This window comes from Sulfitobacter sp. GN1-4 (assembly GCF_055693825.1).
This window is the reverse complement of record NZ_JBVFUQ010000003.1, coordinates 525,001-638,701: the sequence shown is the minus strand read 5'-3', so window position 1 is coordinate 638,701 and position 113,701 is coordinate 525,001. Positions and strand designations below refer to the sequence as shown.

At 60.0% G+C, this 113,701-nt stretch carries 97 protein-coding genes, 2 tRNA genes, 2 rRNA genes, 10 pseudogenes and 1 riboswitch (2 of these 112 running past the window's edge); of the genes and pseudogenes, 55 read left to right on the top strand and 56 right to left on the bottom strand.

Annotated elements, in window-relative coordinates; genetic code table 11:
• The 13 genes from ACZ1HM_RS03720 to ACZ1HM_RS03660 form a co-directional block, all read left to right on the top strand.
• Nucleotides 1-215 carry the 3' portion of a Rieske 2Fe-2S domain-containing protein gene (locus ACZ1HM_RS03720; RefSeq protein WP_472741257.1) on the top strand. The gene continues 427 nt to the left of window position 1, outside the view, so only the last 215 of its 642 coding nucleotides appear in the window; the start codon falls outside the window, past its left edge; it ends in the stop codon at nt 213-215.
• Complete coding sequence (locus ACZ1HM_RS03715) at nt 212-1,054, top strand: aromatic ring-hydroxylating dioxygenase subunit alpha (RefSeq protein WP_472741255.1); 843 nt, start codon at nt 212-214, stop codon at nt 1,052-1,054. The genes ACZ1HM_RS03720 and ACZ1HM_RS03715 overlap by 4 nt, the downstream gene beginning before the upstream one ends.
• Complete coding sequence (locus ACZ1HM_RS03710; RefSeq protein ID WP_472741253.1) at nt 1,051-1,707, top strand: glutathione S-transferase family protein; 657 nt, start codon at nt 1,051-1,053, stop codon at nt 1,705-1,707. The genes ACZ1HM_RS03715 and ACZ1HM_RS03710 overlap by 4 nt, the downstream gene beginning before the upstream one ends.
• Entirely contained in the window at nt 1,704-3,071 is a 1,368-nt protein-coding gene (locus ACZ1HM_RS03705) for an amidohydrolase (RefSeq protein ID WP_472741251.1), read from the top strand. The genes ACZ1HM_RS03710 and ACZ1HM_RS03705 overlap by 4 nt, the downstream gene beginning before the upstream one ends.
• Nucleotides 3,072-3,095: 24 nt before the next feature.
• Nucleotides 3,096-4,199: a BMP family ABC transporter substrate-binding protein gene (locus tag ACZ1HM_RS03700; protein ID WP_472741249.1), complete on the top strand. Its 1,104-nt coding sequence runs from the start codon at nt 3,096-3,098 to the stop codon at nt 4,197-4,199.
• Between the two features lie 2 nt (nt 4,200-4,201).
• Nucleotides 4,202-5,713: an ABC transporter ATP-binding protein gene (locus ACZ1HM_RS03695; RefSeq protein ID WP_472741247.1), complete on the top strand. Its 1,512-nt coding sequence runs from the start codon at nt 4,202-4,204 to the stop codon at nt 5,711-5,713.
• A complete protein-coding gene (locus ACZ1HM_RS03690) occupies nt 5,713-6,786 on the top strand; it encodes an ABC transporter permease (protein WP_472741245.1) in 1,074 nt (357 codons plus the stop codon). The genes ACZ1HM_RS03695 and ACZ1HM_RS03690 overlap by 1 nt, the downstream gene beginning before the upstream one ends.
• A complete protein-coding gene (locus ACZ1HM_RS03685; RefSeq protein WP_472741243.1) occupies nt 6,783-7,694 on the top strand; it encodes an ABC transporter permease in 912 nt (303 codons plus the stop codon). Before ACZ1HM_RS03690 ends, ACZ1HM_RS03685 begins: the two co-directional genes overlap by 4 nt.
• A gap of 151 nt (nt 7,695-7,845) precedes the next feature.
• Nucleotides 7,846-9,030, top strand: a complete 1,185-nt coding sequence (locus ACZ1HM_RS03680; RefSeq protein WP_472741241.1) for a benzoate/H(+) symporter BenE family transporter — start codon at nt 7,846-7,848, stop codon at nt 9,028-9,030.
• A gap of 213 nt (nt 9,031-9,243) precedes the next feature.
• Complete coding sequence (locus ACZ1HM_RS03675) at nt 9,244-10,257, top strand: extracellular solute-binding protein (RefSeq protein WP_472741240.1); 1,014 nt, start codon at nt 9,244-9,246, stop codon at nt 10,255-10,257.
• Nucleotides 10,258-10,471: 214 nt separating this feature from the next.
• Complete coding sequence (locus tag ACZ1HM_RS03670) at nt 10,472-10,624, top strand: hypothetical protein (RefSeq protein ID WP_472741239.1); 153 nt, start codon at nt 10,472-10,474, stop codon at nt 10,622-10,624.
• Nucleotides 10,621-10,794: a hemin uptake protein HemP gene (gene hemP / locus ACZ1HM_RS03665; RefSeq protein WP_472741238.1), complete on the top strand. Its 174-nt coding sequence runs from the start codon at nt 10,621-10,623 to the stop codon at nt 10,792-10,794. The genes ACZ1HM_RS03670 and hemP overlap by 4 nt, the downstream gene beginning before the upstream one ends.
• A 92-nt stretch (nt 10,795-10,886) precedes the next feature.
• Entirely contained in the window at nt 10,887-11,144 is a 258-nt protein-coding gene (locus ACZ1HM_RS03660) for a DUF1289 domain-containing protein (RefSeq protein ID WP_472741237.1), read from the top strand.
• A gap of 89 nt (nt 11,145-11,233) precedes the next feature.
• Here the strand turns inward: ACZ1HM_RS03660 and ACZ1HM_RS03655 are convergent, their stop codons facing one another.
• The 5 genes from ACZ1HM_RS03655 to ACZ1HM_RS03635 all read right to left on the bottom strand — a co-directional run bounded on the left by ACZ1HM_RS03655 (nt 11,234) and on the right by ACZ1HM_RS03635 (nt 13,386).
• Nucleotides 11,234-11,704 carry a Dps family protein gene (locus ACZ1HM_RS03655; RefSeq protein WP_472741236.1) on the bottom strand — a complete coding sequence of 157 codons (471 nt, stop codon included), beginning with the start codon at nt 11,702-11,704 and terminating at the stop codon, nt 11,234-11,236.
• A 111-nt stretch (nt 11,705-11,815) separates the two neighbouring features.
• On the bottom strand, nt 11,816-12,238 hold the full coding sequence (locus tag ACZ1HM_RS03650) for a hypothetical protein (RefSeq protein WP_472741235.1): 423 nt from the start codon (nt 12,236-12,238) through the stop codon (nt 11,816-11,818).
• A 247-nt stretch (nt 12,239-12,485) separates the two neighbouring features.
• Nucleotides 12,486-12,562, bottom strand: a tRNA-Arg gene (locus ACZ1HM_RS03645).
• A 60-nt stretch (nt 12,563-12,622) separates the two neighbouring features.
• Entirely contained in the window at nt 12,623-13,087 is a 465-nt protein-coding gene (locus ACZ1HM_RS03640; RefSeq protein WP_472741234.1) for a GNAT family N-acetyltransferase, read from the bottom strand.
• Complete coding sequence (locus ACZ1HM_RS03635; RefSeq protein WP_472741233.1) at nt 13,075-13,386, bottom strand: ETC complex I subunit; 312 nt, start codon at nt 13,384-13,386, stop codon at nt 13,075-13,077. The genes ACZ1HM_RS03640 and ACZ1HM_RS03635 overlap by 13 nt, the downstream gene beginning before the upstream one ends.
• Before the next feature lie 189 nt (nt 13,387-13,575).
• Between ACZ1HM_RS03635 and uvrB the strand changes: the two are divergent.
• Nucleotides 13,576-15,782: pseudogene (uvrB, locus tag ACZ1HM_RS03630) on the top strand (excinuclease ABC subunit UvrB).
• Nucleotides 15,783-15,846: 64 nt separating this feature from the next.
• On the opposite strand, the gene ACZ1HM_RS03625 reads toward uvrB, so the two are convergent.
• Nucleotides 15,847-16,266: a hypothetical protein gene (locus ACZ1HM_RS03625; RefSeq protein ID WP_472741232.1), complete on the bottom strand. Its 420-nt coding sequence runs from the start codon at nt 16,264-16,266 to the stop codon at nt 15,847-15,849.
• A gap of 296 nt (nt 16,267-16,562) precedes the next feature.
• Between ACZ1HM_RS03625 and ACZ1HM_RS03620 the strand changes: the two genes are divergently transcribed.
• Nucleotides 16,563-16,997: a hypothetical protein gene (locus ACZ1HM_RS03620; protein ID WP_472741231.1), complete on the top strand. Its 435-nt coding sequence runs from the start codon at nt 16,563-16,565 to the stop codon at nt 16,995-16,997.
• Nucleotides 16,998-17,179: 182 nt separating this feature from the next.
• Nucleotides 17,180-17,848, top strand: coding sequence for a hypothetical protein (locus ACZ1HM_RS03615; protein WP_472741230.1), 669 nt, complete (start codon nt 17,180-17,182; stop codon nt 17,846-17,848).
• 38 nt (nt 17,849-17,886) lie between these two features.
• On the opposite strand, the pseudogene ACZ1HM_RS03610 reads toward ACZ1HM_RS03615, so the two are convergent.
• The 3 genes and pseudogenes from ACZ1HM_RS03610 to ACZ1HM_RS03600 all read right to left on the bottom strand — a co-directional run bounded on the left by ACZ1HM_RS03610 (nt 17,887) and on the right by ACZ1HM_RS03600 (nt 22,531).
• Nucleotides 17,887-20,174 (bottom strand): annotated as a pseudogene (locus ACZ1HM_RS03610) (glycosyl hydrolase family 28-related protein).
• A gap of 311 nt (nt 20,175-20,485) precedes the next feature.
• Entirely contained in the window at nt 20,486-20,887 is a 402-nt protein-coding gene (locus ACZ1HM_RS03605) for a DUF4864 domain-containing protein (RefSeq protein WP_472741229.1), read from the bottom strand.
• Between the two features lie 60 nt (nt 20,888-20,947).
• Nucleotides 20,948-22,531, bottom strand: a complete 1,584-nt coding sequence (locus ACZ1HM_RS03600; protein WP_472741228.1) for a lysine--tRNA ligase — start codon at nt 22,529-22,531, stop codon at nt 20,948-20,950.
• Between the two features lie 122 nt (nt 22,532-22,653).
• On the opposite strand from ACZ1HM_RS03600, the gene ACZ1HM_RS03595 reads away from it, so the two are divergent.
• The gene (locus tag ACZ1HM_RS03595) at nt 22,654-23,076 is read left to right on the top strand and encodes a tellurite resistance TerB family protein (RefSeq protein WP_472741227.1); all 423 of its coding nucleotides are present in this window, start codon (nt 22,654-22,656) and stop codon (nt 23,074-23,076) included.
• A 240-nt stretch (nt 23,077-23,316) separates the two neighbouring features.
• Here the strand turns inward: ACZ1HM_RS03595 and dacB are convergent, their stop codons facing one another.
• Entirely contained in the window at nt 23,317-24,816 is a 1,500-nt protein-coding gene (gene dacB / locus ACZ1HM_RS03590) for a D-alanyl-D-alanine carboxypeptidase/D-alanyl-D-alanine endopeptidase (RefSeq protein WP_472741226.1), read from the bottom strand.
• Nucleotides 24,817-24,902: 86 nt separating this feature from the next.
• On the opposite strand from dacB, the gene ACZ1HM_RS03585 reads away from it, so the two are divergent.
• Nucleotides 24,903-25,727: a DMT family transporter gene (locus tag ACZ1HM_RS03585; RefSeq protein ID WP_472741225.1), complete on the top strand. Its 825-nt coding sequence runs from the start codon at nt 24,903-24,905 to the stop codon at nt 25,725-25,727.
• Here the strand turns inward: ACZ1HM_RS03585 and ACZ1HM_RS03580 are convergent.
• Entirely contained in the window at nt 25,710-26,321 is a 612-nt protein-coding gene (locus tag ACZ1HM_RS03580) for a nicotinate-nucleotide adenylyltransferase (RefSeq protein WP_472744560.1), read from the bottom strand. The two genes, ACZ1HM_RS03585 and ACZ1HM_RS03580, sit on opposite strands and share 18 nt — an antisense overlap.
• Nucleotides 26,322-26,459: 138 nt before the next feature.
• Here ACZ1HM_RS03580 and ettA point away from each other — a divergent pair.
• A pseudogene (gene ettA / locus ACZ1HM_RS03575) lies at nt 26,460-28,114 on the top strand (energy-dependent translational throttle protein EttA).
• 75 nt (nt 28,115-28,189) lie between these two features.
• Here ettA and ACZ1HM_RS03570 read toward each other — a convergent pair.
• Nucleotides 28,190-29,236 (bottom strand): response regulator, encoded by a 1,047-nt coding sequence (locus ACZ1HM_RS03570; RefSeq protein WP_472741224.1) that lies wholly within the window; start codon nt 29,234-29,236, stop codon nt 28,190-28,192.
• A gap of 446 nt (nt 29,237-29,682) precedes the next feature.
• On the opposite strand from ACZ1HM_RS03570, the gene ACZ1HM_RS03565 reads away from it, so the two are divergent.
• Nucleotides 29,683-30,234, top strand: coding sequence for a L,D-transpeptidase (locus tag ACZ1HM_RS03565; protein ID WP_472741223.1), 552 nt, complete (start codon nt 29,683-29,685; stop codon nt 30,232-30,234).
• Nucleotides 30,235-30,291: 57 nt separating this feature from the next.
• Here the strand turns inward: ACZ1HM_RS03565 and ACZ1HM_RS03560 are convergent, their stop codons facing one another.
• The 8 genes and pseudogenes from ACZ1HM_RS03560 to ACZ1HM_RS03525 form a co-directional block, all read right to left on the bottom strand.
• Nucleotides 30,292-30,780 (bottom strand): nuclear transport factor 2 family protein, encoded by a 489-nt coding sequence (locus tag ACZ1HM_RS03560; RefSeq protein WP_472741222.1) that lies wholly within the window; start codon nt 30,778-30,780, stop codon nt 30,292-30,294.
• 10 nt (nt 30,781-30,790) lie between these two features.
• Nucleotides 30,791-31,786, bottom strand: coding sequence for an ABC transporter substrate-binding protein (locus tag ACZ1HM_RS03555; protein WP_472744559.1), 996 nt, complete (start codon nt 31,784-31,786; stop codon nt 30,791-30,793).
• A 51-nt stretch (nt 31,787-31,837) separates the two neighbouring features.
• Entirely contained in the window at nt 31,838-32,680 is an 843-nt protein-coding gene (locus tag ACZ1HM_RS03550; RefSeq protein ID WP_472741221.1) for an ABC transporter permease, read from the bottom strand.
• Entirely contained in the window at nt 32,677-33,597 is a 921-nt protein-coding gene (locus tag ACZ1HM_RS03545; protein WP_472741220.1) for an ABC transporter permease, read from the bottom strand. Before ACZ1HM_RS03545 ends, ACZ1HM_RS03550 begins: the two co-directional genes overlap by 4 nt.
• The gene (locus ACZ1HM_RS03540) at nt 33,594-34,019 is read right to left on the bottom strand and encodes a GNAT family N-acetyltransferase (protein ID WP_472741219.1); all 426 of its coding nucleotides are present in this window, start codon (nt 34,017-34,019) and stop codon (nt 33,594-33,596) included. Before ACZ1HM_RS03540 ends, ACZ1HM_RS03545 begins: the two co-directional genes overlap by 4 nt.
• A 90-nt stretch (nt 34,020-34,109) precedes the next feature.
• Entirely contained in the window at nt 34,110-34,886 is a 777-nt protein-coding gene (locus ACZ1HM_RS03535) for an ABC transporter ATP-binding protein (protein WP_472741218.1), read from the bottom strand.
• A gap of 116 nt (nt 34,887-35,002) precedes the next feature.
• Nucleotides 35,003-36,464 (bottom strand): annotated as a pseudogene (gene hydA / locus ACZ1HM_RS03530) (dihydropyrimidinase).
• 106 nt (nt 36,465-36,570) lie between these two features.
• The gene (locus ACZ1HM_RS03525) at nt 36,571-37,821 is read right to left on the bottom strand and encodes a Zn-dependent hydrolase (RefSeq protein WP_472741217.1); all 1,251 of its coding nucleotides are present in this window, start codon (nt 37,819-37,821) and stop codon (nt 36,571-36,573) included.
• 153 nt (nt 37,822-37,974) lie between these two features.
• Here ACZ1HM_RS03525 and ACZ1HM_RS03520 point away from each other — a divergent pair, with 153 nt between their 5' ends.
• Together ACZ1HM_RS03520 and ACZ1HM_RS03515 are read left to right on the top strand one after the other, a co-directional pair.
• Nucleotides 37,975-38,592: a TetR family transcriptional regulator C-terminal domain-containing protein gene (locus ACZ1HM_RS03520; protein ID WP_472741216.1), complete on the top strand. Its 618-nt coding sequence runs from the start codon at nt 37,975-37,977 to the stop codon at nt 38,590-38,592.
• A gap of 306 nt (nt 38,593-38,898) precedes the next feature.
• Nucleotides 38,899-39,105 carry a cold-shock protein gene (locus ACZ1HM_RS03515; RefSeq protein ID WP_472741215.1) on the top strand — a complete coding sequence of 69 codons (207 nt, stop codon included), beginning with the start codon at nt 38,899-38,901 and terminating at the stop codon, nt 39,103-39,105.
• Between the two features lie 164 nt (nt 39,106-39,269).
• Here ACZ1HM_RS03515 and ACZ1HM_RS03510 read toward each other — a convergent pair whose 3' ends face one another.
• Both ACZ1HM_RS03510 and ACZ1HM_RS03505 read right to left on the bottom strand, forming a co-directional pair.
• Nucleotides 39,270-39,887, bottom strand: coding sequence for an SOS response-associated peptidase (locus tag ACZ1HM_RS03510; protein ID WP_472741214.1), 618 nt, complete (start codon nt 39,885-39,887; stop codon nt 39,270-39,272).
• Nucleotides 39,888-39,893: 6 nt separating this feature from the next.
• Nucleotides 39,894-40,538: an arylesterase gene (locus ACZ1HM_RS03505; protein ID WP_472744558.1), complete on the bottom strand. Its 645-nt coding sequence runs from the start codon at nt 40,536-40,538 to the stop codon at nt 39,894-39,896.
• A 49-nt stretch (nt 40,539-40,587) separates the two neighbouring features.
• On the opposite strand from ACZ1HM_RS03505, the gene ACZ1HM_RS03500 reads away from it, so the two are divergent.
• The 3 genes from ACZ1HM_RS03500 to ACZ1HM_RS03490 are packed head-to-tail and all read left to right on the top strand — an operon-like array spanning nt 40,588 to nt 44,646.
• Nucleotides 40,588-41,256, top strand: a complete 669-nt coding sequence (locus tag ACZ1HM_RS03500) for an ABC transporter ATP-binding protein (protein WP_472741213.1) — start codon at nt 40,588-40,590, stop codon at nt 41,254-41,256.
• Complete coding sequence (locus ACZ1HM_RS03495) at nt 41,253-43,769, top strand: ABC transporter permease (RefSeq protein WP_472741212.1); 2,517 nt, start codon at nt 41,253-41,255, stop codon at nt 43,767-43,769. Before ACZ1HM_RS03500 ends, ACZ1HM_RS03495 begins: the two co-directional genes overlap by 4 nt.
• Before the next feature lie 13 nt (nt 43,770-43,782).
• Entirely contained in the window at nt 43,783-44,646 is an 864-nt protein-coding gene (locus tag ACZ1HM_RS03490; protein ID WP_472741211.1) for an inositol monophosphatase family protein, read from the top strand.
• Nucleotides 44,647-44,701: 55 nt separating this feature from the next.
• Here the strand turns inward: ACZ1HM_RS03490 and gcvP are convergent, their stop codons facing one another.
• The 3 genes and pseudogenes from gcvP to gcvT all read right to left on the bottom strand — a co-directional run bounded on the left by gcvP (nt 44,702) and on the right by gcvT (nt 49,158).
• Nucleotides 44,702-47,548 carry an aminomethyl-transferring glycine dehydrogenase gene (gcvP, locus tag ACZ1HM_RS03485; RefSeq protein WP_472741210.1) on the bottom strand — a complete coding sequence of 949 codons (2,847 nt, stop codon included), beginning with the start codon at nt 47,546-47,548 and terminating at the stop codon, nt 44,702-44,704.
• 111 nt (nt 47,549-47,659) lie between these two features.
• On the bottom strand, nt 47,660-48,019 hold the full coding sequence (gene gcvH / locus ACZ1HM_RS03480; RefSeq protein ID WP_472741209.1) for a glycine cleavage system protein GcvH: 360 nt from the start codon (nt 48,017-48,019) through the stop codon (nt 47,660-47,662).
• 15 nt (nt 48,020-48,034) lie between these two features.
• Nucleotides 48,035-49,158 (bottom strand): annotated as a pseudogene (gene gcvT, locus ACZ1HM_RS03475) (glycine cleavage system aminomethyltransferase GcvT).
• A 160-nt stretch (nt 49,159-49,318) separates the two neighbouring features.
• A riboswitch (glycine riboswitch) is annotated at nt 49,319-49,405 on the bottom strand.
• A gap of 93 nt (nt 49,406-49,498) precedes the next feature.
• Here gcvT and ACZ1HM_RS03470 point away from each other — a divergent pair.
• Nucleotides 49,499-50,053 carry a gamma-glutamylcyclotransferase family protein gene (locus tag ACZ1HM_RS03470; protein WP_472741208.1) on the top strand — a complete coding sequence of 185 codons (555 nt, stop codon included), beginning with the start codon at nt 49,499-49,501 and terminating at the stop codon, nt 50,051-50,053.
• On the opposite strand, the pseudogene ACZ1HM_RS03465 reads toward ACZ1HM_RS03470, so the two are convergent.
• The 3 genes and pseudogenes from ACZ1HM_RS03465 to ACZ1HM_RS03455 all read right to left on the bottom strand — a co-directional run bounded on the left by ACZ1HM_RS03465 (nt 50,033) and on the right by ACZ1HM_RS03455 (nt 54,364).
• Nucleotides 50,033-51,432: pseudogene (locus ACZ1HM_RS03465) on the bottom strand (MATE family efflux transporter). The gene ACZ1HM_RS03470 and the pseudogene ACZ1HM_RS03465 sit on opposite strands and share 21 nt — an antisense overlap.
• Nucleotides 51,433-51,538: 106 nt before the next feature.
• Nucleotides 51,539-52,873, bottom strand: coding sequence for a glutamate--tRNA ligase (gene gltX / locus ACZ1HM_RS03460; protein WP_472741207.1), 1,335 nt, complete (start codon nt 52,871-52,873; stop codon nt 51,539-51,541).
• A 102-nt stretch (nt 52,874-52,975) separates the two neighbouring features.
• Nucleotides 52,976-54,364 carry an MORN repeat-containing protein gene (locus tag ACZ1HM_RS03455; protein WP_472741206.1) on the bottom strand — a complete coding sequence of 463 codons (1,389 nt, stop codon included), beginning with the start codon at nt 54,362-54,364 and terminating at the stop codon, nt 52,976-52,978.
• Nucleotides 54,365-54,557: 193 nt separating this feature from the next.
• Here ACZ1HM_RS03455 and ACZ1HM_RS03450 point away from each other — a divergent pair, with 193 nt between their 5' ends.
• From ACZ1HM_RS03450 to ACZ1HM_RS03440, 3 genes are all read left to right on the top strand, one after another.
• Nucleotides 54,558-56,216: an NAD+ synthase gene (locus ACZ1HM_RS03450; protein WP_472741205.1), complete on the top strand. Its 1,659-nt coding sequence runs from the start codon at nt 54,558-54,560 to the stop codon at nt 56,214-56,216.
• 6 nt (nt 56,217-56,222) lie between these two features.
• Nucleotides 56,223-56,741, top strand: coding sequence for a hypothetical protein (locus ACZ1HM_RS03445; RefSeq protein ID WP_472741204.1), 519 nt, complete (start codon nt 56,223-56,225; stop codon nt 56,739-56,741).
• 121 nt (nt 56,742-56,862) lie between these two features.
• Nucleotides 56,863-57,663, top strand: a complete 801-nt coding sequence (locus ACZ1HM_RS03440; RefSeq protein ID WP_472741203.1) for a CE1 family esterase — start codon at nt 56,863-56,865, stop codon at nt 57,661-57,663.
• A 63-nt stretch (nt 57,664-57,726) separates the two neighbouring features.
• On the opposite strand, the gene ACZ1HM_RS03435 is transcribed toward ACZ1HM_RS03440, so the two are convergent.
• Nucleotides 57,727-58,338: an ArsR/SmtB family transcription factor gene (locus tag ACZ1HM_RS03435; protein WP_472741202.1), complete on the bottom strand. Its 612-nt coding sequence runs from the start codon at nt 58,336-58,338 to the stop codon at nt 57,727-57,729.
• A 71-nt stretch (nt 58,339-58,409) separates the two neighbouring features.
• On the opposite strand from ACZ1HM_RS03435, the gene ACZ1HM_RS03430 reads away from it, so the two are divergent.
• A complete protein-coding gene (locus tag ACZ1HM_RS03430) occupies nt 58,410-58,733 on the top strand; it encodes an NIPSNAP family protein (RefSeq protein WP_472741201.1) in 324 nt (107 codons plus the stop codon).
• On the top strand, nt 58,730-59,074 hold the full coding sequence (locus tag ACZ1HM_RS03425; protein ID WP_472741200.1) for an antibiotic biosynthesis monooxygenase family protein: 345 nt from the start codon (nt 58,730-58,732) through the stop codon (nt 59,072-59,074). The genes ACZ1HM_RS03430 and ACZ1HM_RS03425 overlap by 4 nt, the downstream gene beginning before the upstream one ends.
• A 6-nt stretch (nt 59,075-59,080) precedes the next feature.
• Here the strand turns inward: ACZ1HM_RS03425 and ACZ1HM_RS03420 are convergent, their stop codons facing one another.
• Together ACZ1HM_RS03420 and ACZ1HM_RS03415 are read right to left on the bottom strand one after the other, a co-directional pair.
• Complete coding sequence (locus ACZ1HM_RS03420; protein WP_472741199.1) at nt 59,081-60,610, bottom strand: cryptochrome/photolyase family protein; 1,530 nt, start codon at nt 60,608-60,610, stop codon at nt 59,081-59,083.
• On the bottom strand, nt 60,604-61,269 hold the full coding sequence (locus ACZ1HM_RS03415; RefSeq protein WP_472741198.1) for an SDR family NAD(P)-dependent oxidoreductase: 666 nt from the start codon (nt 61,267-61,269) through the stop codon (nt 60,604-60,606). The genes ACZ1HM_RS03420 and ACZ1HM_RS03415 overlap by 7 nt, the downstream gene beginning before the upstream one ends.
• A gap of 302 nt (nt 61,270-61,571) precedes the next feature.
• Between ACZ1HM_RS03415 and ACZ1HM_RS03410 the strand changes: the two genes are divergently transcribed.
• Nucleotides 61,572-63,161, top strand: a complete 1,590-nt coding sequence (locus tag ACZ1HM_RS03410; protein WP_472741197.1) for a 2-isopropylmalate synthase — start codon at nt 61,572-61,574, stop codon at nt 63,159-63,161.
• A gap of 152 nt (nt 63,162-63,313) precedes the next feature.
• On the opposite strand, the gene ACZ1HM_RS03405 is transcribed toward ACZ1HM_RS03410, so the two are convergent.
• Nucleotides 63,314-63,898 (bottom strand): VOC family protein, encoded by a 585-nt coding sequence (locus ACZ1HM_RS03405; RefSeq protein ID WP_472741196.1) that lies wholly within the window; start codon nt 63,896-63,898, stop codon nt 63,314-63,316.
• Between the two features lie 186 nt (nt 63,899-64,084).
• Here ACZ1HM_RS03405 and ACZ1HM_RS03400 point away from each other — a divergent pair, with 186 nt between their 5' ends.
• From ACZ1HM_RS03400 to ACZ1HM_RS03375, 6 genes and pseudogenes are all read left to right on the top strand, one after another.
• Entirely contained in the window at nt 64,085-65,131 is a 1,047-nt protein-coding gene (locus ACZ1HM_RS03400) for a rod shape-determining protein (protein WP_164353761.1), read from the top strand.
• A 97-nt stretch (nt 65,132-65,228) separates the two neighbouring features.
• Complete coding sequence (gene mreC / locus ACZ1HM_RS03395; protein ID WP_472741195.1) at nt 65,229-66,125, top strand: rod shape-determining protein MreC; 897 nt, start codon at nt 65,229-65,231, stop codon at nt 66,123-66,125.
• Complete coding sequence (locus tag ACZ1HM_RS03390; protein ID WP_472741194.1) at nt 66,118-66,657, top strand: rod shape-determining protein MreD; 540 nt, start codon at nt 66,118-66,120, stop codon at nt 66,655-66,657. The genes mreC and ACZ1HM_RS03390 overlap by 8 nt, the downstream gene beginning before the upstream one ends.
• Nucleotides 66,658-66,666: 9 nt before the next feature.
• Nucleotides 66,667-68,609 (top strand): annotated as a pseudogene (gene mrdA / locus ACZ1HM_RS03385) (penicillin-binding protein 2).
• Nucleotides 68,606-69,745, top strand: a complete 1,140-nt coding sequence (gene rodA, locus ACZ1HM_RS03380) for a rod shape-determining protein RodA (RefSeq protein ID WP_472741193.1) — start codon at nt 68,606-68,608, stop codon at nt 69,743-69,745. Before mrdA ends, rodA begins: the two are co-directional and overlap by 4 nt.
• A 3-nt stretch (nt 69,746-69,748) precedes the next feature.
• Nucleotides 69,749-70,681: a 2-hydroxyacid dehydrogenase gene (locus ACZ1HM_RS03375; protein ID WP_472741192.1), complete on the top strand. Its 933-nt coding sequence runs from the start codon at nt 69,749-69,751 to the stop codon at nt 70,679-70,681.
• Nucleotides 70,682-70,972: 291 nt separating this feature from the next.
• Here the strand turns inward: ACZ1HM_RS03375 and ACZ1HM_RS03370 are convergent, their stop codons facing one another.
• From ACZ1HM_RS03370 to ACZ1HM_RS03350, 5 genes are all read right to left on the bottom strand, one after another.
• Complete coding sequence (locus ACZ1HM_RS03370) at nt 70,973-72,985, bottom strand: M3 family metallopeptidase (RefSeq protein WP_472741191.1); 2,013 nt, start codon at nt 72,983-72,985, stop codon at nt 70,973-70,975.
• A gap of 191 nt (nt 72,986-73,176) precedes the next feature.
• A complete protein-coding gene (locus ACZ1HM_RS03365; RefSeq protein ID WP_472741190.1) occupies nt 73,177-74,223 on the bottom strand; it encodes a HesA/MoeB/ThiF family protein in 1,047 nt (348 codons plus the stop codon).
• Nucleotides 74,223-74,681 (bottom strand): dUTP diphosphatase, encoded by a 459-nt coding sequence (dut, locus tag ACZ1HM_RS03360; RefSeq protein ID WP_472741189.1) that lies wholly within the window; start codon nt 74,679-74,681, stop codon nt 74,223-74,225. The genes ACZ1HM_RS03365 and dut overlap by 1 nt, the downstream gene beginning before the upstream one ends.
• Nucleotides 74,678-75,871, bottom strand: a complete 1,194-nt coding sequence (coaBC, locus tag ACZ1HM_RS03355) for a bifunctional phosphopantothenoylcysteine decarboxylase/phosphopantothenate--cysteine ligase CoaBC (RefSeq protein ID WP_472741188.1) — start codon at nt 75,869-75,871, stop codon at nt 74,678-74,680. The genes dut and coaBC overlap by 4 nt, the downstream gene beginning before the upstream one ends.
• A gap of 73 nt (nt 75,872-75,944) precedes the next feature.
• A complete protein-coding gene (locus tag ACZ1HM_RS03350) occupies nt 75,945-76,823 on the bottom strand; it encodes an RNA polymerase factor sigma-32 (protein ID WP_472741187.1) in 879 nt (292 codons plus the stop codon).
• An 85-nt stretch (nt 76,824-76,908) separates the two neighbouring features.
• On the opposite strand from ACZ1HM_RS03350, the gene cobU reads away from it, so the two are divergent.
• From cobU to ACZ1HM_RS03320, 6 genes and pseudogenes are all read left to right on the top strand, one after another.
• The gene (cobU, locus tag ACZ1HM_RS03345; protein ID WP_472741186.1) at nt 76,909-77,439 is read left to right on the top strand and encodes a bifunctional adenosylcobinamide kinase/adenosylcobinamide-phosphate guanylyltransferase; all 531 of its coding nucleotides are present in this window, start codon (nt 76,909-76,911) and stop codon (nt 77,437-77,439) included.
• On the top strand, nt 77,436-78,017 hold the full coding sequence (locus ACZ1HM_RS03340) for a histidine phosphatase family protein (protein ID WP_472741185.1): 582 nt from the start codon (nt 77,436-77,438) through the stop codon (nt 78,015-78,017). The genes cobU and ACZ1HM_RS03340 overlap by 4 nt, the downstream gene beginning before the upstream one ends.
• A gap of 60 nt (nt 78,018-78,077) precedes the next feature.
• Nucleotides 78,078-78,761, top strand: coding sequence for a glutathione S-transferase (locus ACZ1HM_RS03335; RefSeq protein ID WP_472741184.1), 684 nt, complete (start codon nt 78,078-78,080; stop codon nt 78,759-78,761).
• A 125-nt stretch (nt 78,762-78,886) separates the two neighbouring features.
• Nucleotides 78,887-80,401 (top strand): YifB family Mg chelatase-like AAA ATPase, encoded by a 1,515-nt coding sequence (locus ACZ1HM_RS03330; protein WP_472741183.1) that lies wholly within the window; start codon nt 78,887-78,889, stop codon nt 80,399-80,401.
• A 112-nt stretch (nt 80,402-80,513) separates the two neighbouring features.
• On the top strand, nt 80,514-80,768 hold the full coding sequence (gene nrtS / locus ACZ1HM_RS03325; RefSeq protein ID WP_472741182.1) for a nitrate/nitrite transporter NrtS: 255 nt from the start codon (nt 80,514-80,516) through the stop codon (nt 80,766-80,768).
• A 21-nt stretch (nt 80,769-80,789) separates the two neighbouring features.
• Nucleotides 80,790-82,431: pseudogene (locus tag ACZ1HM_RS03320) on the top strand (sulfatase-like hydrolase/transferase).
• A 221-nt stretch (nt 82,432-82,652) separates the two neighbouring features.
• Here the strand turns inward: ACZ1HM_RS03320 and ACZ1HM_RS03315 are convergent.
• The 4 genes and pseudogenes from ACZ1HM_RS03315 to rsmI all read right to left on the bottom strand — a co-directional run bounded on the left by ACZ1HM_RS03315 (nt 82,653) and on the right by rsmI (nt 85,890).
• Nucleotides 82,653-83,564, bottom strand: coding sequence for an alpha/beta hydrolase (locus ACZ1HM_RS03315; protein ID WP_472741181.1), 912 nt, complete (start codon nt 83,562-83,564; stop codon nt 82,653-82,655).
• Nucleotides 83,561-84,496 (bottom strand): glutathione synthase, encoded by a 936-nt coding sequence (gene gshB, locus ACZ1HM_RS03310; RefSeq protein ID WP_472741180.1) that lies wholly within the window; start codon nt 84,494-84,496, stop codon nt 83,561-83,563. The genes ACZ1HM_RS03315 and gshB overlap by 4 nt, the downstream gene beginning before the upstream one ends.
• 150 nt (nt 84,497-84,646) lie before the next feature.
• A pseudogene (locus ACZ1HM_RS03305) lies at nt 84,647-85,026 on the bottom strand (YraN family protein).
• A gap of 9 nt (nt 85,027-85,035) precedes the next feature.
• Nucleotides 85,036-85,890 carry a 16S rRNA (cytidine(1402)-2'-O)-methyltransferase gene (rsmI, locus tag ACZ1HM_RS03300; RefSeq protein WP_472741179.1) on the bottom strand — a complete coding sequence of 285 codons (855 nt, stop codon included), beginning with the start codon at nt 85,888-85,890 and terminating at the stop codon, nt 85,036-85,038.
• Nucleotides 85,891-85,979: 89 nt separating this feature from the next.
• Here rsmI and ACZ1HM_RS03295 point away from each other — a divergent pair, with 89 nt between their 5' ends.
• Nucleotides 85,980-87,164, top strand: a complete 1,185-nt coding sequence (locus ACZ1HM_RS03295; protein WP_472741178.1) for a penicillin-binding protein activator — start codon at nt 85,980-85,982, stop codon at nt 87,162-87,164.
• 2 nt (nt 87,165-87,166) lie between these two features.
• A complete protein-coding gene (locus tag ACZ1HM_RS03290) occupies nt 87,167-89,953 on the top strand; it encodes a [protein-PII] uridylyltransferase (RefSeq protein WP_472741177.1) in 2,787 nt (928 codons plus the stop codon).
• 257 nt (nt 89,954-90,210) lie between these two features.
• Here the strand turns inward: ACZ1HM_RS03290 and ACZ1HM_RS03285 are convergent, their stop codons facing one another.
• Together ACZ1HM_RS03285 and ACZ1HM_RS03280 are read right to left on the bottom strand one after the other, a co-directional pair.
• Entirely contained in the window at nt 90,211-90,594 is a 384-nt protein-coding gene (locus ACZ1HM_RS03285) for a GFA family protein (protein WP_472741176.1), read from the bottom strand.
• A 224-nt stretch (nt 90,595-90,818) separates the two neighbouring features.
• The gene (locus ACZ1HM_RS03280; RefSeq protein ID WP_472741175.1) at nt 90,819-91,868 is read right to left on the bottom strand and encodes a sodium-dependent bicarbonate transport family permease; all 1,050 of its coding nucleotides are present in this window, start codon (nt 91,866-91,868) and stop codon (nt 90,819-90,821) included.
• Between the two features lie 95 nt (nt 91,869-91,963).
• Here ACZ1HM_RS03280 and ACZ1HM_RS03275 point away from each other — a divergent pair, with 95 nt between their 5' ends.
• On the top strand, nt 91,964-92,836 hold the full coding sequence (locus tag ACZ1HM_RS03275) for a LysR family transcriptional regulator (protein WP_472741174.1): 873 nt from the start codon (nt 91,964-91,966) through the stop codon (nt 92,834-92,836).
• A 53-nt stretch (nt 92,837-92,889) separates the two neighbouring features.
• Nucleotides 92,890-94,428, top strand: a complete 1,539-nt coding sequence (gene murJ, locus ACZ1HM_RS03270) for a murein biosynthesis integral membrane protein MurJ (protein ID WP_472741173.1) — start codon at nt 92,890-92,892, stop codon at nt 94,426-94,428.
• Between the two features lie 9 nt (nt 94,429-94,437).
• On the opposite strand, the pseudogene ACZ1HM_RS03265 reads toward murJ, so the two are convergent.
• Nucleotides 94,438-94,895: pseudogene (locus ACZ1HM_RS03265) on the bottom strand (rhomboid family intramembrane serine protease).
• Between the two features lie 301 nt (nt 94,896-95,196).
• Here ACZ1HM_RS03265 and trpS point away from each other — a divergent pair.
• Nucleotides 95,197-96,219, top strand: a complete 1,023-nt coding sequence (gene trpS, locus ACZ1HM_RS03260; protein WP_472741172.1) for a tryptophan--tRNA ligase — start codon at nt 95,197-95,199, stop codon at nt 96,217-96,219.
• Nucleotides 96,220-96,624, top strand: coding sequence for a GNAT family N-acetyltransferase (locus ACZ1HM_RS03255; RefSeq protein ID WP_472741171.1), 405 nt, complete (start codon nt 96,220-96,222; stop codon nt 96,622-96,624).
• Between the two features lie 90 nt (nt 96,625-96,714).
• Here ACZ1HM_RS03255 and ACZ1HM_RS03250 read toward each other — a convergent pair whose 3' ends face one another.
• Nucleotides 96,715-97,479 carry a class I SAM-dependent methyltransferase gene (locus ACZ1HM_RS03250; protein WP_472741170.1) on the bottom strand — a complete coding sequence of 255 codons (765 nt, stop codon included), beginning with the start codon at nt 97,477-97,479 and terminating at the stop codon, nt 96,715-96,717.
• 127 nt (nt 97,480-97,606) lie between these two features.
• Here ACZ1HM_RS03250 and ACZ1HM_RS03245 point away from each other — a divergent pair, with 127 nt between their 5' ends.
• From ACZ1HM_RS03245 to ACZ1HM_RS03235, 3 genes are read left to right on the top strand one after another with little or no spacing between them, the layout of a single operon-like run.
• The gene (locus ACZ1HM_RS03245; RefSeq protein ID WP_472741169.1) at nt 97,607-98,713 is read left to right on the top strand and encodes a class II histone deacetylase; all 1,107 of its coding nucleotides are present in this window, start codon (nt 97,607-97,609) and stop codon (nt 98,711-98,713) included.
• A 3-nt stretch (nt 98,714-98,716) separates the two neighbouring features.
• Nucleotides 98,717-99,295 carry a nitroreductase family protein gene (locus ACZ1HM_RS03240; protein ID WP_472741168.1) on the top strand — a complete coding sequence of 193 codons (579 nt, stop codon included), beginning with the start codon at nt 98,717-98,719 and terminating at the stop codon, nt 99,293-99,295.
• Nucleotides 99,280-100,014, top strand: coding sequence for an EI24 domain-containing protein (locus tag ACZ1HM_RS03235; RefSeq protein WP_472741167.1), 735 nt, complete (start codon nt 99,280-99,282; stop codon nt 100,012-100,014). Before ACZ1HM_RS03240 ends, ACZ1HM_RS03235 begins: the two co-directional genes overlap by 16 nt.
• Here ACZ1HM_RS03235 and ACZ1HM_RS03230 read toward each other — a convergent pair.
• The gene (locus ACZ1HM_RS03230; protein WP_472741166.1) at nt 99,947-100,240 is read right to left on the bottom strand and encodes a DUF1467 family protein; all 294 of its coding nucleotides are present in this window, start codon (nt 100,238-100,240) and stop codon (nt 99,947-99,949) included. The two genes, ACZ1HM_RS03235 and ACZ1HM_RS03230, sit on opposite strands and share 68 nt — an antisense overlap.
• Nucleotides 100,241-100,243: 3 nt before the next feature.
• Nucleotides 100,244-100,648, bottom strand: coding sequence for a methylmalonyl-CoA epimerase (gene mce / locus ACZ1HM_RS03225; RefSeq protein WP_472741165.1), 405 nt, complete (start codon nt 100,646-100,648; stop codon nt 100,244-100,246).
• A 126-nt stretch (nt 100,649-100,774) separates the two neighbouring features.
• Here mce and ACZ1HM_RS03220 point away from each other — a divergent pair, with 126 nt between their 5' ends.
• Nucleotides 100,775-101,494: a response regulator gene (locus tag ACZ1HM_RS03220; protein ID WP_472741164.1), complete on the top strand. Its 720-nt coding sequence runs from the start codon at nt 100,775-100,777 to the stop codon at nt 101,492-101,494.
• 282 nt (nt 101,495-101,776) lie between these two features.
• Here the strand turns inward: ACZ1HM_RS03220 and ACZ1HM_RS03215 are convergent, their stop codons facing one another.
• The 5 genes from ACZ1HM_RS03215 to aspS form a co-directional block, all read right to left on the bottom strand.
• Nucleotides 101,777-102,502, bottom strand: coding sequence for a GNAT family N-acetyltransferase (locus ACZ1HM_RS03215; RefSeq protein ID WP_472741163.1), 726 nt, complete (start codon nt 102,500-102,502; stop codon nt 101,777-101,779).
• 47 nt (nt 102,503-102,549) lie between these two features.
• The gene (locus ACZ1HM_RS03210) at nt 102,550-102,924 is read right to left on the bottom strand and encodes a DUF1501 domain-containing protein (protein ID WP_472744557.1); all 375 of its coding nucleotides are present in this window, start codon (nt 102,922-102,924) and stop codon (nt 102,550-102,552) included.
• Nucleotides 102,921-103,550 carry a hypothetical protein gene (locus tag ACZ1HM_RS03205; protein ID WP_472741162.1) on the bottom strand — a complete coding sequence of 210 codons (630 nt, stop codon included), beginning with the start codon at nt 103,548-103,550 and terminating at the stop codon, nt 102,921-102,923. Before ACZ1HM_RS03205 ends, ACZ1HM_RS03210 begins: the two co-directional genes overlap by 4 nt.
• The gene (locus tag ACZ1HM_RS03200) at nt 103,477-105,096 is read right to left on the bottom strand and encodes a DUF1800 domain-containing protein (RefSeq protein ID WP_472741161.1); all 1,620 of its coding nucleotides are present in this window, start codon (nt 105,094-105,096) and stop codon (nt 103,477-103,479) included. The genes ACZ1HM_RS03205 and ACZ1HM_RS03200 overlap by 74 nt, the downstream gene beginning before the upstream one ends.
• Before the next feature lie 120 nt (nt 105,097-105,216).
• The gene (gene aspS / locus ACZ1HM_RS03195; RefSeq protein WP_472741160.1) at nt 105,217-107,076 is read right to left on the bottom strand and encodes an aspartate--tRNA ligase; all 1,860 of its coding nucleotides are present in this window, start codon (nt 107,074-107,076) and stop codon (nt 105,217-105,219) included.
• Nucleotides 107,077-107,294: 218 nt separating this feature from the next.
• Between aspS and ACZ1HM_RS03190 the strand changes: the two genes are divergently transcribed.
• The gene (locus tag ACZ1HM_RS03190; protein ID WP_472741159.1) at nt 107,295-109,265 is read left to right on the top strand and encodes a DUF4214 domain-containing protein; all 1,971 of its coding nucleotides are present in this window, start codon (nt 107,295-107,297) and stop codon (nt 109,263-109,265) included.
• 95 nt (nt 109,266-109,360) lie between these two features.
• On the opposite strand, the gene ACZ1HM_RS03185 is transcribed toward ACZ1HM_RS03190, so the two are convergent.
• From ACZ1HM_RS03185 to ACZ1HM_RS03170, 4 genes are all read right to left on the bottom strand, one after another.
• Nucleotides 109,361-110,416 carry a calcium-binding protein gene (locus tag ACZ1HM_RS03185; RefSeq protein ID WP_472741158.1) on the bottom strand — a complete coding sequence of 352 codons (1,056 nt, stop codon included), beginning with the start codon at nt 110,414-110,416 and terminating at the stop codon, nt 109,361-109,363.
• Between the two features lie 313 nt (nt 110,417-110,729).
• Nucleotides 110,730-110,806 (bottom strand) — tRNA-Met (locus tag ACZ1HM_RS03180).
• Nucleotides 110,807-110,859: 53 nt separating this feature from the next.
• Nucleotides 110,860-110,974, bottom strand: a 5S ribosomal RNA gene (gene rrf / locus ACZ1HM_RS03175).
• Between the two features lie 91 nt (nt 110,975-111,065).
• Nucleotides 111,066-113,701, bottom strand: a 23S ribosomal RNA gene (locus ACZ1HM_RS03170) (it continues 198 nt past the right edge of the window).

Here is a 113,701-nt window from a genome sequence, read left to right as displayed (position 1 = left end):
TTACCAAAGACAGCGCAGGCGCTTCGATTGAGGGGGCCATCAAGATTAACCTTGATGGACATGACGCGCTGTTGCTGATGAACACTTATGGGCCACAGGACACCTTTGTCGTTGTTCTGGTTCCAACAGATTTGAGCCTGCAAGACCGTCTGGCCGTATCAACCGCCTGCGAAGCTTTGCGTCGCCGCGTCGAAACGATGGAGGATGCCGCATGACAGCTGACGCAATCCGTGACGCCTGGTATCCGGTCGGCCTGCTTTCACAGCTTTCATCTGAGGGGAAAGACAGCCTGCTGCTGGGCGAAGAGATCACCGTTTACGGGGCCGCGGATGGAACAGGCACAGTAACCAGCGGTGGGCGCGCATTGCCCGTGGTTGCGCGGTTCGGTCATCTTTGGACCAGTCTTGGCACCCCGTCCAAAGACCTTTTCACGATACCTGAGACGGATCATGCAGAACGCAGGCTGGTGGATGTGGGGGTTGTTCGGGTCAAATGCTCGCCCTTGCGCGCGGTAGAGAACTTTCTCGATGTCGCGCATTTCCCTTTTGTGCACACCGACATTTTGGGGGCAGAATCCCATCCAGAGGTCAGCGAATACAAGGTTGAGATCCGCGACGACGTTGATGAGGTTTGGGCCACCAAGGTCGAGTTCTATCAGCCGCAAGCCGCCAAATCAGCCGGTGGCGGAATCACCACGGAATACATGTACCGGGTGCCTGCGCCGACTTGCTCCATTCTATACAAGACCTGCCCGCCACGACCTGGCGAGTGGGACGTGATTGCCCTTTTCGTCCAACCCCTGACCGAAGATTTATGCGATGTCTGGCCTTGGATGGCGCTTTTTGATGATGAAAGCTCCATGACGGATCTGATCCATTTCCAGCAGCTGATCTTCCTGCAAGACCGCTCCATTTTGGAAAACCAAATCCCTAAACGGCTGCCACTTGATCCAGCGATGGAAACACCGACGCGCGCAGATCTGACATCGGTGGCTTACCGGCGCTGGCTGAAGCGGCACGATTACACCTACGGTGCACAGTTGGTGGCCGGATGATCCTGTATGATTATATCCTGTCGCCGAGCTGCTATAAGGTTCGGCTGTTGGCCTCCCTTCTGGGTGTGCAGCTTGATCTGCGCCCAGTTGATTTCCATCCCGGGCGGGAACACAAAAGCCCCGCGTTGTTGGCGTTGAACCCCGCAGGGGCCATTCCGATCCTTGTTGATGGTGATGTGGTCCTGACGGAAAGTGCGGCAATGCTGACCTATCTGGCGGCCCAGCACGGCCCCAGCTGGCTGGCCCAGGACACCCCCAAGGACCAAGCAACGCAACAGCAGTGGTTGGCCTTCTCTCACCGGCTGACTGGCACATTGGGCGGTGCGCGCCTGGTTGAAATGTTGCACGCCAAGGGCGATCTGGAGGCGCTGCAAACGGGCGGTGTCGCTGCCCTGCGCGAACTTGAGGCAGCGCTGGTTGCCCGGCGGCTTGCGGGCGGGGTGTTTTTGGTGGGCGACACCCCAACGGTGGCCGATATCGCCTGTTTTCCTTATGTGGCGCTGGCACCTGATGGCAGCGTGTCTTTGGATCCCTACCCCTCTATTCGGATCTGGATGCGCGCGATCCGCGCGCTTGCGGGCTTTATAGAAATGCCCGGCATCCACCGCCTGCATGAGCTGGCACCAGACCCTTTTGCGGATAGCGCGACATGACCGGCGTGTTGTTGAAAAACTGTGCGGCGGTTGTTGTCGATTATGGCCGGGGTGCCGAGGTGTTGCGCGATGTTGATCTGCTGACCGAAGGGCCTGCGATTAAGGCGATTGGCCCGAACCTACAGGCACCCGGTGCCACGATCAAAGACGCCTCCGGCTGGTTTGTCTATCCCGGCCTGATCAACACCCACCACCATTTTTTCCAGACCTTTGTGCGCAACCGCGCCGATCTGGATTGGACCAAGCTGGCCGTGATTGAGTGGCTGGATATGATCTATCCCATCTTTTCGCGTCTGACGGAGGACTGCTTTTACCACTCGTCTCTCACCGCGATGGCGGAGTTGATCAAACATGGCTGTACCACCGCGATGGATCATCAGTATTGCTTTCCCCGCCACGCGGGCAAAAAGCTGATCGACCGCCAGTTTGAGGCGGCTGAGTTGCTGGGCATGCGCTTTCACGCCGGGCGCGGCGGCAACACCCTGCCAAAATCCGAAGGATCAACCATCCCCGATGAGATGCTTGAAACCACCGACGCGTTCATCTCTGACTGTGAGCGGGTGATTGACGCCTATCATGATCCGGCCAAGTTCAGCATGCGCCAGGTGGTCGTAGCCCCCTGCCAGCCAGTCAATTGCTACAAAGAAACGATGGCGCAATCCGTGGCCCTGGCCCGCGACAAAGGTGTCGCCCTGCATACCCATGTCGGCGAAGGCGAAAGCCCCGTGATGGAGGCGCGCACCGGCCAGCGCACGGTCGCATATCTGGAAGACATGGGGTTTGCGGGCCCGGACACGTTCTATGCCCATTGCTGGGAGTTGACGGGGGATGAGCTAAAACGCCTTGCCGCAACGGGCACCGGCGTGTCCCATTGTCCCGAACCGGTCTATCTGGTCGGGGCTGAAATTACCGACATCCCGGCGATGGAAGCGCTTGGGGTGCGGGTCAGCCTTGGGGCGGATGGTGCTGCGTCCAATGACAACTCCAACCTGATGCACTGCGTACACTCGGCCTACATGCTGCAATGCCTAGCAGCCAGCACGCGCCAGCACCCGGTGCCTGCCCCTGCAACCTTTCTTGAGTATGCCACCAAAGGCGGCGCGTCGGCGCTGTGCCGGAGTGACATTGGCCACTTGGCGCCTGGCATGGCTGCGGATCTTTTTGCAATTGATACCCGCCGGATGGATTACGTCGGCACCCGGCACGACCCGCTTAGCCTGATCCCAAAAGTTGGGATCGGCAGCCCCACAGACCTGACCATGATCAACGGCCGCATCGTGTGGGAAGGCGGTGCCTTCACAAACGTAGACGAACGAGAGCTGTTCCAGAACGCGGAACAGGCCCTTGCAACACTTGACGCTTAAACCTGGACGAAAGGGAACTCATCCATGACCAACAATTTCAACCGAAGAAATTTCATCGCTGGCGCTTCCGTCGCCACGATGCTTGCCAGTGTCGGCGCGCAAGTCAAAGCCGCCACACCAGAAGACCCGTTGATCGTCACGCTGATCATCCCATCGCCGGTGGCGGACGTGGGCTGGGGCCACGCTTTGTTTGAGGCGCTGGAAACCGTCAAAGCCAAATACGGTGAGGCGATGCAGCTGTCCGTGGTTGAGAACATCTTTGAAGGCCCCGATGCGGACCGCATCATGAACAAGGCAGTGGCTGAGGGTACGAAAGTGCTGGTGGCCGGATCCTTTGGGTATCAAAACGGTGCGATGCAAATCGCTCGCCGCAATCCGGATGTGACGGTGCTGCACGCCTCTGGCTTTATGGTGGCCCCCAATTTCTCACCTTTCGCAGCGCAATACAGCCAAGGCACCTATCTGATGGGCATGGCCGCGGCGGCACTGTCGAAGACGGGCAAAATCGGCTCTGTTTCGGCCTTTGCGATCCCTGAGTTGATCACCTCGCTGAACGCTTTTGTGTTGGGTGCGCAGCGCATCAACCCTGACATCGAATTGTCCGTCGTTTGGCTGAACTCCTGGTTCGACCCGGCCAAAGCGCAAGAAGCAACAGAGGCGCTGGTGGCACAAGATTGCGACGTGCTTTTCTCTAACGCGCAGGACACGCCATCTGTGGTGGCCAAGGCCGAAGAGCTGGGCGTCTATTCCTTCAACCTCAACTCCTCCATGAAGGCCTATGCCCCGAAAACCTATCTGGGCTGCGTGCTGACGGATTGGTCGCCCTTCTTTGCTGCCTCCATCGACGCGCATCTGGCCGGAAACTTTGAAGGTGCGAATGCCTTCCTGGGTGTGGGCGATGACGTAGTGAAGGTTGTCGATTGGAGCCCTGACATCCCCAAAGATGTGATGGACCAGATCATGGCAGTCGAAGCGTCAATCGCAGACGGCTCCTTTTCACCCTTCACCGGCCCGATCATGAAAGCGGATGGGTCCGAAGGCGTGGCCGCAGGTGTGACCATGACCGACGCCGAGGTGATCGGCATGGATTGGCACGTCAAAGGTGTCACCACACCGCTGCCCGGTTGATCATGACCCAGCCGCTTCTCTCTTTGCGGGGCGTTACCAAACGCTACGGCCCGGTTCACGCCAACTCTGGCGTGGACCTGGATGTGATGCCCGGTGCCATTCACGCAATCCTAGGAGAGAACGGCGCAGGCAAATCCACCCTGATGAAGCTGATCTACGGGGTGGAAACGCCTGATGAAGGCACAATCGAATGGCAGGGCGCGCCGATAGAAATTGATGCGCCCGCCGTTGCCCGCCGGTTGGGGATCGGCATGGTATTTCAGCACTTTTCCCTGTTTGAGACCCTGACCGTTGTTGAAAATGTCTCCCTTCTGGTGCCTGGCACCAAGAAAGAACTGACAGAGCGGATCGTGAAACTGGGCCGTGAATTTGGGCTTGAAGTGGATCCGCTTGCCCATGTGCATGCGCTTTCAGTGGGGGAGCGGCAACGGGTTGAAATCATTCGCTGTTTGCTGGCAGACCCCAAGCTTTTGATCCTGGATGAACCCACGTCCGTGTTGCCGCCGCAATCAGTAGAGCTTTTGTTTGACACCCTGCTGCGCCTGTCCGCGCGGGGCGTTTCCATCCTCTTTATTTCGCACAAGCTTGAGGAAATTCGATCCATCTGTTCCCACGCCACCATTTTGCGCGGGGGCAAGGTGACCGGTAATGTGACCCCGAAAGAATTTGACGCCCATGCGCTGGCCACCATGATGATCGGACAGGACATGCCGCATCTTTCGGCGGCAGCAGACGTCGAACGCGGCCCGCTGCAATTGGAGCTGTCAGGGCTGTCGCTTGCCTCTGACGATCCGTTTGGTGTGTCCTTGCAAGATATCTCATTGCAAGTTCGGGCAGGTGAAATCCTGGGCATTGCGGGCGTGTCCGGCAACGGCCAGTCAGAGCTTGCTGCCGCCATCTCAGGTGAGACCCCTCTGCCCAAAGCGCTGCAGGGAAGCCTTTCAATGCTGGGCCAAGACGTAAGTGCGCTGAACCCCGCGGCGCGGCGCAAGCTGGGCTTTGCCTTTGTGCCTGAAGATCGGCTGGGCCAGGGGGCCGTGCCCGAGCTGTCGCTTGTCAAGAATTCCATCCTCACCGCGCACCGTCACGGCATGGTGCGCCGGGGTATGATCCGGCGTCAAAGGGCCGACGACTTTACCCGCGATTGCATCGCCACAAACGATGTCCGCACCCCCGGTCCCGGTGCCGAAGCCGGATCGCTGTCTGGTGGTAACCTGCAAAAGTTCATCATCGGACGTGAGTTAATGCTGGAGCCCAAACTGCTTTTCCTCAACCAGCCGACGTGGGGCGTGGACATCGGCGCCGCGACCGCCATCCGCAAAAGACTGATTGAACTGCGCAATGCAGGCTGTGCGATACTGATCATCTCAGAAGAGATGGAAGAGCTGTTTGAGCTGACCGACCACATGCAAGTGCTGAGCGAAGGCCGCTTGAGCGCGCGGTTCAAGACCAGTGAAACCAGCCCCGAAGACATCGGCCGCGCGATGATTGGTGCAACTGAGGGCGCAGCATAGTGGCATTTCCTAAACTCGTCCGGCGCGAACGCGCCTCCCTGCCCGTGCTCATCGCCGCCCCCTTTGTGGCCTTGGCGATGGCAGCGCTCAGCAACCTTGTCCTTTATGCCGCCATTGGTGTGAACCCGCTGGCCGTGTTTCAGGCGATGCTGATTGATCCCTTCACCAGCTATTTCTCCTTCTCGGAAATCCTGCTTAAGGCCGCCCCTTTGCTGTTGATCGCGCAGGGCCTTGCCATCGGCTTTCGCGCAAAGATTTTTAACATCGGCGCTGAGGGGCAGTTTGTCTTAGGCGCCATCTGCGCCTCGGCCATCCCCGTCTATATGCCGCAAGCCAGCGGATTTTGGATTTGGCCCACGATGATGGTGTTCGGGATGCTTGGCGGTTTGGCCTGGGCCTCTATCACCGCGTTTTGGCGGGTACGGCTGAACGCCAATGAAATCCTGGTGTCCCTGATGCTGTCGTTTGTGGCGCTTCAATTGCTGAATTACCTGCTGCTGGGGCCTTGGAAGGATCCGATGGGGTTTAACTTTCCGCAATCGGTGATGTTCCAGTTTGATGCGCTTTTGCCCATCCTTTTGCCCGGCACACGGGTCAACATCTCGCTGATCCTGGCGCTTTTGATCTCAATCGCTGCGTGGTTCTTTGTGCAGCGCAGCTTTGCAGGCTACCGGCTTGAGGTAGGCGGGCTGGCGCCCAATGCAGCGCGCTATGCGGGGTTTTCACAAAGCGGCGCGATCTGGCTGTCGCTGCTGATCGGAGGGGCCGCTGCCGGGCTTGCGGGGGCTGCTGAGGTTGCAGGGCCTGTCGGGCAATTGCAGCGCTCCATCTCAACCGGATATGGCTATGCCGCGATCATCGTGGCCTACTTGGGCGGGTTGCATCCCATCGGGATCATCTTTTCTGCATTCCTTCTGGCGACCCTCTACATCGGCGGTGACAACGCAATGGTGTCCGCCGGCTTGCCCATTGCCGCGGTCAACGTCTTTCAGGGCAGCCTGCTCTTGGCTTACCTGATCGCGGTGACCTTTGTGCGCCGCAAACTTGTCTGGCCTCAAGGAGCGCGCGCATGACGGCCATCTCATTCATTCTGGCCGGTATGCTGGCCGCCGCGACACCCTTCCTGTTGGCCGCCTTAGGCGAGCTGGTCGCCGAACGCTCAGGCGTTTTGAACCTGGGCGTGGAAGGGATGATGGCCTTGGGCGCCGCCGTCGGCTTTATCACCGTCTATTCCGGCGGAGGCCACGTCATGGGCTTTGTCTTTGGTGGCCTCAGCGGCATGACACTGGCGCTGCTGTTTGCCTTTGTGACGCTGGGCTTGCACGCCAATCAGGTGGCAACCGGTCTGGCCATCGGCATTCTGGGCCTTGGCTTGTCTGCCTATTTTGGCAAACCCTTTGAAAGCTTTACCGTCAGCAGCGTCGGCAAGCTGGCCGTCCCAGGGCTGTCGGATCTGCCCGTGATTGGCGGGCTTTTCAAACAAGACATCGTGGTTTGGCTGTCGCTCCTGTTCACACCAGCCCTCTGGTATGTCCTGAAACGCACCAAACTTGGATTGCTGCTGCGTGCGGTGGGTGAAAACCCCCATGCGGCCAGCGCGATTGGCTACAACGTAATACTGATCAGGCTCTGTGCTGTGGGGTTTGGCGGGTTGATGGCCGGGATTGCGGGGGCCTATGCCTCAACCATCTACACCCCGCTTTGGGCCGACGGCATGATCGCCGGACGCGGCTGGATCGCGGTGGCGCTGGTTGTGTTCGGCACCTGGATGGTGGGCCGCGTCTTTCTGGGGGCGTGTCTTTTTGGTGCTGTGTCCTTAGGTGGGATTGCCGCGCAAACTGTTGGGCTTGCCATCCCGTCACAGCTTTTGGCCAGCATGCCCTATATTGTCACCATCGTGGTGCTGGGCATCATTTCATCCAACAGACGTTTAGTGCGCCTGAACGGCATCGCCTCATTGGGTGAGCCTTTTGAGCGCTGACAAGGGGTCGGGACGCGCCGATCTTAGGTGATTGCGACCAAGAACCGTCGTCGCACTTAGCCCTCAAGATCCGCCACCTGACCCACTGGACCTGCCCAGCGGTTCATTGCACTGTCCGCGCGAACCACCACAGGCCCGGACCCCTGACCTTATGCGCCATCCGCCGACGCTTCCTGCTGTATCTATGGGCCTTTTGGCGGCCTTCGTGGGGTATTCAGCCTCTTTCGCGATTGTCCTGGCGGGACTGCGGGCCATGGGAGCAAGCGATGCCCAGGCCGCCACCGGGCTTTTCTTTGCGACACTTGGCATGGGGATATGCAGCATCTGGCTGCCCGCGGTAACCCGCACGCCAGCGGCGGTGGCCTGGTCCACACCCGGTGCCGCCTTTTTGGCAGCAACAACCATACTTCCCGGCGGCTTTGCAGAGGCGGTGGGTGCGATGATTTACTGCGCGGTACTTATCGTGCTGACAGGGTTCATCCCCGCCTTGGGGCGCGCCGTTGCGGCCATACCCAAACCTATCGCGAATGGGTTGCTGGCTGGTGTCCTGCTCAAACTGTGCTTTGCCCCGGCTATGGCAATGGGCACAATCCCTTTGCTGGTTTTGCCGGTCCTGCTGGCCTGGCTGGCCGGATTGTGTTGGAACCGGCTGGCCGCGATGCCTTGCGCTGTGGTGGCGTTTCTGGCCGTCCTCTATTTCGCTGTAGACAGCGGTGATAGTGCGATACCCGCTGACGCAGCCTGGCTGCCCACTTTTGCGATGGTGCCGCCGATATTCACCGTGCAATCGTTTTTCTCAGTAGCTGTGCCGCTTTATCTGGTCACCATGGCCGGGCAGAACATCCCCGGCTTCGCTGTGCTAGAGCTCAACGGCTACCGCGTCGCGCGCCAAGCGCTTTTGCGTAAGACCGGGGTGATGAGCCTTGCGATTGCGGTGTTTGGGGCGGTGCCGGTGAACATGTCGGCCATCACCGCCGCCATGATGGCAGGAGAGGACGCGGGGCGCGCGCCCGAAGGACGCTTCTGGGCGGCGATCACATCAGGGGTGGTCTATGTCTTGCTGGCATTTGCAGCGGCCCTTGTGATTTTCTTGGCCAATCTTGCCCCCATCGCATTGATCACCGCCGTGGCGGGTTTAGCACTTGTGCCAGCCTTGGTCGGATCCATTTCGGCGGCGTTCAGCACGCCCACGCAGCTAGAGGCGCCCGCCCTCACCTTTTTGATCGCCGCCAGCGGCATGACCCTGTTCGGGATCAGCGGCGCGTTCTGGGGTGTGCTTGCCGGATCTGTCATTTGGGCCGCAAAGGCCGCGACAGCTGGGCGGGGACCGGCGTAGCCCTTTCCGTTACCATTGGCAGCCGCAAGTTCGTTGGATGGCGAAACGCCCGCGCATTGCGTCGATAGAGCACAATGGCACGTCGCTCTGTGGCTGCCGTCCTTTTGAGCGCCTCAAAATTTTCCCGACTATTTTTATCGGATTCTTCTTGATAATCGCTCGCATTCCTGTAATTGAGCAAAACAGTAAAGAATTCCATCCACGGAGATCCCAATGACCGTCAAGACATCCATCCTCGCATTGGCTACCGCCGCATTGGCCGTGCCGGCCTTTGCCGACGGCGAGCTGAACCTCTATTCCTCGCGCCATTATGACACCGATGAGCGGCTCTATTCGGACTTCACCGAAGCCACCGGCATCAAGATCAACCGCATCGAAGGCAAAGCCGATGAGCTGATCACGCGGATGGAAGCCGAAGGGGCCAACTCTCCAGCGGATGTCTTCCTGACCGTGGACACCGTGCGCATCACCCGGGCCAAAGAGCTGGGCCTGCTGCAATCCATCGACAGCCCCACGCTGGAAGCCAAGATCCCCGCCTACCTGCAAGACGAGGACAACCAGTGGTTTGCGTTTTCTCAGCGCGCGCGCATCCTGTTTTATGACAAGAACGACGTGGCCAACCCACCTGCCACCTATCAGGACCTCGCCAAGCCAGAGTACGAAGGCATGGTCTGCATCCGTTCGTCCTCCAACGTCTACACCCAGAACATCACCGCAGCGCTGATTGCGCATCTGGGTGAGGACGCGATTGGCGATTGGGCCAAAGCTGTGGTCAGCAACTTCGCACGTGACCCACAGGGCGGCGACACCGACCAGCTGCGCGGCATTGTGTCGGGGGAGTGCGACATCGCGATGTCCAACACCTATTACTTTGCCCGCGCCCTGCGCAAAGACGTCTCTGGCCTGTCCGCAGACATCGGTCAAATCGGCTGGGTCTTCCCCAACCAGAACGACATCGGCGCGCATATGAACATCTCTGGCGGCGGTGTGGCAGTGAACGCGCCCAACAAAGACAACGCAGTGAAGTTCCTGGAATACCTCGCCTCTGAGCAGGCGCAGGAATATTTCTCAGCCGGCAACGATGAATACCCCGCCGTTCCTGGCATCGGCCTGGCCCCTTCCGTGGCTGAGCTGGGCATCTTCCGCCCCGACGCGCTGGAGCTGTCTGACATCGCGGCCAACATCGGTGCGGCTCAGAAGGTTCTGAATGACGCTGGCTGGAAGTAATCCTACCCTCCCTCCCAAACCGAAGGCGCGCCAGAAATGGCGCGCCTTTTTTTGCTTTGCCTCAACCGGCAAAAAACCGCGTCCGGATGCACATTTAATTTCCTATTTAATTTGTCAGGATTGACTAATCCGACAAATTCAATCAACAATAAGAAGTCGAGTCTCAGCCAACCCGCGTGGGCAGCCCGGACCTTTGCTTAGGAAGGAAAAGCGCATGGCACATCGCACCGCCCCGCAGAACGAACCCCTCATCCGCTGTGAAAAGCGCCCCTGTCGAAAAGAGCTGCTGTTCGGCGCCCTGTCTGGGTTGTTCTCAGCAGAGCAAGAGCTGGAACTGTTTTTGGATCGGCTGGAGCGCGTGACATGAGCTTTATGACCAACGTGCCAAAATCCACTCGCGCTCAGGTCACGCAAGAGGTCGATACCTACGACGCCCGCGATCTTGTTAAGGACGGCGTACAGGCTCGCATCTTGCTGGACGACCAAACCTATTTCCTGCGCATCACACGTGCGGGAAAACTTATCCTGACGAAATAGACGCCCCGCAACACCAAACGCCACTGCCGCATAAGACCACCCCACCCAGCACCCGCAGGCCGCAAGGCCCCGCACATCCCGCAAGGTATACCATGGCCAAAACCCCTAGCCCCTGCATCGACGTTTGCAAGTTCAAGCGCGAAGGACATTGCATCGGCTGTTCGATGACCAAGGCGCAAAAGTCGCTGTTCAAGCAATTGAAGAAGGACAAACACCGCGACGCTTTTGTTGAGATGCTGGTGGGCCAGCAGTCTCGCCTTGGCAAGTACCGGCATTGGGCACCGCAGTACTTGCGCAAATGCCTCAAGAAAAAAGTCAAGCCAATCTCCGCGGTGCGGGACGTGGCTTGACCTTCATTTCAGTTGCTGCCGCACTTCCTGGCGTCCTATGTCGGATGCTGGGTGGCGTGGTGGCTCCCTAAGTCCGCAGACCTGAGGCGCTACGACAGATGCGCGCGCAGGAACCAGGCAAACTTCTCATGTTCCTGACCGCGTGCGATGCAGAGGTCTTCGGTCAGCGTATCGCCATGATCCGCCGCCAAGGCACCGGTGGCCGCCAAGGTCGCCGCGAGGGTCTCTTGCGCCTCCTGCATCGTCTTGATCATCACCTGGTCCGTGGCATGGCCGTCATGCTCAGCGATCTTGGAGCGCTTGATCATCCCCGCCAACGTGCCTTCGGCATGACCGTCCAGCGCTTTGATGCGTTCCGCCAAATCGTCCTGCGCGACAAAGTGGTCCTCATAAATCTTCTGGAACAGATCATGCAGGGGGCCAAAGGCCATCCCGGTCACATTCCAGTGGAAATTCTGTGCCAACATTGTCGTCACAGCGGTTTCTGCGACGGATTGGTTAAGTGCGTCCGCGATGGCGGACCGTGCGTCTGTGGATAACGCGACTGCTGTTTGGGTCATGTGCAGCTCCCTTAATTGCTAGGTTTTAGTCGCTGGCTTGCACCGTGCTGGCTGGCGTTGCTCTATAGATAGGCACACCAGCGCGAGAGGCAAGAAATTTTTAGAACAATTCTAATTCAGGGCAAAATCTTGGGCAATCTGACCGATAAGAAAGCGGATCAATCGCCTGTTTTCAAAGGCCACACGCGATCCAAGCAGGAATGTCACGCTGTCTTCATCGGATCTGGCGCAGGCCTGGCCTAGCTGGCTGAGCCAGCGTTCATCAAACGTCAGTTCTTCGACACCTGGGGCCAAGAGCCGGGCAGGTTTGCCCAAAGCCTCTTGCAGGCACCGCATCAACGCTTCTGCATATGCCATGCGTGCGGCCCCTTTGTCGGCCGTCAAAAGGGCGCAAGCCTCAAACAGATCTGCGCGGGGTTTGACCCGGCACTGCATCGCAACAAACCGCAGGTGGTTGAGGAAGGCCATGGCCTCATCCGACGCCTTCGCCGGAGGGGCGATGCAGAACTGGTTCTCAATTCTCAGCGGCTGCATGGCTTTAGACTTTCACTTGGGTCGAGACGGGTACATTTGCCCCCTCTTTCCTGAGTATATTTATAGGGTATCCGAGATTCCTCAAGGGTAGAGCATAGTTTTTAGGTAGTATTTCAGTGAGTTTGGAGTGGCCGACAACTGCCACGAAGGCGTTTGAACACCTTCTGACGATCCTGAAAAAGACGACGGGACGGCTTGCACCGCCGCTTCACCCCACCCGTTGAGGCGCAAACCGAACGAAGTTGGATGGCGATCCCTGAAGGACTCGAACCCTCAACCTGCTGATTAGAAGTCAGCTGCTCTATCCAGTTGAGCTAAGGGACCGCTGCGCTGGTTGTCCCTGATCCCATGCCGCTTGGCAAGCCTCGATCAGCGCCGGGTGGATCAAACGGTGCGGGTCATGAAAACGCTTAGCGGGTCGACCTTATAGTCCCCAAACGGCGGGCAATCTGTGAAGCCTGCGCTGTGATAAAGCTGGCGCGCGGGGGTGAACATCTCGGCGGTGCCGGTCTCAAGGCTCAGCCGGTGCAGGCCCTGCCGTTTAGCCTCGGCCAGCAGGGCCTCCAGGATTTTCCGTGCCACGCCTTGGCCGCGCGCCTCAGCTGCGGTGTGCATGGACTTCAGCTCCCCTTCGCCGGCGGCGATCTGTTTGATCGCACCGATCCCCAACAGCTGATCACCGCGCCGCACGCCCAACAGCGTCTCGCCCTGCGCACCAAAGTTGTCAGGTGGCGTTACGTGACAGGATTCCTCAGGCGATCCCGCGCGCATCATCTCAAAATGGCGCACCAAAAGCGCGCGCACATCCGGCGTTGCCGGGTCTTCGAAGGCGACCGCTAGTGCGTCCATGCCCCGCGCCGGCCGGTTGCGAAATTCTCACCGTATCCGCCCGGGCGGATGTTGGGCTTGCGCTTGTTTGGCGCATGCACCTGTGCGTCGATGCCATTCTCTTGGGCGTATTCCAGTGCGGCCTCTTTTGTGTCGAACTTCAACCGCACCTGCGCCTGCGTATCTGCCGACGACGTCCACCCCATCAAAGGGTCTACTTCCCGCGCTGAGGCCGGCGCATATTCCAGCACCCAATCGTTGGTCTTGGCAGTGCCCGATGACATCGCTGTCCGGGCCGGTTGAAAGATGCGTGCACGCATGGCTGTCTCCTGTGGCTGTCTTCTATATGCAGTGCGGGCCAGCGCCACGCAATATGGGAATTGGGCCCAGACCCCTTTGCGTGGGGCCGATGATGCAAATGCATCCGCTTGCTGCCAAAGACTGTCAGCATCCCCTCTTGAAGTCACCGCCAAACATGACACCTTTAACGCCTATCCAAGAGGTCCCCCATGCCCCACGCCCACACAGACACTGCTGAGCTTGAGCCGATCCTGTCCAACCCCGCGCCCGACGTGCGCAGCCGGGAGAAACTGGAAGGCGGCAAGGTGTTCAAACTCCAGACAGAGTTTGAGCCCGCAGGCGACCAGCCCACCGCGATCAAAGAACTTAGCGCCGGTGTTTTGGACGGGGACCGCGATCAGGTGCTGTTGGGGGCCACGGGCACGGGCAAAACGTTCACCATGGCCAAGGTGATTGAACAAACCCAACGCCCCGCCATCATCCTGGCCCCGAACAAGACCCTGGCCGCCCAGCTTTATGGCGAATTCAAAGGCTTCTTTCCTGAAAATGCCGTCGAGTATTTCGTCAGCTACTATGACTATTACCAGCCCGAAGCCTATGTGGCGCGGTCCGACACCTATATTGAGAAAGAAAGCCAAATCAACGAACAGATCGACCGCATGCGCCACTCTGCCACGCGGGCATTGTTGGAACGGGACGATGTGATCATCGTGGCGTCCGTGTCTTGCATCTACGGCATCGGCTCGGTTGAGACCTACGGCGCGATGACCCAAGACCTCAAGGCAGGCGGCATCTATGATCAACGCAAGGTGATCGCCGATCTGGTCGCCCAGCAATACCGCCGCAATGACCAGGCCTTCCAACGCGGCGCGTTCCGGGTGCGCGGCGACTCGCTTGAGATTTTCCCCGCCCACCTCGAAGACCGCGCCTGGCGGCTAAGCTTCTTTGGCGAGGAGCTGGAGAGCATCACCGAGTTTGATCCGCTTACCGGTGAAAAGACCGATACGTTTGACCAGATCCGCGTCTATGCCAACTCTCACTACGTGACGCCCAAACCGACGATGCAGCAGGCGATCATCGGTATCAAAAAAGAACTGAAGATCCGGCTGGATCAATTGGTCAGCGAAGGCAAACTGCTAGAAGCGCAGCGGCTGGAGCAACGCACCAACTTTGATCTGGAAATGCTTGAGGCCACCGGCGTCTGCAACGGGATTGAGAACTATTCACGCTACCTCACCGGCCGCGCCCCGGGGAGCCGCCGCCCACCCTGTTTGAGTTCATTCCGGATCATGCCATCGTCTTTGCCGATGAAAGCCACGTCTCCGTCCCACAAATTGGCGGCATGTACAAAGGCGACTACCGGCGCAAATTCACGCTGGCCGAACACGGCTTCCGCCTGCCCTCTTGCATGGACAACCGCCCCCTGAAGTTTGAGGAATGGGACGCGATGCGCCCGCAGTCTGTCTTTGTCTCGGCCACGCCTGCGTCCTGGGAGATTGATCAAACCGGTGGTGTCTTTACAGAACAGGTCATTCGCCCCACCGGCCTGCTTGACCCAGAGGTTGAGATCCGCCCGGTTGAGATGCAGGTCGATGACCTTCTGGATGAGGTGCGCAAAGTGGCCGCTGACGGCTACCGCACGCTCTGCACCACGCTGACCAAGCGCATGGCCGAAGACCTCACGGAATATATGCACGAACAGGGCATCCGCGTGCGATACATGCACAGCGATATTGATACCATCGAACGCATCGAAATCCTGCGCGACCTGCGTCTGGGGGCCTTTGACGTGCTCATTGGCATCAACCTCTTGCGTGAAGGCCTCGATATCCCTGAATGCGGGTTGGTGGCGATTTTGGACGCGGACAAAGAGGGCTTTTTGCGCTCAGAAACCTCGCTCATTCAGACCATTGGCCGCGCGGCGCGCAACGCCGAAGGCCGCGTGATCATGTATGCCGATTCCATCACCGGCTCGATGGAGCGGGCGTTGGCCGAAACCAACCGCCGCCGCACCAAACAGATCGCCTATAATGAAGAGCACGGGATCACACCGGCTACGGTCAAAAAGAACGTCGAAGACATTCTGGCGGGTCTTTATAAGGGCGACACGGATCAGGCGCGGGTGACCACCCAGATCGACAAAAAGATGGCCGGATCCAACATGCAGGCGGTTCTGGATGGCCTACGCGACGACATGCGCAAGGCCGCTGAAAACCTGGAATTCGAAGAGGCCGCGCGCCTGCGCGATGAAGTCAAACGTCTGGAGGCCGTCGACCTTGCCATCGCGGATGACCCGATGGCCCGTCAGTATGCGGTGGAAAAAGCGGTTGAGGACAGCCAGGCAAAGTCAGGTCGGTCAACAATGGGCCGCGGCGGGATGCGCGGTGGGGTCAAGCGCAGGAAGAAGGGGCGTTAACCTTCTCGCTAACGAGGCGAAGTCGAGATTTCTTGTTCTTTTGCGTCAGGCCCCGCGAACAGACTTATCGCGAGTTCTGGGGGTTGTCTTTTGCGGAGGGCGTTTGTTCTAACAAATGCAAATCAATGTGTTGGGCATTATCAACAGTTTCGTTGATCATCGCGATAATCATGGCATGAAACTTCTCAGCTGTGAAGTTTGCTCCAATTGCCCGATAATGGTCCAACACTGATGTACTATCGAGAAAATCTATCGGTATTCGATTGAGCGCCGCGTTGAAGGCAGCTATCCCGCGCGCATTTGCTCTGCCAGTAAGCACATAGCGATGGGCCACCAAATCACCAATAATTGCAAGCCTATCGTTTTTCCTTCTTTCCGCCATTTGGGCTCTACGTTCTGCTCGATCCCGCCAAATCTGATAAGCCACCGCTAAAATAGACGCTGCGAGACCCGAAATAACGGCTAACAGTAGTGGGTCATCCATACTAGTCTTCCCAAGTTCTTGGCCTCTGAAATGGAGGTGCCGTCTTTTTTCCAGATCAGCGCTTCCGGGAAATCATCTATAGGGTGTGCGCTGCGCCCTGTAAACAATCTTAAAGAACATCATGAACTAGGGTGCCCTATAAGCGAGCAATCGACTTGTTTTCAGCACAATGGACGCTTGAAAAGTTTTACAGCAGCTAGCAGCACTTAGTCGACGCGCAGGATGCAAGTGCTATGTCTAAAGGGGCAAAACACAGTCTGGTGGTAAAAAAGGACGAATAATTGGTCTATTCGAAGATGAAACCATCACTAGTGCTAGTCGCCGCCCTGCTTTTGGCAAGCCCTGCCGCCGCGTGGGAGTTCACCCCCGGCACGCCCTGCCTGCTCACCCATGACGCAGGAAGTGTTCAGGTGGAGCTGACCTATGATCCCACAGCACCGCTTTACACCATCTCGATCACCCGTGATGTCCCGTTTCAACCTAGCCCCTCATTCGTGATGCGCTTTATCGGCCCCTTCGGGCTGAGCATCGGAACCGATCAGCACAGGCTAAGCAACGAAGGGCGGACAGTCACTGTCGCTGACGTGGGCTTTGGGAACGTGTTGAACGGCATGCAATTCAACACAGCCGTCTCTGCCAGTCTTGGCGGGCAAAGCATCACCTTGCCGCTGAACGGTGCCGCTGATCCCGTCGCCGCCTTTCGGGCCTGTGACGTGGTGCCAAGCGTCTAGCCAAGCGCGCGAAGCCTTCAAAGGCTTCGCTGCGTTTCCTTTAAAAGAAACGCCCCTCCCCCAAACCGTTGCCACACCACAACAAAGCGGGGCTCCCCTGCCCAGCACGCGCCACGCGTTAACCATTTGTTTACACTTTGCCGCCGATTCTTGCGCAAAAACATCGAGCAGCAGGATAAAACATGCCCCGGATCATCACGCTTTGCCTGGCACTTTGCTGGGCCAGTTCCGCCGCCCATGCTGGGGCCTGGCTCCGCGAGCAGGGCACCGGCTTTGCCTCCCTGTCGTTTGGCATCAGCCAGTTCTCAGAAACTACCAACGCCCTCTACCTTGAATACGGCCTCTCAGACAGCACCACCATCGGCCTCGACATCAGCGCCTTTACCAACAGCCAAAATGTCCGCAACGGCCTTGGCACGCTCTTTTTCCGCCGCGCCCTGGGATCAACGCAGAACCGCAACAAATTCGCCTATGAGATTGGCCTGGGCGGCCTGTGGGGCAATGACATGCAATTGCCTGTCGTTAAAACCACGCTGTCCTGGGGCACCGGGTTTGAACAGAACGGATCCACCGGCTGGATGACGATGGACCTGTCTTATGTGCATGAACCGCGCATGGGGCAGGACATCATCAAGCTGGACGGCACGCTTGGCCTGGCGCTGAACCCCATGCTGACGGGCCTGATCCAATTCACTCTGTCAGAACAAGACGATGACGCCTATGGCGCGGTTGAACCGTCGCTCTTGTTCCGCCCCAAGGGACGCGCCTTTGACATCAAGATCGGCGCAGAAATCCCTTACGGCGAAACCGAAAAAACAGCGCTAAAGCTGGGCCTTTGGCGGCGGTTCTAGGGCAGAACTGCCGGTCAGGCTTCACCGCCCCCACCCCGTTATCGCGCGTCCATCCGCACGGTTGCCATCACCCGGCCCCGCACCGCTGTGGGCCAGACCAGCTGCACCTGATCCCGGTCCGCGCCCTGCCCGATGTCCACATAAGGCATATCATACTGGCGCACGTTATTGGCATTTCGAATGCCACCAATGGGTATCACACTGTCCACCCCGCGCGTCTCTCCGCCAAAAGGCAGAACCCCACCGACGTCAATCATCCAAGCGGTGTCTTCATCCGCTTGTGTGAAATCAATAATCGCCGGGCTGGAGACCTGAGCATCAATCCCCAGATAGGAATTCGCCGTCATCACCACATTCCGACACCGCGACATATCCAAGGGCGCAAAGCTTGTGTCCACCCGGTCAACACGGTCAATATTCCCATTTAACGTCCTGAACCGGTTCCCGGTGATTGTCACCCCATTCAGAAAATGCCCCGTCCCGTAAGGTTTCACCACAATATAACTGGTCCAGGGGGCCACATCCCCCGACAGGAACATGTTGTCCGTCACATTCAGGGCGCTGAAGGAAAAACCGCTGGTGAAATCGGGTGAGGGATCATGCTCATTCGTCCATTCGATAAAGCAGTTGTCGATGTAGTTGTTCGAAATGACCGTCCCTGGCGCATTCGTGGCCAGGATAATCCCCGCAGATCGGATGCCATCCACCACGCTATCGCCTTGGAAGAAATGGTTGCCGGTGAAGATATTGTTCGCACCGCCCAACAGGCCAAAATGGCGAAACCGTGTGGCCCGGTTGTTGCGGATTTTTGCATCATTGGTGTTGGTGTTAAAGGCGATCGTTCGCCGTGCAGGCACCGCCAGATCATCCTCAGCCGACAGGAATTGGCACTGATCGACCAGCAGCCCCTGACACCCGGTGCCGATTGAGGTGATGCCGCGGTCCGCCGGACGGCTGATAAAGCTGTCTCGCAAGGCAAAGGTGATCCCACCACGGGCCAGCATGATACCACTGCTGCGCCCATTACACTGCAGCTCGACATTGGCCAAGTTGAACTTGGACAGCGCCGTGAACCCGCTGAAATCCAACAAATACTTGAACCGCCGGAACGTGAAGGTCTGCGTGCCTTCGGCATCGAAAAGCGGTTTGCTCAGCGTGATCTCTTGTCGCGCCACATCGACGCTTTGCACATAAACCTCGCGGCCCACGCCATTCCCTTCAACCAATGCGCCCACAGGAATGCCGCCTGCGTTGGAGACATTTGCCAAGGTCCGACTGCTGCTTGTCGCGTAGGTCGCCGATGAGGTGATCACGTCCGTGTCCCAGGCCGCAGATTCCGCAGCCTCCAACTGCCCGTTTTTCACCACCCGCCGGGTGGCATAAGAGGTGCGGTCCGGCACCGCTGCCTGCAAATCAATCGGCGCCGTTACATTGATCTTGCGCCCCCCATGTCCAAAGCCTCATGATCGGCATTGTTCAACAGCGCCTGAAACGCCTTTTTGAAGGCAAGCTCTTCATCCTCAAACGCCTCAATATAGGTGGGCAAATCGAAGTTGCGCCGCAACAACAGCACCGCGTCATCGGGCATGCTGACCCGGCCCTCAAATTTCACTGGCGTGTCGATCGTGATATCTGTGTTCAGACGAAAGACACCCTCAGGAACAAAAACTGTCCGACCGTTTGCGGCCGTATTGGCCGCTTCAAAGGCACTTGTGTCATCCGTGTTGCCATCCCCAACCGCGCCGTAATCCGTGACATCCACCTGGCTGATCATGTCCCGCAGGAACACCGCCGTGACATCTTCAATCGACAGATCGTCCACCCGGATGATCCCGCCATTGGGCCCCACCAGATCCAGACCGAAATGGCCATAAACCGGCTCCGTGCCCCAAATCAGGTTGACCCCACCGCGTGCACCCGTCCCGACAATCGCGCTGATCTCGACGATCTCGCCGTAATTCTCCAACGTCGTGAAAAACGCAAATTCCTGAAGCCCGGTGACCCGGCTCCCATCACCGCGTGCCGGATATCCTGCAATCCGCACGGATGGCAGATTGCCACTGATCGCCTTCACCCGCGCGGAAATGCGCAAATAACACCCCGGCTGCAACGGCGTTTGCCCCATATAGCGCAATTGCTGCGTGTTCTGCGTCTTAAACAGCTCCAACGCGCCGCCAAAATCCTGATCGGCCGCTACCAAAAGCGCATTCGCGGCGTTGTCATAGGTGTCGGACCCCGGCGTGCCATCCCCGCTGGACCATACATCCAACCCATCGGTGAATGGCGGCGGTGTCAGCACCAAACCTTCTGTAATCGCTTTGTTCATTTGCCGGTCCCTTTCCATTGCGGCGCTCGGGACAGCGCCTGTCGGTCAGGGGAAGTATCAACCCACGGTTAAGGCCACCTGAGGCAGCCGTGCGCAGCCAGCGCAACATGCCGCTTGCAGCACTTGTTGTTGCGAACACCGTTGGCGGGATCGTTTGAGGCACGGACAGATTAAGTTTTAAGGGAAAGATGAAGCGCGACGGGGTCTCTTCATCTTTCCCCTAGAACTCAAAAGCAACCCCTCAAAGAAGGGCTACGCCTGCGGGAAGAGAGGGCGTCAGCCAGCTTTAAAAAGCAAAAAAGGCGCGCTTTCTACGCGGTCGCCTCCGGCACTTTCAAAACCTGCACCCCACCAATGCGCCACCCTTCGGGCGTTTCCTGCATCCGGTACAACAACAGATGCCTGCGCCCTTCTTGGTCGATGATCTGCACCTTCTGCCAGTATTCCGCACCGCGGTCCTCCAGCTCAAGATAATCCACCTCAGCGGGCCTCCAAACCATCGGATAGCCCTGCGTCACCATGCGCTGAAAGTTCTGGGGGCTTTGAAACAGCCGCCTCAAGCTGGGCGTCGCGTAGGTAAAGGCCTGCTCAAAGTCATCGGCCTTGAACGCCTCAATCTGACTGTTGATCGTGCCTTGGATGTCGCTTTGCTGCGCGCTCGCGGCAACCCCAAGCCCTAGTGACAGTACCAACCCCAAAAACAGCCTCAGCATCACGCCTCTCTTTGTCTGACAGACAAAGACGTAAGCCGATGCGCTTTCAGGGCAAGCCGGTCACCCGTTCAAGAGCTTTCCCGCCAAGGCGTCATCAATCAGTGCGATCGTCTCATCCACGCCGTAAAGCGCGATAAACCCGCCAAAGCGCGGCCCCTGGCTCGCCCCCAACAGCACCTCATAAAGCGCCTTGAACCAATCGCGCAGCGGATCAAAGCGTTCTTTGCCCACCGCGAAGACCATGCTTTGCAACTCTTCTGCGTCAAGCCCGCCGTCCCAGACCGACAGTTTCTCACGCAACTCTTCCAGCGCTTCGCGCTCCAAGGCGTTTGGCACGCGGAACACTTTCTGCGGCTTCACAAAATCATTGTAATAGCGCACCGCATGCCCCGCCGCCGCATCCATACCCGGATGCGTCTTAGCGCTGGCCTCTGGCGCATAGCGCTGAATGAACCCCCACAACTGTGATTTGTCCTCAGCGCTTGAGACAGAGGCAAGGTTCAACAACATCGAGAATGGCACCACCATATCCGAGCGTGGCACATCACCCCCATGAATATGCCACACCGGGTTCGCCGCCCGCTTCGCTGGGTCATCAGCATCGTGATAGGCCCGCAACTGCTGGTGATATTCATCGACCGCTTTGGGGATCACATCAAAATGCATCCGCTTCGCCGTCTTGGGCTTTTGATACATGAAATACGCCAAGCTTTCGGTGCTGGCATAGCTTAGCCATTCATCAATAGAGATGCCGTTGCCCGAAGACTTGGAAATCTTCTGCCCATTCTCATCCAAAAACAGCTCATAGCTAAAGTGGTTCGGCTTCTTGCCGCCCAATATCTCGCAAATGCGGTCGTAGATCGCCGTGTTGGTGGCATGTTCCTTGCCGTACATCTCAAAATCGACGTCCAAAGCGGCCCAGCGCGCGCCAAAGTCCGGCTTCCACTGCAGCTTTACGTTCCCGCCGGTCACCGGCAACGTCCACTCTTTGCCATCCTCATCATCAAAGGTGACCGTATGGTTCACCCCATCCACATGTTTCATGGGCACATACAGCACCCGGCCCGTCTCAGGATGAATGGGCAGGAAAATCGAATAGGTGGCCGCACGCTCTTCGCGCAGCGATTTCAGCATCACCTTCATCACATCATCATACCGCTCAGCCGCGCGCTTTAGGATCTCATCAAACTGACCGGACCGATAGAATTCACGCGCAGAATAGAACTCATACTCAAACCCAAAGGTGTCCAGAAACCGGCGCAGCATGGCGTTGTTATGATGACCAAAGCTCTCATACTCGCCAAAGGGATCCGGCACAGAAGTCAGGGGTTTGTGCATATGCTCGGCCAACATCTCTTGTTGGGGCACATTGCCCGGCACTTTACGCATGCCGTCCAGATCATCTGAAAAACACACCAACTTGGTGGGGATGTCCGAAATCTCTTCAAAGGCGCGCTTGATCATCGTGGTGCGCAGCACCTCCCCAAAGGTCCCGATATGCGGCAAACCGGAAGGGCCATAACCCGTTTCAAACAGGACATAGCCCTTTTCAGGCGGCGCTTTCTGATAGCGTTTGAGCACCGCGCGCGCCTCTTCAAAAGGCCAAGCCTTGCTTGTCAACGCAGCGTCACGAATATCAGACATGTGGATCATCCATTTTCTGCCGATCAAGCACCCCATGTGCCCCGGCTGGGCTGCTACCTATTGCGTCCCCATTGGTGCGTCAATATTCTGCACTGACACAGAGTTTTTCCAGGATCTGATCGATGAACGATGACCTTTCCCAATCCCTGAGCGCACAGGATTGCCTTGTGGCCCTCATGGTCGCCGTTTCCGCATCAGATGAAGACATTCGAACGGCTGAGTTGATCAAGATCCAATCGGCGGTCAACATGCTGCCGATCTTCGCCAGCTACGACAACGACCGCCTAAGCGTGATCAGCAAAACAGTCTTTGACCTTTTCGAACAAGAAGACGGGCTTGATGCGCTCTTTGGCCTGATCCGCGACGCGCTCCCAGACCGGCTTTATGAAACCGCTTACGCGCTGGCCTGCGATGTGGCCGCCGCTGATGGCACGCTTGACGAGGCTGAACTGCGTCTTTTGGAAGAAATCCGTTATGAGCTGAACCTCGACCGCCTGCACGCCGCCGCGATTGAGCGCGGCGCCCGCGCGCGCCACCTCAGCTAACGCCCGCCACGCAAAACAAACCCTCCGGGGACCGCGCCCCTGCGCTTCATCTTTCCCCTATAACTCAAATCCAATGGCACGACTTGACCCAGGCCTCGCCTGCCAGCCACCCAAATTACCAAGGGCCTCAGCCTGTCCATCGCGCGGTGCCCAAAAACCCTACTTAACTGTTAAAACTCGCAGAACCCTTTGATCAGGTTGGGTTTTCACGGCCTGTCCCCGCGGGGACACCGGCCCACCTTAGGCGTCCGCCCGCCCGTAAAGCGTATCCCACCGTTGGATCAGTCGCTGCTGAACCCGCTTGGACCGCCGGTTCCAAGTGCGCGCACCCGCAGGTCTTTCGCGCTCTTCACGTGAGATCCGTGCACGCACCTTCGGGTCTGCGGTGAAAATGGTAAAGGCCATCTCTTTGCCATCCGCACCCGTGATATAGCCCGCCAGGGTCGAGACAAAATTCAGCGTACCGGTCTTGGCGTCCACCGACACCGATTGCTGCTTGACGGGGCGGCCCTTGGCATCACGAAAGCCAAAGGGTTTGAGAATGCTTCGAAACCCGGTGCCCCGCACGGCCAGAAGCGCGCGGGTCATGTCCTGTGCGGTCAGCCTGCTGTCGTCCCCAAGGCCTGAATGATCCACCAGCTTGGGGTTTTTCATGTTCAGCGCGCCCTTGGCCCAGCGGTTCATCTCGCGCGCTGAGCTGCGCAGGGTGCTTGCGTTCACGCCGCGCGCGCGGGTCGCCGCCAGCCCCACCATTTCGGCCGTTACATTGGTTGAGAATTTCAGCATCGCCTGCAGGATATTGCGCAAGGCGTCGCTTTGGTGGCGCACAACAACCTGATGGCTGGGCAACCGGGTGATGACCTTGGGCGCGCGCAACCGGATGCCCTGCGCCCCTGCCATCGTGGCAAACACCTCACCGGCATAAAGCCCCGGCTTGCGCACTGGCAACCAGCGTGCACCGCCACCGCCCAACGCGCCACGCGCCACCGTCCATTCATCGCGGCCGTTCTTATCGGCATAGGTGTAGACGGGGGTTGACCGCTCTGCCACACGCATCCGCGCCATGCTGACATCGGGGCGATATTTCTTGGAGCGCGCGTCCATCGTGATCCGGTACGCGCCGCTGGCGCGTTTCCATTCAAAGTGCACCCGGTTGTAATTCAGCGCCAAGGACGAAATCGCGGGGTTGTAGCCGACGTGATCCGGCTGAGCTGGATCAATTTGGCGGATCGCCGACCCGCCTTCATAGACCTTAAAGGCGCCTTTCACCCCAACCACACCCGCAGCTTTCAGCCGCGCCGCCAATGCGGCCATGTGATCCGTGTCGAGCGTCGGATCGCCACCGCCGATCAGCAACAGATCCCCCTGGACCTGACCGTTTTGAATGCCACCCGTCACCGCAAGCTGCGTCTCAAACCGATGATCGGGCCCCAAGGCCGACAGCGCATAAAGCGCGGTCACCGCTTTGGTGACACTGGCAGGCGGTGTGGCCAGCCCGCCGTTTTCCTGTTCCAGCCAGGCACCTGTTTTGGCATCGGCCACGGCAAAGGCCACCTGCCCTGAAAGCTGCTCAGCCTTGATGATGGCCTTGGCGTCGGGCACGGCTTGCTTAAAAAGCTCCGCTCCCCGCATCACAGGCCGCAATGATGCGGCTGGAGGGGCGGCAAAGGTCGCTGTCCCGCTCAGCGCAAAAGCCGCTGCGCTGCCCAGAAATCCCCGCCGTGAAATGCCCCGTGTCATGGGCTGAGTTAAACCGAAACAACGCCAAAGGCACAAGCGAAACTCAATCACATTTTCACTTCCAAAAGCCCGTGTTAAGCGGGCGCATGCAACGCGCTGTTTTGATCATGTTTATCGCCATGTCCTGCATCCCCGCGGGCGACAGCGCGGCCAAGCTCATGACATCGCAGTTGGGGGTGTCACCGTTTTTTGCAAGCTGGTCACGTTTTGCCCTGGGCGCGCTCATGCTTTTGGCCTTTATGCGGCCGGCCAATCTGGCCGTGTTCCGGGATCCTCGCATCTGGCTGCGGGGGGCGGTTTTGGCAATGGGGATCAGCTGTATCCAGATGGCCTTGCAGGCCGCACCCATTGCCAATGTCTTTGCCGCCTTCTTCATCGCGCCGATGTTCTCTTATCTGCTGGCTGTGATTTTCTTGCGCGAACCGATCACGCCTTTGCGCAGCCTGCTGATGGTGTTGGGCTTTGCGGGCGTGCTGATCGTGGTCCGGCCCGGCGCCGATATGGAGGTGGGGCTGTTGTGGGCCGTGGCTGCGGGGCTTTGCTATGGCACCTTCTTGACCATGTCGCGCTGGTTGTCTGGGGTCGGCACACCGCTTGCGCTGACCTTTAGCCAGCTTGCCATCGCAACGCTGCTGGTGCTCCCGCTTGGCATCACCCACCTGCCAGAGTTCACGCCAGCCGTCACAGCGCTGACCATCGTATCGGCGTTTTTCTCCATGGCAGGCAATCTGCTGCTGCTCTACGCCTACCGCATTGCCAACGCCACGGTGCTTGCGCCGTTGGTCTATTTTCAGCTGATCGCTGCGGTCATCCTGGGCTGGGCGATCTTCAGCGATTTGCCGGACGCCTGGACTTGGGCCGGGCTGGCCATCATCATCGGGGCGGGCCTGACCTCAGCCCGGCTCCGCTAACCAATCCCCGCGTGCGCGGATCGCGGTTGAGGATGCATCGTTCATCGGCACGTTGGTAAAACACCAGGCCGGTGCCGCTGCGCGCGCCAGTTCATGACCAAAACGCCCCGGAATGCGGTAGTTGGCATAAAGCCCGGCGGCCCGGCTCATCCGCGCAGAAATACGCTGTCCCGGCCGGGCCAAGACACCAATCGGCACGTTTTCCATGATCCAGCGCCAATCCTGCCAAAGATGCAGCTGCGCCATGTTGTCGGCCCCCATCAGCCAGACAAAGCGCACCTGCGGATAAAGCTGCATCAGCCTGCGCAATGTCTGCGCGGTGTAACGCGTGCCCAAATGCTGCTCAATATCCGTGATCTCCACACGCGGGTGCTGCATCACCGCGCGCGCCCGCGCCATCCGGTCGCCCAAGAGCGCGGGCCCCCGTGTCTTGAGCGGATTGCCAGGCGAGACCAACCACCACACCCGGTCCAGCCCGAAACGTTTAAGCGCCTCGCGGGTGATATGCGCATGGCCCTGGTGCGCGGGGTCAAACGACCCGCCCAACAGCCCAATCACCTGACCGGATCCCGCCTGTGGAAAGTGATGCCGCACGGTTTGCCCCTTGCCTGCCTTGCGGCGCAGACAGGACGGGCAAAGCCGCATTTTGTCAATCCGCTTTGCTGCGTTGATCTTGGCCTGCACCCGCGATATTGCGGGGGCCAACCGCTTTTCATCAGACAGGAAAACGCCATGGCCGCCTATCAATTTGTCTATCACATGTCCGGTGTGTCCAAGACCTATCCCGGGGGCAAAAAGACCTTTGAGAACATCCACCTGAACTTCTTGCCAGGCGTGAAGATCGGTGTTGTCGGGGTGAACGGCGCGGGTAAATCGACGCTGCTGAAAATCATGGCCGGGCTGGACAAGGATTTCAGTGGCGAGGCTTGGGCCGCCGAAGGGGCAAAAGTCGGCTACCTGCCGCAGGAGCCACAGCTGGACCCGAACCTGAGCGTGCGTGAAAACGTCATGCTGGGCGTGGCCGAGAAAAAGGCGATCCTGGACCGCTATAACGAATTGGCGATGAACTACTCAGATGAGACCGCCGATGAAATGGCCAAGCTGCAAGACGACATTGATGCGCAGAACCTTTGGGATCTCGACAGCCAGATCGACGTGTCGATGGAGGCGCTGCGCTGCCCACCCGATGACGCGGATGTCGCGTCACTCTCTGGTGGTGAAGCGCGTCGCGTCGCCCTGTGCAAGCTGCTGCTTGAAGCGCCTGACATGCTGCTGTTGGACGAACCGACCAACCACCTGGACGCTGAGACCATCGCATGGTTGCAGCAGCACCTGATTGATTACAAAGGCACCATCCTGATCGTCACCCACGACCGTTACTTCCTGGATGACATCACCGGCTGGATCCTGGAATTGGACCGCGGCAAAGGCATGCCCTACGAGGGCAATTATTCCGACTGGCTGGAGCAAAAGGCCAAACGGCTGGAGCAAGAGGCCCGCGAAGACAAATCCAAGCAAAAAACGCTGGAGCGCGAATTGGAATGGATGCGCCAGGGGCCAAGGCCCGTCAGGCGAAATCTAAGGCGCGGATCAACGCCTATAACGAAATGGCCGAACAGTCTGAGCGCGAAAAGCTGACCCGCGCGCAAATCGTCATCCCCAATGGCCCGCGCCTGGGCAACAAGGTGATTGAGGTCGAAGGCTTGTCCAAAGCGATGGGCGACAAGCTTTTGGTCGAAGGGCTGGACTTTAGCCTGCCGCCCGGTGGCATCGTCGGCGTGATCGGGCCCAACGGTGCGGGTAAATCCACACTCTTTAAGATGCTGACAGGGCAGGAAAAACCTGATGCAGGCAGCATTGAATACGGCGATACGGTCGATCTTTCTTATGTCGATCAGTCCCGCGATGACCTCAACGCCGATGACACCGTCTGGGAAGCAGTCTCTGGCGGGGCGGAGCTGATCCAGCTGGGCGATGCGGAGGTTAACTCACGCGCCTATTGTTCCTCTTTCAACTTCAAAGGCGGGGATCAGCAAAAGAAGGTTGGCCTGCTGTCGGGGGGTGAACGCAACCGCGTGCACATGGCGCGGCTGCTCAAAGAGGGCGGGAATGTCCTGCTGCTTGACGAACCGACCAACGATTTGGACGTGGAAACCCTGCGCGCGCTCGAAGACGCGCTGGTAGATTTCGCAGGTTGCGCGGTGGTGATCAGCCACGACCGTTTCTTCCTCGACCGGATCTGCACACATATCCTCGCCTTCGAAGGGGAGGCGCATGTGGAATGGTTTGAGGGCAACTTTGAAGACTACGAAGAAGACAAAAAACGCCGTCTGGGTGCGGATGCGTTGGAGCCTAAGCGCTTGAAGCATAAGAAGTTTGTGCGGTAAATCCGCCATCTCAGGAATATGCCAAAAGGGGGAGCATCACTGCTCCCCCTTCTTTTTCCGATCCTACGCTGCGGCCTACTCCGCCGCGATCGCGTAAGTGTTCACCAACTCTTCCAAAGACACCTCATCGTCCTGGCGGACCAGTTTGGTCACACTGGCCTGTTTCTCAGACGTCATGACCTCAAGATCTTCGACCACGGCCTCTGCCATGATCACTGCGGGCACCTTCACATCCTCAAGCGCGCCACGCAGGAAGTCGCTGGCGGACCTGCCGGACCATAGGCGTTGATCCGACAGCGGTGTGATCATCAGCTCAGGCACGGCCTTTTCTTCGCTGCCCGACACATCCCAATCGAGCGCCAGCGTGGCCTGCATCTGGGCACGCATCACCTCAAAATTGGGGCGCTTGCGGCTCATGGTGACCGCGGCGAACCGTCCGCCGCCGGTGTAGGCCAGCTTCCACGGGGCACCGCCAAGCTCTGTGCGCAGCACTTTGCCCACCTGTTCCAGCTGACACCGGAAGGCGCGGGCCGATGTCTCGCGGTAGGTTTCTTCCATCCCGATCACGTCCACCGCGAAGAGCGTCATGGCATAAAGCCCGTCGTGCATGCGCAGCAGGTCGTTTTCCAACGTGATCAGATCCGTCACACCGTTCACGTCCAGCTCAATTGATTCCTCAAACCGAAGTTTCAGCTTGGCGGTCATCTCTTCCAGCGAATGCTGCGCCTCGCGTTCGCGCAGCAGGCTGTTGTTGAGCATGCTTGCCGTATTGATCCGGGCGCCCAACTCCATGCCATCAAGTGGCTTGGTCACGAAATCGGTGGCCCCTGCGTGGAACGCGCGGCCCATCAGGCCCGGTTCCTTGCTTGCCGTGATCATGATGATCGGTGTGGCGCGGTAGGTGTCCAAGCCGCGCAGGTTTTCGCAAAGTTCTATCCCATCAATGCCGGGCAGCATGATGTCGAGCAAGAAACACTCAAATCCCTGCAGCCCGTCTTCAAGCGTGTCCAGAGCTTCTTCAGCAGAAGCGCAGCACACCAGATCATACCCGTGCGCGGCAGGAAGCGCGCCTTTCAGCAGGTCCAGGATAATGGGGTCGTCATCAACAGCCAGAATACGCATTTTCATTTCCTCTCAGTGTATCGTGGTGGGCTTCTGCCCTTATGTTGCCGGTGGCTTATGACACTCAGGGAGCCTCCGCATTCCGGGCATGATTGTGTCCAATTCAGGACATTTTTGAGAATCGGCAGGTTTTGATCTCAACTTGGGCGGGAATGTGCAGGTGGGCGGATGGTGCTTTGCCCGCTGCCTCATTCTCTGCGTTTTTTCGGCCCGGTGCCGTACGGTTTGGGTATCATACTGCAAAGCCTGAGGCTGGCAGTGGCGTTGATTCTATGGCGGCTTTGCACATCCGCCCCGGCACAGCCCCCTTGGACGCGTTCCAAGGTTACACAGAAATGTGACTGCATCACGGCCACATCGGCAGAGTTTCTCTGTCCGTGGGGTTGATCGTGCGCGGTACTTTGCAAAAATGGGGCATCTGCTTAGTTTTGATTATGGAGCCTCCCATGGATCGCCGTACGTTTCTGGCCAGCACAGCTGCCGCTGCTGCCCTGCCCCAAGTTCTTTCTGCCTCCACCGCTGCCTTTGATCCGGCACCGCAGCTTGTTTCAATCAAGCGCCAGTATCAGCCGGGCCAGCTGCTGGTGCTGCCCCGCAGCCACTATCTTTATTTTGTGACGGCCCCTGGCAAAGCGATGCGCTACGGCGTCGGCGTGGGCAAGGCTGGGCTTGAGTTTACCGGCACGGCGACCATCGCGGTAAAGAAAGAATGGCCCACCTGGCGGCCAACCGACGAGATGATTGAGCGCGATCCGCATCTTTATGAACGCTTCATTGGCAACACCGAAGCCCAGCCTGGCGGGCCCGGCAACCCCCTTGGTGCGCGCGCGCTTTACCTTTTCCAGAACGGCGTCGACACCTATTTCCGCATCCATGGCACAACGCAGCCCAACACCATCGGGCGCTCCGTTTCAAACGGGTGCATCCGCATGATCAATGAACATGTGATTGATCTGTATAACCGGGTGCCTGTGGGGACGGTCGTTACCGTTTTGTGATCCCTCGCACAGACGAAACCCAAGGCCAGCCAACCACGGCCGGCCTTTTTTGTTGGATCAAAAGGGTGCGGTATCCACCAGGCTGACCCATTGGGCGCGGTTTGCAGGGGCCGGATACGGATCGGGCCAATACTCCACCTGCCGCCAGATCAACTGATCACGGACCGTGTGAAACGTCACCGCTGTGGCCTGCATCGCACCATCGGTCACGCCCACTTCGCTGACCACTTGCGCGCCATCCGCGACGAGCCTGCGCAGATCAAACCGCCACGCCCCCTGCGCAGGATATGTCGCGTTCAATCCGGCAAAGTTCTTGCGCCCGGTCAGATACTCACGGCTTTGCGGCATGTAGTATTCAAAGTCCTCTGTCAGCAGCAGACTTGCGGCGTCAAAGTCATTGCTGCCCATGACCTGCCAAAACCGCTTCACCACATCGCTTGGAGTATCCGTCATGCCTGCGGCCCCTTCTTGCTCAAATACGCAGGCAAAAATGCCCGGCGTGCCAAAGAAATAGGCCGGCGCATATGCACCGGCCCATCCTGTCACTCCAAAAGGCTTAGTTCAGCGCCTTGTCCGTGATCGCATGGGTCCAGGCCCCTTCGGGCTGCGCCGTGATCACCGGATCAGAGCCACCCGCCAGCAGCGTATCAACCGTGCGCTGGAAATCCGCCTCAACCAGTGACCCGTCAGAGCCAGCGGTCAGTTTGGCGATCTCACCCATCATACGCACCTGATGCGCCTCAGTCTGGGCACCGGTTTCATCATAATCCAGCACGATGCCTGCAGCCTCACCAGGGTTGGCTTCTGCATATTTCCACCCCTTCATGGAGGCGCGGACAAAGCGAACCATTTTATCCTCAAACACCGGATCGGCCAGGTTTTCTTCCAGCACATAGATGCCGTCCTCTAGGGTGGCCACACCCATGTCTTCGTATTTGAACGTCACCAGTTCATCCTCAGACACGCCCGCATCCAGCACCTGGCCATATTCGTTGTAGGTCATGGTTGAGATACAGTCGGCTTCGCGGTTAAGCAGCGGGTCCACGTTAAAGCCCTGCTTGAGAACCGTGACACCATCCTCACCGCCATCGGTTGAGATGCCTTCCTGGCTCATCCAGCTCAGGAATGGGTATTCGTTCCCAAAGAACCAGACACCGATGGTCTTACCCTTGAAATCTTGTGGACCGGTGATCCCGGTGTCCTTCCAGCAGGTCAGCATCAGACCGGAGGATTTGAACGGTTGCGCGATGTTGACCACAGGCAGACCTTTTTCGCGCGCGGCCAGGGCCGAAGGCATCCAGTTCAGCATGGCATCCGCCCCGCCGCCTGCCAGCACCTGCGGCGGTGCGATGTCAGGGCCACCGGCCAAGACGGTCACGTCCAGACCTTCCTCTTCGTAAAACCCCTTATCAAGGGCCACGTAGTAGCCCGCAAACTGGGCTTGCGTGACCCATTGCAGCTGCAGTGTCACGGAATTGGCGTGGCCATCCGCAAAGGCAGGTGCCCCCACCATTCCCGTGGCCAAAGCCGCCGCCATCAGTGTTTTCTTCATCATGTCATACCCTCCAGGTTGGTTTTTATGATGCCCCAAACGGGGTCTTGGTTATCTCTGTGACGGATGCCAAAAGGTCATCCGTTTCTCTAACAGGACCATCAGCCCGTAGAATGCGCTGCCCGCCAGCGCCGCGATCACAATCTCTGCCCAGACCATATCAAGCGCAAGCTGACCGAAGCTTGTCGAGATGCGAAAGCCCATGCCCACCGTGGGAGAGCCGAAAAATTCAGCAACAATCGCGCCGATCAATGCCAGGGTGGTGCCAATCTTCAATCCGTTGAAGATGAAAGGCATCGCCGCAGGCAAGCGCAGCTTAATCAGCGTCGGCCAATAGCCCGCCCCATAGGTGCGCATCAAATCGCGCTGCATCGCGGTGGTATCCCGCAGCCCCGCAACCGTGTTCACCAGGATCGGGAAAAACACCATGACAGCCACAACCGCCGCTTTGCTGTGCCAATCACTGCCCAGCCAGCGCACAAAGATCGGCGCGGTGCCAACGATAGGCAGCGCGGCCATAAAGCTACCAACGGGCAAAATGCCCCGGGTCAGGAAAGGGGAACGGTCCGCCAGGATCGCCACTCCAAAAGCGGCAACCCCGCCTATGATATATCCCGAAAGCGCGCCCTTGATGATCGTTTGTTCAAAATCCGCCCAAAGCCGCGGGCCTTCCACGATCAGACGCTCAAAAATGGCGGATGGGGCTGGCAGGATCACGGGGTTTATCTCAAACCCACGCACCAACAGCTCCCAGATCAACACGATGGTGATGCCGAAGATTGCGGGCACGGCGATCTTAACGGCAGTGGTCTCAGCCGCTGCGCCATTGGCCAGGCGCACGTTCAGCCACCATCCCAGACCCCAGATCAAAAGTGCCACAATGCCCAGTGTCATGCCGCCTGCATCCCCATCCGTTTCAGCGTGACCCGCTCCATCATGCTGAAAAGGCCTACCAAAGCGGCAGCCGTCAGCGCCGCGGCAAACAAGGCCGCCCAAGACACCAGCGGTTGGCCGTATTGATCACCGACCAACATGCGCGCGCCAAAGCCCGCCTTGGCCCCTGTGGGCAATTCAGCCACGATGGTGCCCACCAATGACGCCGATATCCCGATCTTGAGAGAGGCAAAAAGATACGGGGTTGAGGCCGGCAGGCGCAGCGCCCAGAACCCTTGGCTACCAGACGCATTATAGGTGCGCAGCAAATCCAACTGCATCGCATCCGGGCTGCGCAACCCTTTGACCATGCCCACAACCACGGGAAAGAACGACAAATAGGCGGCAATCAGCGATTTGGGAAACAGCCCCTGAACCCCCATCGACCCCAACACCACGATGATCATCGGGGCCAGCGCCAAAATCGGGATCGTCTGGCTGACAATCGCCCAAGGCATCACCGAGCGGTCCATCACCCGGCTGTAGACAATCCCCACCGCCAGCAAAATCCCCAGCCCTGTGCCGATGAAAAAGCCCAGCAGCGTCGGCGCCAGCGTCACCCAACCGTGATAGACCAGCGACCGCCGCGAGGTGATCTTTTTGTCGATGATGGTGTCATACATCTCAACCGCCACCTGCTGCGGTGCAGGCAGGCGGGGCCGCACAAAGCTATAGGTCAGCGGAATGATTTCCGTGTTGCGCAAGGCCAGGCTTAGCCCGGTCAGCTCTTGCCGCGCCTTGGGCGTGTCCGGCACCACCTCAAAACCATCGCGCTGCGCCTGATCAGCCACCAAATGCATGTTCATCGGGATCACAGCCAACAGCCAGAAGCCAAGGATCGCCGCAACCACCGTCAAAACAGGCACCACCGATCTCATGCGCGCCACTCCATGCGCAGCTCCGGCACGCCGTCCCCACGGCCTTCGGCCTTGCGCTCAACCGTGACAAAACCTTCGCGGTGGTAAAACCGATGCGCAGCCTCATTGGGCTCATGGGTCCAAAGCTGGACAAAGCTGCGCCCCTCTTTGACCCGGTCCACCAAGGCCTTGCCTGCCCCCCGGCCAGCCTGCGCGGTATAAAGACCTGCAATCAGGCTCTCATCTTCTTTAAAAGACAAATATCCCTGCACCGGCGTGCCAATCACCCAGAATTCCCGCAGCGGTATGCCTTTAGCGATCATCTCAGTCAGCGCGGCCAGCGTTGGCCCGCCCTCAGGCATCCAGTCCAACCCATCCAGCCAGGCCCGCACGATCCCCGCACAGGCCCCCGCATCGCCAACATCCGCGCGCCGCGGGATCATAAGCAGCCCCCCCGCTTCATCTTTCCTCTATAACTTAAGCCCGCTCTCCCCCGGCACAGCGCCCGCGGGCCAACAGAGCCTCTGTCGCCTCTAATCCGCATCTGAATGCCCCGCCCGAAGCCCTTCGCGCACGCGGTGGGCAATCTCAAGAAACGCTGGCGTGTCGCGGATGTCCAAAGGGCGCTCTTTTGGCAAGGGGCTGTCGATCACATCCGTGATCCGGCCCGGCCGGGGCGACATCACGACAATCTTGGTAGACAGATACACCGCCTCGGGGATCGAATGGGTCACAAAGGCAATGGTCTTGCCCGTCCGCGCCCAGAGCTGCAACAGCTGCTCGTTCAAGTGATCCCGCACAATCTCATCCAGCGCGCCAAAGGGTTCGTCCATCAACAAGATATCCGCATCAAAGCTCAACGCGCGGGCGATGCTGGCGCGCTGCTGCATCCCGCCTGACAACTGCCAGGGAAACTTGCGCTCAAAGCCCGCCAGATCGACCAGCTCCAGCACCCGCTTCACCCTGTCGGCCTGCTCTGCCTTGGGCACGCCCATGATCTCTAGCGGCAAACGGATATTGCCCCCGATCGTGCGCCAAGGATAAAGCCCCGCTGCCTGAAACACATAACCATAGGCCCGCGCCTTGCGAGCCTCAGCCGGCGTGACGCCATTGACAGTCACCTGCCCGCCTGTGGGCTGCTCCAGATCGGCCATCACCCGCAAGAATGTCGTCTTGCCGCAGCCAGATGGCCCGATGAAGGACACAAAATCACCCGCCTCAATCTCCAGGTTCACGTCCCTTAGGGCATGCACCGGGCCATCATTGGTCTGAAACGTCAGATTGAGAGATTGCGCAGAGATAACCGCCATCAGCTCTCGCCTCGCGTGGCGGTAAACCTAGGTTTTCTTCTTTGGCTCGCCTCAATACCCCCGGCAAAGCTGACCCGAAGAACAGAGTTTTCTTTGTGTAATTCCATACCCTTCGATCAAATCCCCGCCGGAATATTAAGCGGATCCCGCTTGATCATCTTGGGCGACGTCAACGCCTTCCACTTGGACAGCGCCACATTCGCTGATGGGAAGGCAGGCCGTGGAATGAACTTGCCCCGCCCCGGCTGTGGCTGGCTGTTCTGCCCCCGGGCCCAGATCACATCGCCCCGGTTCAGCGTGTACCGCGCATTCGCCGTCACCTCGAACCCCTCAAACACGTTGTAATCCAAAATGGAATGGTGGTTGGCCGGTGAAATCGTCTTGGTGATCTTAGGGTCCCAGACCACGATGTCCGCATCCGCCCCTTCAACAATTGCCCCTTTGCGGGGATAGATATTCAAAATCTTCGCCACATTGGTTGAAGTTGCGGCAACAAACTCATTGGGGGTCAACCGCCCGGTCTCAACCCCTTGGGTCCACAGCACCGGCATGCGTTCTTCCAACCCGTTGGAGCCGTTGGGGATAATACGGAAATCATCCCGACCTGCACGTTTTTGATCCGTGCTAAAGGCCGCGTGGTCTGTGGCCACCACCTGCAAGGATCCCGCCTGCAACCCTGCCCAGAGCAGAATCCTGATGATCCTTGGACCGGAACGGCGGCGACATCACCCGCCGTGCGGCATGGTCCCAATCTTTGTTGAAATACTCTGTTTCATCCAATGTCAGGAACTGGATCAAAGGCTCACCGTAGACCCGCATACCTTTCTGACGGGCGCGCCGGATGGCCTCATGCGCCTGCTCACACGAAACATGCACAATATAAAGCGGCACACCTGCGGCATCGGCAATCGTGATGGCGCGGTTTGCCGCCTCGCCCTCCAACTCAGGCGGGCGCGAATAGGCGTGCCCCTCTGGCCCGGTGATCCCTTCGTTAAAGTACTTCTCCTGCAACTCGGCCACCAAATCGCCGTTCTCAGCATGCACCATCGGCAGCGCGCCCAGCTCTGCACAGCGCTTGAAAGAGGCGAACATCTCATCGTCCTCAATCATCAAGGCCCCCTTATAGGCCATGAAATGTTTGAAGGAATTGACGCCCATCTCCACGGCGTCCTTCATCTCGTCAAAGACATTTTCATCCCAGCCGGTGATCGCCATGTGGTATCCAATGTCCGAGCAGATCTGCGGCGCGGATTTGCGGTGCCATTCGCCAATCGCGTTTTTGATCGACCCGTCTGCGCCGGGCAGACAGAAATCCACCAGCATCGTGGTGCCCCCACAGGCCGCAGCCCAGGTGCCTGTCTCAAATGTCTCTGCTGCGGTGGTGCCCATGAAAGGCATCTCAAGATGGGTGTGCGGATCAATACCGCCTGGGATCACATAAGCCCCTTCGGCGTCGATATATTCATCGCCCTTCAGGTCTTCGCCAATCTGCACGATCTTTTCGCCCTCGATCAGCACATCCGCTTTCCAGGTCCGGTCCGCGGTGCAAACCTGCCCGCCTTTGATCACCTTGCTCATGCGTTCTCTCCCATCTTCATCTTTCCAATTACAATTCCGGGGAGTCAGCCTCTGGCTGACGGGGCAGAGCCCCCGCACCGGTAGCCGCCCGGCACAACCGCTTGTGTCACCCGACGACCTCGGCCGTTTCCACGACCGCATGCATCAGCACATCCGCCCCGGCGCGCGCCCATTCCTTGGTGATCTCCTCCGCCTCATTATGGCTCAGACCATCGACGCAAGGGCACATCACCATGGCTGTGGGCGCCACTCGGTTGATCCAACAAGCATCATGGCCTGCACCTGAGATCAGGTTCATATGACTATAGCCCAACCGCTCCGCAGCAGAGCGCACCGCCGTCACGCAGCCTGCGTCAAAGGCCACCGGATCAAAACCGCCGACCTTTTCAAATTCAATCTCAAGCCCCATGTCATCTGCAATCTTTTGTCCCTCAACGCGCAGACGGGCCTCCATGTCCTGGATCACGCTTAACTCAGGTGAGCGGAAATCAACGGTAAATACCACCTTGCCGGGGATCACATTGCGTGAGTTCGGGTAGACGTCGATATGGCCCGCGGCACCCACCGCATGGGGCTTGTGGCTCCAGGCGATCTCATCAACCTTGTCTAGGATACGCGCCATGCCCAGGCCTGCATTCTTGCGCATCGGCATCGGGGTGGAACCGGTATGCGCATCTTTGCCGGTGATCGTCACCTGCGTCCAGCTCAGACCCTGGCCATGGGTGACCACACCAATGTCTTTGCCTTCCGCCTCTAAAATCGGGCCTTGTTCGATGTGCAGCTCAAAAAAGGCATGCATCTTGCGCGCGCCCACTTCCTCATCTCCCCGCCAGCCAATGCGCGTCAGCTCATCGCCAAATTTCTTGCCCTCCGCATCCACCCGGTCATAGGCCCAGTCCTGGGTGTGGATGCCTGCAAAAACACCCGAGGACAGCATTGCAGGCGCGTAACGCGTGCCTTCTTCATTGGTGAAATTTGTCACGACAATGGGGTGTTTGGTCTGAATGCCCAGATCATTCAGCGTGCGGATGATCTCAAGCCCGCCCAGCACGCCCAGAACACCGTCGTATTTGCCGCCCGTGGGCTGGGTATCGAGGTGGCTGCCCACATAGACGGGCAGTGCATCCGGGTCCGTGCCTTCACGGCGGGCAAACATGTTGCCCATCTGATCCAGCCCTATCGTACAGCCGGCCGCTTCGCACCACTGCTGAAACAGCTTGCGCCCCTCACCGTCCTCATCGGTCAGGGTCTGGCGGTTGTTGCCGCCGGCCACGCCTGGGCCAATCTTGGCCATCTCCATAAGGCTGTCCCACAAACGGTCCGGGTTTGTCTTGAGGTTCTCACCGGGTGCTGGCATGTGCGGGCTCCTTGCGGATTGCGATCGTCGGAATTTTTACCATTTGGTAAAGGCACGATTGCGGCTAGACTAACGGCTGTCAAGAACTGCTTCGGCGATGGTGCGGGCATCCGACAAGGACTGCTTGAATTTGCAGCAACCAAGGGACTGAAATTGACCGACGACACATCCAAAAAGCCCAGTCGCATCCAGCAACGCAACCGTCACGCGATTTTGGACGCCGCTCTCGAAGTGTTCTCACGCCATGGCTATCGCGGGACCACGCTGGACCAAATCGCGGCTGAGGCCGGGCTGAGCAAGCCGAACCTGCTCTATTACTTTGAGAGCAAGGAGAACATTCACCTCACCCTGCTCAACCAGCTGTTGGAAACCTGGCTGGATCCGCTGGTGGTGCTGAACCCCCAAGGCGACCCGGTTGAGGAAATCCTGTCTTACGTGCAGCGTAAACTTGATATGGCGCAGGCGTTTCCACGGGAAAGCAGGCTTTTTGCCAATGAAATCCTGCAAGGGGCGCCGCGCATTGGCCCGGATCTTGAGGCGGGGCTTAAACCGCTCTTTGATGAGAAATGCGCGCTCATCCAAGGCTGGGTGGATCAAGGACGCCTGCCGCCCCTCGATCCTTCGCATTTGATCTTTTCCATCTGGGCCACCACCCAACATTACGCTGACTTTGAAACACAGATTGGCGTGCTGATGGGGGCGGATGTAGATGCCTACAAAGGCGCATCACAGCATCTGGAGAAGATGTTCCGCGCCCTTTTGGCGGTATAGCCCAAGTCACCGATTGCGGAACGTCTTTCCCTGATGGCGGCTTTGCTTTCAAAGGCTTTTGACAGCTGATTACTTTCATCAGCGGTAAAATTGCTTCAAACGCGTGAAATTTTCTGCGCAAAGACTCGCCCAGCGGCCTGATTTACAGCAATTCCCTTGCCTTAAGATGATTCCTCTGACTACTAGAAGGTGCAAAGCGAACGACTTTCGACCCGACCTGCCTTATCGGCTTAGGAACGATCACACGACTTCGTCCGAGCCAAGCTGCCACATTCCGTGGGTAGCACACATAAGGAGACCCAGGTTATGGCATCTGGAACAGTTAAGTGGTTCAACACCACAAAAGGCTACGGCTTTATCGCGCCTGATGAAGGCGGCAAAGACGTGTTTGTACACATTTCTGCAGTAGAACGCGCAGGCCTCACCGGTCTGGCGGACAACCAGAAGGTGACATTCGACATCGAAGCAGGCCGCGACGGCCGCGAAAGCGCGTCCAACATCGCGCTGGCCTAACGGCCACAATCGTCTTTTGAAGACCGTAGGGTGCGCATTCATTGCGCACCTTTTTTTATGGGGTTTCGGCTGGGGGCTACGTTTTGAGAGGTGGCTTGGGTGCTTCGTTTTTTTGGGGGGGTTAGTTTGACGGCACCCTTGGACGGTGCGCATGAATGCGCACCCTACGGGGCCTCCCAATTTACGTCTTTTGCCTCTTCGATGTGCAATTGGCCTTCCGGCCAGGGCTGCATCAGCGCCGTGGCTTCTGCCTCAGATCCTGCGATCCAGGTGTTGAGATCCTCAGCCCGCAAAAGAACACCCATGCGGTGGTGGATCTTGGCCACATCCGCATTGGGCGCGCAGGTGACCGTGGCCACCTGAGGTACTTCCAAACCACCCGGCGCTTTCCACAGGTCCGTTATCGCCGCGAAATACAACAGCCCTGCGTCTTGGGCCCGGATGCGCCAGGCTGTTTTGCGGCGTTTTTCTCCGGTCCATTCATACCATCCATGCACCGGCACGACAGCGCGGCCCACGCCTTCATAGGCGGATTTGTCAAAAACCGTTTCTGAGCGCGCGTTGATCAGCGTCTCCATCACAGGCCGCCCCCGCGCATTCACCCGGCCCACTGGGATGATGCCCCAGCGCATCTGGACCAACTTCTGTTCTGTCAGCACCGCTATCTGCTGGCCCGGTGCCATGTTTCGGCGCACCTCCGTACCGCTCAGGCCCGGCGCTTGCATGCCCAAGGCGGCGGCCAGCTCTGCCTCTGTGCACGTCAGAAAAAGCCGTCCGGGCATGACAGGCTACTGCCGGGCTGCGGTGACAAGGTCGAGGACCTTCGGCCCCATGCCTTCGACAATCCGCGCCACGCCTTCGGCGTTGGGGTGAATACCGTCACTCTGGAAATACGGCTGCAGGGCCGCAGGATCTGGCAGGGTGTCCCCTTCCCGCAATCCTTCAAAGAAAGACGCAAGGTAAAGGCTGCCAAATTGCTCTGCCAGCTCAGGATAGATGGCATCGAACTGCTCTTTATAGGCGGGTCCATAGTTGCCGGGGGCCTGCATGCCCACCAAAAGCACGTCAACATCTGCCGCCCCCGCAGCCTCCAGGATGCCTGAAAGGTTGCCGCGTGCCTGTGCCGGATCCAGCCCGCGCAACAGATCGTTTCCGCCCAGCGCCAAAATCATCGCGTCCACTTCGGGCGTCAGTGTCCAGGCCACACGGGCCAGCCCGCCCGCCGTTGTATCGCCCGAAACACCCGCGTTGATCAGCCTGACCTCTGCCCCTTGCGCATCAAGCCAGTTTTGCAGCTGTGGGACAAATCCCTGCTCCTGCGGCAATCCAAACCCCTGGGTCAAGCTGTCGCCAAGTGCCGCGATCACGACCTCTTGCGCCTGCACGCCACCTGCTGTCAGAGCCAGAACAAACCCAATTGCCGCCTTGCGCATTTTCACAGCCACTCCATATCCCAAACAGACCCAACGATAAGGCACACCCATGTCCGACACCGTCTTTCACCTTTCAGATGTGATGCTATCGCTTAAGGGCAATGCCGGAGACGTGGATATTCTGCGCGGGATTTCCCTGAATGTGCAAGCGGGCGAAACCATCGCGCTGACCGGCCCCTCCGGGTCAGGCAAGTCATCGCTGTTGATGGTGATGGGCGGGTTGGAGCAAGCCACAGGCGGCACGGTTGAGGCGTTGGGCCAAAACCTCAGCGTGATGAGTGAGGATGCCCTGGCCAAGTTTCGGCTGGGCCGGATGGGCATTGTGTTTCAATCCTTCCACCTTATCCCCACCATGACAGCGCTGGAAAATGTCGCCACACCGTTGGAGCTGGCGGGTATCAGCGATGCGTTTTCGCAAGCGCATGAGGCGTTGGAGACCGTGGGCCTTGGCCACCGCACCGGACACTACCCCGCGCAGATGTCGGGGGGCGAACAACAGCGCGTGGCACTGGCGCGTGCCTGTGCGCCAAGGCCTTCGATCCTGTTGGCGGATGAACCTACTGGCAATCTCGACAGCACCAATGGTGCCGCGATCATGGATTTGCTTTTTGACATGCGGGACGCCTATGGGGCCACCTTGGTGCTGGTGACCCATGATGCGACCTTGGCCGCCCGCTGTGACCGGGCGATTGCGCTGGCCGATGGGCAGGTGGCATGAGCCTGCGGCTGGCCGCCACCTTTGCCCGCCGCGAAATGCGGGGCGGGTTGCGCGGGTTCCGCCTGTTGCTGGCCTGTCTGGCTTTGGGCGTGGCCGCAATTGCCGCCGTAGGCTCTGTGCGTGCCGCGATTGAGGCCGGGCTGGCGCGGGAAGGAGCCTCGCTTTTGGGGGGCGATGCTGAGCTGGATTTCACCTATCGCTTTGCCACCCCGGATGAGCGCGCGTGGATGCAAGCGCGTGCCAGGGCGGTATCGGAGATTGTTGAATTCCGCTCAATGGCCGTGGTGGGTGAAGACCGTGCGCTGACGCAGATCAAGGGCGTGGATGACGCCTATCCGCTGGTGGGTTCGGTCAAGTTAGAGCCTGATATGCCACTGGGCGACGCGCTGGCCGACAAAGACGGGGTGCCCGGTGCGGTGATGGAACGGGCGCTGTCAGATCGTCTGGGCCTGGCACCGGGGGATACCTTTACCCTGGGCACCAAATCTTATCGCTTCACCGCTGCATTGGCCCGCGAACCCGATGGGGCGGCCAGTGGGTTTGCGCTTGGGCCGCGCACTTTGATGCGGCGCGACGCGCTGCAAGGTTCGGGCCTGTTGGCGGCAGGCACGCTTTTTAACAGCAAGTACCGGCTGGATCTGCCTGACGGCACGGACCTTGCCGCACTTGAAACCGACGCGCGCGGCGTCTTTGAAAACGCCGGGATGCGCTGGACGGATGCCCGCAATGGCGCGCCGGGTGTGGCGGAATTTGTTGAACGCCTCAGCGCGTTCCTGGTGCTGGTGGGCCTGTCGGGTCTGGCTGTGGGCGGTGTCGGTGTGTCAGCCGCAGTTCGCGCCTATCTGCACGGCAAAACCGAAGTGATCGCAACGCTGCGCGCCCTTGGCGCTCCAAGGGCCACGATCTTTCAAACCTACTTTCTCCAGATCGGCGCACTGTCACTCCTTGGCATTGCCATAGGTCTTGCGATTGGGGCCTTTGCGCCACTGCTCCTCTCGCCGGTTATTGAGGCGCGCCTGCCGGTGCCCGCCTCCTTTTCGATCTATCCCATGCCGCTGATAGAGGCTGCGATCTATGGCATTCTCACAGCACTTGCTTTTACGCTGTGGCCGCTGGCCCGCAGCGAGGACATCCGCGCCGCGACCCTGTTCCGTGACGCCTGGGCGGGCGGGCGCAGGTTGCCCGCGCCACGATACCTTCTGCTGGTCGCCCTTGTGGCCACGGCGCTGGTCACGTTGGCGGGGGTCTTTAACGGCTCATGGTTCCTGACGCTTTGGACCTTGGGCGGCATCGCCGGGGCGTTGATCATCCTGGCGATGGCCGCCGGATTGATCCGCCTCATCGCACGCCGCGCGGCAACGCGGGCACGGGGGCGGCCCCGCTTGCGCTGGGGGCTTGCTGCGATTTCTGGCACTGGCGAAGGAGCGGGGGCGGTTGTCTTGTCGCTTGGGCTTGGCCTGTCTGTGTTGGCCGCTGTCGGACAGATCGACGGCAACCTGCGACAGGCGATTTCAGGCAACCTGCCGGATGTGGCACCGTCGTATTTCTTTGTCGATATTCAGAAAGACCAGATGCCCGGCTACACCGAACGTCTGGCACAAGACCCCGCTGTGAGCCGCGTCGACAGTGCGCCCATGCTGCGCGGGGTGATCACCCAGATCAACGGCAAACCCGCGTCTGAAACGGCGGGCGATCATTGGGTGCTACAGGGCGATCGCGGCGTGACCTATGCCGCAGCGCCAGGTGAGAATACCATCATCACCGCGGGCGAATGGTGGGCAGAGGCCTACGCAGGCCCGCCCCTGATCAGCTTTGCCGCGGAAGAGGCCGAAGAGATGGGGCTGGCCCTGGGCGACAGCATGACCATCAACATCCTGGGCCGTGACATCACCGGCACCATCGCGTCGTTCAGAGAGGTCGATTTTTCGACCGCTGGCATCGGGTTTATCCTGTCGATGAACCCGTCGGCTTTGGCAGGTGCGCCGCACACGTTCATCTCAACCGTTTATGCCGAAGAAGAAGCCGAGGCCGCGATCCTGCGGGATTTGGCCAGCCAATATCCCAATATCACCGCCATTCGCGTCAAAGATGCGATTGACAGGGTGGCTGACGTTCTGGCCAGCCTGGCGGCGGCCACGTCTTATGGGGCGCTTGCGACTTTGCTGACCGGGTTCATCGTGCTGATCGGCGCGGCCGCAGCCGGGGCAGAGGCGCGCACCTTTGAAGCAGCGGTTCTGAAAACGCTAGGGGCCTCGCGCCGACAGATCGCGGCCAGTTTCATCCTGCGTGCCGCCCTTTTGGGCCTTTTCGCTGGCTTTGTCGCGCTCTTTGCCGGAGCCTTGGGCGGGTGGGCCGTTAGCCATTATGTGATGGAAACCGATTATCAGATCATCTGGCCTTCTGCCCTAGCAATTATTGCAGGCGGGATTGTCGCGACCGTCTTGGCAGGGCTTGGCTTTGCCCTTAGATCATTGAATGCGCGGCCCGCTCAGGTGCTGCGCGCCCGAGAATGAGGGATCTGACCAGATGAGTGACACGCTGCCTGCCACCTTGCCCAGCCCTGTAAGCCCGGCGCAACAACAGCACGTCGTGAACATCCTGCGCCGCGCCGCCCGGGCCGAGATTTTACCCCGCTTTCGCCGCCTGGAGATCAGCGACATCCAGCAAAAGACCAGCGCAGAAGATCTGGTGACCCAAGCGGACATCGCCGCGGAACAGATGATAACTCGCGCGCTGAACATTGCCTTCCCCACAGCGCTTGTTGTGGGGGAAGAGGCCGCCTCCAAAGATCCCAGCCTCGTCGATCAGATCGCCGATGCGCCGGTGGCTTTCATCATTGATCCCGTGGATGGCACCTGGAACTTTGCCCACGGCATTGCCGTCTTTGGCGTGATCCTTGCGGTCACCCAGTTTGGCCGCCCCGCCTTTGGCGTAATCTATGACCCGGTTGCAGATGACTGGATCCTGGCCAGTGACGAAACCCAGGCGCGTCTGGTGCGCGCCTCCGGTGCGGAAAGCGCGGTGCGGCCCGCAATGGGCAAGGCTATCGAAGACCTTACGGGCTTTATTCCGCTGCACCAGTGGCAGGGTGAGATGCGCACGAAACTTGCCGCCGCGCTGCCCAGTTTCAAAAGCACCAACACCTTTCGCTGTTCCGCCCATGAGTACCGGATGGTGGCGCAAGGCCATGCGGATTTCGTGATCAGTGAAAGTTTGAACCCCTGGGATCACGCGGCGGGCGCGCTGATCTGTGAACAGGCAGGATGCCATGTTGAGATGTTGGACGGCGGCCCCTACGACGCAGGCCGCCATACTGGTCACCTGTTGGTGGCCCCTGATCGGGCCACCTGGAACAGGTTGAAGAAGGTGCTGGGGTTCTTGGTGGCGTAAGGTGTAGGGCCAAGCGCCACGCAGGCGCTACCCCATCACTCAGCCAGCACATTGGTTATTCTGCCGCCTCCAAGTATTCCTCCAACGGCGGGCAGGTGCAAACGAGGTTTCGGTCGCCGTGCACATTGTCCACCCGGTTCACCGGCGGCCAATACTTGTCCACCCGGAAGGCACCTGGCGGGAAACACCCCTGCTCGCGGGTATAGGGGCGATCGCCCCAATTGGTGACCAGATCCTCCACCGTGTGCGGCGCGTTCTTAAGCGGGTTGTTGTCCCGGTCCATGCGACCTTGGGCGATGTCTTCGATCTCTGCCCGGATCGCTAGCATCGCATCGCAAAACCGGTCCAGCTCCGCTTTGGTCTCACTCTCCGTGGGTTCCACCATCAACGTTCCCGCCACCGGCCAGGACATCGTCGGCGCATGGAACCCGCAGTCGATCAGCCGCTTGGCGACATCCTCATTGGTCACGCCGGCGGTCTCTTCAAAGGGGCGAATGTCGATGATGCATTCATGCGCCACCCGGCCCGACGGACCCTTGTAGAGCACGTCGTAAGCCCCTTCGAGCCGCTTTGCGATGTAGTTGGCATTCAAGATCGCCACACGCGTCGCTTGGGTCAGCCCCTCACCGCCCATCATCAAGCAATAGGCCCAAGAGATCGGCAGAAGCGAGGGCGAGCCATAGGGGGCGGCAGAAACCGCCGTGCCTTCCTCATTGGGATGGCCCGGCAAATGCGGGATCAAATGCGCCTTTACGCCAATTGGCCCCATGCCCGGCCCGCCGCCGCCATGGGGGATGCAGAAGGTCTTGTGCAGGTTCAGGTGGCTCACATCGCCGCCCAGATCGCCCGGACGGCTCAGCCCCACCATCGCGTTCATATTGGCGCCGTCGATATAGACCTGCCCGCCATGCGCATGGGTGATCGCCGTCACTTCGGTCACAATCTCTTCAAACACGCCATGGGTTGAGGGATAGGTGATCATGCAGCCGGCAAGGTTTTCTGAATGCTGCTCCGCCTTGGCACGAAAATCATCCAGATCAATGTCGCCATTTTCAGCCGACTTCACGACCACAACTTTCCAGCCCACCATCTGCGCGCTTGCCGGATTGGTCCCATGCGCCGACATCGGGATGAGGCAGACGTTGCGGTGCCCTTCCCCGCGCGCAGCATGATAGCCCGCGATGGTCAGCAGCCCCGCATATTCTCCCTGCGCGCCGGAATTGGGCTGCATGGAAATCGCGTCATATCCGGTGATCTCACACAGCTTGTCACTCAGATCATCAATCAGAATGCGATACCCCTCCGCCTGATCTGCGGGCACGAAGGGGTGGATCAACGAAAACTCGCGCCAGCTGACCGGCATCATCTCAGCGGCTGAGTTCAGCTTCATCGTGCAAGACCCCAGCGGGATCATCGCCCGGTCCAGCGCCAAATCCCGGTCCGCCAAGCGGCGCATATAGCGCATCATCTCAGTCTCAGCCCGGTTCATGTGGAAAATCGGATGGGTCAGATAGGCCGACCTGCGGATGAGCTTTTCGGGCATGTGGTAATGCGGCGTGTAGTCTTTGTCAGCACGCTCAATGCCAAAGGCCCGCCACACGGCCTCAATCGTCGCGGGTTTGGAGCGTTCATCAAGCGTGATGCCCACCCGGCTCTCCCCCACTTTGCGCAGGTTGATCCCCTCCTCCACGGCGGATTTCATCACCGCCGCTTGCAGCGGGCCGACCTCAACCGTGATCGTGTCAAAATAGGCCGCAGGCCGCACGTCAAAGCCCGCCTGTTTCAGCCCTTCGGCCAGCCGCGCGGTCTTGCGGTGAATGCGTTGGGCGATGGCCTTCAACCCTTCGGGCCCATGAAACACCGCATACATGGATGCCATCACTGCCAAAAGCGCCTGCGCGGTGCAGACATTCGATGTCGCCTTTTCGCGCCGGATATGCTGTTCACGCGTCTGCAGACTCAAGCGGTAGGCGCGGTTGCCATGGGCATCAATCGACACGCCCACAATGCGCCCGGGCATCGACCGTTTGTAGGCGTCTTTGCAGGCCATATAGGCCGCATGTGGTCCGCCATATCCCTCAGGCACACCAAACCGCTGGGTGGAGCCTACGGCAATATCTGCCCCCATCGCCCCGGGTTCTTTCAACAGTGTCAGCGCCAAGGGATCGGCTGTGACAATCCCAATCGCCTTCACCGCATGTAGGGCTGCGATTGGATCCGTAAAATCGCGGACATGCCCATAGGTGCCAGGATATTGGAAGATCGCGCCAAAGACCTCCTCAGCCACCATCTCCGCGGGATCGCCCACTATGACCTCAATCCCCAAAGGGGCCGCCCGCGTCTTCATCACGGCGATGTTTTGCGGATGGCAATCTTGATCAACAAAGAACCCCTTGGCCTTTGATTTGGCCACCCGCTGCGCCATGGTCATGGCCTCAGCACAGGCAGTCGCCTCATCCAGAAGTGAGGCATTGGCCACCTCCAACCCGGTCAGATCAGACACCATGGTCTGGAAATTCAGCAAAGCCTCCAAACGGCCCTGGCTGATCTCCGGCTGATAAGGCGTATAGGCCGTGTACCAGGCTGGGTTCTCCAAAATGTTGCGCTGGATCGCGGGCGGCGTCACCGTCCCATGATACCCCTGCCCAATAAGAGAGGTCAGCACCTTGTTCTTGGAGGCCGTGATGCGCATATGCTCCAACACTTCACGCTCCGACATGGCCTTGCCGAAATCCAACGCCCCTTCCATGCGGATCCCCGGCGGCAGCGTATCATCCATCAGGGCCTGTAATGAGGATGCGCCAACCGCCCCCAACATCTCATCCATCTCTGCCGGAGAGGGCCCGATGTGGCGCCGATTGGCAAAATCATACGGCAAATACTCCGTTGGCTTAAAGGTCATGTCGGTCTCTTCCCCTGTCCCTGGACCAGCGCCGCCGCACCCCCCTCAGAGGTGCCACAGCGCCCGTGCTTCATCTTTCCACTACAACTCACTGCACCGGTGCAGCACGGCTCACGCGATGAAAGTGTTGTAACCCGCTTCATCCATGAACCCGTCCATCTGCGATGGATCGCTGACTTTCATCTTGAAAAACCACGCCTCCCCTTGCGGGTCTTCGTTGACCATGCCGGGGTTGTCGGCCAATGCCGTGTTCACTTCCGTGATCTCACCATCCACCGGGGCCAGGATGTCTGACGCGGCTTTCACCGATTCAATCACCACCACTTCGTCGTCCTTGCTGACGGTGGTGCCTTCCTCAGGCAGTTCCACAAACACCACGTCGCCCAGCTGCTCTGCGGCATGGATGGTGATGCCCACCACCATTTCGCCGTCTTCTTCGCGCAACCATTCATGTTCTTCGGTAAATTTCATGTTCTTCCCCGTTCTTCACCGTTTGAAGTTCGCCGGGACAAAGGGCAGCTTTGCCACTTTTACCGGCATCCGTTTGCCGCGCAGCTCACCCCACAGGGCGGTGCCCTGCGCATGCGAACCATCCGCGACGATCCCCATCGCCACAGGCCCCTCAACCGAAGGGCCAAAACCACCAGAGGTGACAAAACCGATCTGGTGCCCCCCTCTTCGGCATCAAAAAGCGCCACGCCGGAGCGCATCGGCGCGCGGCCTTGCGGGGCCAGCCCCACGCGGTGGCGCGCCACCCCCGCGCCTAGCGCCTGCAAGATGACAGCAGCCCCCGGAAATCCGCCCGCGCGGTCCCCTCCGGTGCGGCGCACCTTTTGAATGGCCCAGGCCAGCGAGGCCTCAACCGGGTTCACACCGGCATCCATGTCTTGTCCATAAAGGCACAACCCTGCCTCAAGCCGCAGCGAATCCCGCGCGCCCAACCCGATGGGGGCCACGCCCTCTTGCGCCAGCAACACACGGGTCAGTGCTTCGGCCTTGTCGGCGGGCACTGAAATCTCATAGCCATCCTCACCGGTATAGCCCGAGCGTGAGGCCCAAACAGGCACGCCGTCCAACACCAGATCCGTCACATCCATGAACCGCATCCCAGCCGCGCGCGGATCAAGTGCGCCAACAGCCGCTTCCGCCCCCGGCCCCTGCACCGCGATGAGCGCTCTATCCACCAGCTCGCACACCTCAACATCCGGCCCGAGCGAAGAGCGCATCCGCGCCACATCCGCCTCTTTGCAGGCGGCGTTGACCACAACCAGCAGGTCATCCCCGCGCCGGGCGAACATCAGATCATCCTCGATCCCGCCCGCGTCATTGGTGAAAAATCCATAGCGTTGCCGCCCGTCGCCCAAGCCCAACACGTCCTGCGGCACCAGACGTTCAAAGGCCAAGGCGACCTCTTCCCAAGATCCCGCTGACAGGATCACCTGTCCCATGTGGCTGACATCAAAAAGACCCGCTTCAGCGCGGCAATGCAGATGCTCTTTCATCACCCCCATGGGGTATTGCACGGGCATCGCATAGCCAGCGAAAGGCACCATTTTGGCACCCAATTCGGCGTGTAGTTCGTATAGTGGGGTCTGAAGCAAGTCATCCATCAGCCGCCGGTCTCCCTTTGCGTCCGGCTGTCACTATTGGATCAAACCGGCATCCACGCGCTGCATGTGCTGCAGCCCAAGATGCCCCCTCTGTCCTTCCGCCTGAGATCGTTATCCCTTCGGCGTCCCAAGCATGGCTCAGGCTCTCTCCAGAGTTCTGTCACAGATCGCGGTCCTTGCGCCTGAGAGTTTCCGGGGCGGTTGCTCCTTCGGCATCAGTTTGCACTGATTCTCCCGTGATCTGTCTCTTTTCCTAAGAGTTGTCCCCCCGCGCCGTCAAGCGTCCTTGTCACGGGATGCGAAGAATGCTTTCTAAACCGCGTGCAAATGAGCAGGCGATATGACCCCCTATTTCTTCGGCTACGGCAGCCTTGTGAACACCGATACCCACGTCTACGGCGACACCCATGCCGCCCACCTACAAGGCTGGCGCCGGGCCTGGGTCCGCACCCCGGGGCGTGACACGGTTTTTCTGACCGCAACGCCAGATGCAGACAGCACCATTGACGGGCTGATTGCCGCGGTCCCGGGGGCCGATTGGGCGGCCCTTGATGCGCGCGAACATGGCTATGCGCGGCTGGCGTCAGAGGGTGCGGTGCAGCATCCGCTGGATGTGAAAACCGATGTACAACACTATGCGGTGCCGCCAGAAACCATGATAAATCAAGGGGATCACGTTATCCTGCTCAGCTATCTGGACGTGGTTGTGCAAGGCTATCTGCGGGTGTTTGGTGAGGACGGCGTTGCGCGTTTCTTTGACACCACAGATGGCTGGGACACGCCCGTTTTGAACGACCGCGCCACCCCCCGTTATCCGCGTCACAAGGTGCTAAGTGCTGCGGAAACGTCCCTTGTGGATGGCCATCTTGCGCGCCTATCGGCGCTGCTGAAATAGGGTCATCAACCGCCCTTCGCGGCCAAAAATTTCCTGTGCGGGTGGGGGGCTTGGCCGCTTTCGTGGCCCTCAGCAATGACACGGCGCGCCAGCACCCAGGCGATGATGCCAAACAACACCCCGGCCAGCGCTTGGCCCAACAACACCCCCTGCGCCCCGCCCAGCGCCGAGCCGATCCACACCAGGGGGATCAGCGCAACCGCGTTGCGGCCCCAGTTGGTGAAGGTGGAATAAAACGGATGGCCCAAGTTGTTGAACGCCGCGTTGGCCACAAACAGCACGCCAGGGAAAAAGAAGAGCAACGCCAAAGGGCCGCAGAAAAGATAGATCAGATCGCGGGTCAGCCCGTAGGCCCCAAAAAGATCTGCAATCGCGCCGCGCGCCAGAAACAAAAGCGCAGAGACCAGCACAATCACCACCGTGACAAAGATCACCGCCGCGTTGAACCCCCGGCGCACACGGTCCGTATTTCCGGCCCCAAAGTTCTGCCCCAGGATCGGCCCCACCGCCCCTGAGAGCGCGAAAATCACCCCAAAGGCCACCGGCGTCAGCCGCCCGACCACAGCCATGCCCGCCACCGCTTCTTCGCCGTAGGCGGCCATTTCGCGGGTGACAAAGGCCTGGCCCACGGGCGTGGCGATTTGCGCCAGAATGGCGGGGAAAGCGATGGCAAAGATCGGCGCGATATCGCGCAGCATTGCGACGGGCTTGGGGCGGGTAATGCCCTGATAAATCTTTACAATCGGCCACAGCGCCATACCGCAAATCACCAGCCTGGCCATGACGGATGCAATCGCAGCGCCGGTCAGTTCCAAATCCAGACCAAAGATCAAAATCGGGTCCAACACCGCGTTGACCACCCCGCCGGCGATGGTGCTCAGCATGGCGCGGCGGGCATCGCCATGGGCCCGCAGGATGGCACCGCCCATCATGCCCACGATCAGAAATGGCATCGACGGGACGATGATTTGCATGAAATGCACCGCCAGGTCGGCCGTCTCACCGCTGGCCCCCAAGAGGGCCACAAGCAACCCCAAGTTCATCCAAACCGCAGCCGCAAAAACAGCTGAAAAAACAAATCCGTAGATCAACGCATGTGTCGTGCGTGCGCGGGCCAAAGCCTCATCGCCTGCGCCCAGGGCGCGCGCCACCAAAGCCCCGGCCGCAATGGCCAGGCCAATCCCAAAGGAGGTGGTGAAAAACAGAATAGCTCCGGCATAGCCAATCGCGGCGGCCAGCTCTGCCTTGCCCAGCATGGAGATGAAAATCATGTCGACAAAATCGACAATAAAGACGGCCATCAACCCGAGGGAGGCGGTCAACGACATCACCGTCACATGCCGAAACAGGCTGCCTGAAAGAAATTTCGCTTCCGCCATGCGCACCGCCCCGGATCAGATCCGCAGGCGCTCCTTTTGCTGCGGCCCCGGGATCTGTCCGGGGCCATACGCAGACGCTAGAGTTTTGCCGCGAAAGACACCAGCCTTAGGACTTGGCTTTGACAACCTGCAACAGCGGCATCACGGCGGCCATCTCTGGCCCGCTTTCCTGACCGGTCAGCGCCAGCCGCAAGGGCCGGAACAGGCCCCGCCCTTTGCGGCCGGTCTTATCCTTCACCGCCGCCGTCCAAGCGCCCCAGGTGGTTTCATCAAACGGCATCTCAGGCAGCATCGCCATCGCCTCTGTGATGAAGGCGCGGTCGTCTTCTTCGATCACCGGCGTGGCACCGTCCCGGAACATGGCCCACCAACCGCCAAGGTCTTTCAACGTCTCGATGTTCTCTCGGGTCACGGTCCAGAACAGCTCCGCCTTATCCGCAGGAACGCCCAGCGCAGCAATCTCATCGGCCACCGCGTCCATGGGCAGCGTTTGCAGGTAACGACCCGTCAGCGGGAACAGATCCTGGACGTCAAATTTCGTGGGCGCAGAGCCGAATTTATCCAGATCAAACCCTGAAATCAGGCTTTCCATTTCTGTGCGCAACTCCACCGGATCAGAAGACCCAAGGCGCGCCATCAAGCTGAGCAAAGCGAAGGGCTGCACGCCCTGTTCGCGCAGATCCCGCAGCGCCAGGGTGCCCAAACGCTTTGACAATGCCTCACCCTGCGGGCCGGTCAGCAATGAATGGTGGGCAAAGTTCGGGTGGCTGTGGCCCAGCGCGGCCATGATCTGGATCTGGGTCGCGGTGTTGGTCACGTGATCTGATCCGCGCACCACATGCGTCACGCCCATATCGGTGTCATCCACCACCGAGGCCAGCGTATAAAGGATCTGCCCATCCCCCCGGATCAGTACCGGATCAGAGACAGAGGCCGCGTCAATGGAGATATCCCCCAGAATGCCGTCGGTCCATTCAATACGCTCCTGATCCAGCTTGAACCGCCAGACCCCATCGCCCCGCTCTGCACGCAGGGCGGCTTTTTCGTCATCAGACAGGTTCAGCGCCGCACGGTCGTAGACCGGTGGTTTGCCCATGTTCAGCTGCTTTTTGCGCTTCAGGTCCAGCTCTGTCGGCGTCTCAAACGCCTCATAGAACCGGCCCTTTTCCCGCAAGGTCGCCGCCGCGTCGCGGTAAAGATCCAACCGCTCAGACTGGCGCTCCACCCGGTCCCACTGCAGGCCCAGCCACTCAAGATCTTGCTTGATGCCGTCCACGTATTCCTCTTTGGAACGCTCAGGATCGGTGTCATCAATCCGCAAGATGAACGTCCCACCAGCTTGTCGCGCGATCAGATAGTTCATCAGCGCAGTACGCAGGTTGCCCACGTGGATGTAGCCGGTAGGCGAAGGCGCAAATCGAGTGACAGTGGCGTTGGACATGAGAGGTCTCCTGATGGTGACGCTCACCTGTCACAGGGCGCGCAAATTGTCCAGTAAAGGAGGGAACGCACCGCCCCCGCGGGCGGCCCGCAGCCTCAGGGGTCAGCCGCCCTCTTGGATGGCACCATTTTCCCAGGTGCCGCTGGCCTCTTCGCCGGTGGCATAGCGCATGGTGCCTGCGCCCTGACGGCGGCCGGATTTGAAATTGCCGACATAGACATCGCCGTTGGCATAGGTGGCCGTGCCCTGACCTTCGATTTCGCCATTGGCCCAATTGCCCTTGTACTGAAACCCGCTGGCCATCACGAGGCTGCCTTCCCCGTGGCGCTGGCCGTTTTCAAACATGCCTTCATAGACCGTTCCATCCGGGTAGGTCGCTTTTCCCATGCCGTGGCGCTGGCCATCTTTCCAGGCCCCCTCATAGCGGTAGCCGTCGGCATAGGTCATCACCCCCTGCCCGTCGTTGCGCGCATTCACAAAGTCACCTTCATAGACGATGCCATTGGGATAGGTGGCCTTTCCCGCCCCCTCAATCACACCGGCAATCCAGGCCCCTTCGTAAGTTGAGCCATCGGGGTACGTGATCTTACCTTCCCCATCAGCCAACCCATCCCGGAACGCGCCAACATAGACAGAGCCATCAGGATAATTGACGCGGCCCTGCCCCTCAATCTGGCCGGCAACCCAGGTCCCGACATAGGTATAGCCGTCGGTGCCTGTGAACGTCCCCTTGCCATCGCGACGGTCATCTTTGAACGCGCCAATATAGGTGTCGCCATTTTCATAGGTCACCTTGCCCAAACCCTCGCGGCGCCCGCCCACCAGCTCACCTTCGTAGATGTCGCCGTTAGGCTGGGTCAGCTTGCCCTCACCGTCAATCTGCCCGTCCTTCCACAGGCCCACATAGATCAGCCCATCCGGCATCCGCAGCGTGCCCAGCCCGTTGCGCTTGCCCGCTGCAATATCGCCGTCATAAACGGCCCCATCAGGATAGGTGATCGTGCCGGTACCCTGCTTGACCCCATCCACCCAATCGCCCTTGTATTCATAGCCACCGGGGCTTTGCATCACGCCTTTGCCGTGATGTTTGGCGTTCAGAAACTGCCCTTCATAGCGCACCCCATTGGCATAAAGCGCGATGCCTTGCCCCATGATCGCGCCGCCCTGCCATTCGCCTTCATAGGTGCCGCCATCGGCAAAGGTGATCTTGCCAAACCCATCAGGCTTGCCCTTGTCAAAGCTGCCCTTATAGACCGACCCATTGGGAAAGCGTGCAACACCCTGGCCTTTGATTTCGCCGTCCACCCATTCGCCCGAATACTCATAGCCATTGGGCAGCTTATAGGTGCCCTGCCCGTGTTGCAGGCCGCCGCGGAACGTCCCCTCATAGATGCCACCGTCATCATATTGCTTGGTCAGCACGCTGCCCTCTTGGGCAAAAGCGGCCAGCGGCAGGAGGGTGGCTATCAAAAGAGCGGCACGCAAAGACATTGGCAAAACCTGAGGCTAGGGATGTGTCGCGCACAGCCTAAGCACAGGTGTGACAGGGGGCAACGGCCTTTTACGGACCTGGCGGATCAAGTGGCACAATTGCGATGTCACCTGCGGCGTTCCGCCCAATGCCCCTTTCCCCTCCGGCACGATCTGCTACATCCCTGCCTGACCAACCTTGTGAGGCCACCCTATGGCAGACCGTTTCCGCATCACCCTGGGGCAGTTGAACCCAACCGTTGGCGATTTGGCTGGCAACGCGGCCAAAGCGCGTGATGTCTGGGCCGCAGGCAAAGCCGCCGGTGCCAATCTGGTGGCCCTGCCTGAGATGTTCATCACCGGCTACAACGCCCAGGACCTGGTGATGAAACGCGCCCTGCAGCTGGATGTCATGACCCAGATTGAGGCGCTGGCAGCAGACTGCGCAGATGGCCCTCCTTTGGCTATTGGCGCACCCTGGACCGAAGGTGCTGAACTTTATAACGCCTACCTCATTCTCAAAGACGGCAAGATCGCGTCGCGCATTCTCAAACACGAATTGCCCAATGAAACGGTTTTCGATGAGGTCCGCATCTTCGATGCCGGCCCCTTGGGCGGGCCCTATGCCTTCGGCAACACCCGCGTGGGCATTCCGATTTGCGAAGACGCCTGGCACCCGGATGTCGCGGAAACACTTGCTGAGACGGGTGCGGAATTCCTGCTCGTGCCCAATGGCTCGCCCTATTATCGGGGCAAGATGGACACCCGCATGAACGTGATCGTCGCACGGGTGATCGAAACCGGCCTGCCGCTTATCTACCTCAACATGGTGGGCGGGCAGGACGACCAGATCTTTGACGGCGCGTCCTTTGCACTCAACCCCGGCGGCAAGCTTGCGATGCAACTGCCCGCCTTTGATGAGGTTATCACAAACGTGGATCTGGAGCGCGGGCCCGAGGGATGGCGCATCGTCGACCAACCGCTGGCCAGTTTCCCCGACCCTTATGAGGCCGATTACCGCGTCTGCGTCCAAGGCCTGCGCGATTACATGGGCAAGACAGGCTTTAAAAAAGTGCTGCTGGGCCTGTCAGGCGGGATCGATTCCGCCATCGTGGCCACCATCGCCGCCGATGCGCTTGGGGCCGAGAATGTGCGCTGCGTGATGCTGCCCTCTGAATATACCTCGCAAAGCTCGCTTGATGATGCAGAGGCTTTGGCCAAAGCCTTGGGCTGCCGCTACGATTACCTGCCCATCTCCGAAGGGCGCGCGGCCATCACCAACACGCTTGCCCCCCTTTTTGAAGGGCTGGCACCGGACCTGACGGAGGAAAACATCCAGTCCCGCCTGCGCGGTCTTCTGCTGATGGCGCTGTCCAACAAATTTGGTGAATTGCTTCTGACCACGGGCAACAAATCCGAAGTGGCGGTGGGCTACGCCACGATCTACGGCGATATGGCGGGCGGCTATAACCCCATCAAAGACATGTACAAAATGCGCGTCTTTGAAACCTGCCGCTGGCGCAACGCCAATCACCGCGACTGGATGATGGGCCCCGCAGGTGCCGTGATCCCTGAGAACATCATCACCAAACCGCCCAGCGCTGAGCTGCGCGAAGACCAAAAAGACAGCGACAGCCTGCCCGATTACCCGGTCCTCGACCGCATCTTGGAAATTCTGGTGGATGAAAACGGCTCTATCGCGGATTGCGTCGCCGAAGGCTTTGACCGGGCCACCGCGAAGAAGGTGGAGCATCTGATCTACATCTCAGAATACAAACGCTTCCAATCCGCACCAGGGCCACGCCTGACCAAAGGCGCCTTCTGGCTGGATCGGCGCTATCCCATCGTCAACCGCTGGCGCGACCCCAGCTAGGCCGCCGTGACCACACCGCCGCCCCTCCTCGTGCGCATCAACCGCAAACGTGCCATGGGCCTGGGCGTCTTTCTGGCGGGATTTGGCGCGCTGGTGGCCCTGATGGCCCTGGCACTCCTCTGGCAGGTCCCCGATGAGCCGTGGCTCGCTCTGGTCGCGCTTGCCAGCGGCGGCCTCTTCGCCGTTATAGGCCTCTTCAACCTCGGCCTCGCAATGCGCGACCCCGTCGCCCTGCGCCTCGACGCCACAGGCGTCTCCGGCTACTACCCTGACCCGGCCACCTGGGACGAAATCAAAGACGTCAAATACATCAAAGGTCAAAAGGGACAGGCTTTTGTGGGCTTTGAACTGCATGATCCCGTGACCTTCCGCGACCGTCAAACCCCCTGGCGGCGCTACCTGTCCTGGACCAACGGCCGCCACAAGGGTGCACATCTCATCGTGCCCCAAGCGCTGCTCAGCGGCACCACAGCCAAAGAGCTTGCCAAAGAAGCGCGCCGCTTCCACCCCCATCTGTCCCAGTGACCCAAGCCTGCGATGGCCCCCGCGCTTCATCTTTCCTCTACAACTCACTGCACTCCGCCAGCGCCAAGACCCCACGCCCATGTGACTTGCCCCCGCGCCGCGCCCGCGCCATCCTTGCCCCATGCGTATCTTGATCTCTCTCTTCCTGCTCTTGGCCTCTCCCGCAGTCGCCTGCGGCCCTGACACCAACTGCTTGCTGGAACAGCGCAGCTACCGCATCGCCATGCCCGACGGGCATGACGGCACCACCAAGGTGCCCGCCCTGATCTGGGCGCATGGGTTTCGCGGATCAGCAGCGGGGGTGATGAACAACGGCTCCCTTCGGCGGATGCTGTCTGAGCTGGGCTTTGCACTGATCGCCGCCCAGGGCATCGATGGCCGGTGGGAACTGCCCTATAGCCCCAGCACTTTTGACAGCGACGGATCGGCAGAAGTTGCGTTCTTTGATGCCGTGATCGCCGATGCCACAGACCGCTTCGCGGTGGATCCTGACCGCATCGTTGCATCGGGCTTCTCGCTGGGTGGCATGCTGGTGTGGAACCTGGCCTGTGCGGACCCGGATCGCTACGCTGGCTTTATCCCCTATTCCGGCACCTTCTGGCTCAAACCCCCTGAGGATTGCGCCGCCCCGGTCTCGTCCATCGTGCACATTCACGGCACCCAGGACAAAACCGTCCCCCTCACAGGCCGCGCCATCCGTGAAACCAAACAGGGCGAGGTGGCCGAGGCTTTGGCCATGTATACCGCCTTCGGCGACTTCGGCCCCAAAACACAAACGACCCAAGGCGCGCTCACCTGCCAAAACCGCAGCAACCCCGCAGGCGAAATCCTCGACTTCTGCCTTTTTGAGGGCGGGCATTCTTTCCGAACGGAATATCTGCAACACGGGCTCCAAGCGCTCATCGACGCAGGGCAGGTTTAGCCTCCAAAGGTCTGCGTGAAAGCGGCTGCGCCCTTGTCAGAAAACGCCACCACCCGTGTGCCTTCAACCCGCTGGGCCCAGCCCAGCTCTTGCATCCGGCTCAGCAAGGCGCGCCCAACGCTGCCCGCCAGATGGGTCTGCCGCGCCGACCAATCCAGACAGGACCGACACAACGGCGCTTTGTGCTGCGCCAGCGCGTCTACATCCACGCCAAAGTCGCGCAGAAAAGCCGCCCCCCGGGGTCAGGGTCACATCCTCGCCTGTCTCTTGCAGATGGCCCTGCCGCAGCAGGCCTTGATAAAGCGCGATGCCCTTGGCCCCCGCCAGATGGTTGTAGCACACCCGCGCCTCGCGCAGGGCGGCATCCTTGGGGCCGGTGCGGGTGCGCAGATGGCCGGCCCCGGCGGCCAATCCCATCAACGCCTCCAGCGCATGGCCCACATCATCCCCACCCAGCGTGAAATACTTGTGCCGCCCCGATTTGCGGCAGGCGATCATCTCAGCGGTCTCTAACTTGGCCAAATGCGCGCTGGCGGTCTGTACCGTCACGCCAGCCTCGCCCGCCAGCTCTGTCGCGGTCAGGGCCTTACCGTTCATCAAAGCGGTCAGGATATTGGCGCGGGCCGGATCACCGATCAACGCCGCGATGCGGGAAATGTCTGGACCTTCCTTCATACTTCGACCGTAGCCGAAGCATTCGCATCCTACAACAGGCTATCAAGGACGTCCCAACGAAAGGACATCCCATGCTGACCTGCATCATCCGCTACCAGATTGACCCCACCAAACAGGCACAGTTTCGCCAATACGCCCAAACCTGGGGCCAAGCTATCCCGCGCTGCGGTGCGGATCTGATTGGCTATTTCGCCCCGCACGAAGGCTCCTCCACCCTTGCCTACGGGATCTACAACATCCCCAGCCTTGCGGCTTATGAAACCTACCGCGCGCGCCTGGCGGCTGATCCGCTGGGCCAGGAAAACTACCGTTTTGCGCAGCAGGAAAAGTTCCTCTTGCGCGAAGACCGCTGCTTTTTCAAACTGGCCTCCGCCCCGCATGGAGACCCCACATGATCGCCGTCATCTTCGAAGTTCTGCCGCACCCGGACCGCAAGGCCGAATACCTTGATATCGCCGCTGAAATGCGCCCCATGGTCGATGAGGTCGAAGGCTTTATCTCAGTTGAGCGGTTCCAAAGCCTGACCAACCCCGACAAGCTTTTATCGCTGTCGTTTTTTGAGGATGAAGCCGCCATCGCCCGCTGGCGCAAGCTGGCCGCGCACCGCAAAGCGCAGGCCCAGGGGCGCGGCGGCATCTTTACCGACTATCATCTGCGCATCGCCCACGTGATCCGCGATTACGGCATGTTTGACCGCGATGAGGCCCCCGAAGACAGCCGGGCCTCACATGGCTAAGACCGCCTAAACCGTCTCGCCCGCCTCAAGGCGGTGCAGCCAGCGTTCCGCGTCTTGCAGCACCGTCTCGCGGCGGGTGTCATCCATGCGGTCCCAGGTCCGGTACATGTTGCCCATCCGGGCATTGTTGGAAAAACGCGCCCGGTGTCGGTCCAGAAAATGCCAATAAAGCAGGTTGAAAGGGCACGCGTCGTCGCCGGTCTTGGCGCTGACCTTATAGGCGCAGCCCTTACAGTAATCCGACATCCGGTTGATGTAGGCGCCTGAGGATACGTAAGGTTTTGAGGCAATGATCCCGCCATCGGCAAATTGGCTCATCCCCACAGTGTTGGGGCTTTCTACCCATTCAAAGGCATCGGCATAAACCGCCAGATACCATTCATGCACCTGCCCCGGATCAATCCCGGCCAAGAGCGCAAAGTTGCCCGTCACCATCAGCCGCTGGATGTGATGGGCATAGGCGTGCCGCGCCGTCTGGTCCACGGCATGTGAGATACAGTTCATCTTGGTCGCGCCGCCCCAATAGAACGCAGGCAGGTCACGGTCATGGCCCAGGGCATTGCGGGCAGGATAATCCGGCCCCTCCAGGAAATAGATCCCGCGCACGTATTCGCGCCAGCCGATGATCTGGCGGATAAATCCTTCGGCTGCGTTGATCGGCACATCACCGTCGCGCCACGCTTGCTCAACTGCCTGGCACACCTCCAGCGGGTTCAGCAGCCCCATGTTGATATAGGGCGACAGCACCGCGTGATAGAGAAAGTCGTGCCCCTTCAGCATCGCATCCTGATAATCACCAAACCGGGGCAGCGCGTGCGTGACAAAATAGGTCAGCGCCTCCAACGCCTGCGCCCGCGTGGTGGCAAAGCCAAAAGGGCGCAGATCACCGAAATGCCCGCCAAAGCGGTCCTCAACCAGTGCCAGCACCTCCTCCACAGTCTCATCCGGCTCAAACCACAAAGGCCCGTCCACATGGACGTCATCCGGGGCGGCCTTGCGGTTGTCGTGGTCATAATTCCACTTGTCACCGGCAGGTTTGTCGCCCTCCATCATCAACCCCGTCTTGCGGCGCATCTCGCGATAGAAATACTCCATGCGCAGGGCCTTGCGCCCTTCGGCCCAGGCCTCAAATTCGGCATGGCTGGCGATGAAACGATCATCAGTCAGGATATGGGTCTTGAGCGGCGCGTGCTTGAGCTTTTCGATCAGCCGCCATTCCCCCGGCTCGGTGCAGATCACCCCAGGTGCGCCCACCTCTTCGGCCCGGCGCAAGAGCTCTCCCACGATGGAACCTGCGTTGTCTGGATCATCCAGCTTGGCGTAACGAACCTGCCAGCCCGTCTCGGCCAAGTGGGCGGCGAACTTGCGCATCGCAGCAAAGATCAGGGCGATCTTTTTGGGATGGTGTTGGACATACCCCGCCTCTTCGGCGACCTCTGCCATCACAACGATATCGCTGTCCTTATCGGCCTTTTTCAGCGCCGACAGATCCATCGACAGCTGATCGCCCAAAACCAAAACAAGGCGGCTCACCACACCACCTCTTTTCCGGCCCAATCATAAAACCCACCGCTCTGCGCGGGCGTGAGGCCGTCCATCACCGCCAGCAAGTTCTCAACGGCTTGGCCGGGCGGCACGGTTGGATGCCGGCCTGCGTATTTCTCAGTAAAGGATGTGGCCACGGTGCCGGGGTGCAGGGCCACGCACACCGCCTCTTTGTGGGTGCGCCCCAGTTCAATCGCTGCCGTGTGCACAATCTGGTTCACCGCCGCCTTGGCCGCGCGGTAGCTGATCCAACCGCCAATCCGGTTGTCCCCGATGGAGCCAACGCGCGCAGAGAGCACCGCCAGCCGGGACTGTCCTGTGCGCGGCAGCAAGCGGTGCGCCTGGGCCAAAACCAAAGCAGGCCCAATCGCGTTGACGGCAAACTGATCCGCCATCGCGGCGGCCGAAATTGCGCGGATAGTCTTTTCTGGCTCTGCCCCGGCTATTTCCAGCGCGCCGGTGGCCACGATGATCCGCTCAAACGGCCCCTGAAGCTGGCCCAAATGCGCCGCCACGCTGGCCTCATCGGTGATGTCGAACCCGTCGCGTGACCGCGACAGGCCCGTCACCTCTTCGCCCCGCCCCGCGCAAGCCGCAGCCAACGCACGGCCAATCCCGCCAGAGGCCCCAAGTATCAAAGTCTGTGTCATGACAGCCCACCTAGCAGGGCGGCTTTGCGCTTCAACGGGGGCGGCAAGACAATTGGACGCAAAAGCCACGCCCGCGACAGCAGGCCACAGCAAAATCCATTCCCCCCTTCCCATTTGTGAAAGCCTGGGTATAACTGCATGCCATGACACAGGCCGCACATATCTCGACCCTGCCGCGCACCCGCGCGCTGCTGCCTGCCATCCTGCTGCTAAGCCGCCTCTGAGCGTGCCATCCCGGCGCGTCCGCTCAGAGGGCTTATGACCGCGCCAAGGATCCCATCAGCAGAACGAAAGACACCACCATGACCGACACATCTAAAACACGCGCCAGCGGCATGACCCAGGACCGCGTCTTGATCTTTGACACAACGCTCCGCGACGGCGAACAATCGCCCGGGGCCACAATGACCCACGCCGAAAAGCTCGAAATCGCCGGGCTGCTCGACGACATGGGCGTAGACATCATCGAAGCAGGCTTTCCCATCGCCTCAGAAGGTGACTTTGCCGCTGTGTCCGAGATTGCCAAACAGGCCAAGACCAGCGTGATCTGCGGACTGGCCCGGGCACAATTTGGCGACATCGACCGCTGCTGGGAGGCCGTCAAACACGCCAAAGCCCCACGCATTCACACCTTCATCGGCACCTCGCCCCTGCACCGCGCCATCCCGAACCTGACGATGGACGAAATGGCCGACCGCATCCACGAGACGGTCAGCCACGCCCGCAACCTTTGCGACAACGTGCAATGGTCGCCAATGGACGCCACCCGCACCGAACTTGACTACCTCTACCGCGTGGTGGAAATCGCGATCAAAGCCGGGGCTACAACGGTCAACATCCCCGATACCGTCGGCTATACCGCACCGCGCGAAAGCGCCGATCTGATCGCCAAGCTCTTGGAAAACGTCCCCGGCGCGGATGAGATCACCTTCGCCACCCACTGCCACAACGATCTTGGCATGGCGACCGCCAACAGCCTGGCGGCGGTTGAGGCGGGTGCCCGCCAGATCGAATGCACGATCAACGGCCTGGGCGAACGCGCGGGCAACACGGCCCTCGAAGAGGTAGTGATGGCCCTGCGCGTGCGCAACGACATCATGCCCTACCGAACCGAGATTGACGCGACCAAGATCATGAACATCTCGCGCCGCGTCTCGGCTGTGTCGGGCTTTTTGGTGCAACCCAACAAAGCGATCGTGGGCAAGAACGCCTTTGCCCACGAATCTGGCATTCACCAGGACGGCATGCTGAAAAACGCCGAAACCTTTGAGATCATGCGCCCCGAAGACGTGGGCCTGACCGAGACCAACATCGTGATGGGCAAACACTCCGGCCGGGCCGCGCTGCGTTCCAAGCTGGAGGATCTGGGGTTTGAGCTGGGCGACAACCAACTCAAAGACGTCTTTGTGCGCTTCAAAGAGCTCGCTGATCGCAAAAAGGAAATCTATGAGGATGACCTCATCGCCCTCATGCGCACCTCAACAGATCCAGAAGAAGACCGCATCAAACTGGTCTCTATGCATGTGATCTGCGGCACCGAAGGACCAAACCAGGCCCGCATGACGCTGAATGTCGATGGCGCTGAGCACAGCACCGAACAAACCGGCGACGGCCCTGTGGATGCCGCCTTTAACTGCGTCAAATCCCTGGTGCCCCACAACGCGCGTTTGCAGCTTTACCAAGTGCACGCGGTCACAGAAGGCACCGATGCGCAGGCCACGGTTTCTGTCCGCATGGAGGAAGACGGGCGCATCGTGACGGGGCAATCTGCGGATACCGACACGGTGGTGTCTTCAACCCGCGCTTATATCCACGCGCTCAACCGTCTTCTGGTGCGCCGCGAAAAAGGCGGCAGTGACAAACGTGAAGTCAGCTACAAAGATGTGACCTGACGGGCATCTGACTGCAACCCAACCTCGGGCACCCCATCAGCGGATGTGCCCGGGGCACCCTCAGATTTGAAGTTATAAGAGAAAGATGAAGCGACACCGTCCCGCTTCATCTTTCCAATACAACTTATAGCACCCTCACCGCCCACGCGCCGCTAGCGATAGGGGTTCTTAGCTGACCGATCCGAGCTGAGTGAGGCCTGAGAGCGTTCTACAATCAACGCTGTGGCATCCGCCAGATGTTCGCGTTCGATTGCCTGGGCACCGCGCGCCACGCGCAATTTATGCGCCTCTAGCATCACCTCGGCGTGGCTGGCACCGCGTGGAGGGATAAACGTATAGCACGCCAGCTCAATCAGCAGCCCCAGCGGGTCTTTGAAATAGACCGAATGCATAAAGCCGCGGTCCTTGACGCCTGAATGTGAGATACCGCGTGCCTCAAGCCGGTCAATCACCTGATCGAACATCGCGCGGTCCACCTCAAACGCGACGTGATGCACGCAGCCGGGGTCCGTGGGCGTCCGGTCATGTACCGGGGCGCGGGCCTCATTGGTGAAGATTGTGATCAGCCGCCCATCGCCTGGGTCGAAATAGAGATGCCCTTCGTTGGCGTCGTCCAGATTGGGTTGATCAAAGATAAAGGGCATACCCAGCACGCCTTCCCAAAAGTCGATGCTGCTTTGACGGTCGGCCCCGGTGAGGGTGATGTGGTGCACCCCAAGTGTCTGGATTTTCTTCATCAGGCATCCCCATCGCGCGCTTTGGTCGGTCACCTGAACGGTAGCACGCAAAACCTTGCCGACAACATACCACAGAGGGCCAGAACACCCCTTTCACCTCCCCTGCCGCGTGCCTATAAGGCTTTCAGCCTGCGCCTTTCGAGTCGTGGGCCAAGGGACTTTGGCGATTTCGGGCAAGGCAGTGGCATGAACCTCTTTGGAAACCTCGGTGGGCTGTTCTCATCGGATATGGCGATTGATTTGGGCACCGCGAACACGCTGGTCTATGTCAAAGGCCGTGGGATCATCCTGTCAGAACCCTCCGTGGTGGCCTATCACGTCAAAGACGGCGTGAAAAAGGTGCTTGCCGTGGGCGAGGATGCCAAGCTGATGTTGGGCCGGACGCCCGGCAGCATTGAGGCCATTCGCCCGATGCGCGAAGGGGTGATCGCGGATTTTGACACCGCCGAAGAGATGATCAAACACTTCATCCGCAAGGTGCACAAACGCTCCACCTTTTCCAAACCAAAGATCATTGTCTGTGTACCGCATGGTGCCACCCCGGTCGAAAAACGCGCCATTCGCCAATCTGTGCTGTCCGCGGGCGCGCGCCGTGCTGGCCTGATTGCAGAACCCATTGCTGCGGCCATTGGTGCGGGCATGCCGATCACCGATCCGACGGGAAACATGGTTGTGGACATCGGCGGCGGGACGACCGAGGTCGCGGTACTCAGCCTCGGTGACATCGTGTACGCCCGCTCCGTGCGGGTTGGTGGCGACCGGATGGATGAGGCGATCATTTCCTATCTGCGCCGCCAGCAAAACCTGCTGGTGGGGGAAACCACAGCAGAACGCATCAAAACCTCCATCGGGACGGCACGGATGCCTGATGATGGGCGCGGCACCTCTATGCAAATCCGGGGGCGCGATTTGCTGAATGGTGTGCCCAAAGAAATCGAAGTGACCCAGGCGCAGATCGCTGAGGCACTGGCCGAACCTGTGCAGCAGATCTGCGAGGCTGTGATGACAGCACTTGAAACAACACCGCCCGATCTGGCCGCTGATATTGTCGACCGGGGCGTGATGTTGACGGGTGGCGGCGCACTGCTGGGCGATCTGGATCTGGCGCTGCGTGAACAGACGGGCCTTGCGGTTTCCATCGCAGACGAGTCGCTGAATTGCGTGGCATTAGGCACGGGCAAGGCGCTCGAATATGAAAAACAGCTGCGCCACGCGATCGACTACGACAGTTAGGCGCAAACGTGATGGCCGCCGGGGTTGATCCGGGGCCACAACCGCTGGCAGATTGAGGACAAAGGCCCGGCCACCCGCCGGGGCATGGACGAAAGACATGGCCAACGAACGCACAAACAGCAGTGACTACACAGGCCCGCTCAAGCGGTTGCTGCTGGGCATCCTTGTGCTGGTGTTGGCGGCCACCTTCCTGATCTGGCGCATCGACAGCCCGCGCGTGGAACGCTTTCGCGCGCAGATCACCGATGCGCTGGTGCCCAATCTGGACTGGGCCATGGTTCCTGTCACGGGCACCATCAATTTGCTGCGTAACTTTCAGTCTTATCAAAGACTTGCTGAACAAAATCAGGAATTGCGCAGCGAATTGCGCCAAATGCAGGCCTGGAAAGAGGCCGCCCTTCAGCTTGAGCAGGAAAATGCCCGGCTGTTGGATCTGAACAATGTACGGCTGGATCCCCGCCTGACCTTCATCACCGGCGTCGTCTTGGCGGACGCGGGCTCACCCTTTCGGCAATCGGTGCTGTTGAACGTCGGCGCGCGCGATGGGTTGATTGAGGGCTGGGCCACGATGGACGGCATTGGTCTGGTCGGCCGGATCTCAGGCGTGGCAGAGAACACCAGCCGGGTGATCCTGCTCACCGATGCCTCCAGCCGCATTCCCGCGGTGATCCAGCCCTCGGGCCAGCGTGCCATTGTGGCGGGCGATAACACCAGCGCGCCACCGGTGGATTTTCTGGAAAACCCCGATCTGGTGCGCCCCGGTGACCGTGTGGTCAGCTCGGGCGATGGCGGTGTGTTTCCAGCAGGCCTACTGATTGGGCAGGTGGCAGCCGATCCCGGCGGGCGGCTGCGCGTGCGGCTGGCGGCGGACTATGAGCGGCTCGAATTCCTGCGCGTGCTGCGCCACTACGGCACCGAAACCGTGTCAGACACGCCGCGCATCATCACCGAAGAAGGCCCCTTGGCCGAGGCGCAAGAGGTGGTGAATGAATGATCTGTCCCCCACCCGGCTGTGGCTGATGCGTGCAGCGTTTCTGCTGCTCACGCTTGTGATCTTGTTTTTTCACTTGCTGCCGCTGGAAACCACGCCGCGCCGCTTTGCCGGGCCTGACCTGTTGCTCTGCTTTGCCCTGGCCTGGAGCTTGCGGCGGCCTGAGTACGTGCCTGCGCTGGCGCTGGCGGTCGCGTTCTTACTGGCCGATCTGCTGCTTCAGCGCCCGCCGGGATTGTTTGCAACGCTGGCGCTCATTGGGTGTGAAAACCTCAAATCCCGCGCCCGCGCGTTGCGCGATGCGAACTTTGCAGCCGAATGGATCACGGTGGGGCTGATTATTGTGGCGATCACCTTTGCGGACCGTTTTTTGCTGGTCATGGCCATCGTGGAGCTGCCGGGCCTGACGCTGACGATGTCACAACTGGCCTTTACCGTGCTGTGTTATCCTGCTGTTGTTGCGGTCACGCATTTCTTCATGGGGGTGCGCAAGGCGTCAGCAGGTGAGCTTGACGCGCTTGGCAACCGGGTCTGAGGAGGCATCATGCGACGCAACCGCGCTGAAAATGACGCCAGCCACATTAAGCTCACGCGCCGCGCGGCGCTGCTGGGCGGCGCGCAGCTGCTGTTTATGGGCGGGCTGGCCGCGCGGATGCGCTATTTGCAGGTGGATCAGGCGGATCAGTTTCGGCTGCTGGCCGAGGAAAACCGCATCAACATCCGGTTGATCCCCCCGCACGAGGTGAGATTTTTGACCGCAACGGCATGCGCCTTGCTGAAAACGTGCCCAGCTACCGCATCGTCATGGTACGCGAAGACGCAGGTGACGTGGATGAGGTGATGGCGCGTCTGAGCCAGATCATTGAGATCGATCTGGAAACCTATGAACGCGCGCTGGCCGAGGTGAAACGCTCGGCCCCCTTCCTGCCAGTGACCATCGTGGATGATGTAACCTGGGATGAGGTCAGCAAGGTCAGCGTGAACGCACCAGCCTTGCCGGGGGTATCGCCCGAGGTGGGCCTGACGCGGGTCTATCCCCGTGGGTCCGACTTTGCCCATGTGGTGGGCCGCGTGGGCCGCGTCAGCCAGAAAGACCTAGATGCGTTGGAAGATCCCGATCAACTGCTGCGCATCCCACGCTTCCAGATCGGCAAGATCAATGTCGAGGCACGGGCCGAAGACGCCTTGCGCGGCAGTGCGGGCACCAAGCAGGTTGAGGTGAATGCCACAGGCCGCGTGATGCGCGAGCTTGACCGCCGCGAAGGGCAATCAGGTGCCGACATTCAGCTGACCGTGGATGCCAAGCTGCAAGGCTATGTTCAGGCCCGTCTGGGCGATGAAAGTGCTGCCGTGGTGGTGATGGATTGCCAGACCGGCGATCTGGTCGCCATCTCCTCTGCGCCCAGCTATGATCCAAATCTTTTTATCGGCGGCATCTCGTCCAAGGATTATGATCCGCTGCTGAACTCCGAATATCGCCCGCTGGTCAACAAAACGGTGCAAGGGGCCTACCCGCCCGGCTCCACCTTCAAGATGATCACGGCGATGGCCGCCCTTGAAGAGGGCCTCGTGGGGCCGGATGAAACCGTCTACTGCTCGGGGCATCTTGAGGTGTCTGACCGCAAGTTCCACTGCTGGAAACGTGCGGGCCATGGCTCGGTGGATCTGGCCAATTCGCTCAAACAATCCTGTGACGTCTATTATTACGACCTGGCGCTGAAGGTGGGGATTGAGAAAATCACCGCCATGGCCAACCGGTTTGGACTGGGCCTGCGCCACGATCTGGAACTGTCATCGGTCAACTCGGGCCTGACCCCGACCAAAGACTGGAAACGCAGCGCGCGCGGTGCCGATTGGGTGATCGGCGATACGGTCAACGCCTCCATCGGGCAGGGCTTTATGCTGGCCTCTCCGCTGCAACTGGCCGTGATGAGCACGCGCTTGGCCACCGGGGTCAGCGTGCCACCACGACTGGTCAAATCCATCGACGGCGTTGAGCAACGCCCGCCAGAGCCTGCACCCTTAGGGATGAACGAAAATAACCTCCGCAAGATGCGCCGCGCCATGTATGACGTGGTCAACGACCGGCGCGGCACCGCCTACCGCAGCCGCATCATCGCGGATGAATGGCGCATGGCAGGCAAAACCGGCACCAGCCAGGTCCGTAACATCACCGCAGCAGAACGCGCACGCGGCGTGACCCGCAACGAAGATCTGCCGTGGAACCGGCGCGACCACGCGCTCTTTGTAGCCTTTGCCCCCTATGACGCACCACGCTACGCCATCTCAGTGCTGGTCGAACATGGCGGCGGCGGTTCAACCGCGGCGGCTCCCATTGCACGGGACGTGATGTTGCAGGCGCTTGCCGGCGGCGAGCCTCCGCTGGAGGCCTACCCCACCGCAGACCGCGACCGTATCAAGGCACAACAGGACCGGTTGCGCGATGTGCAACCTCAGGCCGCGATCCATGGGAAGGATCAGGCATGAGTTACTTAGAATACTCCGTCAAATCCGTCCCGACGGGCTTTCGCAAGATCCTCTTCCTGAATTGGCCGCTCACGCTGTTGCTGGCCTCGGTCTGTGGCGTGGGGTTCTTGATGCTCTACTCCGTTGCAGGCGGCTCTATCTCGCCTTGGGCAGAACCTCAGATCAAGCGATTTGGCATGGGGCTCGCGGTGATGTTTTTTGTCGCCATGGTGCCGATATGGCTGTGGCGCAACCTGTCGGGCGTGGGCTATGCGGTGGCTTTTTTGCTGCTCATTGCGGTGGCGCTTTTTGGGGATGAACGCAAAGGCGCGCAGCGCTGGATTGATCTGGGGCCTGTCGATCTGCAGCCCTCAGAGCTTATGAAGATCACCATGGTGATGTTTCTGGCCGCCTATTACGATTGGCTGCCCGCCAGCAAAACCTCACGGCCGTTTTGGGTGTTGCTGCCGGTCCTAATCATCGTGGCCCCCACCGCTTTGGTGCTGGAACAGCCAGATCTGGGCACCTCAATCCTGTTGCTGATCGCAGGGGCGGGGGTGATGTTTCTGGCAGGCGTGCACTGGGCCTATTTCGCGGCTGTCATCGCCTCGGGCGTGGGGCTGGTGACGGCTGTGTTTCAGTCACGCGGCACCCCCTGGCAGCTGCTGAATGACTATCAGTACCGCCGCATCGACACCTTCCTGGATCCCGCCGCGGATCCTTTGGGGGCGGGCTATCACATCACGCAATCCAAGATCGCGCTTGGCTCTGGCGGTTGGACCGGGCGGGGCTTTATGCAAGGCACGCAATCGCGGCTGAACTTCTTGCCTGAGAAACACACCGATTTCATCTTTACCACCCTGGCAGAGGAGTTTGGCTTTGTCGGCGCTTTCTCCCTGCTCAGCCTCTATGCGCTGATCATCATTTTCTGCGTGGTCACGGCCATCATGAACAAGGACCGGTTTTCATCCCTGCTGACCCTGGGCATCGCGCTGAACTTCTTCCTGTTCTTTGCGGTGAACATGTCGATGGTCATGGGCCTGGCCCCCGTCGTGGGCGTGCCCCTGCCGCTGGTTAGCTATGGTGGTTCTGCGATGCTGGTGCTGATGCTGGCCTTCGGCCTTGTGCAATCCGCTCACGTCCACCGTCCGAGGTAACTGATGCCGCTCAATATCCTTTTCGCCGCCCGGCCTGAGCGCTGGGAGACCTATGAACGCCCCTTGCGCGATGCCCTGGCATCGGCCGGGATTGACGCCCATCTGTCGATGGAGATCCCCGCCGATGCGGTGGATTACATCGTTTATGCGCCAAATTCGGAGCTGCAGGATTTCACCCCCTACACCCGCGCCAAGGCGGTGCTGAACCTTTGGGCGGGGGTCGAGGCAATTGTGGGCAATGAAACCCTCAAGATCCCGCTGGCGCGCATGGTCGATCCCGGTCTGACCAAGGGCATGGTGGAATGGTGCGTCACCCACACGCTGCGCTATCATCTGGGCATTGATCAGGACATCATGCGCACCGATGCCAAATGGGAACCGCGCCTGCCGCCCCTGGCGTCAGAGCGGTCCGTGACCCTCCTGGGCCTCGGCGCTTTAGGGGCAGAGGTGTGCAAGGCGCTTGTCGCTTTGGGCTTTAACGTGACCGGCTGGTCGCGCAGCCAGCGCGATGTGCCCGGCGTGCGCTGCCTGTCTGGTGCGGATGGCCTGACAGAGGCGCTCAAGACCGCCGAAATCGCGATCCTGCTGTTGCCCGACACCCCCGCGACTGAGAACACGCTGAACGCTGATACCTTGGCGCAGATGCCCAAGGGGGCCTTTATCATCAACCTGGGCCGCGGCCCGCTGATTGATGACACAGCATTGCTGAGCGCACTCGACAGCGGCCAGATCGCCCATGCCACGTTGGACGTTTTCCGGGTGGAGCCTCTGCCCGCCGATCACCCCTATTGGGCGCACCCAAGCGTCACCGTCACCCCCCACATCGCGGCAGAGACCCGCGCGCGTACCGCGTCAGAGGTGATCGTGGAAAACATCCGCCGGGGCGAGGCAGGCGCGCCGTTTATCAATCTGGTGGACCGCGCGCTGGGGTATTGATGTCTTTGTAAAAGGATCTGCACGGAACCAAGGGCCTTCGGCCCGCCGTGCAGCGCCAGACCTTCCCTGGTCTGGCGCTTTGGCAAGGCTGGGCGACACACTGAAGCTCGGGCGTCTCTTTGGCAAAGATAAATTGCCACACCTCTAGGTCAGAAAGCGCCACCCCAAGGTCTGGCACCGCACGGCTCTGCCTGCCGCCTTAGGAACCCAAAACCCTACTTAAGTGTTAAATTCCCCCGAACCCTCTGTTCTCAAACCAAAACCCGGAGCTGTCCCCGCGGGGACATCCCCTCACGCCGCCAATCCACGCCCTTTCAGCAGCGCCTCAACCCCCGGCAAACGCCCCCGGAACGCCACATAAAGCTCTGCGGCATCCTGCGACCCACCGGTAGACAGGATATGCGTCTCCAACGCCTTGGCACGCTCCGGATCAAAGGCACCGCCCGCCTCCTCAAACGCTTCAAAGGCATCAGCATCCATCACCTCGGACCACATATAGCTGTAATATCCGCTGGAATAGCCATCCCCGGCAAAGACATGGGCAAACTGCGGCGTGGCATGGCGCATGCGGATCGCGTCTGGCATCCCCAACTCCGCCAAAACCTCGGCCTGTTTGGCCATCGGATCTGCTGGGGCCTCGCCATCATGAAACGCCAGATCCACCAGGGCTGAGGCCACATATTCCACCGTCTGGAACCCCATATCAAAGGTCGCAGCCCCCAGCACCTTATCCAACATCTCTTTGGGCATCGGCGCGCCGGTCTCCGCATGGGTGGCAAACTCGCCCAGCACCTCCGGCACCTCCAGCCAGTGTTCATAAAGCTGGCTGGGCAGCTCTACAAAATCTCGCGCCACAGAGGTGCCGGACACGCTTTCATAGGTCACATTCGACAGCATCTGATGCAGCGCATGGCCAAACTCATGAAACAGCGTGCGCGCATCGTCATAAGACAACAGCGCCGGATCGGCTTTGGCAAAGTTACACACGTTGATCACCACCGGCGTCTGCGCCTTGGGATACTTCGCTTGCGCGCGCATGGCCGAACACCACGCGCCTGAACGTTTGGAGCCCCGCGCGAAATAATCGCCAATAAAAACCGCCACATGGTTGCCGCCCCGCGTCACATTCCACGCCCGGCAATCGGGGTGATAAAGCGGCACGTCCAGTGGCTCAAACTCCAAACCAAATAGCCGGTTGGCACAGGCAAAAGACGCCTCAATCATCCGCTCCAGCTGGAAATAGGGCTTGAGCGCCGCCTCATCCAAATCATGCTCCGCCGCGCGGCGTTTCTCCGCGTAATAGCGCCAGTCCCAGGGGGCCAAAGGCCCGTTCACGCCATCGGCCTGCATCATCTGGGTCAACACCTGCGCATCCGCATCCGCCTGACGTTTTGCCGGGGCCCAAACCTCCATCAACAGCTGGCGCACAGCGGCTGGCGTTTTGGCCATCTCCGTCTCCAACTTGAAGGCTGAGAAATTATCATACCCCAAAAGCTGCGCGCGTTCCTCGCGCAAAGCCAATGTTTCTGCTGCGATGCCACGGTTGTCGGTTTCACCGCCATTGGCACCACGCGCCTCCCAAGCGCGAAAGGCTTTCTCGCGCAGGTCCCGGCGTGGCGAGAACTGCAAAAACGGCACGATGAGCGACCGGGACAGGGTCACCACCGGCCCACCGGCCGCTTTCTCCTCGCCCGCCGCGCGGGCGGCGTCGATCACAAACCCAGGCAACCCTTCCAGATCATCCTCCGCCAGCGGCATGAACCACGCGCGTTCATCGGCCAACAAATTTTGCGTGAACTGCGTGCCCAAAACCGCCAACCGCGCTTTGATCTCTTTCATACGCTCCTCTGCCGCCCCTTCCAGGGCCGCGCCTGCGCGCACAAAACCGCGGTGGGTCAGCATCAGCACGCGGGCCTGCTCATCGCTCAAGCCCAGCGTATCGCGCTGATCCCAAACCTCAGCCACCCGGGAAAACAGCGCCTTGTTGCTCGAAATCTCAGAAAAATGTGCCGCCAGTTTGGGCGAAAAATCCCGCTGCAACGCCTCGCGCGCAGGATTGCTGTCTGCCCCCGCCACGGTAAAGAACGTGCCCAGAACCTTGTCCAACCCCTCGCCTGCGGCCTCCAACGCCTCAATCGTATTGGCAAAGCTGGCAGGCTCTGTACCCTGCACAATCGCATCAATCTCCGCGTTATGCGCGGCCAAAGCCGCGTCCAAGGCGGGCGCAAAATCCGTGTCAGAGATGTGATCGAACGGGGCGATGCCAAAAGGCGTCTGCCACTCAGAAAGCAGGGGGTTTGTCATGGGGGTCTCCTTTGCTGAGAAGGTAGGGACCGGGCCGCCCAGTTGCAATTGCATAGCGCCGCCAAACACCCACAATCGCACCGCCCCCTTAGGGCGCGCGCCGCCCGCAACCGCGCTTCATCTTTCCAATACAACTTAACGCACCCGGCCTGCCCGAAATGGGACGCCAATGGGACAGCACAGCGCCCGCCTCAGGCCCCAGCGCCACAGGTCTCACACCCCGCGCGACGGCTCAGCGTGATGGTGCGGCTCTCGCCATAAAGCGCGTCATAGATCAACATCTGCCCGCGCGCAGGCGTGCCCGCGCCTGTGATCAGCTTGACCGCCTCCACCGCCATCATTGACCCGATCACGCCCGGCAGCGGTCCAATCACACCAGCCTCGGCGCAAGAGGGGGCCAGATGCGGGGCCGGGGCCTGAGGAAAGATGCAGCGATAACAGGGCGCATCCTGTGCTGGATCAAAGACCGACAGCTGCCCTTCCCATTGGCTGAGTGCACCAGAGATCAGCGGCACCCCCGCCGCCACACAGGCCGCATTCACCAGATAGCGGGTGTCGAAATTATCCGTCCCGTCCAGCACCAGATCATATTCCGCGATCAGCTCCGCCGCGATCTCGCCCGTCAGGCGACGGTGATAGGGGCGCACAGTCACAAAGGGGTTCTGCGCCTCCATCGCCAGTTGGGCGGAAAACACCTTGGGCGTTCCAATATGCGCGTCCGTATGAATGACCTGGCGCTGCAAATTTGCGTTGTCGACCACATCATCATCCACCACGCCGATGGTGCCCACGCCCGCGGCCGCAAGGTATTGCAGCGCAGGCGCGCCCAAACCACCTGCGCCGATCACCAATACCTTCGCCTCTTTCAGCGCCTTTTGACCGACGCCACCCACTTCGCGCAGCACGATGTGCCGGGCATAGCGGTTCAGCTCCGTTTCGCTGAAGGCTGCGTCTTTGGCGACATTTGTTTCCGCAACACCGCCGCCTGCTTTGGCACGCAAGCTCAGGATCACGCGGCGGTAGGCCCAGAACAGCAGGCCAAAACCGCCCAGGATCAACCAAGGCGCCGCAGAGCCGCCGGTGCCCACACGCAGCGGGTTGTCTACGGGAAAGGCCACCTGGATGCCCAGGATCGCCACATAAATCAGCGCCAGAAACATGCCGCGCACCTCAGCGCTGGCACCCATGCGCCCGCCGCCAAACCAAATCGCGGCCCCCAGCAGCAGCACGAGAAACATCAGGAAACTCCGGTCGATCCAAATCCGCCCGCGCCGCGATCCGTTTCGCTAAGCGCGCGGGCCAGGCGGAAGGTAGCTTGAACCACCGGCGCTGCCACCATCTGTGCGATGCGCATCCCGTGGGTCACTTCAAAAGCGGTATCACCGGTATTCAGCAAGATCACCCCCACGACGCCGCGATAGTCGCTGTCAATCGTGCCCGGTGTATTGGGCAGGGTGATCCCGTGCTTGAGCGCCAACCCCGAGCGGGGCCGCACCTGCACTTCAAATCCCAGCGGGATTTCCATGTGCAACCCGGTTGAGATCAGCGCCCGTCCCTGCGGGGGCACCATCACCGAACCTTCAGGAATATTGGCGCGCAGATCCGCGCCTGCGGCACCGGGTGTCTCATAGCTGGGCAACCCAAGCGCGGTGTCGGCCCCCTCAGCCCAGCTGAGCTTGATCTCCACCACGCTCATGCGAGCGCCTCAGCGATGCGGGCGGCCAGCTTGCGCGCAACTTCGTCTTTGGTCATCTGAGGCCAGCCCTCTGCCCCCTTTTCGGTGATCAGGGTCACAGTGTTGTCGCTGCCCCCCATGATGCCGGTTTCGGGGGAGACATCGTTGGCCACAATCCAATCACAGCCCTTGCGGGCACGTTTGGCGGTGGCGTTGACGATCACGTCATTGGTTTCAGCCGCAAAACCCACGACAAGCGCGGGGCGCCCCGTTTCCATCTGGCTGATGGTTTTGAGGATGTCGGGGTTTTCCGCGAAGGCGAGGGTGGGCAGGCCGTCTTTGGACTTTTTCAATTTGCGGTCGCTTGCGCCTTCAACGCGCCAATCGGCAACTGCTGCGGCAAACACTCCCGCGTCCACCGGCAGGGCCGATTGTACCGCCGTCAGCATTTCTGCCGCCGTTTGAACGCGGTGCAGGGTAACGCCTTCTGGGGGCGGCACATCTGCGGGACCGGTCACAAAAACCACATCCGCGCCCAGCGCCGCGAGAGCTTTGGCAAGTGCCGTGCCTTGCGCCCCGGATGAGCGGTTGGCGATATAGCGCACCGGGTCGATGGGTTCATGTGTCGGGCCGGATGTCACAAGCACCCGTTTGCCCTTAAGCGGGCCATCGGCCAGCTGCGCCTCAACCGCCGCCACAATCTCAAGCGGTTCGGCCATGCGGCCCGGGCCATATTCACCGCACGCCATGTCGCCATCGTTGGGCCCGACAAAGCGGATCCCGTCGCCTTTTAGCACCGCAACATTGCGCTGCGTTGCGGGATGATCCCACATGCGCACGTTCATCGCCGGAGCGACAAGCACGGGCGTATCGGTGGCCAATAGTAAAGTGGAGGCCAGATCATTTGCGTGGCCTTGCGCCATTTTGGCCATCAGATCGGCGGTGCCCGGAGCGACCACAAGCAGGTCAGCCACACGGCTGAGTTGGATGTGCCCCATCTCGGCCTCATCGCCCAGATCAAAAAGATCCTGGAACACTTTCTTGCCCGCCAAAGCGGACACTGACAATGGGGTGACAAATTCACTGCCCGCTTTGGTTAAAACCGGCGTTACCTCGGCGCCGCGTTCGCGAAGACGCCGGATCAGATCAAGCGATTTGAAGGCCGCGATGCCGCCGCCGATGATCAGCAGAATGTGTTTGCCTGCCAGCATGATGCGCCCTTTCACGGCCCCTTGGTTGGGGTCGAGCATAGGCCGGGTCGCGCGGGGGTGCCAGCCCCGACGGTTAGGCGAGGAAGTGCAGCACTTCGCGGCTTTGTCCCTCAAGGGACTTGCGCATTTTGATAAAGGCAGCCGCCTCCAACTGGCGCACACGCTCTTTGGACAGGCTCAGCTCTTCGCCCAGGCTTTCCAAGGTGCGCGGTTGATCGCGCAGCTTACGCTCGCGCACGATGAACTGTTCACGCTCGTTCAGCTCTTGCATGGCGGTCAGAAGCCAGGTGCGCAGTTGCGCGTTGTCGTGGCTTTCCTCCACACGCTCAGCGGCCTGCGCGCTGTCATCGACCAGCGCATCAATCCATTCGCGCCCCTCATCTTCTGTCGATTGGGTGGCGTTCAGGGAATAGTCAGACCCAGAAAGACGCCCCTCCATCATCTCAACATCGTGCAAAGGCACGCCAATCTCGGTTGAGATCAGCTGGCGCAGCTGGTGCTTGTCCAGCGTCTCACCTGCGGCGGCGGCTTCGCGTTCCAGCCGGGCCTGAACGCGGCGCATGTTGAAAAACAAGGACTTCTGCGATGAGGTGGAGCCGGTGCGGACCATGGACCAGTTCCGCATCACGTGATCCTGAATGCTGGCCTTGATCCACCAGACCGCATAGGTGGAAAACCGCACGCCACGATCTGGATCGAACTTGTCTGCCGCTTTCATCAGCCCCAGACCGGCCTCTTGGATCAGATCGTTCATGGGCGCGCCATAGCGCTTGAATTTGCCCGCCATTGAAATCGCCAGCCGCATATAGGCTGTGATCAAACGGTGCAGCGCCGCCTCATCCCGCTGGTCGCGCCAGGCATAGGCCAGCTCCAGCTCTGTATCAGCGTCCAGAAGCTCCGCTTTCATGGCGGTCCGGGTTAAAGAAAATTCACGTGCGGTCTGAACTGTCATCACTTGCTTCCCTGGAACTGCGCCCACCTTGTGGCGGGCCTTTACGTTGTGTACGCACGAGCGCATCAAAAGGTTCCCAGAAAAAATGAAGAAAATATTGCCTCCCTCCACTTTCGTCTTAGGCGGCGCGGCCTCTGGCAAATCGCAATGGGCCGAAGCGCTTGCGGAATCCGCTGGAAACGCAATGGTTTATGTGGCGACCTCCCAGATCTTTGATGATGAAACCGCGACCCGTGTGCAGATTCACAAAAAACGTCGCGACGGGCGTTGGCGCACGCATGAAGCGCCGTTTGATCTGGGCCCGGCCCTGGCTGAGGTGCGCCCGGATGAGGTGGTATTGATCGATTGCGCCACCATGTGGCTGACCAATCATCTGCTGGCTGAACATGATCTGCAGACCGCCACAGCGGCCCTCTTGGCCAGCCTGCGCGCCTGCCCAGCACCTTGGGTGATCGTCTCAAACGAAGTGGGTCACGGCATTGTGCCGGAAAACGCGCTGGCCCGACAGTTTCGCGAAGCGCAGGGTCGGCTGAATATCCAACTGGCCGCCGAAGCCGCGCTTGCGGTGCAGATCACCGCGGGCTTGCCGCAGATCCTAAAGGGAGAGTTGCCATGACAACCTGGCACTGGGTGCGGCATGGTCCGACCCATGAAAAAACCTTTGTCGGGTGGCGGGACGTGCCCGCAGATCTGTCTGATACCGCACAAATTGCCCGGTTGGACGCACATCTGCCGCAAAACGCCTTGATGATCTCATCTGATCTGATCCGCTGTGTGGCCACGGCGGATGCCATCGAAACCGCAGAGCGGCGCCGCATGCCGCATGACGCAAACCTGCGAGAGCTGCATTTTGGTGTCTGGGACGGGATGCACTTTAAAGAGGTCGCGGCCCGCGACCCTGAGCTCTCCCGCGCCTATTGGGAAACGCCGGGCGATGTGCAGGCCCCTGAGGGCGAAAGCTGGAACCAGACCACCGCACGGGTGAACAGCGTTGTTGATGCGTTGAACGCCGCGCATCCGGGCCAGCACATCATCGCCGTGGCACATTTCGGCGTGATCCTGACACAGGTGCAACGCGCCTTGGGGGTCACCGCCTATGAGGCGATGAGCCATAAAATTGACAATCTATCGGTGACAACGCTGCACCACACGGGCGGCAGTTGGACAGTTGAGCGCATCAATCACCTTCCGTGATTGGGGTGCGCACAAATCTGCGTTTGTCACTGGATACCCCGCGCGCCTAACCTCCGCCGCATGACTTATGATCTTTTTATCGGCGACCGTACCTTCTCAAGCTGGTCCCTGCGGGGCTGGCTGATGTTGGAGAAATTCAATCTGCCCTACAAGGCGCATCTTGTCGGGCTTTATTCCGGCACGATGGCCCAGGATTTGGCCCCGCTGGCCCCCGCCCGGCTGGTGCCCACGCTGCGACTGCCGGATGGCACGGTTGTGGGCGAAAGCATGGCGATGGCCGAAACGCTGGCCGAACGGCACCCGGACGCAGAGCTATGGCCAACTGACCCCGCCGCCCGGGCCACAGCACGCTGGCTTTGTGCTGAGATGGCAGCAGGGTTCACAGCCCTGCGCGGTGCCTGCCCCATGCAGTTGCAACACGTCAACGAAGGGTTTGAGGTGAGCGATGCGGTAAAGGCCGATCTGGCGCGGATTGAGACACTGTGGGCGCATGCCGCTGCCCTGCGCACAGTGCCCGGTCCGTGGCTCTTTGGCGCATATTCGCTGGCGGATGCGTTTTATGCACCGGTCTGTGCGCGGATCGTAGGCTACGACTTGCCTGTGTCAGAAGCGGCACGGCAGTACTGCGCGACAACGCTTGAGGATCCCGCGTTCAAGGCCTGGCGCGCGGAGGGGTTGAAGACCCGCTATGACCCCTTCCCCTACGACATGGGATTGAGCACACGGGCCTGGCCCGACAGCTGAGCCTGGGTTTTGTTGCGGTGGGGTTGTGCGGGACATTGCCCGCGCTGCCCCCGTGACCGCCCCGCCGTTAACTATTCCTCAACCAAGCCTGCCTACCGCTTAACCACGGGTTAACGGAGACGGCTATGGTGGCACGCGCCTATACAGTTGCCTTTCAAGGGGTAGAGGCCCGCATGGTCGAAGTGCAATGCGCCATCACGGCAGGCTTGCCCGCTTTTTCCATCGTTGGGCTTCCTGACAAAGCGGTCTCTGAGGCCCGCGACCGGGTGCGTACGGCGCTGACATCAATGGCGATTGCGCTGCCGTCCAAACGCATCACGGTCAACCTGAGCCCTGCGGACCTGCCCAAAGAGGGCAGCCACTTTGACCTGCCCATTGCTTTTGCCCTGCTCAACGCGCTGGGGATTTTGCCCGCCGACGTCACGGAAAGCGTTGTGGCCCTGGGTGAGTTGTCTTTGGACGGCACATTGATGCCCGTGATCGGCGCACTCCCCGCAGCGATGGCGGCCGCTGAACACAACCGCAGCCTGCTTTGCCCCAAGGGATCGGGATCTGAGGCGGCCTGGGTGGGGCAGGCCCAAGTCATCGCCGCCAAAAACCTTGGCGATGTGGTGCGCCACTACACCGGCCAAACCCCACTTGCCCCAGCCGAGCCGGGCGAAGTGACCCTGGACAGGGGCACCCGCGATTTGCGCGAGGTGAAAGGCCAGGAACGCGCCAAACGGGCCCTGGAAATCGCCGCAGCGGGGCGTCATCATCTGATGCTGGTGGGCACGCCCGGTTCTGGCAAAAGCATGTTGGCCGCGCGGCTGCCGTCCATCCTGCCCCCGCTGACCGCTGCTGAGGCGCTGGATACCTCCATGATACACTCACTGGCCGGTCTGCTGGATGAGGGCGGCATTTCACGCAACAGACCCTTTCGTGAGCCGCATCACACGGCCTCAATGGCGGCGATCATCGGGGGCGGGCGTCAGGCCAAACCAGGAGAAGTGAGCCTGGCGCATAACGGCGTGCTGTTTATGGATGAGTTTCCCGAATTCCCCCGCACGGTTTTGGAAACCCTGCGCCAGCCCATTGAAGCGGGCGAAGTGATGATCGCCCGGGCCAATGCCCATGTGAAATACCCCTGCAAATTCATGCTGGTGGCCGCTGCCAACCCCTGCAAATGCGGCTATCTCAGCGATCCTGAGCGCGCCTGCGCGCGGGTGCCACACTGCGGAGAGGATTACCTTGGCCGCATCTCTGGTCCGCTGATGGACCGGTTTGATCTGCGGGTCGACGTGCCCCCGGTGGCGTTCCGCGATCTGGATTTGCCACCCAGCGGACCCACCTCAGCTGAGGTGGCAAGCCGGGTGGCTGAGGCCCGCGCGGTTCAGGCACAACGCTTTGATGCCACCCCGGATGTGATCGTGAACGCCGATGCGGCAGGTGAGGTGCTGGAGGAGGTTGCAACGCCAGATACGCAGGGGCGCGACCTGCTCAACACCGTGGCAGAGCGGTTCAACCTGTCTGCGCGCGGCTATCACCGGGTGCTGCGGGTGGCCCGCACCATCGCGGATCTTGATGGATCAGGGACCGTTCGCAAACCGCATGTGGCAGAAGCGGTCAGCTTTCGCCTGGCAGAGACCCAAATCCCCTAAGCCCCGATTGAGCGGCTTGTCTTCGCGCCAATCCATCGCATTATGGGCTGCAGAACTGACGTCACCAGACGATCAATGTTGAGCGAACCTCTAATCTGCGAAAGGAACCCGGATGGCAGACAGCAACGCCTCCTTTTTGGCCATCGCTTTGTCGCGTAGCGTGCGCACACGGGCCGCCCGCATCGCCTTTGTCGTGGGGACCCTCTTGGCGCTGATCAACCATGGGGACCGTTTGCTTAGCGCGTCGGTTGATATGGGCACGTTGCTGAAAATCCTGCTGACGTTCCTTGTGCCCTATGGCGTGTCCACCTACACATCTGTGCTTGCCGTGCGCGACGGCAGGCAAACGCTCTCGCGTGGGGCGTAATCCCGTCAGAAAGGCCAGCCCATGAACATCCTTTTCATCATGTATGATCAACTGCGCTTTGACTACCTAAGCTGCGCGGGGCATCCGCATCTGCACACGCCGAACTTTGACCGTGTGGCCAAAAGCGGCGTGCGGTTTTCCAACGCCTATGTGCAGTCCACGATCTGCGGTGCCAGCCGGATGAGCTTTTACACCGGGCGCTATGTGTCCTCACACGGGGCGGCGTTCAACGGATTTCCCTTGCGGGTGGGCGAGCATACGATGGGCGATCATCTGCGCCGCAATGGCATGGCGTGCTGGCTGATCGGCAAAACCCACATGGCAGCAGATGCCGAAGGCATGGCCCGGCTGGGCCTGAGCCCCGACAGTGACATTGGTGCGCGGCAGGCGGAATGCGGCTTTGATGTCTGGGTCCGGGACGATGGGCTCTGGGCCGAAGGCCCTGACGGGTTCTACGATCAGCGCCGCTCGCCCTATAACGAATACCTCAAATCCAAAGGCTATCCGACAGAAAACCCCTGGGCCACCCATGCCAACGCGGGCGTAGACGACAAGGGCGATATCGCCTCTGGCTGGATGTTCCAGCACGCCGATAAACCCGCCAACATCCGCGAAGAAGACAGCGAAACACCCTGGCTGACCCAACGCACGATGGACTTTATCGATCAGGCCAAAGGCCCCTGGTGCGCGCATGTCAGCTACATCAAACCGCATTGGCCCTACATTGTGCCTGCCCCCTATCATGATCTTTACGGCCCCGAACATGTCCCCGCGCCCAAGCGCCATGAGGCAGAACGCGACAACCCCCAGCCGGTCTTCGGGGCCTATATGGAAAACCGCATCGCCCAAGCGTTTCAGCGCGAGGATGTGCGCCATAAGGTGATCCCGGCCTACATGGGCCTGATCAAGCAATGCGACGATCAACTGGGCCGGCTTTTGGATCACCTGGAGGCAACGGGCCGAATGCAGGACACGATGATCGTGCTTACCTCAGATCACGGGGATTACCTGGGCGATCACTGGTTGGGCGAAAAAGATCTGTTCCATGACCCATCGGTCAAAATTCCGATGATCATCTATGATCCGCGCCCAGAGGCCGACGCAACCCGCGGCACGGTCTGTGATGCGCTGGTAGAAGCAATCGATCTGGCCCCCACATTCCTGGATGCCGCAGGCGGCGCGGCCGTGCCACACATCCTGGAAGGCCGTTCGCTGATGCCCTGGATCCGGGGGAAACGCCTGACTGGCGCGATTATGTGATTTCTGAGTTTGACTATTCGCCAACCTCGCAAGGGGCCAAGCTGGGGCTGCGTCCCGATCAATGCCGCATTTTCATGATCTTTGATGGCCGCTACAAAATGATGCACGCCGAAGGCGGAATGCGCCCGATGCTCTTTGATGTGCAAAACGACCCGGATGAATTCGATGACCTGGCCAAAGGGGATGCGCATGACGCCGAAATCGCCCGGCTCTATGAGCGGTTGGCGGCGTGGGGCGGCGCTGCGCGCAACGGGTGACAATCTCAAATGAGGCCATCGAAAACATGCGCGGCAAATCAGGCCGCCGGGGTATTCTGCCTTTCCTCGTCGACGGCACGGAAGTGTCAGAAGACCTGACCGCCGCCTACCGGGGACGCGCGCAGAAAAACTACCTCGACGAATGAAGCGCCATTGCGGCCTGAGGCCTTGATGCGCCTAAAGGGGCGAACCGCGCCAAACGCCCGCCGCACCGTTCGCGTGTGGACGCGCCCCAACCAAAAGGCCGCCAAAAGGTCTCAAAACGCAGCCTAGAGAAGCCGCGATGCGACCAACCCGCGCTTCACCTTTCCAATAAAACTCACAGCAACGCAGTCACCTCTCCCCCCTCACCAAAGGGGCAGAGCCCTCACCGCAAGGTGGCCTTGATCCACCCCGCCAAAGCATCCAGCGTCCGCCGCGCCTCGGGCAGGATCGTGTGAAAGATCGGCCAGACATGGGGCAGATCGCGCTCTTGGGTAAACGCGACCTCCACTTCGGCTTCCTTGAGCCTGTCCACCATGCGCCGGGCGTCATCGCGCAGAATTTCCGTATCGCCCACCGCAATCCACACCGGCGGCGCCTCTTCGAACTTTCCAAAAAGCGGGCTTACACGGGGGTCCGTGGGATCCTGCGTGCCCAGATACATCTCACTCATCAGCGCTGCATTCTCTTGGGGCAGCAAAACCTCCGCCTCGGCATTGCTGTGAAAGCTCTCGCCGGAAAAGGTCACATCCGTCAGCGGTGAAAAACAAAACGCGGCCCCCGGCAGGTCATGGCCTTCGGCCAGCAGCACATGCAGCAACGACAGCGTCAGTGCGCCGCCCGCGCTGTCGCCCCCCACGATGATGTCGCGGGCAGGCACGCCTGAGGCAAGAAGCCCCAGATAGCCCGTCAACACATCCTCAATCGCCGCAGGAAAGGGATGTTCAGGGGCCAATCGGTAGCGCGGCATCACCGCGCGCGCCGCCAACCGCTTGCCCAAATGCGCCACCATCGCGGAATGGGTCAGCGGGCTGCCAAAGATGAACCCTCCGCCGTGGATATAGTAAATCACCTTATCACTGGCCAGGTTGGCCGGCACCACATCCAGCGCCTCCACCCGGCGGCCTTCATGTTCCAGCACCTGCCACTGCTTCTGGGTGCCACGCGGCGCATGAAAGAACAGCTTTGCATTCAGCTCAAATCTGCGGCGGATCGGCCCGGCCTGCGTGGCGCGCCGAAGAGCGGGTTTCTCAACCCATTTAATCCAGCGGTTCAGAAGTGGCGCGATGAGGCTCATCTGCAGCGGGTCTCAATGGCTTCCCAGATCTTGGCGGCAATGTTCACCCCATCAAAGCGTTCCAGCTCTTGGATACCTGTGGGGGAGGTCACGTTAATCTCGGTCAAATAGTCGCCGATGACGTCGATGCCGACAAAGACCTGACCCTTTTCTTTCAACAGCGGACCGATGGCCGCGCAAATCTCCAGATCGCGCTCAGTCAGGCCGATTTTCTCAGGCCGCCCGCCCACATGCATGTTCGACCGCGTCTCACCAGCAGCAGGCACCCGGTTGATCGCCCCCACAGCTTCGCCGTCGACCAAAATCACCCGTTTGTCACCATTGGAGACATCGGGCAGGAACTTTTGCACGATCAGCGGCTCTCGTGAAAATCCGGTGAAAAGCTCATGCAGGGAGGTCAGGTTGCGGTCATTGGCATCCAGGCGAAACACGCCTGCGCCCCCATTGCCGTAAAGCGGTTTCAGGATCACATCCCCATGTTTGGCCTTGAACGCTTTGATGGTGTCCAGATCACGGGCGATTGTGGTGGGGGGCGTCAGCTGGGGGAAATCCAACACCAGCAGTTTTTCCGGGTAATTGCGCACCCAAAACGGGTCATTCACCACCAATGCCTGGCCTGCGAGTTTGTCCAGCAAATGGGTGGACGTGATATAGTGCATGTCAAAAGGCGGGTCCTGGCGCAGCCAGACCACGTCATAATCGGCCAGCGCCACTTCTTTTTCCGGGCCCAAATCGGCATGCGCGCCTTGCACGCGCTGCACAGTGAAATCGTGGCCTCGGGCGGTGATCACCCCTTCTTGGAACGCCAGCTTGTCGGGTGAGTAAAAGAACAGGCTATGGCCTCGCGCCTGCGCTTCTTCTGCCAGGCGAAAGCTGCTGTCGGCGTTGATGTCAACGTCCCCAATAGGGTCCATCTGAAAGGCAATCTTCATCGGTCATTCCTTGTTGCGCCCTGCCTTCATGGCGCCCAGGGAATGTCGGTGCAACAGGCAGATGCAAATTGGAAAACACGATTGCTTTAAGCAGCGCCGGCAAAAGCCTGCGCCACCCAGCCGGCCAGCACGGGTCAGGCAAGTCCAGGCTCAGCCATGCCCGAATGCGTTTTCAATGATCTGGGTGTCCCCCTGGCCATCCACCAAGGCCACATCAAAGCGCACTGGTGTCAGACTGCCCGCTGGTTCAGACCCGATGAATTCCTCAGCGGAATGATAGAGCCGCTGCATTTGACGGTGTGACAGGCTTTCAGCGGCGCGGGCCAATGACCGGCTTTTTTCACCTCAACAAAAATCAGCCCCGCGCCATCGCGCACAATAAGGTCAACCTCACCGCCCTGGCCGCGCCAGCGGCGGCGGGCCACCGTAAACCCCCGGCGTTCATAATCCTGTGCGATGCGGTGTTCGGCAGCGACGCCTGCATGATAGGCCATCCGGCCACGATGATGACGCGTATCGCGATGAGACATAAAGCCCCCCTATTTTCCGAGTGCCAGCGCCGCCTGATAGACCTGGCGACGGGGCAGATCATGCGCCTTTGCCACCAGATCCGCAGCATCCCGGACCGACATGGATTGCAACGCCTGCCGCAGCTCAGATGCTAAATCCAATTGGTTAATCGAAGATTTACGCGCCCGGTCAATCAAGACGACCACCTCCCCTTTCGGGGTCTGTTGGGCATAATGCGCCGCAAGCTCAGCCAGCGTGCCGCTGCGCCGTTCCTCAAATTTCTTGGTCAGCTCCCGACACACCACGGCGGCACGTTCCGTACCCAGCACCGCCCCTGCATCAGCCAAAAAGGCCCCAAGCCGCTTGGGCGATTCGTAGAACACCAAAGTGCCGGGGATTTCACGCAGCTTTTCCAGCGCCGTTTGCCGCGCGCCTTTGGCGTTTGGCATAAACCCTGCAAAAAAGAACGCATCCGTCGGCAGGCCCGCAATGACCAGCGCCGTCAGCACCGCGGACGGGCCCGGTGCGCAGGTCACGGCCAGGCCTTCTTGGGTGCATGCACGCGCAAGCTCAAAGCCAGGATCCGCAATCAGCGGCATGCCTGCTTCTGAGGCATAGGCCACAGACTGGCCTGCCTGCATCGCGGCAATCAATTGGGCCTGCACGCCAGTGCCGCTGTGATCATGCAGCGCTTGGATGCGCCGCCCGGCCAGCGGGACGCCGTGGATGTCCATCAATTTGCGCAAAGCGCGGGTATCTTCGGCCGCCAGCACCTCAGCTGAGGCTAAGACATCCAGCGCGCGCAACGTGATGTCGCGCGCCGTGCCGATGGGCACGCCGACAAAGTATAAACCCGCCGTCAGAGGCACCTTTTGATAATTCACGCTGGACCCGCCTTTTGCACCCTATATGATCACGCCCAAGTGGCGCGCCGAAACTGCGCGGGCCAGACCTTGGTGGGAGTGAGTTCAAGATGATTGCGTTTTTTGATGCAGGCCGCAAGAAGCTGCGGCTGCTGATGATGCCTCTTTTTGCGGTAATGCTGGCGGCGTGTGATCCAGCAGCAATGGGTGGTTTGGCCACAACGGGGGGGCCAAAGCTCGACGCTAATGCGCCCGTGCCTGTGGCGCTGTTGGTGCCGCGCGGCGGCTCTGGTGGGGACAACCTTTTGGCGCAAAACCTTGAAAACGCAGCGCGTCTGGCGATGCAAAGCCTGGACGGCGTGAATGTGGACCTGCGGGTTTACGGCACCGCCGGGAACGCAGGCACGGCAGGCACAGCCGCCGCCCAAGCGGTCAGCGAAGGTGCCAAAATCATCATCGGGCCGGTTTACGGCGAAGCGGCCAATGCCGCAGGTGTTGCCGCAGCCCCTGCCGGGGTGAACGTGCTGTCGTTCTCCAACAACCCCACAATCGCGGGCGGCAACGTCTTTGTGCTAGGTCCAACCTTTGCCAACACGGCCAACCGGTTGGTGGGCTATGCCAAACGCTCTGGCAAGGACCGCATCGTGATCTTGCATGGGCAAGATGTTGCCGGGCAGTTGGGCCGCAACGCGATCCAGCAGGCGATTTCGGCCAATGGCGCCAGCCTGGCGGGCACGGTCGATTATGCGCTTAGCCAGGAGGCCGTTGTGGCCGCCGTGCCGCGTGTGAAAGCGACAGTGGATCAAACCGGGGCAAACGCGCTCTTTCTGACCACCTCATCGGCCTCTGCGCTGCCGCTATTTGCACAGCTGTTGCCTGAGGCAGGCATCACATCTGCAGCCACGCAATACATCGGCTTGACCCGCTGGGACATTCCGCCCCAGACACTAACCTTGCCTGGTGTGCAGGGCGGCTGGTTTGCCCTGCCTGACCCAAGTGCGACCTCTGCGTTCAAGCAGCGCTATGCGGCAGCCTACGGCGAAGACCCGCATCCCCTGGCCGGTCTGGCCTTTGACGGGATTGCAGCCGTGGGGGCCCTGGTCAAATCCGGGAAATCCGATGCCCTTTCAGGTGCCTCTTTGACCCAGGGTGCCGGTTTCCGCGGGGCCAGTGGTATCTTCCGCCTGCGCCGGGACGGCACCAATGAACGCGGTCTGGCTGTGGCCACGATCCGCGGACAGGGCGTTGTGGTTCTGGAAGGCGCGCCACAGGCCTTTGGTGGCGCTGGTTTCTGATCTTGGCCACCGACGCCGCAATAGATGAAGCAACAACAGGCGCGGCCCCGCAGCCGCGCCTGATTTGCGATCCTGCCCTGATTTTCGACCCAGACGAGGTCAAAGCGCAGTGGCAAGCCGCCTGTGCCCCCCTGCCCGAAGGGGAGCGCCGGGCGGCAGCTGTTCAGGTTCTGGCCGATGTGCAGCGGCGCGGCCGGGCGCAAATCGCCGAGAGTTTTGCCGCCAACCCCTTTGATGCCCGCGGCATGACCCGCGCTTATACCTATCTCACGGATCATCTGGTCAGCACCGTGTTGGAGGTGGCGCGCACCCAATTGCACCCCAAACCCAACCCCACCGAAGGCGAACGGCTAAGCGTCATTGCCGTTGGCGGCTATGGTCGTGGGGAAATGGCGCCATTCTCGGATGTCGATCTGCTGTTTCTGATCCCGTACAAAGCCACCGCTTGGACGGAAAGCGTGGTGGAAAGCATGCTCTATATGCTGTGGGACCTGAAGCTAAAGGTCGGCCACGCCACCCGTACCATCAAAGATTGCCTGCGGCTTGGCGCTGAGGATTTCACCATCCAGACCGCGCTTTTGGAGCATCGCTTCATCACCGGCGACACCGAACTGGAAGCCAAACTGCGCCAAGCGTTGGCCAAGGATCTCTTTGCCCACAAGGGGCGCGAATTCATTGAGGCCAAGCTCAGCGAACGGGACAAGCGCCACATCAAGCAGGGCCAACGCTATGTGGTGGAGCCCAATGTGAAAGAGGGCAAAGGCGGGTTGCGTGACCTGCATTCGCTGTTCTGGATCGCCAAATACATCTACAAAGTGGACCACAGCCGCGAGCTGGTGGACAAGGGCGCGTTTCGCGCGGAAGAATACGATGCCTTCAAAGCGGCAGAAGATTTTCTCTGGGCGGTGCGCGGGCACCTGCATTTGCTCACAGGGCGCGCCACAGAACAGCTGACATTCGACATGCAGGTTCAGGTGGCCGAGGCCTTGGGCTTTGTCGATACCGGCGGGCGGCGCGGTGTAGAAGTTTTCATGCAAGCGTTCTTTCGCCACGCCAATACGGTGGGTGAGCTGACGCGGATCTTCCTGACCAATCTGGAGGCCATCCACGTCAAGGCCGAACCCCTGTTGGAGCGCATCTTTCGGCGCAAGCCGCGTATGAAGGCGGGCTATGAGCTGGTGCACAACAGGCTGGCCATTGCAGATGATGCGGCCTTTTTAGCAGATAAGCTGAACATGATGCGGCTTTTTGAAGAGGCGCTGCGCACCGGTACGCTTATTCACCCAGATGCGATGCGGCTGGTCAAAGCCAACCTGCATCTGATTGATGACGACCTGCGCCAAAGCCCCGAAGCGCAGCGGATTTTCTTTGACACCCTGCTGCGGCACGGCAACCCCGAACGGGCCTTGCGGCGGATGAACGAGCTGGGCGTGCTGAGCGCCTTTATCCCGGAGTTTGAACCCATCGTCGCGATGATGCAGTTCAACATGTACCACAGCTACACGGTGGATGAGCATACCATCCAGACGATCCGCAATCTGGCGATGATCGAACGCGAAGAACTGGTCGAAGAACTTCCGGTGGTGTCGTCGATCCTGAAAAAAGGCGTGAACCGCAAGGTGCTTTATACCGCGCTGTTGCTGCATGACATCGGCAAGGGCCGGCCCGAGGATCATTCGATCCTGGGGGCCAAGATCGTGCGCAAAGTCGCACCGCGCCTGGGCCTGAAACAACGTGAGGTCGACACCGTCGAATGGCTGGTGCGCTATCATCTGCTGATGTCTGACATGGCACAGAAACGCGACATCGCTGATCCGCGCACGGTGCGGGACTTTGCCAAGGCGGTCCAAACCGTTGAGCGGCTCGATTTGCTGTGCGTGCTGACGGTCTGCGACATCCGAGGTGTGGGGCCTGAGACCTGGAACAACTGGAAAGCGGTGCTGATCCGCGCCCTTTACCGCCAAACCGAACGCGCGCTTGAAACCGGGCTTGAAGACCTGAACCGCGAAAACCGCGGAGCGGAGGCGAAACGCGCCCTGCGCGACGCGCTCAGCGATTGGCCGCGCAAGGCGCTGCAAACCGAAACCGCACGGCATTACGACCCCTATTGGCAAGGCCTGCACGTCACGGCCCATGTGGCCTTTGCCAAACTCTTTCACGAAGGCGACCCGGATGGCATCCGGATGGACCTGCATCCCGATGAAGACCGCGATGCCACCCGCGCCTGTTTCGTGATGCCCGATCACCCCGGCATCTTTGCGCGGCTTGCCGGGGCGCTGGCGCTCGTTGGGGCCAATGTGGTCGATGCGCGCAGCTACACCACCAAAGACGGCTATGTCACCGATGCCTTCTGGATCCAGGATGCCGAAGGCAAACCCTATGAGGCGCGCAAGCTGCCGCGTTTGCGGCAAATGATCGAAAAGACCCTGGGCGGTGAAGTGGTCGCACGCGAGGCGCTGAAATCGCGCGACAAAGTCAAGAAACGCGAAAAAGCCTTTAAGGTGCCCACCCATATCACCTTTGATAACGAAGGCTCTGAAATCTACACGATCATCGAAGTGGACACCCGCGACCGGCCTGGGTTGCTCTATGATCTGGCGCGCGCGCTGGCCGCCTCAAACGTCTATATCGCCAATGCGGTCATCGCGACCTACGGGGAACAGGTGGTCGACACCTTCTATGTCAAAGACATGTTCGGGTTGAAATACCACTCCGAAAGCAAACAACGCACCCTGGAAAAACGCCTCCGGCAGGCGATCATCGACGGGGTCGAACGCGCCGCAGATTGACCCATCCTTCTGGGCTGGAGCCGCCGTCGCTTGAGCACTGGCAGGCCAGGGACAGGCGGACGGGGCAAGATAAATCGCGGAGGGACCCAGCTTGCTGGGAGACCGCTATTTGTCTTGAGCCTGTGCGCCTGTCCCTGGCAAGGCAGAGATCAAGGGAGGGGGGCTCCAGCCCTTCTGGGATGGTGAGCCTGAGCCTTGGCCCCGCCAACCAAACCCCTGAACGGCTCCCGCAAGGCACACCCATCAAACGAGTTTTTTCAAAGATCCTCTGGAAGGTCCCAAGGTGCCGCACTTTGGGCATGGAGGTTTTTCACCGGCGCATAGGCTGCGGGATCGTCCAGTGATGCTGCATGAACGTAGATCCGGTCAGACATCCGTGCGCTTCTGCGGGTCATAGGCGCGCCGCAGGTCGTGCAAAAGGAACTCCAAGTGGGCTGACCAGAACCGCCCGTCATCTCATAAACCCGCAATGGCCCGTCAATCTCCATCCCGTCGCGCGCCAGCGGCATCATTTCTGAATGACCCGTGCCCGTCGCGTGCTGGCAGTCTGTGCAATAACAGCGAAAAGGGTCAGCTTCCAATGTGCGCCCCTGATAGGTCACCGCGCCGCACAGGCACCGTCCTGTGATCAGCTTGCTCATATTTGTGTCCCCCCGCTCAAGCACCAAAGCAGTGAGGTTTATAACGGCGCACCCCTCGCGTGACAGTCTCAGCTTGATGGCGCAGCGCACCGTGTTTTGCTTTGGCGCCGATGGCAGCCATCCTAGTCCGGTGGCGCGTTTCTGCCAAGGTTGCCGTTCCCGCCTCTGCTGCCAGTGGGCCGATCAGAAAGGCATGGGGCACGCATTATGCGTGCCCCCGCCCCTCACAAGCCAATCGCCATGTCCGCCAGCCAGATCCACAGCGGGATACTCAGGATGGCAACAGGCGTGCCAAGCCCGGTGGAGGCCCCCACATAGGACGACGGGTTCGCCTCTGGCAGGGCGCCGCGCATGGTGGGCGGGCCAGAGATGTCCGAGCTGGAGGCCGCCATCACAGACAACAAGACCACACCGCCTGCAGAAAACCCCGTAAAGTGATGCGCAATTAGGCCTGCGCCAAACCCCAAAAGACCATGGATCAGCGGCGCGGACAGGCCATAAAGCACATAGGCATGGGCAACTTTGCGCAGCTCGCTCAGCCGTGACCAGGCCTCCATGCCCATCACCAGCATCAGCACGGACAACAGCCCCCGGAAAAGCGGCTCGTAAAAGCTGGCGTAAACGGTTTCTGGCCGGGCAAAGATGCCAATCGCCAGCCCCAGCAGCAGCGCTGAGATGGCAGCCGACTGAAAGGTGTCCCGCAGGATGCTGCCGACGATTTTGCCGTCAAACCCGGCCCCACCTGCACCGCCCATCGTGACCGTGCCGCCGGTCCCTGCCGCTGCGGCCTGACGGGCGGCTGCCATCCGGGCCAGCACGATGGCAGTGACGAGGGCTGCAATGTCCATGAAAGGATAGAGCGCGCCGATAAAGCCTTCGTAGCGGATGCCTTCGGCATCCAGCATCGCCATACCCGCCGCCAGGGTGGAGGCCGACACCGCACCAAAGACACCCGCCGTGGCCATGCCGTCCATCTGGCTGACGCCGCGCCACCGCGCCAGCGTGCCAAACCCGATCAAAACGATCCCCACACCGACCAATGCAGCCAAGACCGCAGGCACGGCCAGCGCGATCAGATCCGCTTCACGCACCGATATGCCAGCACCCAAACCCACTTTGAGCAACAGCAGCATCACAACAAACTTGTAGACCGGTGCGGGCACCTCCAGCTTGCTGCCAAGCGCGGCCAGCATCATGCCCCCGATCAAGAAGGCCAACGTGGGCTTTTGCATTTGCGCCACGACGGTGGTGGCAATATCGGCGATCATATCCATGGCGCGTCTCCTTTGTGCGTTCAGGTCGATATGGCGGTGCAGTGGGAAGAATAAAAATATATCTTAGATGTAATAACGTTCTATAATACTGAACTATGGACACGCTGAACTATCACCACCTGCGCTACTTTCATGCCGTCGCGCATGACGGCAACCTGACGCGCACCGCGCAGAAGTTGAACGTGTCGCAATCGGCTTTGTCCATGCAAATCAAAACCTTGGAGGAACGCCTGGGCCACACGCTGTTTGACCGGGTAGACCGCAGCCTTGTGCTGACTGAGGTGGGGCGCATCACCTTGGATCATGCCGACCGGATCTTTGGCACCGGGGCCGAGCTTTTGGCGACGCTGGCGCAATCGGGGCGAAGTGACGCACCTTTGCGGGTTGGCGCGCTGTCCACGCTGTCGCGGAACTTTCAGATGCGCTTTCTAGACCCGCTGCTTCAGGCCGGACAGACGCAAATCGTGCTGAAATCCGGCAGTGCAGAGGTGCTTTTTGCCAGTCTGACGGCGCTGGCCCTCGACGTTGTGCTGACAACAGAGCCGCCCAAAAACCTGCGCGATGTGGGCCTGCGCGCGCACCGGATTGATGAACAACCCGTGGGGCTGCATGGCCATGCCGAAAGGCTGCAGCACGACAGCATTGAGGCGCTATTAGAGAATGAGCCCCTGATCGTGCCCACAGGCAGCTCCATCCGCAGCGATTTTGAAAGCTTTGCCGAACACCTGGGCGTGACCCCTCGGATCATTGCAGATGTCGATGATATGGCGATGGTTCGGCTGTTGACCCGCGCCAACGTCGGGCTGGCGCTGGCCCCTGCGGTTGTCATGGCCGATGAAATCGCAAACGGGATGCTACACACCGCGCCCTTTGATCTTAATCTGGTCGAAAGTTTCTATGCCGTCACCGCCCGGCGCACCTTCCCGCATACGGCGCTGGACCGTTTGCTGGTTCAACCCAACGATTGAATGCGCATGGCTTGCAAGCTAAGCCTGTCAAAACAGAGCAGCGAAAGCACCCTATGAAACCCATCCGCCTTATGACCGGCTTTTTCACCGTGGGGATGTGGACATTGCTCAGCCGGGTTCTGGGCTTTTTGCGCGAAGTGCTGTTGCTGTCTTTGATCGGACCCGGCCCTGTCATGGACGCATTTGTGGCCGCGTTCCGTCTGCCCAATATGTTCCGCCGGTTCTTTGCCGAAGGCGCGTTTAACGCCGCATTCGTTCCGATGTTTTCCAAACGCTATGAAAGCGGCGAAGGGGCGGGCAAATTCGCCCAGGACGCCTTTGCAGGGTTGGCTTTTGTGGTGCTGATCCTCGTTGGGCTGGCGATGGTGTTCATGCCTGCGCTGGTTTGGCTGACCGCCGAAGGCTTTTCCGGCGATGCGCGGTTTGACATGACCGTGGGCTTTGGGCGCATTGTCTTTCCCTACATCCTTTTCATGTCTTTGGCGGCGCTGTTTTCAGGCGTATTAAACGCAACCGGGCGCTTTGCCGTGGCCGCGGCAGCACCGGTTTTGCTGAACATCTTCGTGATTGCAGCCATGCTTGCCGGGCAGCTTATCGGAGGCGAGGTGGTCACCTGGCTGATTTGGTCCATCCCGCTGGCCGGTGTGGCGCAGCTGGCCCTGACGTGGAAAGCGGCAGCGGATGCGGGCTTTGCCCTGCGCCCCGCCCTGCCCCGCTGGAGCCCTGAGATGAAAGCGCTGGTGGTGATCGCTCTGCCTGCGGCACTGGCCTCGGGCGTGATGCAGATCAACCTTGTGGTGGGGCAATTGGTGGCCAGCCAATATGACGATGCGGTGTCCTGGCTGTTTGCAGCCGATAGGCTTTACCAACTGCCCTTGGGTGTTGTGGGCATTGCGGTAGGCATCGTCTTGTTGCCCGATCTGTCCCGCCGGTTGCGCAGCGGCGATGAAACCGGTGCGCGCCATGCGCTTAGCCGCGCGGGAGAATTCGCGCTGGCGCTGACGATCCCCTCAGCCGTTGCTTTGGTGATCATCCCACAAACCCTGGTTTCGGTCCTGTTTGAACGGGGCGCATCTGATGTGGATGACACTGCCGCCATTGCCGCTGCTGTGGCCATCTACGGTCTGGGTCTGCCCGCCTTTGTTTTGCAAAAGGTACAACAGCCCATCTATTTCGCACGCGAAGACACCCGCCGCCCGTTCTATTATGCGCTGGTCGCGATGATCGTGAACGCAGTGGCGGCGGTGGGGCTTTCTGTCTACTTGGGCTGGATCGCCCCGGCGATTGCCACCACCCTTGCCGGTTGGGTCATGGTGGTCTGTCTGGCCCTGGGCGCACGGCGTTTTGGGCAAACCGCGCGCTTTGACGCACAGTTGCGCCGCCGGATCTGGCGGATCATCGCGGCCTCTGCGGTGATGGGCGTGGTGCTGTGGTTTGCAGATGAAGCCATGGTGGGGCTGTTGAACACCGCCTACTGGCGGGTGCTGGGCCTGCTGGTGCTGATTATGCTTGGGATGGTGAGCTTTTTTGCGGCAGGTCAGCTTTTTGGCGCGTTCAAACTGTCTGAGTTTCGCGCCGCGATGCGCCGCTAGCGGGCCAGCCTAGCGCCGCCGCATCCCGTCGCGCAGCCGCGCAAAAGCACCGGGGGCCAGCACGAAACAGGCCAAAAACCCGATGATAAAGCCCAAAAGCTCTGCCACCCATTGCAGGCCCACTTCAAAGAATATGCCCCAGACCAGCTGAATGCCCATCAACAAGGCAATCAGACTGAAGGCGCGGTATTGCTGCAACCCAGTGCCCGACAGCTTGACCCACATCACATAGGAATAGCCGCCGATTAGCCCGTACACCCCAGGATAGGCCCCCGTCAGCCAGGTGGGATCATTCAACAGCAGCGCATAAAGCGCCGCCCCCCCGCGCTGGACATCAAAAACAGCGCCACGAACGTCAGCTGGCCCATCGCTTCGCTCACCAGTTTGCCCAGCGCCACCAGCAATACGACGGCAAAAAGCGCATGGGTAAAGCCCAGATGCACGAAGGGATAGCTAAACAAACGCATCACTTCGCTGAGCGGCCATTGCCCATTGAGCCACATCCAGTCAAAGATCTGGCCCGAAAACCCGTAATCCCGGATCAGCCCCAAACGCCACCCCACGGCACCCGGCCCCCCGATCAGCCCCGCTTCGCCCAGGGACAGGCCCGCCTCAACCCCGGCGATGGCCACAAAGGCCAGAATCACAACCGGCGGCAGCGGGTTGATGGGTGGTTCAAACTCAGGCTCTTGCATGGCCGCTCCTTGACGCGCAGGAGCCACAGAAGTAAGCCGCTGCACAGCCGAAATCCACCCCAGAGGATCCGTGATGACCGATAAGACCTTTACGCCCCGTGTATTCTCCGGGATCCAGCCCTCCGGCGGTCTGACGCTGGGCAACTACCTGGGGGCCATCAAACGCTTTGTGTCGATGCAGGAAGAGGATTTTGAGACGATCTATTGCATGGTCGACCTGCATGCGATCACCGCCAAGCTGATCGACCCGGACCAGCTGCGCCACAACACGCGTGAGCTGGCCGCAGGTTTTATCGCCTCTGGCATCAGCCCGGAAAAATCCATCCTGATCAACCAGTCACAAGTGCCTGAGCACGCGCAACTGGGCTGGATCTTTAACTGCGTGGCCCGCATGGGCTGGATGAGCCGGATGACACAGTTCAAGGATAAGGCGGGCAAGAACACTGAAAACGTGTCCTTGGGGCTTTTCGGCTATCCTGCGCTGATGGCGGCGGACATCCTGGTCTATCATGCCACCCATGTGCCGGTGGGCGAGGATCAGAAACAACACCTGGAGCTGACGCGCGATATCGCGGCCAAGTTCAATCACGACTACGGTGTGGATTTCTTTCCCATCACTGAACCCGTGATCGAAGGGGCCGCCACCCGCGTGATGTCACTGCGCGATGGATCCAAAAAGATGTCCAAATCAGACCCCTCTGATGCCAGCCGCATCAACATGACCGATGACGCCGATGCCATCGCCAAGAAGATCCGCAAAGCAAAAACCGACCCTGATGCGCTGCCTTCAGAAGTGGCAGGGCTTGAGGACCGGCCAGAGGCGCGCAACCTGGTGAACATCTATGCCGCGCTCAGCGAACAATCCGTCGAAGCCGCCCTGCAAGAGGTCGGCGGACAGCAGTTCGGCACCTTCAAACCGGCATTGGCAGAACTTGCGGTGACCAAACTGGCACCGATCTCATCTGAAATGGCCCGGCTGATGGATGACCCGGCCGAGATTGACCGCATCCTGGCACATGGGGCGGAACAGGCGCGTGCCATCACCGAACCGGTCCTGAAACGCACCTATGAAATCATCGGCATGGTGGGTGCCTGATTGGCCCCTTTTGAGCTGATTGAGCCTGATGACGCGGTCTATGCCGACCTTTCAAGCCGGTTCGCCGCCTATAACGCCCAGCGCTCCAGCTACGATTTTCGCAGCTTTTCGATCATCCAGCGCGCAGGCGACCGCATCATCGCGGGCGGGCGCGGCATCATCAACATGGGCGCATTGGAAATCCGCGGCCTCTGGGTGGATGAGGAACTGCGCGGACAAGGCACAGGGGAGGCCTTGATGCAGGCCCTTGAGGACGAAGCGCGCAGGCGGGGTGCGACGCGCGCCATGCTCTATACCTATTCCTTCCAGGCCCAGGGGTTTTACGAAAAACTGGGCTACCGCCCCTTTGGCCGCTTTGACTACCCCGACGGCCCCGCCCGCATCGACCTGCAAAAAGACCTCTGATCCAGCCCGCCCGCGTGGCCGTGATCCACACCGTTGCGCTTCATCTTTCCACTATAACTTACAAAACAACAGCTGCCCCAAACCGCCCGGTCACTGTGGTTTGCGCAGATGCCAAACCTGTTCCATCGGAAAATCCTTGGCCCAGTCCGCGGGTACCCCTCCGCGCGTGCCATTGGCATCTGCGGGGGCAAAAATCTCTTGGTAGTTTGTGACCACGAAACCGATCTTGGCAAAAAGCGCCATCCAGCCCGCAAAGGTCAGGTTGAAACAGACCCCACTGGGGTCAATCTCCACTTCCGTCCAATCCGCCCCCCACATGCCGCGATAGGGGCGGTGCAAGGCACGCTCACAAGCCGCGCCATTTAGAGGCGTACAGATCAGCGACAGCGGGTGGTTGCCCAGAAACACCAACCCGCCCCCCGGACGCAAAAGCCGCCAGGCCTCGGCCAGCCAGATCTGGGGCGGGCACCAGATGGCCGCGCCATATTCGCTGATGGCAAAATTGAAACTGGCATCGGGCAATCCGGTCTTTTCTGCATTGCCTTCGATAAAGGTGATGTCCAGCGCATGGGCCGCCGCCAGCCTTCTGGCCGTCGCCAGTTGCGCGTCTGACACGTCGATGGCCGTCACATCCGCCCCCCGGCGCGTCATCCAGGCCGCGACATAGCCGGTGCCACAGCCCAGCTCCACCGCCGTTTGGTCCGACATATCCGCAGGCAACATCTGCAACTCGGCCTCTGGCTTGCCCCAATTGCCCCACTGCGGCTCTGCCGCCCACAGCCTTTCGGCAAAGCCGACCCAATTGGCGGCATCCGCGTTCCAGACATCTCGGTTGATGGCAACGTGATCGATCATGGCGGCCTCCCCCTGGCGCAACACCTTCTACCACATTTCAGGCCAATGCGCAGCAGCGCGCTGCCAGGACGGCTAGACATTCCGCCCCTGCTTCTGCACCTTCCGCGCACATAGCGGGGAGAATGCGATGCGCACAGGGTTTTTCTGGGATGAACAGTGTTTCTGGCACGCGGGCGGGAACTATACTTTCACCATGCCCATCGGCGGTTTGGTCCAGCCCTTGGCCGCAGGGGGCCTGCCCGAAAGCCCTGAGACAAAGCGCCGGCTGAAAAACCTGATGGATGTCACCGGGCTGACCGCCGAGCTTGATGCAAGGTCCGCCCCCCAAGCCACCCGCGACATGCTCGAACGTGTGCATCCTGCAAGCTACCTTGATGCGTTCAAATCCCTGTCGGATGCCGGGGGAGGAGAGCTGGGCCATCACGCGCCTTTCGCCACAGGCGGCTATGAAATTGCAGCGCTTTCAGCAGGGCTGGCCGTGGCGGCTGTTGCAGAGGTGGCCAGCGGCACCTTGACGAATGCCTATGCCCTCAGCCGGCCACCGGGACATCATTGCGAGGCTGAGAAACCGCAGGGGTTCTGCCTTTTGGCCAACATCGCCATTGCCATTGAAAATGCCAAGGCCAGTGGTCACGTAGATCGGGTGGCGGTTCTGGATTGGGATGTGCACCACGGCAATGGCACGGAAAGCATTTTTTATGACCGGGACGATGTCTTGACGATCTCCCTACATCAGGCGGGGAATTACCCCTATAAAACAGGACAGCTGGAACACCGCGGCACAGGCGCAGGCGAAGGCATGGCGGTGAATTTGCCCCTGCATGCGGGCGCGGGCCATGTGGCCTATTTGCATGCGATTGACCGCGTGGCGATCCCCGCGATTGAGGCCTTCAAACCTGACATGATCATTGTCGCCTGCGGCTATGACGCGGCCATCATTGATCCGTTGGCCGGGATGCAGGCCACGGCAGAAACCTTTGGCGTGATGACCCAAAAGATCAAAGCGACCGCAGAGCGGTTGTGCGGCGGCAAGCTTGTTCTTGTGCATGAGGGTGGCTATTCCGAGGCTTATGTGCCGTTTTGCGGCCATGCCACGCTGACCGCCCTGTCGGGCAGCGACATCCACGCCCCTGACCCTATGGCCAAGGGGCTTCAATATCGCCAGCCGTCGCCAGCGTTTGACCAATTCCTGTGCCAGTCCATTGATGAGATGGCGCAACAGCTGGAGATTTAGCCGATGCCCACCCCCAACCCAGACGCGCTTGCGTTCCTGCAAACCCGCCGCTCCCGTCCTGCCAAAACGCTGAGTGAACCTGTCCCAAGCCGGGCTGAGCTTGCCCCGCTTCTGACGGCTGCTGCGCGCACGCCTGATCATGGCAAGCTTGAGCCGTGGCGCTTTGTGGTGATTGAAAAGCCCGCCATGGCGCGTTTGGCCAATTTGGTTGAGGCCCGTGCGCAGGCGTTGGGGCTGGATGCCGAAAAGACCAGCAAAGGGCGCAGCCAGTTTGACCAGGGCCATCTGGCCGTTGCGGTCATTGAGGTGCAAAAACCCTCCGAAAAGATCCCCGCGATTGAACAGACCTATGCCGCAGGCGGTGTCTGTCTGGCGCTGCTAAATGCCGCCCTGGCCACAGGATGGGGGGCCAACTGGCTGAGCGGCTGGCCCTCACATGACCGCGAATTTGTGCGCGATGCCTTTGATCTTGCCGATCATGAACGCGTGGCCGGGATCATTCACATCGGCACAGAAACATCCGCACCCCCCGAACGCCCCCGCCCCAACGTAGATGAGATGACGTCATGGATATCGGCCTGATCTTTCGCGCATTTGGGCTGGCCGTCAGCCAATTGGGCGACCGGCGCTTTCGTCGGGTGTTTTTCCTGGGCATTGCGCTGTCACTGGCGTTGCTCATTGGGTTTACCGCCGCCTTTGTGTGGTTCACCGATTGGCTCGTCCCCGAAGAGCTATGGCTGCCCGTGCTGGGTGAGGTGCGCTGGGTCGATGACCTTGTGTCTTGGGGGGCGGCGTTCCTGCTGCTCTTTTTATCGACGTTCCTGATGATCCCTGTCGCCTCTGCCATCACATCGCTGTTTCTTGATGAGGTCGCCCATGCGGTCGAGGCGCGGCATTACCCGGGCCTGCCCCAAACCCAGCCCGTGCCCTTTGGCGAGGCGTTGCGCGATACGGTCAACTTTCTGGGCGTGCTGGTTGCAGCAAACCTCGTGGCGATCGTGCTCTATCTGATTTTGAACGTGGCAGCCCCGCTGATCTTTTGGGGGCTGAACGGATTTCTCTTGGGACGAGAGTATTTCACCATGCTGGCCATCCGCTGGGTGGGCCGGGTTGAGGCGAAACGCCTGCGCCGCGAACACACCGCAACGATCTGGGCTGCAGGCGCGCTGATGGCCGTGCCGCTCACGATACCTTTGGTGAACCTGCTGATCCCCATCCTAGGGGCGGCGACGTTTACTCACCTATTTCACGGCCTGACCAAGAGCCCGCATGAAAGACCCGTTCCACATCATCCACGGTAATCCAACCGGACAGAATGATGGTGGCCGCGATGGCCCAGAAAACGGCCGCCAGACCTGTGGTAATCCAGATCTTTTTTCGGATGTGGTGGTGTTCCGGTGATCCCGCATGGGTGCCCGGCACCACATCGCCCAAATCGCCCTGCGTCTGGATCTTGAAAGGCAGGATCACACAAAAGGTCAGCGACCAAATCACCGCGTAAAGAACAAGACCAGAGACCGGACCCATCGGTTACACCTCTTCCAGTTCGACCAGCGCACCGTTGAAGTCTTTGGGATGCAGGAACAACACCGGTTTGCCATGAGCACCGATCTTGGGCTCACCCGTGCCCAGCACGCGGGCTCCGGTTGATTTCAGGTGATCGCGCGCGGCAATGATATCATCCACTTCGTAGCAGATGTGATGAATGCCACCTGCCGGGTTCTTATCGAGGAACCCCTGGATGGGGCTGTTTTCCCCCAATGGGTACAGCAATTCGATCTTGGTATTGGGCAGCTCAATAAAGATCACGGTCACGCCATGATCGGGTTCATCTTGCGGTGCACCCACATTGGCGCCCAGCGCGTTGCGGTATTGATCCGCTGCGGCCTCCAGATCAGGCACAGCAATGGCTACGTGGTTCAGGCGTCCGATCATCTGATGTCCTTTCAGGCAAGGTATTTGCCGCCTTATGGCCGCAAGATCGCGCAAGAGCAATGCGTCAAGTTAACGGCCTGTTAGGCACCTTTGCGCAACGATGGGGCATGTTAACAGGAGGCGATGATGGACGACCCAGACCCCTTTGCGGCGAATATTCCAACCCCCACCGCCCGACGGCCCCTGTTGGGGCTGACGATCTTGGCTGTGGAAGACAGTCGGTTTGCATCTGACGCGATGCGACTGCTTTGTCTGCGCTCGGGTGCGCGGATCCGGCGGGCTGACTGCCTGCGCTCTGCCAGGCGGCATTTCCGTGTGTACCGGCCTTCGGTGGTGCTGGTTGATCTGGGCCTGCCAGACGGCAACGGCACAGAACTGATTGCAGAGCTGAACGAAACCCATCCCCGCGTCGAAGGGATCCTTGCGATTTCAGGGGATGACACATTAGAAGGCGCGGCCATGGCTGCGGGGGCGGATGGCTTTCTGGTCAAACCGGTGTTGTCCCTGGGGGCCTTTCAGGAAAAGGTTCTGTCGATTCTGCCGGCTGAACGCCGACCCAAAGGGCCGCGTCAGGTGGACGAACAGGTGGTGGAACCTGACAGGCTCGCCTACCGCGATGACATGGCCCATATCGCCGACGTGTTGGAGGATCAGCACACCGCGCGCACGCTTGATTATGTCGCGCAATTTACCAGCGGCGTGGCCGGTCTGGCCAATGACACGGCCCTGGCTGACGCGGCCCGCGCCCTGGCCCGCAAACGCGCCTTGGGTGAAACCGCCGCCTCTGAAACCGCACGGATCGCCGGGCTGGTGCAACACCGGCTGGCTGAGAAAGTGGCGATTTAGGGGGATGTGCGCGCGCCGTCCGCCCCTTTGCATCACGCAGCCCGCTTAGGTCTCTGATCTGAGACAGGGGTGCGTGGTGCCGGTTTTGGGGGAATGCAATTGAACAAGGGCCACCCTCTTAGGGTCAGGACCCAAACGCATCGGTTTTGGCGGGTTCAGGTGTGTCGGGGGGGCTATCGTTCCAAGCCGGCGCATGATTGCGTGCCCAAACACAAGGACCTCGGCCCGCGCATCACCCTAAGCCCTCATCAGACGGCAGTGTCTCCACAGCGCCGCGATGGATTAGAGGCTGGGATCCCCCGCTGCGCGCACCAAGCCGGTCAGATCGCCCAAGCGCTCAACCTGCCGACCCGCCGCGTCGAAGTTGGCAGGCGACAACCAGACCTCATAGGCCTCTTTCAGGGCGGGCCATTCGCTGTCAATCATCGCAAACCATGCCGTATCCCGGTTGCGGCCCTTGACCACCATCGCCTGACGGAAAACGCCTTCGTAGCTAAAGCCAAGGCGCTGCGCCGCCCTCCGGGACGCCGCATTGAGGGCGTTGCATTTCCATTCATAGCGGCGATAGCCCGCCTCAAACGCCCATTGCATCATCAGATACATCGCATCCGTTGCCGCGCGGGTCTGTTGCAGTGCGGGGCTAAAGCTGATGTAGCCCACCTCGATGGAGCCCGCGCCCGGTTTGACCCGCAGAAAACTGGCCACGCCTTCCCACTGGCCGCTGTCCTTGTTCTTGATCGCGTAAAAGAACGGGTCAGGCTTGCCCGCATGGTCCCGCGCCCAGCGGTGAAATTGCGCGGCCGAAGAAAACGGACCCACAGGCATATAATCCCAAACCGCGTCATGCCCGGCAAACGCCCGGTAGAGCAGCGCGGCATGGGCATCTGCGGAAAGCGGTTCCAACTGGGCATAGCGTCCCGACAGCACAGCGCCATCTGGCGCTGGCGGTTCTGTCCAGTTTTCAACAGGTTGGCCCAGGGGCCGGGCGGATGCAGGATCTTGCGTCATGTGCGCACGTTAGGTGTATCAGCGCGGGCCGCCAAGCCCTTATGCACCTACCGCAAGATGCCAGGGTCCGCCCCCATGTCCAAACCGGGAAACACATGGCTGCCCAGTGTCGCCGCATCCAGGCCCGTCAGCCCGCGGATGACCCAGGCCGCAGGGGCGCGGACATCTTGCGTGGGCAGCAAATCACGTTCCTGATACAGCGCGGCACTGTCCACTCCCGGCCATTGGCCATAAACCTTTCCGCCCCGGATCGCTCCCCCCGCCAGCATCATCAGCCCCGCCGTGCCATGATCGGTGCCGCCGGTGCCATTTTCGCGCGCCGTGCGGCCAAATTCGGTCAGCGCCAGAATGGCGGTTTTGTCCCAAACGCCCGGGGCCAGCCCCGCTTTCAATCCGCGCAACGTCTCAGACAGCCGGGTCAGGCTGCGCGGCAGGGCGCGGGCTTGGCGGTGATGCGTGTCCCACCCCCCACCGAAAATGCGGCCACCCGGGTTTTGCCGTTCAGGCGGGCTGCCGCGAACTCAGCGATCTTGGTATGAGACGGGCCTTTCAGCCCGCTCTGCCCGTCGGCTGAAAGCATCTGCGCCTCAGCCAGGGCAGCGTGCAGCGCGGGGTCTTCTTCCATCACCAGTTCGGCCAGCCGCAGCGCCTGCGCGCTCAGCGTCAGGTTCGCATCGGGTGTCCAGTTTGCGACAGGCGCGCTCCCCTCCAGCACCCGCAGATGGTTTGCACCAATCGCAAAGGCCGTTTCGGTTTCAACGCCGGGCAGCTGCGCCAGCATCCGGTTCAGCCAGCCGCCCTGCCCCTTGGCCTGCAAACTGCCGGTGCCCGCCTCCAACAGATCTTGCCCATCAAAATGGCTGCGTTTGTCGCGGTAGGGGGTCGATACCGCATGCACAAAGCCCAGATCGCCCGCCGCCCACCAGGGCATCAGCTCTGACAGGGCGGGGTGCAACGTGAAATACCCGTCCAGATCAGGCCCCCGCGCCCCCGCATTCAAGGTCGGGCGCAGCGCGGCAAAGGCGGGATCGCCCCAAGGGCGGACCACGTCCAACCCATCCATGCCACCGCGCAGGATGATGACCACCAGCCGCGTGTCCCAGGGCGCGCTGGCCAAGGTGACCGGCGTCAGCAACGGGCTTGCCGCCAGCGAACAGCCGATGACCCCGGCACGAGACAAAAGAGAACGGCGCGTGATGGTCATAACCTCTCCTACCGGCGCTGAAATGCGGGGAGGTCAGGATCAACCCCAATGCGATGCGCCGGTTTTCAGCGTTCCTGACCGCAAAGGCGAGCCGCCCAGGCACATCAGCGCCCAAGGCCGTGTTCAACATATCCACCGGCTCTGGCATGTTCTCCAACAGGCGGGCCGGCGCGTTCATCGACCATTCCAGCCGCGCGGATATCCCCTGCGGCGTGATCCAGGCGCTGTCCGCCTCTTCAAATCCGTCCGGCCCTGTGGGGCGCAGCCAGGCCTGCCCCATCAGCGCCATGGGGCGGAAAAACAAATCGCGCACCGCGCGGTGGCTGAACGGGGCCAGGCGGGCCGGCGTGATGCCAATGCAGCGCAACGCGGTGCTGATAAATTCGTCCGGCGGGCGGATGTTGGGGGCGTTGTCCTGCCAGGCCGCCGGATGGGCCAATAGCGCTTGGTAGCTGGCGCTCAGATCGCCGCCGCTGAGCTGATACGCCTCAGCAACGTGGTTCACCAAGGCGGCAGGCGCGTCATCTGAGACGAAGTGCACCACCAGCTTTTGCGCCAAATGCTGCGCCGTGGCGGGGTGCGTGGCGATGTCGGTCAAGGCCGCCTTGATCGGCTCAAGACTGCGCTCCGGCCCATAGCTTTGTCCCAAAACGGTTTCGCGCCCCGGCTCTGCCAGGTTGGGGGTAAAGTGAAACGCCATTTCGCGCGTGGTGCCAAGGCCGGTCAGCAGTTCCGCCAATTGGGTCACATCCGCCTGCCCGTAAGGGCCGCCCACCCCAAGGGTATGCAGCTCCAACACCTCGCGGGCGAGGTTTTCGTTCAGCCCGCGCCCGTCTTTACGCCGCTTGGCGGCAACGCTGTTGGGCCCCATGGATTTGTTCTGATCCAAGGCATGCAGCATCAAGGGATGGGTGACAGCGGCCAAAAGCAGATCAGAAAAGCGGGCTGAGATATGCGGGCGGATCGCCTCTTCGATAAAGGCGGGGGTGGCCAGACGCAGGATGGCGGTTTTGCCAAGCGCCGTGAAATGATCGGCCCAGAACGCCACCAGACGTTCGCGAAAGGCATGTGGCGTGGTGATCCGGCGCAATTGCGTCTGCAGATACCATGTGGCCTGATCCCGCCGCGCCTGACGCAGCGCTTCGCGCGCCGTTTCGCGGGCGGTCTTTGATTTCTCGGTCCCCCGGTTCTGGCGTGCGAATTGCAAAAAACGGCGGCGATGCGCAATTGCATCCTGAAAATGCAGCCAGCCCGGCAGGGGATAGGCCGCCGCGGCGCTATCTGGCCCGCGGACCCCCGCCAGCATCTGATCAAGCGTCGCAGGGGGTGCGACCATAGCACTGCGGCCATAGCCAAAACGGTGCTCAGCTCGTCCCGGATCAAAACGCATAGAACCCCCGCAAAGTGGCCTTCCTTGGATGGTAGGCCATCTGCTGTGTGGTTTCACCCGGCAATTGTCTCAAATGCCATCGAAAGCGGTGGGGCGCTGAGGGCAGGCCTGCCCCCGGCCTTAGTCTTGTGGGATGACCCGCAGGCCCAGCTCCATCAGCTGATCGCTGGTGGGATCTGAAGGCGCGTTCATCATCAGATCTTCGGCGCGCTGGTTCATCGGGAACAGGATCACCTCGCGGATGTTCATCTCATCCGCCAGCAGCATCACGATCCGGTCGATGCCCGCCGCGCAGCCACCGTGGGGCGGTGCCCCGTATTGGAAGGCGTTGACCATGCCGCCAAAGCGCTTGCGCACCTCGTCTTCGCCGTAGCCTGCGATTTCAAAGGCTTTGAACATGATCTCCGGCTTGTGGTTTCGAATGGCCCCCGACACCAGCTCATAACCGTTGCACGCCAGGTCGTACTGATAGCCCAGCACCTTCAGCGGATCGCCCTGCAGCGCCTCCATCCCGCCCTGCGGCATGGAGAAGGGGTTGTGTTCAAAGTCGATCTTGCCGCTGTCTTCATCCTGCTCATAAATCGGGAAATCCACGATCCAGGCAAAGGCAAAGCGGTTCTTGTCGGTCAGGTTCAGCTCTTCGCCGATGATGTTACGGGCGCGGCCTGCGATGGCCTCAAAGGCTTTGGGTTTGCCGCCCAAGAAGAACGCCGCATCGCCGATGTTCAGCCCCAGCTGTTGGCGGATGGCCTCCGTACGCTCTGGGCCGATGTTTTTGGCCAGAGGGCCTGCCGCTTCCATGCCGCCTTCGACCTCGCCGGATTTCAGCTTGGCTTGGGCCTCTTTCACGGTGATGCCCAACTCTTGGGCCACGGCATCAGCGGTCTTTTCACGCCAGAAGATATAGCCCATGCCGGGCAGCCCTTCTTTTTGCGCAAAAGCGTTCATGCGGTCACAGAACTTGCGGCTGCCGCCCGTGGGCGCGGGAATGGCGCGCACTTCGGTGCCGTCTTGTTCCAACAGCTTGGCAAAGATCGCAAAGCCGGAGCCGCGGAAATGATCGCTGACCACCTGCATCTTGATCGGGTTGCGCAAATCAGGCTTGTCCGAGCCATACCAAAGGGCGGCGTCACGATAAGAAATCTGCGGCCAGTCAGCAGCAGCATCAACCTTGCGACCGCCGCCGAATTCCTCAAAAACGCCTGCGATCACGGGTGAAATGGTGTCAAAGACATCCTGCTGCTCAACAAAAGACATCTCCATGTCGAGCTGGTAAAAATCCGTGGGCGAGCGGTCTGCGCGCGGGTCCTCATCGCGGAAACAGGGCGCGATTTGGAAATATTTATCAAAGCCTGAGACCATCAGAAGCTGTTTGAACTGCTGTGGCGCCTGCGGCAGGGCATAGAACTTTCCCGGATGCAGACGGGACGGCACCAAAAAGTCGCGTGCCCCTTCAGGAGATGACGCGGTGATGATCGGCGTCTGAAACTCGCGGAACTCTTTGTCCCACATGCGTTTGCGGATGGAAGTCACCACGTCAGAGCGCAGGGTCATATTCGCCTGCATCTTTTCGCGCCGCAGATCGAGGTAGCGATAGCGCAGGCGGGTTTCCTCAGGATATTCCTGATCGCCGAACACCTGCAGCGGCAGGTCCCCTTTCACATCGCCCAACACTTCCATGTCGCGAATGAACACCTCAATCTCGCCGGTTGGGATCTTGGGGTTGATCAACCCTTCATCCCGCGCTTTCACCTCACCATCAATGCGAATGCACCATTCACTGCGCACCTTCTCAACATCGGCAAAAACCGGGCTGTCGGGGTCGCACAGGACCTGGGTCATGCCGTAGGTGTCCCGCAGGTCGATGAAAAGCACACCGCCGTGGTCGCGCACCCGGTGCACCCAGCCCGAGAGACGGACGGTTTCGCCCTTGTTTGACAGGTTCAAAGTAGCGCAATTATGGCTGCGATAGGCGTGCATGAGCGGTCCCTTTCAGGGGTCTGAATTGGTTGGCGCAGGTACACCGTCTGGCGGGGGGAAGTCAAGGGCAGGCAACGGTTTGCACTCTGTTTTTAAGGGGTGGCCATTGATGTCGGGGAGGTGCGGGAAAACAATGTAAATCCCCGAAAAATCTCTTCACCTCTGCGTTTTGCCGCCTATAGTTCCGTCTATTACTTTCAACGATTTCGGATAGATACATGGAAAACGAAGATTTTGCCGCCGCCCTACAACAAGCGTTAGGGGCCTTTGGAAACCTTCAAACCTTCGGCGATGGGGCATTTTCCGCGCCAACTTCGGTGGATGGCTTGCTGGACTTTACCGTTGGTGACTACCTCGGCCTGCTTGAGACAGCCGAACAGGCGTTGACCTCCATCAACTCAAGCACCTTTGCCGCGCTGCTGAACAATCCTGAGATTGCCAACAACCTCGATGCGGAATCCCGTGCGATCTTTGAAGCCTTCGCGGCGGGTGATTTTTCAATGATCACAGGCCCGCTGAACGAAGCGCGCGCCGCTTTGGCGCAATACCCAAACACCACGCTGCTGCGCGATATCATCAATGATGTCAGCCCCGGCGGCACCGAGCAAATCGTCGAAGCCTTCTCTGCCGCCTCAACTGAGCTTGCGGAAGAACTGTGGGTGCTGGGCGACGGCGTGTTTGTGTCGCCCCTGTTCACGGTCGACCCGGATACAGGCGCTTGGTTTGCACAGAACGGGGATGGCGGATCGGCCTATAGCGGCACCACCTTGGCTGAGTTCTATGCCCAACTGGGCGATGCGGTGGGCGATTCCATCCTGTCCTATCTGGGCAGCCTCACCAACGGTGCAACCGATGTGGCCACGGGTGGCGGTGGCGCTGGCGCGCTGGTCACAGGCCAGGCGGCCGCACAAGTGGCCGCGTCTCAGGTGTTCAACACATTGCAAGATCTTATCGCGCAGTTGGACGGGGGCACCGTTGCCAGCCTGACCTCTGTCGAAGGCAGCGCCACGGCGCAGTTCCAGGCCCTTTTGGACACGCTCAACAGCAATTTCCCAACGCTGGCGCAAACCTTTAGCAACTTTGTGCTGGGCTCGCGCAATTCCGATCCAACCTTTGTGGTCAGCTTTGATGGTGTCGTGCCAGGATCAGAGCGCGGCGATTGGTTCTATCTGTCTGAGCTTGCGGATACATTCGCAGGCGGCGGCGGCGTTGATATCCTCTTTGGCCTCTTGGGGGATGACACGTTGGCCGGGGATGCGCAGGATGACGCGCTCTTTGGCGGCGAAGGCAACGACAACCTGACGGGCGGTGCCGGGGATGACGGACTGCACGGCGGTGCCGGAGACGGCGATGTGGCGAGCTACGCCAATGCGTTGAACCAGTTCACCATTCAGTTTTTCGGTGACAACAGCGTTGTTGTGCAAGACCGCTCAGGCGAAGAAGGCAGCGATACGCTCTTTGGTGTTGAACAGCTTAACTTCGGCAGCGGCGCGTCGATCTTTGGCGATGGGGTGGTGAACCTGACCCAGTTCCAAGCCATCGCAAACCTGAGCAGCGAACAAATCGACAGCTTTGTTGAGCTCTACATCGCCTACTTCAACCGCGCGCCTGACGCGATCGGGCTGAACTTCTGGGGGAATTTCTTCTCAACTGAGCTGGCCGCAGGCGCACGCTCATCCGATGAGATCCTGTCTGAAATTGCCTCGCTGTTCCTGGATCAGCCTGAGACTCGCGAAACCTACCCCGATGGCACGCCGGTTCAGTCCTTCGTTGAAGAGATTTACCAAAACGTGCTGGGCCGGGAAGGCGACGCGGGTGGCGTTGAATTCTGGACAGGTGTGATTGAGAACGGCAGCGTCGCGCGCGGCGAGGCGATCTTGCGCATCCTGGAAGGTGTGGATGCCGCCCCTGGTGCGAATGACACTGCCGAAGTGATCGCGATCCGGCAGGGGGACCGCGATTATCTGGATCAAAAGACCGACATCGGCACCTATTTCGCCGTCATCCGCGGTCTGTCCGACGTAACCGACGCGTCCGAGGCGATGCAGCTCTTTGTGCGGGGTGATGCCAGCAGCGTGCAGTCCGCCGTTGACCGCGTGGACGAGGAGTATAACGCGGCCATTACAGCAGAAAACGGTGAGCTGCTGATGCCTTTGATCGGCATCGTCGACAATCCCTTCGCCGGGTAAGCCACTCGGCCTGACAAAAGAAAAGCCCGCGCTGTATGGTCAGCGCGGGCTTTTTTCTTGGATGTTGGCGGAAAAGACGCCGCCACCAGACGGATTTACCAACCGCGTCCCAGCAGTTCCTCTACGGTAAACGTGCCGTCCGTGAAGGTCATTTTCTCAATGTTATCATAAAGATCGACTTCGCCGGTCTTAAAGCTCTTCATTTGGATATAGCCCTCAGAGGTGCGCGAGATGCTCCAATCCTTTGAGCGGTCAAACAGGATTGCGGTATCCGTCCCGTCACCGCCGTCCACCGCATCATTGCCGGAACCGCCGACAATCGTGTCATTGCCGTCACCAGCGTTAACCGCGTCATTGCCCATCAGTCCGCGCACATAGTCTGAGCCGTCTGTTCCGTTCAGTTTATCCGCGCTCATGGAGCCATTGATCTTGGCGCCAGGTTCCGCAGGCTTGGCTTCGGGCTTGGGTGCTTCGGGAGCGGGCGCTTGTGACGCTGGGGTCGGGTTCGTTGGCGCAGCATTCTGTGGTGCGGGTGGCAGAACAACCGGATCTGATGGTGTTGTCACCGCACCGGGCGCGCCAGGAAGCACAACCGGATCCATCGCCTGCTGCGCGTCCAGCGGAACGGGCTGACCCGCCGACCAGTCCGCACCAGGAAGCACAGGGATCACCCCACCAGCTCCGTGCGCAGTGCCCAGCTGTTCTACATCTGCGATGGAAAGCGGGGTGTCACCGTTGGCAGAGCGAAAGATAACCTGTTCCATCGACCGCAACACATCTCGTTCACCCGTGTGCCGGTTGGTCAGCGTCAGGTGACCGTCTGCATCCCGGCCAGCGATGAAATCATCTGCTGTGCCTGCAAGGATTGCGGTGTCAAAACCGTTACCGCCGCGCAGGGTGTCATTGCCTTGACCGCCCACCAGCACATCATCGCCGGCATTGCCACGCACACGGTCGTTCCCAGCCTGCGCAATCAAGACATCGTTGCCTTTTAGGCCCTCTAGATTGTCGTTCCCCTCGGTGCCGACCATGCGATCTGCAAGATCGGTGCCAGTTTGACGTGCAGTTGTCGCGCCCACGTCGAAGTTGAACAGGTTTTCTTGGGCCTGCGGTAGTGTTGTTGTATTTCCGCCAGCTGCAGCGATAACCATGTCATAATTCCCATGTTTGTAATGGGGTGATAACACGGCAGGGATGTGGCGGATAAGACAGAGACTTGTGAACTGTCCGTTTCGTGGCGATGAACAGTGTTGCAGATCAATGACTTACACAGCTGTCGTTTCCGGGACAATTCCAAGCACGGCTTGGCATTGACGCAAGTTTTGCATCAATTATGACGCCTTTGAGGCATGTTTAGAGGGAACACCAGTGCTCTGGCGGCCGAAAACATCGTGAAACTACACTGATGTATCCGCAATATCAGCGCTGAAGCACTGATTGAGGTGAAATTTCGGGGTAAAAACTTGGTTGCGGGAGTAGGATTTGAACCTACGACCTTCAGGTTATGAGCCTGACGAGCTACCGGGCTGCTCCATCCCGCGCCACTAAGTCGATCTGATCATCGTAGAGAGATACGCTTTGGAAACCTTACTAGGTTTGGCGATGACCTACTCTCCCACGTCTTAAGACGCAGTACCATCGGCGCTAAGGCACTTAACGGCCAGGTTCGGGATGGGGCTGGGTGTTTTGCTCTCGCTATGATCACCAAACCAAGTAAAGTTTCCAAAAAGTCCAAGTCAGTACACTGTGTTGTGTATGCTTTCGATCATAGAACAAGGGTAAATCTTGCTTCTACTGGATCAAATCAAGCCTATCGAGCAATTAGTACCAGTCAACTGAACGTGTTACCACGCTTACATCTCTGGCCTATCGACGAGGTGGTCTACCTCGGCTCTCAGGGATACCTTGTTTTGAGGGGGGCTTCCCGCTTAGATGCCTTCAGCGGTTATCCTGTCCGATCATAGCTACCCAGCACTGCCGTTGGCACGACAACTGGTCCACCAGTGGATCGTTCACCCCGGTCCTCTCGTACTAGGGGCAACTCCTCTCAAGTATCCTACACCCACGGAAGATAGGGACCGAACTGTCTCACGACGTTCTAAACCCAGCTCACGTACCTCTTTAAACGGCGAACAGCCGTACCCTTGGGACCTGCTCCAGCCCCAGGATGAGATGAGCCGACATCGAGGTGCCAAACACTGCCGTCGATATGGACTCTTGGGCAGTATCAGCCTGTTATCCCCGGCGTACCTTTTATCCGTTGAGCGATGGCCCTCCCACTTGGGACCACCGGATCACTATGGCCGTCTTTCGACTCTGCTCGACTTGTCAGTCTCGCAGTCAGGCTGGCTTCTGCCATTGCACTCAACGAGCGATTTCCGACCGCTCTGAGCCAACCTTCGCGCGCCTCCGTTACGATTTAGGAGGCGACCGCCCCAGTCAAACTACCCGCCACACAGGGTCCCGGATCCGGATAACGGACCGCGGTTAGACATCAAGCAGAACAAGGGTGGTATCTCAAGGGAGGCTCCACTCCGACTGGCGTCGAAGTTTCAAAGCCCACCACCTATCCTGCACATGTTCGGCCTAATGCCAGTGTGAAGCTGTAGTAAAGGTGCACGGGGTCTTTCCGTCTAACCGCGGGAAACCTGCATCTTGACAGGTAATTCAATTTCGCTGAGTTCTATGTTGGAGACAGCGGGGAAGTCGTTACGCCATTCGTGCAGGTCGGAACTTACCCGACAAGGAATTTCGCTACCTTAGGACCGTTATAGTTACGGCCGCCGTTTACCTGGGCTTCAATTCAGAGCTCTCACTCCTCCTTTTAACCTTCAGGCACCGGGCAGGCGTCAGACCCTATACGTCGTCTTGCGACTTCGCAGAGCCCTGTGTTTTTAATAAACAGTCGCCACCCCCTGGTTTGTGCCCCCAGCCCCTAGTTGCCTAGGAACCGGGCCTCCTTCTCGCGAACTTACGGAGGTATTTTGCCGAGTTCCTTCAACATAGTTCTCTCAAGCGCCTTGGTATTCTCTACCAGTCCACCTGTGTCGGTTTAGGGTACGATCTCATGATGGAGCTATTTCCAGGAACTGATTAGCAGCCCACCCAATCCAATAAGGATGAACTACCTTCACAATCCGTCACTTCCATCTGGCCCAGGAATATTAACCTGGTTCCCATCGACTACGCCTTTCGGCCTCGCCTTAGGGGTCGGCTTACCCTGCTCAGATTAGCTTTAAGCAGGAACCCTTGGACTTTCGGCGAGAGTGTCTCTCACACTCTTTGTCGCTACTCATGTCATCATTCTCACTAGTGATCTCTCCACCGGATCGCTCACGCGCCGGCTTCACAGAAAACTCCGCGTCTCCAATACACCCTAAGGTGTGAAGGAGACATGGAATTATGTCACACTACGCTCTGCTACCATGCAATAAATGCATCCTCAGCTTCGGCTCATGGCTTGAGCCCCGTTACATCTTCGCCGCAAGACAACTTATTTAGACCAGTGAGCTGTTACGCTATCTTTAAAGGATGGCTGCTTCTAAGCCAACCTCCTGGTTGTTTTGGTCGTCTCACCTGCTTTCCCACTTAGCCATGAATTAGGGGCCTTAGCTGGAGGTCAGGGTTGTTTCCCTCTCCACGACGGGCGTTAGCACTCGCCGTGTGTCTGCCATCTAGTACTCCTCGGTATTCGGAGTTTGGTTAGGATCAGTAAGCCTGTGGGGCCCCATTACCCATCCAGTGCTCTACCCCCGAGGGTATTCGGATGACGCTCTACCTAAATAGATTTCGCAGAGAACCAGCTATCTCCGAGTTTGATTGGCCTTTCACCCCTAGGCACAGCTCATCCCGATCTTTTTCAACAGATGTGGGTTCGGTCCTCCAATAAGTGTTACCTTATCTTCAACCTGGCCATGCCTAGATCACTCGGTTTCGGGTCTGATCCCACGAACTCAACGCCCTATTAAGACTCGCTTTCGCTACGCCTACACCTAACGGCTTAAGCTTGCTCGTGAGACCAAGTCGATGACCCATTATACAAAAGGTACGCTGTCAGGGCGTAAAGCCCCTCCAACTGATTGTAGGCGTTCGGTTTCAGGTACTGTTTCACTCCCCTCGTCGGGGTGCTTTTCACCTTTCCCTCACGGTACTGGTTCACTATCGGTCAGTAAGGAGTACTTAGCCTTCGAAGGTGGTCCTCCGATCTTCAGACAGAATTTCACGTGTTCCGCCCTACTTAATACGTCCAATCATGCTTCTTATACGGGACTATCACCCACTTTGGTTGCGCATTCCAACGCATTCTAACCACACTCATGGCTCGGCTGGTCCCCGTTCGCTCGCCGCTACTAGGGGAGTATCAATTGATTTCCTTTCCTCCGGGTACTTAGATGTTTCAGTTCCCCGGGTTTGCTTTTATAAGCCTATGTATTCAG

Bases quoted from the DNA above. Each gene is read 5' to 3' on its own strand.
- ACZ1HM_RS03715 (WP_472741255.1), top strand. From the start codon at position 212: ATGACAGCTGACGCAATCCGTGACGCCTGGTATCCGGTCGGCCTGCTT.
- ACZ1HM_RS03710 (WP_472741253.1), top strand. From the start codon at position 1,051: ATGATCCTGTATGATTATATCCTGTCGCCGAGCTGCTATAAGGTTCGG.
- ACZ1HM_RS03705 (WP_472741251.1), top strand. From the start codon at position 1,704: ATGACCGGCGTGTTGTTGAAAAACTGTGCGGCGGTTGTTGTCGATTAT.
- ACZ1HM_RS03700 (WP_472741249.1), top strand. From the start codon at position 3,096: ATGACCAACAATTTCAACCGAAGAAATTTCATCGCTGGCGCTTCCGTC.
- ACZ1HM_RS03695 (WP_472741247.1), top strand. From the start codon at position 4,202: ATGACCCAGCCGCTTCTCTCTTTGCGGGGCGTTACCAAACGCTACGGC.
- ACZ1HM_RS03685 (WP_472741243.1), top strand. From the start codon at position 6,783: ATGACGGCCATCTCATTCATTCTGGCCGGTATGCTGGCCGCCGCGACA.
- ACZ1HM_RS03680 (WP_472741241.1), top strand. From the start codon at position 7,846: ATGCGCCATCCGCCGACGCTTCCTGCTGTATCTATGGGCCTTTTGGCG.
- ACZ1HM_RS03675 (WP_472741240.1), top strand. From the start codon at position 9,244: ATGACCGTCAAGACATCCATCCTCGCATTGGCTACCGCCGCATTGGCC.
- ACZ1HM_RS03670 (WP_472741239.1), top strand. From the start codon at position 10,472: ATGGCACATCGCACCGCCCCGCAGAACGAACCCCTCATCCGCTGTGAA.
- hemP (WP_472741238.1), top strand. From the start codon at position 10,621: ATGAGCTTTATGACCAACGTGCCAAAATCCACTCGCGCTCAGGTCACG.
- ACZ1HM_RS03660 (WP_472741237.1), top strand. From the start codon at position 10,887: ATGGCCAAAACCCCTAGCCCCTGCATCGACGTTTGCAAGTTCAAGCGC.
- ACZ1HM_RS03655 (WP_472741236.1), bottom strand. From the start codon at position 11,704: ATGACCCAAACAGCAGTCGCGTTATCCACAGACGCACGGTCCGCCATC.
- ACZ1HM_RS03650 (WP_472741235.1), bottom strand. From the start codon at position 12,238: ATGCAGCCGCTGAGAATTGAGAACCAGTTCTGCATCGCCCCTCCGGCG.
- ACZ1HM_RS03640 (WP_472741234.1), bottom strand. From the start codon at position 13,087: ATGGACGCACTAGCGGTCGCCTTCGAAGACCCGGCAACGCCGGATGTG.
- ACZ1HM_RS03635 (WP_472741233.1), bottom strand. From the start codon at position 13,386: ATGCGTGCACGCATCTTTCAACCGGCCCGGACAGCGATGTCATCGGGC.
- ACZ1HM_RS03625 (WP_472741232.1), bottom strand. From the start codon at position 16,266: ATGGATGACCCACTACTGTTAGCCGTTATTTCGGGTCTCGCAGCGTCT.
- ACZ1HM_RS03620 (WP_472741231.1), top strand. From the start codon at position 16,563: ATGAAACCATCACTAGTGCTAGTCGCCGCCCTGCTTTTGGCAAGCCCT.
- ACZ1HM_RS03615 (WP_472741230.1), top strand. From the start codon at position 17,180: ATGCCCCGGATCATCACGCTTTGCCTGGCACTTTGCTGGGCCAGTTCC.
- ACZ1HM_RS03605 (WP_472741229.1), bottom strand. From the start codon at position 20,887: ATGCTGAGGCTGTTTTTGGGGTTGGTACTGTCACTAGGGCTTGGGGTT.
- ACZ1HM_RS03600 (WP_472741228.1), bottom strand. From the start codon at position 22,531: ATGTCTGATATTCGTGACGCTGCGTTGACAAGCAAGGCTTGGCCTTTT.
- ACZ1HM_RS03595 (WP_472741227.1), top strand. From the start codon at position 22,654: ATGAACGATGACCTTTCCCAATCCCTGAGCGCACAGGATTGCCTTGTG.
- dacB (WP_472741226.1), bottom strand. From the start codon at position 24,816: ATGACACGGGGCATTTCACGGCGGGGATTTCTGGGCAGCGCAGCGGCT.
- ACZ1HM_RS03585 (WP_472741225.1), top strand. From the start codon at position 24,903: ATGCAACGCGCTGTTTTGATCATGTTTATCGCCATGTCCTGCATCCCC.
- ACZ1HM_RS03570 (WP_472741224.1), bottom strand. From the start codon at position 29,236: ATGCGTATTCTGGCTGTTGATGACGACCCCATTATCCTGGACCTGCTG.
- ACZ1HM_RS03565 (WP_472741223.1), top strand. From the start codon at position 29,683: ATGGATCGCCGTACGTTTCTGGCCAGCACAGCTGCCGCTGCTGCCCTG.
- ACZ1HM_RS03555 (WP_472744559.1), bottom strand. From the start codon at position 31,786: ATGAAGAAAACACTGATGGCGGCGGCTTTGGCCACGGGAATGGTGGGG.
- ACZ1HM_RS03550 (WP_472741221.1), bottom strand. From the start codon at position 32,680: ATGACACTGGGCATTGTGGCACTTTTGATCTGGGGTCTGGGATGGTGG.
- ACZ1HM_RS03545 (WP_472741220.1), bottom strand. From the start codon at position 33,597: ATGAGATCGGTGGTGCCTGTTTTGACGGTGGTTGCGGCGATCCTTGGC.
- ACZ1HM_RS03540 (WP_472741219.1), bottom strand. From the start codon at position 34,019: ATGATCCCGCGGCGCGCGGATGTTGGCGATGCGGGGGCCTGTGCGGGG.
- ACZ1HM_RS03535 (WP_472741218.1), bottom strand. From the start codon at position 34,886: ATGGCGGTTATCTCTGCGCAATCTCTCAATCTGACGTTTCAGACCAAT.
- ACZ1HM_RS03525 (WP_472741217.1), bottom strand. From the start codon at position 37,821: ATGCCAGCACCCGGTGAGAACCTCAAGACAAACCCGGACCGTTTGTGG.
- ACZ1HM_RS03515 (WP_472741215.1), top strand. From the start codon at position 38,899: ATGGCATCTGGAACAGTTAAGTGGTTCAACACCACAAAAGGCTACGGC.
- ACZ1HM_RS03510 (WP_472741214.1), bottom strand. From the start codon at position 39,887: ATGCCCGGACGGCTTTTTCTGACGTGCACAGAGGCAGAGCTGGCCGCC.
- ACZ1HM_RS03505 (WP_472744558.1), bottom strand. From the start codon at position 40,538: ATGCGCAAGGCGGCAATTGGGTTTGTTCTGGCTCTGACAGCAGGTGGC.
- ACZ1HM_RS03500 (WP_472741213.1), top strand. From the start codon at position 40,588: ATGTCCGACACCGTCTTTCACCTTTCAGATGTGATGCTATCGCTTAAG.
- ACZ1HM_RS03495 (WP_472741212.1), top strand. From the start codon at position 41,253: ATGAGCCTGCGGCTGGCCGCCACCTTTGCCCGCCGCGAAATGCGGGGC.
- ACZ1HM_RS03490 (WP_472741211.1), top strand. From the start codon at position 43,783: ATGAGTGACACGCTGCCTGCCACCTTGCCCAGCCCTGTAAGCCCGGCG.
- gcvP (WP_472741210.1), bottom strand. From the start codon at position 47,548: ATGACCTTTAAGCCAACGGAGTATTTGCCGTATGATTTTGCCAATCGG.
- gcvH (WP_472741209.1), bottom strand. From the start codon at position 48,019: ATGAAATTTACCGAAGAACATGAATGGTTGCGCGAAGAAGACGGCGAA.
- ACZ1HM_RS03470 (WP_472741208.1), top strand. From the start codon at position 49,499: ATGACCCCCTATTTCTTCGGCTACGGCAGCCTTGTGAACACCGATACC.
- gltX (WP_472741207.1), bottom strand. From the start codon at position 52,873: ATGTCCAACGCCACTGTCACTCGATTTGCGCCTTCGCCTACCGGCTAC.
- ACZ1HM_RS03455 (WP_472741206.1), bottom strand. From the start codon at position 54,364: ATGTCTTTGCGTGCCGCTCTTTTGATAGCCACCCTCCTGCCGCTGGCC.
- ACZ1HM_RS03450 (WP_472741205.1), top strand. From the start codon at position 54,558: ATGGCAGACCGTTTCCGCATCACCCTGGGGCAGTTGAACCCAACCGTT.
- ACZ1HM_RS03440 (WP_472741203.1), top strand. From the start codon at position 56,863: ATGCGTATCTTGATCTCTCTCTTCCTGCTCTTGGCCTCTCCCGCAGTC.
- ACZ1HM_RS03435 (WP_472741202.1), bottom strand. From the start codon at position 58,338: ATGAAGGAAGGTCCAGACATTTCCCGCATCGCGGCGTTGATCGGTGAT.
- ACZ1HM_RS03430 (WP_472741201.1), top strand. From the start codon at position 58,410: ATGCTGACCTGCATCATCCGCTACCAGATTGACCCCACCAAACAGGCA.
- ACZ1HM_RS03425 (WP_472741200.1), top strand. From the start codon at position 58,730: ATGATCGCCGTCATCTTCGAAGTTCTGCCGCACCCGGACCGCAAGGCC.
- ACZ1HM_RS03415 (WP_472741198.1), bottom strand. From the start codon at position 61,269: ATGACACAGACTTTGATACTTGGGGCCTCTGGCGGGATTGGCCGTGCG.
- ACZ1HM_RS03410 (WP_472741197.1), top strand. From the start codon at position 61,572: ATGACCGACACATCTAAAACACGCGCCAGCGGCATGACCCAGGACCGC.
- ACZ1HM_RS03405 (WP_472741196.1), bottom strand. From the start codon at position 63,898: ATGAAGAAAATCCAGACACTTGGGGTGCACCACATCACCCTCACCGGG.
- ACZ1HM_RS03400 (WP_164353761.1), top strand. From the start codon at position 64,085: ATGAACCTCTTTGGAAACCTCGGTGGGCTGTTCTCATCGGATATGGCG.
- mreC (WP_472741195.1), top strand. From the start codon at position 65,229: ATGGCCAACGAACGCACAAACAGCAGTGACTACACAGGCCCGCTCAAG.
- ACZ1HM_RS03390 (WP_472741194.1), top strand. From the start codon at position 66,118: ATGAATGATCTGTCCCCCACCCGGCTGTGGCTGATGCGTGCAGCGTTT.
- rodA (WP_472741193.1), top strand. From the start codon at position 68,606: ATGAGTTACTTAGAATACTCCGTCAAATCCGTCCCGACGGGCTTTCGC.
- ACZ1HM_RS03375 (WP_472741192.1), top strand. From the start codon at position 69,749: ATGCCGCTCAATATCCTTTTCGCCGCCCGGCCTGAGCGCTGGGAGACC.
- ACZ1HM_RS03370 (WP_472741191.1), bottom strand. From the start codon at position 72,985: ATGACAAACCCCCTGCTTTCTGAGTGGCAGACGCCTTTTGGCATCGCC.
- ACZ1HM_RS03365 (WP_472741190.1), bottom strand. From the start codon at position 74,223: ATGTTTCTCGTGCTGCTGCTGGGGGCCGCGATTTGGTTTGGCGGCGGG.
- dut (WP_472741189.1), bottom strand. From the start codon at position 74,681: ATGAGCGTGGTGGAGATCAAGCTCAGCTGGGCTGAGGGGGCCGACACC.
- coaBC (WP_472741188.1), bottom strand. From the start codon at position 75,871: ATGCTGGCAGGCAAACACATTCTGCTGATCATCGGCGGCGGCATCGCG.
- ACZ1HM_RS03350 (WP_472741187.1), bottom strand. From the start codon at position 76,823: ATGACAGTTCAGACCGCACGTGAATTTTCTTTAACCCGGACCGCCATG.
- cobU (WP_472741186.1), top strand. From the start codon at position 76,909: ATGAAGAAAATATTGCCTCCCTCCACTTTCGTCTTAGGCGGCGCGGCC.
- ACZ1HM_RS03340 (WP_472741185.1), top strand. From the start codon at position 77,436: ATGACAACCTGGCACTGGGTGCGGCATGGTCCGACCCATGAAAAAACC.
- ACZ1HM_RS03335 (WP_472741184.1), top strand. From the start codon at position 78,078: ATGACTTATGATCTTTTTATCGGCGACCGTACCTTCTCAAGCTGGTCC.
- ACZ1HM_RS03330 (WP_472741183.1), top strand. From the start codon at position 78,887: ATGGTGGCACGCGCCTATACAGTTGCCTTTCAAGGGGTAGAGGCCCGC.
- nrtS (WP_472741182.1), top strand. From the start codon at position 80,514: ATGGCAGACAGCAACGCCTCCTTTTTGGCCATCGCTTTGTCGCGTAGC.
- ACZ1HM_RS03315 (WP_472741181.1), bottom strand. From the start codon at position 83,564: ATGAGCCTCATCGCGCCACTTCTGAACCGCTGGATTAAATGGGTTGAG.
- gshB (WP_472741180.1), bottom strand. From the start codon at position 84,496: ATGAAGATTGCCTTTCAGATGGACCCTATTGGGGACGTTGACATCAAC.
- ACZ1HM_RS03295 (WP_472741178.1), top strand. From the start codon at position 85,980: ATGATTGCGTTTTTTGATGCAGGCCGCAAGAAGCTGCGGCTGCTGATG.
- ACZ1HM_RS03285 (WP_472741176.1), bottom strand. From the start codon at position 90,594: ATGAGCAAGCTGATCACAGGACGGTGCCTGTGCGGCGCGGTGACCTAT.
- ACZ1HM_RS03280 (WP_472741175.1), bottom strand. From the start codon at position 91,868: ATGGATATGATCGCCGATATTGCCACCACCGTCGTGGCGCAAATGCAA.
- ACZ1HM_RS03275 (WP_472741174.1), top strand. From the start codon at position 91,964: ATGGACACGCTGAACTATCACCACCTGCGCTACTTTCATGCCGTCGCG.
- murJ (WP_472741173.1), top strand. From the start codon at position 92,890: ATGAAACCCATCCGCCTTATGACCGGCTTTTTCACCGTGGGGATGTGG.
- trpS (WP_472741172.1), top strand. From the start codon at position 95,197: ATGACCGATAAGACCTTTACGCCCCGTGTATTCTCCGGGATCCAGCCC.
- ACZ1HM_RS03250 (WP_472741170.1), bottom strand. From the start codon at position 97,479: ATGATCGATCACGTTGCCATCAACCGAGATGTCTGGAACGCGGATGCC.
- ACZ1HM_RS03245 (WP_472741169.1), top strand. From the start codon at position 97,607: ATGCGCACAGGGTTTTTCTGGGATGAACAGTGTTTCTGGCACGCGGGC.
- ACZ1HM_RS03240 (WP_472741168.1), top strand. From the start codon at position 98,717: ATGCCCACCCCCAACCCAGACGCGCTTGCGTTCCTGCAAACCCGCCGC.
- ACZ1HM_RS03235 (WP_472741167.1), top strand. From the start codon at position 99,280: ATGGATATCGGCCTGATCTTTCGCGCATTTGGGCTGGCCGTCAGCCAA.
- ACZ1HM_RS03230 (WP_472741166.1), bottom strand. From the start codon at position 100,240: ATGGGTCCGGTCTCTGGTCTTGTTCTTTACGCGGTGATTTGGTCGCTG.
- mce (WP_472741165.1), bottom strand. From the start codon at position 100,648: ATGATCGGACGCCTGAACCACGTAGCCATTGCTGTGCCTGATCTGGAG.
- ACZ1HM_RS03220 (WP_472741164.1), top strand. From the start codon at position 100,775: ATGGACGACCCAGACCCCTTTGCGGCGAATATTCCAACCCCCACCGCC.
- ACZ1HM_RS03215 (WP_472741163.1), bottom strand. From the start codon at position 102,502: ATGACGCAAGATCCTGCATCCGCCCGGCCCCTGGGCCAACCTGTTGAA.
- ACZ1HM_RS03200 (WP_472741161.1), bottom strand. From the start codon at position 105,096: ATGCGTTTTGATCCGGGACGAGCTGAGCACCGTTTTGGCTATGGCCGC.
- aspS (WP_472741160.1), bottom strand. From the start codon at position 107,076: ATGCACGCCTATCGCAGCCATAATTGCGCTACTTTGAACCTGTCAAAC.
- ACZ1HM_RS03190 (WP_472741159.1), top strand. From the start codon at position 107,295: ATGGAAAACGAAGATTTTGCCGCCGCCCTACAACAAGCGTTAGGGGCC.
- ACZ1HM_RS03185 (WP_472741158.1), bottom strand. From the start codon at position 110,416: ATGGTTATCGCTGCAGCTGGCGGAAATACAACAACACTACCGCAGGCC.